The sequence below is a fragment of the Thermococcus peptonophilus genome (genome assembly GCF_001592435.1).
Classification (GTDB): Archaea; Methanobacteriota_B; Thermococci; order Thermococcales; family Thermococcaceae; genus Thermococcus; species Thermococcus peptonophilus.
In genome coordinates this window covers 112,212-224,539 of record NZ_CP014750.1, presented here as the reverse complement: position 1 = coordinate 224,539, position 112,328 = coordinate 112,212, and the positions used below count along the sequence as shown (strand labels likewise).

Below are 112,328 nucleotides of genomic sequence, written 5' to 3'. Positions count from 1 at the left end.
GGTTACCTCTATGAGCGGGAGGAAGGTGTACTCCCTTCCCTTCCAGTTTATCTTAGCGACAGTCCTTAGGTTAGTTATGCCGACTCTCCGGAGCGGCTCTCTGATTTCGGGAACTTCTTCCTGTGTCTCGACGAACATTCTCTCACCCGACGGGAGTTGGTCAGCAGGTTTTTAAACCTCTCCCGAAGAGCAGAGGCCGAGGATGAACGACCTCAGGTTTTCAGCGGTGTCCTCGTCGATGACCACCGAGTTCTTCCTCAGCAGAATTTCGTCCCCTATCATTGAAAGCTCATACCCGAAGACCCCAACTCTAGTTCCGTCGAAGAACTCGAAAGTATCCTCTGGGCGTGCGCTGAAGAGGTTTGGAATCCAGTGGTTGTAGATACCTTCAAGCCTCGGGTATATGAGAAGAACGGGAACCTCCCTGGTCCCCCAGTACTCGCTGACCAGTCGGGAGTACGTGTAGGCCTGATAAAGCTCGTCGCTCTTCCTCACGAGTTTTCTATGGGCCCTGTTCTCTCCTCTGTGGTACACGTAGAGGTTCCTGTACTTCACTTCAACGACGCAGGTTCCCTCATTGGTGCTCACGACTATATCTGGGAGCGGGTTGCCCATCATGAAGAGCGCCCCAAACCTGGCCTCGATTTCGCCAGCGTTTTTTATGACGTGGGGCAGCTGAACCTGGAATCTCACCTCAGCCTCATTGCCGAGAACGGTCTTCAGCGTTCTGTAAACGAGCGTCTCAAAAAGCTCGTCCATCCTAATGAATACCCCCGGGAGAAACCTCCTCGAACCTCCGGTTGTCAGCCCAAAGTACATCACCCTTGCCAGCCTGAAGACAGTTCTGAACCTCTCGTTCAGGTGGTTGAAGGACACTTTTTCAAAGTCCCCGGCTTTGGGGTCGTCAACATCCTTAAAGAGGTCGAGGAGAATTCCACCAACTTTCCTTGTCTCGCTGAGGCGGGCGGACTTCACGGCGACTTCAAGGGCCCCCTTTAGAATTCTGTTTAGGGGGTTGTCCCCAAGAAGAAGGGAGTACCTTATCGGCAGATCTGCCTTCCAGGGTGGTCGTCGGGCGAGTTCGTTTACTAGAATCTTGCCCCGAATCGTCTGGGAGCTCTCTTCGAGATCCCCGTATTCGTAGTAAAGCCCCCGGGACAGTGCTCGAGATAACATAAGGACGTAGAGGTACCTGAAAATTTCGTCCAGTGCCTTCTGTCTGCCGTATTCAGATACTATTTCCCTTATCTCGCTAGGTTCGAGACCCATTTGGTAGTACATGTTGAAGAGCTGAAGAAAGAAGAGTAGGGAGCGGCCGTCTTCTCGGTCGTACCTGAAGGGTTTTGGGAGTACCTGCACGAGCACAACCTCATCACCGCTGAAGTAGTAAGCGAACCCAACGCTTCCGTGGGTCTTTAGGTGGTACTCGTCCCTCCTCGGGTCATAGGTGACGGTAAAGACAGGGCTGTCGCCGCCGTAAAGGGCGTTCACCGCTTCTGTAAACCTCATAATCTCCCGCTCAGTCGCTTGAAGCCCTAGGCTCTTCAACTCGGAAAGAGGCCTGTTCTCGAACTCGTAGAGGGTCACGACCCTAAAGTCCCTCATTTCTCGGTCACCAGCTTGCGCAGGGCTTCAATGAACTCGTCGTCGTCCATCTCGATTATTCTGCCCTTCTCATCTATGAACCCGAATCCTGGCAGGGAACGCCGTATCGTTTCCCAGTTTCCGTAGAAGTACTCCTGGAGCAGTGGGAGTATCTTGTAGTAGAAGACGTCCTTTAGGGCCTTTGCCCTCTCCTCCGGCTTCGCCTTTATGACCTCTCTGAAGTAGCCGTGACCTATCGTGTAGTCTTTCCCGCGCTCCTCTTCGATTACCCTGTTTAGAGTTGAGAGGAGGTGCTGGAGGTTTACACCGCCGACTTCGATATCACCGAGCTCCTCTGGGCGGGGCAGTATTTCAAGGAACGCAAAGCGCCTCCTGAGGGCCATGTCTAGGAAGGCAATGCTCCTGTCAGTTGAGTTCATAGTCCCGATTATGTAGAGGTTGGGCGGCAGTGCGAACGGCTCCCTTGAATATGGGAGGGTTATCCTGGTCTCGTACTCCGCCCCAAGCCTTTTATCTGGATCAATGAGGGTTATGACTTCTCCAAGGATCCGTGAGATGTTTCCCCTGTTTATCTCGTCTATGATGAGGTAGAACTTCCCACGCGATTTAAAGGTCCCGTTCCCAGTTTGGAGGTAGTTAAGGACGACCTCTTTTTTCTTCTCGTAGTCAGTTTCTCCGGAATTGGGATGGAGGCCGTGGAAAATCGCCTCAACTGCAAGCCTCTTCAGTACTCCATCTTCAACGACGTAGATGAGCTTGTCGTCCTTTTCGACAGGTCTGAAGCCCTCAACGAAGTCTTCATAACTGTATGACTGATGGAAAGTGACGACCTCAACCCTATCGGCACCCTTTGAGAGGTCTAGGGCTAGTTTTGTCTTTCCGGTTCCAGGCGGGCCATAAAGGATGATCCCTCCAAACCTTTTGAGCACTTCTTCGAGCTGGGTGTACTGATCGTAGGTAACCTCCTCTTCCCCCTGGATGGTCTCCGTGGACACGTAAGAGTATAGATAGTTCGAATCCGGGCGGACGTAGTAGTAGAATCTGCCACTGGCGCTTATCTTTCCCGAAGACTTCCCTAAGACCAGGATATTGCCATTTCTTGAAATCCCAGAGAACTTCGGATCGACGGCTTCCGGATTGTACCTACCGAAGACCGTTCTGTCCTCAATGTCTTCCAGCTTGAGGGAGCTCTTCCCGAGGAGGTCTTCATAGGTGACGAAGCCCCCATAAAGATAGCCCCTGAACTGGCCTATAAGCAGGAAGAGGCCCTTTTCGGTAAACTTCGTGAACACTAGCTCGCCTGGAAGGGGGATTATCCTTGCTTTCTTTGGGGTGAGGATGTATAGCTCTTTTCCAAGCTTTGTTCCGAGAACTGCAATTGGCTCGTTGTCCCTCAGTATGATGTCCCCTATCGCTCCCTTTGTTGGAGGAGCAGGGGAATGGGCTGAAATTGTCTCCACACCATCCCAGAACTCGAGCGGGGAGTAGTACGGGTGGGGCGGGTAGTTTATCCTCCCTACCCTAAGCACGGGGTTCCTCTTCCCGGGCTCTTTGAACGTGTGAAGAATGTAGACCTCGTCTTCAGTATCGTAAATTGCATGGAAGAAAGCATAGCCTCCTTGAAGGCGGGGTATGAAAACAGTCTCAATATCCCCGGGAGCGTTGAAGTCCAGTCTCATGTCGCCAAAAATAACGACCCTTTCCATGTTGGTCAGGCTCACGTAGATGGGTAGTCTTGAGAAAGTTACCCTTAGGGCGTTTTCTTTTGGGTTTTCATCCTGAAACGGATAGAGTGTTATTTCCCCTGTCCCACACTTCATGAACACTGCCACGTTTTCAACGCCCGGAAAAATTACAACGTCCTCCTGGCAGGGAATTCCAACCCCGCTTTTCCACCCAGGAAGTGGACTTCCCTTCGCGTCAAAGAGGTGGAGAAACCGGGAGTCGTAGTCGTCCCTTATCAGTACCGATAAATATTCCCCGTTTTCCGAAATTTTCATATCTTCGATAACGTAATCGACGTTGCTTCCCTCGTATTCCTCCCTGAGACTTTCAGCTATTTTTTCAAGCGCGTTTTCGGAAATTTCAAATCTGCCCACAGGAAACCACCGGAGTAATATGAGGCAACTCCTATATAATCATAACTGCACCAGGTAGTATGAAAACTCACTCTCCGCGAAAAGATGTGTGGGAAGAAGCGTATAAATTTGCCAAATAGTAAGCGGTTCTGAGCGGTATTCCGAGTTTTCTGCTGATCTCTTTCATGGGCACGCCCTTCCGGGCCATTTCGACGACCTGTTTTACCGTCTTCTCATCGTACTTCTTTGGCCTGCCCCTTGGGTAGCTTTCGGGTAAAAGCTCCACTCCAAGCTGGTTCAGGGCAATGATGACTTTTTGGGACACCTTCGGGTAAAGGCTTGGCGGGCATGTGATCTTCCTGACGTTCGGCGAGCGCTCTAGGATTTTGACGATTACCTCCTTTGTCGGCCTTAGGTTCACATAAACCTCGCTCACATCCTCGTTCAGGGCCTCGTCCAGCTTCCTGATGAGTTCAGAGTACGTCTTCGCCTTTACCCTAACCTTCATCCAATCACCCCTGGAGCAGGGCGAGGAACTGCTTTGCCTTGTCGCTCTTCGGCATGAATTTGTCAAACTTCTTCGTCTCCTCCTTGGTGAACAGGACGTTTGCAAGGCCGGATATCACGAACTTCTTCATAGCCCCGGTAAGCTCGTCCTCCGGAATCCCCAGTATCTCCGCGACCTTCTTCTCGTCATAGTGGCTTATGCCGTAGAGCAGGACACCTCCAAGGAGGAAGTTCGGGACACCGCTGAGGTCCTTCTTCCTCCCAACGAGCTGTTCCTCCATCTCGCACTTTCTTATGACGTAGAGGCTTCCCTGACCCGTTTTGAAGTTTGGATCCCACCTGAAAGGCAGGTCGAGGATTGAGTAGTGGCAGTCGAGGCAGCTCTTTATCCCCGGGAAAACCCCAAGGGTTTCCCTGTCTGCTGGCGACGTGAGGAAGTAGTAGCGGAATATGTCGAGTCCCAGCAGTTCAGCACCTTTTTCGGGATTAAATGAGGCGTAGGCCAAAGCTAAGTTGTCCACCGTGTAGTGGTTGTTTATGAGCACTCCTCTCGTCTTGACGAGGCTGAGAACCCTCCAGCGGAAGCGCCTCCCGAACTGCTTTCTCAGCTCGGCCTCAATGTCTGCATCGGCGGGAAGGCTGACGTGGGCCTTCTTAAGGCGGTTGTTCTCAAAGTACTCCACCTCAAGCCTTATGCTCCTGGTTTTAACCATTCCTTGCTCTCTCAGCCTGCTCTTTATTTCCTTGAATGCATCCCTAACGGAGAGGCTCTCCCTTGCGAGGAGTTTAAGGACGTCTCCGGAGTACGCTAGATACGGCAGTATCTCCACTCTTCCGATGCTGTAGGGTTTTCTGATGGCCTTTACTTTTTCGTCCTTTATCTCTGTCGCCTTTATCTCACCGCTTCCCCTCTTGAAGGTGTAGTTGGCGTCGAGAATAGCTAACGCGATTTTGTGGGCCGTTATCGCCGAGCGGAGCCTCTCAAGGGCGAGAGTCCTGTAGTGCCTTTTTCTGTAGAGCCACTGGAGGTGAGGGTCGCGGTTTTTTCTGTCTCCGACTGGGATTGAAGGGCCGCCTTCACCCACCCTGCGCTCAAGCTCCTCCTCAAGCTCCTCAAGGAGGGAAAGGTTGCGGTTCAGAGTGCGGGCTAACCTGACGGGATCGAATTCCTGGAAGAGCTCGCCCAGGTCTATCCCGATATCGTCCAGTATCTTGTTGACCTGGGCTACGAGTTCTTCCGTCGTCGTCATGGCAGGAGATCACCGTTGTTTATCTTTTCTGGCAGGTACTCCTTCGCGACGAACTCGAGGGACTTGTTCGCCAGAGCCTGCTGTTCAATCCTGACTCCCCACTTGAGGGCGAGCTTCAGCTGCCGTTGCCACTCCTTGTTCTGGAACCACGGGTATTCCATCTCCTCAAGTATTCTCTTGTAGTCTCCCGTTGGGCCGCCCTTCTTGTTCGGCGGGATGCCCTTGAGCTTCTCGGTGACGTTCTCGAGGCCGTACTTCTTGATGTCGTCCATCGTCATACCCACGAACTTCGATTCAGGCGTTGCCAGCTTGTCACTGAGGTAGGCGAGGTTTATCGAGCCCTGCTTTATGGTAGAGTAGATGTACCAACCGTAGGGGTCGCCATCGGTGAAGACGATGATAGGTAACCCTTCCTCGTAGTGGAGCCTGTGGATAAGCCTCCTAACGCCGCGAGAGGCCTGACCCTGGGTGGCTATGATGAGGGCGTTTTCCTTCTTTGGGAACTTTTCTTCAATGAGACGGTCGGCCATAGCGGCGGTCTCGACGACAAGGGCATAATCAACGTTGATTTCCGGGAACTGGATGTGTTCCACCGTTCCGGGGACAGCCCAGCCGCCGCTTCCAAGCTTGCTCGCGTTGAACTCGTCCTCACCATCGCGGATGACGATGTCGCCGTAGATGTAACCGCGCCTATCAGCGGTGATGTGCATCTCCTCCCTCAAAACGCCGAACATCCTCTCAAGGTCCTCAATGATTGGGTCGCTCTCGCGCTGATCCTCAAACGTGTTCTCCCTTGTTCCTGGAATGGTGTGCTTGTTGGCGTAGTAGGCTTCACGAAGGCTCGCGTGCTTGCCCTCGCTTACGAGTCTCTTCACATAGGCCATTATGAGGAGTGTCTGCATGAACTTCCTTGTATGGGCCACGTTGAGGAAGTAGCGCCTTGAGAGCTTGTCACCCATTCTGATGAGCCTCGATTTCTCATCGAAGTAGACGTTGCTCAGCCCGCGCATCGGGATGTCGAAGTGCGGGTTTTTGCCGGCCTTGATGTCCTCAAGGATTTTCCTCGCGTGCTCGTCGAGCATCTTCAAGACTCTCTTTGGATCGTAGGAAAACTTTTCCTTGGGTCTTTCCCTGTGGATTTTGCGCTTAGGCATACTCGGCCACCTCCTCGGCTGCTACCTCTTCAACCTCTGGACTTGCAAACCTGCTCTCTATAAACCTGATGAAGTACTCCTTAATCTTCTCCTCGGGTTCTCCGGTTAGTACGCTTAAGGCCTTCGCTATCTCGGGGACGTACTTCTCGAAGGTCTTCTTCCTCTTGACCTGCGCAAGCCTCCTGTGCTTGCCGCTCAGGTAAGTCTGAAGCCTCCTTGCGGCGTCCATTATGGCCAAACGTATCTCGTTGTAAATCTCGTCAACGCTCGCTATGCTCTGTTTTCCGGTTCCTGTATAGGGGACGTGGACTGAAACGACGTTTATCATAAGGACGAGCGGGGCCCTGTCGAGGTCGTCTATTTTATAGCGCTTCCAGTCTATGGAGCGGGCCGCTTGAGTTGTCACACACGAACCAGCGTCGAAGAGGAGCGGCACCCTGTTGGCGTAGCGGTAGAGGTCGAAGCCAGCAGGAATCTCACCGCCGTAGGCTATTCCAACTTCGACCTGGAAGGGAATACCGCCGGAATAGACCTTGGGCGGTCTCGTAACGGCGGTAACGAACTCCGGCTTGAGGATTCCTCCAAGGCCCTTCTCGATGTTCTCCTCGCCGATGGGCCTCAGACCGTGGGTCGGCGGGGCGAGGAACTTCATGTACTTGAAGGCCTCGACTATCTCTTCAGCTTCGTGCCAGGTGAGCTTCTCGGGGGGTTTCTCCATTATCTTCGCTACCTGCTTGACGACCTTCGTGTAGCCCCTGAAGGCCCTGAGGACGGCTTTAACGTGCCCCTCCATGAGCTTCTGGTAGTACTGCTCCTGGAGCTTCTTGTCCTGCACGGTCTTTATCAGCCTGAGGGCGGCTATGTATTCCACAAGCTCGTCTACCTTCTTGTCACTTATCCTCGAAAACTCGCCGATAAGGAACCTCCTGACGGTGTTTCTCCTCGTCTTCTTGGCTAATCTGTAAACGTCATCGGTGAGAACTCCCTTGGGATGAGGCTTCATCTCGACAGGAGGTTCAGGAACTTCATCGCTCGACCTCGGGAAGACTATGAGCTTTCCGTCGGGCTCGATAAGCTCGATGTGAGCGTGAGGATTGGCTATAGCTGTGAGCTTGAGGTACCAGAAGACACCCTGCTTGGAGCGCATGTACTTGACGTTCTTAACCTCAAGCTCTATCCTCGTCCCACGCCAGCCCTTCGGGTTCGGGTGCTTCTCCTTCTTGACGATTTTACCCTCGTTCTTGTCAACGTCTATTTTAACCCATGCCTCAATTATCTCGTCGTCTCCGGTTGAGGTTATTACGCGCGTAGCCTTTCCGCTCGTTATCTGGGCGAACATGACGGCGCCGCTTATACCGATACCCTGCTGACCGCGGCTCTGTATGTTCCTGTGGGCCTTCGTTCCGGCGAGCATCTTCCCGAAGACGTGGGTGATGTACTTCTCTGGTATTCCCGGCCCGTTGTCTTCAACTACAACCTTGTAGTGCTCGTTTCCAAGCTCCTCAATCTCTACCCTGACGTAGGGTGGGATTCCAGCCTCTTCACAGGCGTCGAGGGAGTTGGTTACTGCCTCGTGGACTAAAGTTGTCAGCGAGCGGACCTTGCCCGTGTAGCCGAGCATTGCCGCGTTCCGCCTGAAGAACTCGCTGACGCTCTGAATCTTAAACTCCTTGAATAGCTGGTTAGCCTCGGCCATAATCACTCCTCCTCTTCCCCAGATTCATCAAGGTCTTCGGGCAGTTTGCCCTCGAGGGCCTCGTAGTAGGTTGTGGCCTCAAGCTCGAGGTCTTTCTTCCTCCGCTCAAGGTAGCGGTAAACAACCCCGTGCGGGGAACCCCTAGCGAGCTTTTCAACAGCGGTCTTAGCCACTTCAACCTGTATGGGGTTCCCGATTATCGCGACGGTCTTTCCGTAGACGCTTATGTCGGCACCGCTCATCTCCTCGATGATTTCCCTCGTCCTTCCCTTTCTTCCGATGATCCTGCCCCTAACCCTCGGCAGGGCGTTCTTCTCGTTGCCGACAACGATGTCGGTGAGGTTCACCACCTCAAGGGTCTCCCCCTCGTTGAAGAGCCTGAAAGCCCTCTCGGGAGAGAAGCCCCTTCCGATTGCCATGACCACGTCCCTGGCCTTCCACACTGCCAGCGGGTCTTCGGTTTCTTCCGTCGCTGTTATGAAGACTTCACCGGTCTCGCTGTCCACTTCTATCTTTGTCTTGGTTCTTCTCTCAATCTCCTTCTTCGTCTGTCCCTTCTTTCCGATGAGTACCGCTATCCTCTCCTTCGGGATTTTAACGAACTCCTCCTGCTCACCAAGAGCGGTGAAAGTGATCTCTTCCCCATCCTCTTCTCTCCCAAACCTGCCGTCTTTATCAACGCGCTCGTACTTCTTAAGGAGCCTCTCAAACTCGTCCATAATCTCACCTCTCAACAAGCTCGCGGAACTTCTCCTCTGGATTTTCAACATCAACCCCCTTCTTCCTGAAGTAGTTAGTGATGTTGTTTATGTCCCTCCTCAGGAGTTCAAGGCTCATTCTGTTCCTCTTCACGGTGGCCTGCGACCAGTCTATCACCACCGGTCCATCGTGGAGGAGTATGTTGTACTCGCTCAGGTCGCCGTGAACCATGTCGCCGCGCTTCCACAGGCGCTCTATAACGCCCATCGTGAAGTCGTAAAGCTCCTCAAAGTCCTCTCTATTTAACTCCTTCTCCATGTCCTTGAGCCGGGGGGCGGGCAGTTCATCGCCGACGAACTCCATGACGAGGACGTTGTTTCTAAAGATCACGGGCTCTGGAACCCTGACCGCATATTTTATCGCCCTCTGGAGGTTCTTGAACTCCCTCCTAGTCCACACGAAGACGAGCTTCCTCATGTCCTTCGGAAGGTAGCCGATCCTTGGATCGGCCGCCAGGTACTCCCATATCCGCCTGAACTCTGTGGTGTAAGTCCTGTATATCTTGACCGCTATCTTCTCCCCCTCGCTGTCAATTCCCGCGAAGACGTTGGCCTCTTTTCCGGTGCTGATGACCCCGTAGAGAGTCTCTATCTTCCCTCTCCTGTGAAGGTAGGCAAGCGTTTCCTTCGTCGTCTTATCAAAGACCTCGTTGGCTATCTTGTAGAGCTCGCTGTCCTTTTCCCGCCTCTCCCTGAGGCCGAGCATCTCCTCGATTTCCCTGTCGAGGAAGTCTTCCCTCATTGTCCATCCCTGCTAATCGGTGAAAAGCGGCTCAGAAGAGGAGCTCGCCGCCGCTGAGGAAGTCCTGGGTTATCTTGCCCTTCCTCAGGAGCCAGTCCACCTGGGTTCTCGTGTAGCGGTAGACGATGTCCCCACGCTCGTCGGTCTGGACGGGCCAGGGCTGGACGATGACAACATCGCCAACGCGCATCCACATCCTCCTCTTGAGCTTACCTGGGATTCTGCATCTCCTTACCTTGCCGTCCTCACAGCGGACGTCCATCCACCCGGCTCCGAGGGCCTGCTCAATAACTCCGAAGAGCTGCCCCTTACTCCTGTCAGGGAGAGGAACGCGAATTACCTCATCACCTTCAACATGCCTGTCGTTCTTCTTTTTACCTGCCATGAGCATCACCTCCAGTGAGTCGTGGTGAGGGCTTATAAGCTTAGCCCTGCAAAAATTCTCCAAAGCCCATAATGACAGAGGTTTAAAAAATTTTTGCAAAAAGAGATTCACAATTCTGTCCACTTAGTACACATCAAAGTTTAAAAGAGAGCTGAATATTGTGAGTACGGGAGGAAAAATGAAAGCGGTTGAAGCCGGGAATCTAACGATCTTATACAGCGGACGTCCCGCCTTGAGCGATGTAACGTTCACTCTGGAGGAAGGAAAAACACTGCTCCTCCTTGGGCCAAACGGGGCCGGGAAAACTACTCTTCTAAAGACCATAGCGTGCTTTCACAGAGAGTACACTGGGGAGCTCCGGGTGTTCGAAAAGCCCCCATGCAAGGCGAGGGATCTGATAGGCTACGTCCCCCAGAGCCAGAGCTTGAACGAGAGAGTGCCTCTAACGGCCCTCGAGGTCGTTGCCATGGGCGGCGTTTACGGAAGGGGCTTCGTCCACTTCAAGATTCCGGGGGAGGTAGTAGAGAAAGCCGAAAAAGTTCTGGAGTTCGTCGGCCTCGGCGGAATCGAAGACAGGCTCTTCCGCGAGCTTTCTGGTGGTCAAAAGCAGAGAGTTCTCCTCGCGAGGGCACTCATGAGCGATCCAAAGCTTCTCCTCCTCGATGAGCCGCTTTCAGCCCTTGATCCCAGTGCCAGAGCTGAAGTTGCCAACGTCCTCAGCAAGATAAAGCGTGAGAGAGGAGTAACGATGATAATTACGACCCACGACATCAACCCTCTCTTGGAGATAGGGGACCTCGTGATGCTCATAAACAAGAGGCTGATAGCCTTTGGTAGGCCCGAAGAAGTACTAACTGATGAAGTTATAAAGTCAGTCTACGGCCCGATGGCAAAGGTGATCCCGATTGGAGGAAAGGTCTACTGTATAACCGGAGACTTCCATGTCCACGTGGGTGGTGAGCGGATATGATCCCAGAGTTTCTCATCAGGGCTCTCCTCGCGAGCATAATGGTCAGCGTCCTCCTCGGACTTCTAAGCCCGATAATCAACACGAAGGGTCTTGCATTCCTGACCCACGCCCTCTTTCACGCCCTTCTCTTCGGTGCAGTCCTGGGAATGATACTGGCCCTTCTCCTCAACAACTACGGCCTCGTCATTCTCACGGCCTTAGTAGTGACAACGCTCCTAGTCATCCTCATAGCCCAGCTGGAGAAGATAGGATTCACCTCCGACTCCGCTGTTGGTATAGTTTCCAGCTTTGTCGCTGGGCTCACTGTCCTTGGCTTCGGCGTCCTCTACAAGGTCATGGCTACGAGACCCTACTTCCCGCTGACACAAAGCATAGTCTCATATCTAACCGGCGATATATTCCTCGTCACCCTCGACGACCTGACAATCCTTATCGTTGGAGGGGCCATCGTATTCTTCGTCCTGCTGCTCCTCTACCGCGACTTTCTGTACATCAGCTTTGACATGGAGGGAGTTGAGAGCTACGGGGGCAACGCAAGGGCATATCTCACGATCCTCTACGTTCTCGTTGGTGTAATCGGTGCTCTTATAGTCCAGACGGTTGGTCTGATAACGCTCCAGGTAGTTGCGATCCTTCCCGGTGCGATAGCGCTGATGATAAGCTCTGACCTCAGGAACGTTCTTGGCATAAGTCTTCTCTTAACCTTAACAGTCCAGCTTACGTCAGTGGTTCTTGCTTACTTCACTGCCATACCACCAAGCGGTATAGCCACGATAATGCTGGGCATAGTCTATGGCGCACTCTTGTTTAGGAGGTGAACCGATGAAGTTAGCGGGCATTGACGAGGCGGGAAGAGGGCCAGTTATAGGGCCGATGGTGATAGCGGCGGTCGTGATAGACGAGAAGAACCTTCCAAAGCTCGAAGAGCTGAATGTTAGAGACTCGAAAAAGCTGACCCCGAAGAGAAGGGAAAGGCTGTTTAATGACATAATTGAGGTTTTAGATGATTATGCAATTCTGGAATTGTCCCCCGATGTCATTGGTTCCAGGGAGGGCACGCTCAACGAGTTCGAGGTTGAGAACTTCGCGAAAGCTCTGAACTCGCTCAAGATCAAGCCCGATGTTGTCTATGCGGACGCGGCTGACGTTGACGAGGAACGCTTTGCGAGAGAGCTTGGGGAGAGGCTAACCTTTAAGGCCGAAGTTGTCGCGAAGCACAAGGCCGACGACATCTTTCCCGTCGTCTCAGCTGCTTCAATCCTCGCAAAGGTTACGAGGGACAGAGCGATTGAAAAACTAAAGGAAGAGTATGGAGAGATAGGCTCCGGTTATCCAAGCGACCCAAGAACAAGGGCTTTTCTTGAGAACTATTATCGGGAGCACGGCGAGTTTCCGCCGATAGTAAGGAAGGGCTGGAAGACCCTGAAAAAGATAGTGGAAAAAGTTGAGGGCGAGAAAAAAGCCGAAGAAAAGCAGGCTACTCTTGACCGCTATCTTCGGAAGGCTTGAACTTTTTCCATATAAAACTGGCAACTACAAGGAGTTTTGCCCTGTAAAAGTTCAGGGACTCCCTGAAAGCATCCCACCTTATCAGCTCGTTCAGGAAGACTCCCATGGAGACCGCCGCGGGCGGAACGAGTACCGTTGCATAGAAGCTGAGCTGGGTTCTTCCTCCAAGATAGTAGTGAATGGCAAAGAACCCAACCATACTCCAGAAGATAAAGAACGGCCCGCTCACATCAGGTTTTCTCTTATAGAGCCAGGGAAGGGCCAGTATCATGACGACCATTCCCATCAGAAGTACTGGGTCAGTTGACACGAAGACGTTGGGGTTAAAGTGGAAGGGGAAGGGGCGGTAGTTTATAAACCATCCCCAGAAGGGACAGGCGTAGGGGTGTCCTCCCTTGTAGCTGAGGTGCCATCTAAAGCTTCCAAGAAATTCGTTGAGCCAGGATTTAAAGCCGAGGACTTTAATGGCGGGCAGTTCGGGTATTAAAAACGCAATCCCTGGGATTATGACCACTTTCGAAAAGAACCTGATAAAAGAATTCTCGCTCTTAAGTGACTTCCACAGGAGTATAGGCCACCCAAAGGCACCACTGAGCTTCGTTGCTCCTGCGAGACCAAGAGACACCGCCGAGAGTACTCTCCTTTCATAAACTACCGCGAGGACGAACAGTGAAACAAAAAATGCCACGTGTATGTCAAGCATGGCCGTTATGGCAGTTGCCTGTAGCGTTGGATCGAGGGCGACGAAGAGGAGTGTTATAAGGGACGCCAGATAGCTTCTGCTTATCCGATACGTGGCGAGAACAGCCATTAACTCAATGAGAGCGAACTCTATTATTCCCGGAATTCTCCAGGCGATTGGCCTGTCTCCAAGCAGGAGCATGGAGAGCATTATCAAGTCTTTGCCTAGGAAGGGATGCTCCGTGTTGAGGTAGTTCTGTATGTTGTCGGCATCAGGATACCGGAAACCGGGGATTACATCATAGCTTCCTGCGGGCAGACTTGATTTTAGCTTCTTGAGAAAATCTTCGTAGTTTTCAACCGGTATCTCGTAGTATACTCCAGGAAACTCCCTGTATTCAAGCCGGTATCTGGCATCGTTAATGGCCGCAATCCAATCCGTCATGCCTAGGTTTTTTATCTCAGCACTCTTGTTCGCAAAGATTACGTTGACTCCGTAAGTTCCGTTGTGGAGGTAGTAAACATCAACGCCGAGCCTGTGGAGGAGGTTTCTGCTGGCAGGGACGTACCAGACCTCGTCTCCGATGTAATCGTTCAGGTCTGGGCGTGATGCAAAGCTGTACGAATGCCAGATTGTTCCGATCATTGTAAGAACAACAACTGCAATGAAAAGAAACCTGGCTACTCTCTCTTTCTCCATCTCAACCCCCAATGGTCATTGCAGGCAACGTTTTTAAGCCTCTCCCCGAACCTTGCAACATGCTTGAGGGAATCACCGAAGAGAAAATCAGAGAAGCGGAAGAACTTATACGAAAAGGTTACGGCGAAAAAAGGCTCCAAGCCAGGCTTGGAAAGGGCTGGAAGCTGATAACGGAGATAGCCAGGGCCAGGATAAGGGCAAGGGACAAGTTCTCAAGGAGCGATCTCTGGATGGACATGGAAGGGCTCCGCTACGCCACTCACGAGATCGTCGCTAAATACCGTGCCGAGAGGCTGAGGGAGTTCGGTGTGGAGAGCATCGTCGATGTTTCCTGCGGTATCGGCATACAGCTCATCTTCTACGCTATGAAAGTTAAGAAGGCCTATGGAATAGATATCGACCCAATGAAGATAGAATTCGCCAGAAGGAATGCCGAGAAGTACGGTGTCTCGAACATTGAGTTTATAAACGCCGATTCTCTCCTCCCAGAGACCGTTGAGAGAGTGAACGCGGATGTTGTGTTCTCCGATCCTGCGAGACCTCCTGAGGCCCCCGAGAGAAACCTTGAGGGACTTCTCCCAAGTCCTCTAAAGGTCTACGAGGCCTACAAAAAAAAGGCCCGGGCATTCATCTTCGACCTTCCGCCGCAGATGAAGCGGGAAAAAGTCCCGTGGAAAGGCGAGTTTGAGTACATAGACCTCTTTGGGGCACTGAACAGGCTGACGTTTTACACGGAACCACTCGCAAAGGCCGAGAGGAGCGCTGTTATCCTGCCAGCTGGAGTGAGGCTTGAAAGCGACCCCTCCCTCGAGAACATTGTTGAGTGGGCCGAGGGGCCGGACGATTATCTATACGAGATACCCCAGAGCGTTGACTACGCCGACCTGATAAACGAGCTCTTCCACAGGCTTCCGGTCGAAGCTAGAATGCTGCTCAGGGAGAAGAGGAGAGTTCTAGCTACCGGCGACGAGCCCGTAACAAGCCCCTACCTCAAGAGGGCGTACAGCGTCGTAGAGGTTCTCCCATTTCATCCAGTCAGGATAAACGACTTCCTCAGAAAGGAAGGCTTTGGAAGGGCAACGCTGAGGATAAGTGTCCCAGAGAGCGAGTACTGGAGGATCAGGAGGAAAATCGAGGAGAACCTCAAGGGCGAGAGGAGGGCCTTCGTCTTCAAAGTTGGGGAAAAAGCGGTAATAGCGGAAGAGCTATAACTCCTCGATTTTCGCGTTCCTTATCTTCTTTGCCCCTATCCTGAGGTCTCTGAAGTAGTTTATGTGCTCCTCAGGTAGGAAGGAGTCGAGGCTAGTTGGCCTAAGTCGCTTTTTTCTCCGGAGAGGGGTCTCTTTGGGACGCGTCTTTGGGGTTGCATCGCCGATGAACTCATCGAGCTTTCTGTCCATAGGCATCCTGTAATGAATTGACTTTGGGTATAAAGGCTTTTTCCAGAAAGCTTTTAACTCTCTCCGCTTATCAGCGGGAGAAGTAAAGGTGGTAGCCATGTGCGGCATCATTGGTTACATCGGTGACAGAAAAGCCTGTGATGTTATCGTGAAGGGCCTTAAGAGGCTGGAATATAGGGGTTACGATTCAGCCGGAGTCGTGACGGGAAACGGTGAAACTCTCGACGTTAGAAAAGGGGCTGGGAGGATAGACGAACTCACTGAGAAGCTCGGCTTTCTTGAGATGGAGGGCAACAGAGGTATCGGCCACACCCGGTGGGCCACTCATGGTGTCCCGAACGACATCAATGCCCACCCCCAGAAGGACTGCACCGGAAGGATAGTTCTCGTTCACAACGGCATAATTGAAAACTTCGCGGAGCTGAAGGAGGAGCTCCTCAAAAAGGGGCACGTCTTCAGGAGCGATACCGATACCGAAGTCATAGCTCATCTTATTGAAGAGGAACTGAAGGGCTCTGAGGATTTTGAAGAGGCCCTCCGGAAGGCCCTGAATAAGCTTAGGGGTTCTTTTGCCCTTGCCATAGTTTATGCGGATGAACCAGATAAGCTTTACGTCGTCAGGAATGAGAGCCCGCTCGTTCTAGGGGTCGGAGACGGCGAGATGTTCGCGGCGAGCGACGTTCCGGCTTTTCTCGAGTACACAAACAAGGCAGTCTTCCTAGACGACGGGGAGTATGCAATCTTGACCAAGAACTCTTACGTCGTCAAGAGGATCGACACGGGAGAAGTTGTTGAGAAACCCGTCCATGAAATAAGCTGGACACTGGAGATGGCCGAAAAAGCCGGCTATCCTCACTTCATGCTGAAGGAAATATACGAGCAGCCAAGGGCCCTTAAAGACGCCATTCACGGCAACAGAGAGATTATCAAGGGCGTCGCTGAGGAGATAGCAAATTATGACAGAATTATCTTCGTGGCTATGGGCACGTCCTATCATGCGGCACTCGTTGGGAAGTACCTCTTCCAGAGGCTCGCCAAGAAAGTTCCGATCGTTGAAGAGGCGAGCGAGTTCAGGTATGAATTTGAGGACTTGATAGACGATAAGACCCTCGTCATAGCGATAACCCAGAGCGGTGAGACAGCGGATACCCTCGCGGCAATGAAGCTGGCAAAGAGGAAGGGAGCGAAGGTGCTTGGAATAGTCAACGTTGTGGGCAGTATGGCAACGAGGATAGCCGATTTAACTCTCTACACGCACGCCGGGCCGGAAATCGGGGTCGCCGCTACAAAAACATATACAACCCAGCTCACAGTCCTTACAATGCTCGCAATAGAGCTTGCGAAGGTTCTCGGCACTGCGAGCGAAGACTACCTTAAGAAGCTCGAGAATGAGCTCATGAAAGTCCCGGAACTTGTAGAACTAGCTCTAAAACACGACAACGCTATCAGGGAGCTTGCCGATGTACTCAAGGACAAGCGGGACTTCTTCTACATTGGCAGGGGCATAAGCGTTCCAACGGCCCTTGAAGGTGCGCTCAAGCTTAAGGAGATAAGCTACATCCACGCCGAGGGGCTGAGCGCGGGCGAGCTGAAGCACGGCCCGCTTGCACTGCTTGAAGACGGTGTCCCTGTGGTTGCAATAAACCCGAGCGGAAAGGTCTTCGACAAAATGGTGAGCAACATCGAGGAGGCAAAGGCTAGGGGGGCTATGATAATTTCCCTTTCCGATAGGGAAGAACTCAGCAGGGTCTCGGACGTTCTGATAAAGATGCCTAGGGTTGATGAGCTGCTGAGTCCAATCGTGTATGTTGTTCCGCTCCAGCTCCTCGCTTATCACCTGGCCGTTTTGAGGGGCAACGACCCTGACAAGCCGAGAAATCTTGCCAAATCGGTTACTGTGGAGTGAGGTGATCCCTATGAAGACTGAAGCCAAAGAAAAATTGAAAAAGTCGAAACCCGGGGAGGGACGGGCCTTCCCTAAGGTCTACTTTTATTTTAGGGAGTACGGGCTGGCTCTCCTTGTCTTGCTACTGGCATACGTTGGATATAAAATTAGGGCAGTGACTTCCAGTTTCAAGCTGTTCCTCGATCCCGATACGTTCTATCACTTTGAAATGTATAAGCTGGCGATTCAGGACTGGATTCCCAAGTATTTTGCCTACGCAGAGCCTCCGATGGGTATAAAACCCGGGGGATATCTCGGCCTCTACACGGTTCAGGCAGTGTTCTACAAGGTGGCCCATGCTCTGTTCGGCATGAACGAGTTTGGGGCTTTCAAGGTCTGGCCGCCCTTCGTAGGGGCGATGACAGTTATAGCGGTCTACCTTGTCGTCAGAAAGCTCCACTCGGACTGGGCCGGTTTCTGGGGAGCGGCCCTAATGACGGGCTTCTGGGGAGCTATCACAAAGACTTATTCTGGCAACAACCGTGGAGAGGGACCTTTCGTGATGTTTTTCCTGTTTGCAATCTACTTCCTGCTCCTCTATCTCGATGAAGAGCACTGGAACTGGAAGAAAGTCCTTGGGCTGGTCTTTTTCATCACCCTCAGTCCGCTGTACATGGGGGTTTGGGCGGGGAGCTCGCTCGGCATCATGATTCTGCTCGCAACTGGCGTGATAGTGCCGGTAATATTCTTCACGATAGGAGACACCAGCAATCTCAAGCGCTTTGTCGTTGAGTACTACCCTACCTTTGGACTCTCCCTTGTGACCGGAATCCTGCTTGCTCGGAGCGGCTTCGTTGGCATTAGGAACTTCCTTGTGTTCTCCTTTGAGGTCCTCATAGCAAGCACGGTGCTCGTCCTGATAATGCTGTACGGCGAAAGATTCCTGAACTTCTCAGACTGGATACACAGACTTGGAACGGTGATCGCCATTGGAATCGCAGGCTTCCTGGCCTTCTATGCGTACTTTGGAAAGGCCCTCTTCAACTTCCTTAGAGCGGCCACCCAGTCAACGCCTCTCTACCAGACCGTCGCCGAGCTTCAGACTCCCAGCTGGAGGGAGGTCATCGCAACGTTCAGCCTCAAACCCAAGGGTTCAAATGGCGACAGCATCATATTCATACTCTCCATTATAGGCCTAGCCATCCTCGGATGGAAGTTCTATCTGGAGGTAAAAGAGAAGCGCTACGAGACCTACAAGCACTTCATACCCCTGTTCCACTATCTCGGGACTATATACCTTTTTAAGCAGGCAGTTCGCTTCTCTTTCCAGGCATCCGTGGCGGCAATAATTCTGGCCGCCATAGCAATGGGTGAGGCCTTCCTGTACGTTGAGAGGATGAAGGATACGGTTACTGTAAAGGCACTCTACACCGCGTTCCTCATACTGATGCTAGTTCCAATGCCATACGTAGCTGCCATCTATTCCTACAACAACCAGAAGAGCATGATGAATTCCTACAAAACCATAAACCCCAAAATGCCGGGTAGCGTTCCAGAGGCCTGGACCGACGCCCTTATGTGGCTTAAAAACAACAGCGACCCCTACGCAACCCTTCTAAGCTGGTGGGACTACGGCTATTGGGAAGAGTCCAGCCTTCTAAGCCACCGCAGGGCAGTGAGCGATGGTGGCCACGGCTACGACAGGAGGTACATCATAGCCAAGTTCTTCTCCCACAGCGGAAACGCCGGGGAGGTTGACCTGGAAGCGTGGGGAGATGACTACGTTATAACCTTCCTTGATCCGTTTGACCAGCAGAGCGACTTTGGCAAGTTCAACGCCATAGCCTACCTAGGCGGTGCAATAGCTTACGGGGAGAGGTATCCGATGTTCAGCTACGTTTCTTACAACGACATTGTAACTACTAACGAGACCATAGCAGTTAAAGTTGGCAACGGGTACGTAGTGCCCGAGATTGTGGTAGATTTAATCAGAGGACAGGTCTTCAAAAACAAAGGACAAACTTATCCGTTTGTTCTCTACATTTATCCCTACAGGACTTCCAACAACCAACTCTACCCCATTGGAATCATTGCCTATGAAAAGATCGCCTTCAGCAACTACCTCCAGCTGGGCCTTGGAATCCCAATTTCACTGGCAGGAAACGACACAGCAAAGCTCTTTGCAAACTTCAAGCTCGAATACACCGGTTACAACGGCTACGTGAAGAGACAGGGCGTTTATGACCCAAGCGTTAGGGTCTATAAGTTCACACCCTTCGCAATATACCGCATTGAGGCCATGGAGAACGGAACATGGACTAAGGTCTATGACTCGATTAACGGCGGTGGACTGGAGGTTAAGAGCGGCAACACTACTCTACCACTAACGGGCGAGCAGAAGCTTAAGCTCTACATTTCGGCGTTTGGAAGAGATGTAAAGAACGGAACGCTGATATTTGAGGCCTACAACGGCACGAAGCTGGTTGACAGACAGGTTCTTGTTGAGGGCCTCAACATAGACCATCTCAACGAAACCCCCGTTGAAGTCACAGTGAATATCCCACAGGCAGACAAGTACCGCTTCGTCCTGCTCCAGGAGGGTCCTGTTGGGGTTACAAACGGTCCAGTGTACGTTAATGGGAAGATTGCCAACCCGAGCATGCCCTTAAAGCCTGGTGAAAGCGGCAAAATTGAGCTTACAGAAGCGTTTGAGAAGGGGTACACGAACGTCAAGTTCACCCTCAGGGGTGTAGTCTATTACTACGTGACACCAAACGGCAACGACATATACAAGCCAGAGTTCTACCTTGAACCGCACATGGACATAATTGGATATATTCCAGTTGCAGAACTGGACAAAGTTCAGAGAGGAGACAACGTAATCAGCGGCCAGGCTAGCGTCCCGAAGGACTTCTTCGATTCATACGTTCAGAAGCTGAAGAAGGAGTACGGAAACAAGGTCGTAATCGTCAGCAAGCGCCTTGAGCCGATCTTCCTGGCCCAGAAGGAGTACATGCTGTGGGAAGGTCATTAAAGATTCTCCAATATTTATCCCTCTTATTTTGTTATATTTTATAATCTTCACAAATTCTACCTGGATTCTACACAATACGAACAGGAAACTTTAAATTCTGAACAATATATACTAACACCGGGCGATGGAGTTGGCAAAGGTTATACCCAATAAATACCACCCCCTGATGCAGGGGCTCTTCATATCCAGAATGTCCGACGCCCTAGACTCCCTGGGGATGAGGTTAGAAGACGTTCTGATTCATGTTAATCCTACTGGAAAAGACATATTCCTCAGATTCCATCTTAAGGTCGTTCAGACGAGCCTTACCGGCTCTATTGACGTTGAATCGACAGTTAAGGGGCTCATTGAAAAGCTCACCATGGAAGCCAACGAATCCATTGGGAGGGTGTATGGGGTAACCTTCCTCATCGACGGGATTGATGTTGAACAGGATCTTCCAAGAAAATACGGAATTCCCCGGGACAAATCCAAACTGGTGCTCAACGTCCCACCTGACCTGGAAGAGTCGGTTAGGCGGATTGGAAAGGGGCTAATCATATCCCTAAGAGATTGGGGGATACCGGTTGTCTCACTGGCTCTGAACGTTGACACCACAACTCCTAACCGTATCGGTCTGGTGGTAAAGCTGGAGAAACCCCTTGACAAAGCGGAAAAGGAGTCACTAGTTAAGGCCCTTAGAGAAAAACTTTCAGGATATGTTAAACTCTTGATAAAGAAACCCATGGAGATATCTGTTAGGGTTCTTGACCCAAGTGATAAGGTGGTTGCAAAGGTAATGAAAAAAGCCAAGCTTGCAGAGAAAGAGGTAGAGGCTATCATCGGAAACGAAGACGTCAGAGCCATAATGAAGGCCCTTGGAAAGCTCTGAGCCGCTACTCATGCTCCTTTCGCTTCTCCTCGCGTGAGTGGATGTAGTCCAGCAGGGGCTGTATCCGCTTCCACACCTCACTTATCGGACCATCACCGTCGACCCGTACATATATCCCCTTGGCCCGGTAGAACTTAATTATTGGCTCCATGTTCTTTGAGTATATCCTGTACCTCTTTCTAACGACGTCTTCCCTGTCGTCAGCTCTCTGGACGAGTTTAGAGCCGCAGACATCGCATACCCCCGGCACTTTGGGTGGGTTGTACTTTACATGATAGACTGCTCCGCAGTTGGGGCATATCCTCCTTCCGGAAATCCTCTCAACGCTCGTGTCCTCGTCTATGAAGATTTCAAGGGCTAAGTCAAGCTTAATGCCATGGTCAAAGAGGTAGTTCTCAAGGGCGATCACCTGCTCGGGCGTCCTTGGGTAACCGTCGAGTATGAAATTTTCTCTCTGACGGCGGAGCTTTGAAATTATCAGGGTATTGACGATAGTATCTGGAATGAGGTCTCCCCTGCTGAGATAGGCTTCCATCTCCCTGCCGAGGGAGGACTTTCTTTCGATTTCTTTCCTGATGATGTCCCCTGAAGAAATGTAGACGAGGCCGTACTTCTCCACTATCCTCCTTGAGTGTGTGCTCTTCCCACTTCCCGGGGGGCCAAACATAAGTATGTTCACGGATGACCACCAATAAATATTTATGTACTCAAATTGAATAAACTTTTGGTGGTGTGCGTGAAGCTGAGCACCGGGTATGTCCGCGCCAGTGGTTACGCTCATAAAGTCAGGAGGGTGCTCTTTGCCCTCGTCAAAGGGAAAGTCAATCCCAAAGAAGTTGTAAGGGCTGCTGGCGAGCTAAACGCGAGGATATTTGAGGAGTTTCAGAAGCTCGGTGTTGAAAAAGACGACGTTGTAAGGATAAGCGTTGAGTTCTCGATCCAGGATGGTTCAATAGTATGGGACTACAACACCATCTCTATCGAGGTTTATAAGAAGAGTGAAGAGGAAAGGCTGGCCAAGGCTATGGAGGAAGTCGAAGAAAGGGAACGTGAGCTTGACCAGAAGATACGGGAGGTCGAGGAGCTTGCACTCAACCTCAAAAAAGTAGCCGATGAGCTTGTGGAGAAGATAGAGGAGCTAAAGCAGGAGCACACATCCCTCAAGCTGAAGGCTGAGATGGAGGAGGCATGAACTTTTTCTAAAGGATTTAATGTCTTTTTGAAGTGAAATAAAAAGATCAATAAGTCGCTGGGACTATGAAATCCACTGGACGAGCTTCCTGACGGCTTCCCTAATCTTTTCCTCATCCTCCGATGATGGATACCCTCTGCTCTCGACCGTTGCAACGTGATCGAACTTGCTTCTGGTTATCATGGTCTCAATCTTTCTCCCGGCCACGCCGCCCCATCCGAAGGCTCCAACGATGAGAACCGGCTTCTCGTAGTTGGCCTTGTCAACGATCTCGTAGAGGGTGTAGCGTATCCTCGGGTGTATCTCTGCCTCGTACGTTGATGCGCCGATTATCAGGGCTTCAGCGCTTGGAACTTCGCCAAGTATGTCGCTGACCGCTGGAGCCTCCTTGTCGGTGAAGCGGTAAACGACCGGCTTCTTTCCGAGCTTCTTAAGTTCATCCAGAACTATCTCTATCCTCTTCTCGACGAAGCCGTACATCGAGTCATATATGACCAGAACCTTGTCCTTCTCTGGAACTCCTGCTCCAACCTGCTCATAGAACTCGAATATCCTCTTCGGATTCTTGCACCAGGCTAGGCCATGTCCTGGGAGTATCATCTTTGCTTCCTCGACGATTCCAAGCTCTTTGAGCTTCTTGATGTTCTGGACTATGTACTTGTGGTAGTGTCCTATGACCGTAACTATGTACTTGGCCACGTACGGGAGGTACTTCTTTACGACTTCCTCATTGCTGTCGTCGATGGCCTCTGGAATTGAGTAGCCACCGCCGGCATCGCAGGAGAATATAAGCCTGTCCTCAACGACGTAGGTTATCATGGTGTCCGGCCAGTGAAGCCACGGAACCGCTATGAAGCGGAAGGTCTTTCCGCCGATCTTCATCTCCTCGCCGTCCTTGACGACCTTGAAGTTCTCAACGACCCTGTCTCCATAGAAACCCTGGAGGAGGTTCTTCGCGAACTGGGTTCCGATTACCTGTGCTTTGTAGCCGTTTTCTTCGAGAATCCTCGGCAAAGCCCCGCTGTGGTCAGGCTCAGTGTGGTGGACTATTATGTGGGTAATCTCCTTCGGATCAACGAGCTTCTCTAGTGCGTCCATGAAAAGGTCCGTATACTCCTTCTTTGTTGTGTCAAAGAGGACAACTGCACCGTCGAGCTTCATCAGGTAGGCGTTGTAAGTTATCCCCTCCGGAATTTCCCAAGTGGCCTCAAAGTACCTTATCTGATCATCGTCAACCCTGATGATGTACAACTCCAGGTCAGTGCAGAGCTTCTCAACTCGAACTTTGGGCATTTTTCATCACCTCAGAATAGGTTCAAAAACCGAAATATAAAAGGTTTTTCATCCTTCCGTTCTAAACTTCGTGCTTTCTCTCCTGGTGTCTTGTCGCGTAGTCCTGTTACCTTCATTCGTTCCCCAAAAGCCCTCAATTTTTTGACACCGAATAACAACAAACGTTAAAAATTTCCTTACTCAAAAAGTGTGGGTGAAATTATGAGAAAATTTGTGTCGGTAGTTCTCATGCTACTTCTTTTAACTGTTGTCGGAGGTTGCATCTGAACTGGTTCGACCAGGTCGAATGGCGACAATAGAACAACATCAATTTCGTCGAGTGTCCCCACACCATCTCCGATCCAAAACACAAGCAGTTCTTCAGTCCTTACTCACTCAAATTTCACCAACATCGCTGACCTCCACAACACAACCACTGCTTCACTCAAGCTTGCAGAGGGAGTTTACGTTGAGATTGACCCCCGTATTGAGCTCGTTGAGACAATTTACCGTCGGGCCGAGTCTGATTGGTACAAGCGCAATGTTGATCCCGGCTTAATTGGAATAACGAGCTTTAACTGCCCCTACTTGGGCGAGGTAGACGCTTATTTTGACCCCTACAAGAACTTAACTGCCGTTAAAATGGTAGGTGAGATGATCCATGAACAGGGTTTGGCCTACGACGCTATCCCGGAGTTTGCACTTCATCTGAGTCCAAGGAACTTCTCCAAGGCTATGAACTGGAGCGATATGATAGTATACAGGCCGTATCTCAACGCCTCAAAACTTGATGAGTTCGCCTCAGCGGTGGCGGAGTTTGCCAACAAAACGGACTTTTGGAGGTTTTACAACGAGCACAGAGGGTTCTATGAAAATACGCTCAAGAGCTTCGCGAGGGAGCACGGGGACGTAGTAAACCTGACCCGCATGGAAGAGGAGTTCTTTGGGGAAAACGCTTCCGCCTGGTTTATAGACCTCCAGCTCGTTTTTGCCAGAGATGACTTCGCCTACTACTTCGATAATGAGAGTGGAAAGTACGTCTACGGCATCCTTGGGGTTACCAGCGTTTACAACAGGACGCCCCATTACAACGTGGAAGCTTCTGACTTTTTGGCCCACGAGTTCGCCCACAGCTTCGTTAACCCTGCTGTTGACAGCATTACGACCTCTTTAAGCCCTACGAGGCTCTCTACGCTCCTGTTTCGTCGAAACTCGGGATTATGGCCTACAAGAACTCCAAGGTCATGCTCTACGAGACGTTCGTTAGGGCGTTCGTGGTGCACTACCTCAACGTAACGGAGGGGCCAAAGGCGGCAATGAGGGAGCTCCGCATTGAAAACGTGACATTCTACTTCATCGGGGATGTCTACAACGCATACGTGAACGACTACATGAAGCACAGAGATAAATACAAGACCTTCGACGACTTCATGCCCGAGCTGGCCAAGGTTATCGAGAAGGTTTATGAAAGAACTGAAGGCGGAAAGAAGATCAGCGATTCCTAACGTTTCTTTCACTTTTTATCTCTTTCTGCCGCTTCAAAGACCTCTTCCAGATCCGGAAGCTCGCTTATCGGATAGACCTTGAAGAAAACCACCTTTCCTTCCTCGTCGACCAGCACGTTCGCCCTCTCAGAGAAGCCCCCGTCTTCCCTGAAGAGATCATAGAGCTTTGCAACCTCACCGTGCGGCCAGAAGTCACTTAAGATCCTCAGCTTCTTAAGCCCCATGTGCTCGGCCCATGCCTTCTTTGTGGGAACCGAGTCAACGCTTATTCCCACCGGGACGACGTTCAGCTTCTCAAAGCGCTCGTAGTTCTCATCCAGAGCCTTCATCTGCTTCTCACAGACGGAAGTCCACGCAAGCGGGTGGAAGGAAAGGAGGACTTTCTTACCCCTGAAGTCGCTGAGCTTAAACTCCTCACCGTTCTGGTCTTTAAGGGCGAAATCTGGTGCCTTTTCACCAACTTTCATACGATCACACTCCAAATCAGTTTTTTCAACATGTGGAAACAAAAGCAAAAAGAAAACCTCTCACGTCTTCATAGCTTCTTCTCCTCGAAGAACTTCTTGACGAGGCCGAGCTTCGGTTCGCGCTTCCAGAGCGGCGTTTTGTCCTTCCTGTAGGCAGGAACCATTTCCTCGAAGGTGGGCTTCTCGTGGATGTAGAATATTCCAAGCGGGAGCGGGTCGCTCTCCAAGGCCCTCTTGAAAGCTGCTTCCCTGTCATAGGGGTCGTGGTCATCCATCCAGTAGGTGTGCTCCCTGTACCAGGCGTAGGTGTTCACCTTGTTGAAGCTCACACAGGGATGGAGGATGTCAACTATTGCCAGGCCTTTATGCTGGATGGCCTTCTTGATGATCTCAACGCTCTCCTTGAAATAACCCATGAAAGTCCTCGCAACGAAGGAAGCGTCTAGCGCAATTCCGAGGGCGACCGGGTTAAAGGGCTCTTCAAAAACTCCCCATGGCTGGGTGGGGGTCTTCATGCCCTTCATGGTCGTTGGAGAGGCCTGTCCCTTTGTAAGGCCATAAACCTGGTTGTCGTGGATGAGAACCGTTATGTCCGGGTTCCTCCTTATGGCGTGGAGCAGGTGGTTTCCGCCCTCGGCGTACATGTCGCCGTCTCCACCTTCCGCTATAACCGTAAGCTCAGGGTTTGAGGCCTTGACTCCGGTTGCTATAGGGATTGCCCTTCCGTGGAGCGTGTGATAGCCATTGGCGTTGATGTAGTGTGGCATCTTGGCGGCCTGGCCGATACCACTGATGATTGCCACTTGATTAGGCTTCAGTCCGAGTTCGGCTAAAGCGGTGATAAGGATGTTCCTTATGCCGAAGTTTCCACACCCGGGACACCAGGCTATGTCCTGGCTTCCGGGCCTTTTAGGCTCGAAGAGCTCCCTACCAGTGGGAAGCTGGACGTTCATTCTATCACCTCCTTGAGGCCCTCGAGGACCTCTTCAACCGAGAACGGTCTCCCGTCGTACTTCAGAATCCTGTGGTGCACCTCAACGCCGAACTCCTTCTTGAGGAGCTCTGCGAACTGGCCGGTGATGTTGTTCTCGACGTCGATGAGAACCTTACCCTCGAAGAACTCTCTTACCTTAGGGTTGAGCGGATAGACCCAACTGAAGTGGAGCAGAGCAACATCCTCTCTTCCGAGCTTCTCAAGGGCCTCTTCAACCACGTGAAGCGTCGAACCCCAGGCTATAACGAGGTATTTTGCGTTCTCTCTGCCTATCAGCTTCGGCAGGGGGGCGTTTTTCTTTATGGTCTCAAGTTTTCTGACTGCCCTCTTCTCCTGCATCTTCACCGTCAGTTCAGCGTCCTCGGTTATGTCGCCCCACTCATCGTGTTCGTTTCCGTTGGCTATCACCACGTCCTCGCCGTAGCCGGCAACCGCCCTAGGCGAGATCCCATCCTCGGTAAGTTCATACCTCCGATAGCCGGGCTTCGCCTCCACTATGTGGCGCTCGAACTTGACCTTCTCCACATCGGGAGCCGGAAGGTTGTAGTAGGTATCAACGAAGTACTGGTCGGTGAGGATTATCACTGGAACCTGATATTTGTCGGCTAAGTTGAAGGCCTCGGCAGTCAGGTAGAACGCCTCCTCAAGGCTTCCCGGTGCTAGGATTATCCTCGGGAAGTCTCCGTGGCCGGAGTAGAGGACAAGGTTCAAATCGCCCTGCATCGTCCTCGTTGGCAGACCTGTGGCCGGCCCTGGCCTCTGGGCAAGGTGGACTACCACTGGGTTCTCAGCCATCCCCGCTAAGCTTATAGCCTCACTCATCAGTGCAAAGCCGCCACCGGAGGTGCTAACCATAGCCCTCGCTCCAGCGTACCACGCTCCGATGGCCATGTTTATGGCCGAAATCTCGTCCTCGACCTGCTCGACAACTATTTCAAACTCCTCCGCGTGCTGTGCCGCGAAGGTCGAAACCCCTGTTGACGGGCTCATCGGATAGAAGCTCAGGAAGTTCATGCCTCCGGCGAAGGCCCCTATTCCGACGGCTTCTGTTCCGGTCAGGAGAACCTCTTCCTTAACCCTCTCGTCCCTCTCCACTTCAACTTTTATAGTCCCATCCTCGCAGAGCTTTACTCCCAGCTCGTAGCCCTTCTTAGCGGCTTCTATGTTCTTCTTTACGACGTTCTCGCCCTTGCTTCCAAAGCGCTTCTTTAAGTACTCTTCCACCGCCTTAAAGTCGCCGTGGAAGAGGCCGACTATTAGTCCAGCTGCCGTCGTGTTTAGATAGAGCTGGCTTCCCACCTCCATTGCCATCTTCGTAAGTGGGACCTCAACAAGGTTGACATTTCCTAGAAATTCTTCCTCGATGTTTTCCTTTTCTCCAAGGACAACGGTGTTCTCGCCGAGCCTATCTTTGACCCAGCTTAGAACGCCCTGCTTGAAAGGTACGAGGATGTCTATCCTCTTTACAAAGGCCCTAACACGTTTTGAAGAAACGCGTATCTCCGTGGTATTTATTCCTCCCCTAATTCGGGACATGTATTCCTTGTTTGCATAGACGTGGTAGCCGGACTTCTTAAGTGCATGGGTGAGTATCTCCTCCACCGTCTGAATGCCCTGTCCAGCTGCTCCGCCTAAAACAATGGAGACATCCCCCTTAAACTTGGTCATGCTTTCTCACCACCGGGACGGCCCTGGGAGTACCTTTTAATGGGGATCCTTTGCCGAGCATCAGACCAAAACGAAAAACGGAAAGAACACGCCTTAGAGCACTTATGTTCATTTTTAACCACCAACAGGTAATAGTACGCAAAGCTATATAAAGATTTCCGGCCCAATCCCGTTGGGGATGTGAATTGGAGAGTATCAAAAATCAAGCCGGTGCCGCAGTTTTTGCCGGTGGCTGCTTCTGGTGCATGGAGGAAGCATTTGAGAGGCTTCCCGGAGTGATTGAGGCCATCTCTGGCTACACCGGCGGCTGGGTGGGGAGTCCCACCTATGAACTGGTCTCCACTGGGAATACCGGTCACAGGGAAGCGGTTAAGGTAATCTACAATCCATCGAAAATTTCCTACGAGCGCCTTCTCGAGGTCTTCTGGAAGAACATAGACCCCACGGATCCGGGCGGCCAGTTCGCTGACAGGGGCGACCAGTACAGAACTGCGATATTCTACCTCAACGAGGACCAGAAAAAGTTAGCTGAGGAATCGAGGAAAAGATTAGAGTTCTCCGGGATATTCGACGAGCCGATAGCTACCGAGATTCTTCCAGCGAAGGAGTTTTATCCGGCTGAAGACTACCACCAGGGCTACTATTTCCGCTTTGAGACGAACTACAAACACTACAAGCTCTACTCTGGAAGGCTGGGCTTTATAAAGTCGGTGTGTGATGAAAACCGGCACTTCAGGCTCTTCCCTGAGAGGGAGCGCTACTGGCTCGGCTATGTTAAGCCCAGCGATGCGGAGCTTAAAAGCCTGTTAACTCCCCTCCAGTGTAGGGTTACACAGCTCGGCGATACGGAGGGGTCTTTCCACAACGAGTACTGGGACAACCAGGACGAGGGGATATACGTTGATGTAATCTCAGGCGAGCCCCTCTTCAGCTCCCCTCGACAAGTACGACTCCGGAACCGGATGGCCGAGCTTTACAAAGCCCCCGGAGGAGTGGGCCGTCGTTGAGGCTGATGAGTGCGAGGGATTCCTCTGCGGGCGGGAAGTAAGGAGCCGCTTTGCATGTTCACACCTTGGTCATGTCTTCGACGAGCCCACACCAACAGGAAAGCGCTACTGCATAAACTCCGCGGCACTCCGCTTTATTCTGAGGGATGAGCTTAGAAGGTACGGTTACATCGCCTACGAGGTGATTTTTAGGTAGTCACCCGAGAAGTTGGTGAAGGCCTATGGGGGCGGTAATAAGAGCGGGAGACCAGGAGTTTCCGATCAGGAGGGATTCCTGGTACTTAGTCGTCTATTTTAACGAAAGCCTCCAGTATCTCTCTATTCCATCTTCCAGCGAGAAAGACCTTGAAAGGCTCGCTCTCTGAAAAGATGGAGGAGTTCTACACAAGGCTCGGCTTCCTGGAAGACCTGGAAGAAGTAATGGACATGAGGAGAGCCGCAAGGGAATTCCTTGAAAAGCTGAAAAATCGGGAATGAACTAATCTCTGCTCCTTAAGGCTCCTGTCCTGAATCACTCAGCCGGGGCGTAGTAGCACCTCTTCGGCGAGACTATCTTCCCTTCCTTCTTGAGCTTCTTTATCGCCTTGTCAACTTCCTTCTTATCAAGGCCAGCTAACTCGGCTATTTCAGCAGACTTGAGCGGCCTACTTGCCTCCTTGAGGACCTTGAACACGAGCTCGACACTCATCTTCTTCACCTCCTAGGTTCGCATTTTGAAATTTTGAGGTTCGAACTTATAAGTTTAACGTCCGAAAGCGTTAATAAGGGCGGTGTTCAACATAGTATGGTGATTCTGTATGGAAGTTACCGAGAAGGAAATCTTTGAGATTGCCATGAACTCCGAGATCAGAGCCAAGGAGGCCTATGAAAAGCTCGCTTCTATGACGAAGAGTGACATCATAAAGGATGAGCTTCTCTTCCCGCCAAAGAGGAGGACAAGCACAGGGAGATAATAGAGAAGATGGCCGAGCGCTTCGCTTCTGAATCCGGCGAGCCGAAGAAGATAGAGATAGAGGTCATGGGAGAGTTCAAGGTCATAGCCGAAAAGATGGCCGAGGCCATCAAGAAGCCAGATATAAACCTCGACGAGATATATGAGATAGCGATGGAGGCTGAACTGGTAAGCGAGAAGCTCTACAAGGAGCTCGCCAAGTACGCGAGCAACGAAAAGACTAAGCTCCTCCTTGAGATGCTCGCCGACATGGAGAGGAATCACTACAACATACTAAGGAAGCAGTACGACTACATAATGCGCTATCCGGATATCTACAAGGAGGAGCTCTACGACCAGCTTACGAAGGACATAAACTTCAACTTCTGAGGCCTTTTGCCCCTTCTATTCTCTTTCAACCCCTGTTGTATCTCGCAAAGAAGCCGTAGAATATCAGCGTTGCCACTACATATAGCGTAGCGGTTGTGTAGAAGGGGTAACTGAGCGAGATCGAGAATAGTATGCCCCCTATATAGTTTCCGATGCCTCTCATGAAGGTGGAGAAAGCCCTCCTTATCCCGGCGGCTGTGGCTTTCTCTTCCGTCGTGAAGAAGCCCATCATGAAGGAGTCGTTTATCGGCCAGACGATGTTCATGAGGATTGAGCGGACAATGTAGAGGAACGCCGCCAGAAGAAAGACGTCAATTAGAGGAAAAGTGGCGAAGAGCAGGGCTGCAACGAGCTGGAAGGACGTTATGACGTTCACGGGCCCTATTTTTTCCACCAGCTTTGGAAGGCCGAAGGAGCCGAGGCCCATGACAAGCTGCTGGAAGAAGAAGACGCCGCTTATGGCTGCCAAAGTCTGGCCAAAGCGGATGTTGAAGTAGAGGCTCATATAGGGGATTGTTATTCCCGCACCGAGTCCGATGAGGGCGCTTGGGAGGGAGAACTTCAGTATCTTGATCACCAGCTCCCTGTTCCAGTTTATCCTCGGGTTCTTCACGGGGACGTCCTGAATAACGAGTAGTGCCGGAATTACCAGGGCAAACTGGAGGAGCGCGAGTGAGATGACCAGGCGGTAGGCTATCTCCGGCGTAAGTCCAAAGGTATCTGTTAGAAAGTCCGGGGCAAAGCCCGCCGTAAGGACTCCGAGGGCGTTGAATATCGTCCCGAGGCCGAAGCTGATCGAGAAGGCGTGGTGTCTGAGTTTCTCCCCAACTTCCTCGCTTAGGAGTGCGGAGAAGTTGGGCTGTCTGATACCCATATTGGCTCCAACGAGAAAGAACCCAATGAGAAGGACGTATTTGTTGAACGCCAGAACCTGGAAAAGCCTCCCCATGAGACCGAGGACTGCACCCAAAAGAAGGGTCTTCCTATAGCCGAGCCTGATGGAGATCTGGCCGGCTATAAGGAAGAACATCCCTCCGGTGAAAGTCTGAACGGAGAAGAAGAGCCCCATGGAGTCCATGCCGTAGCCGAGGGCGCGGAGGTAGAACGGCATTATGAATATCGAGAACTGGAGAAAGAGCTGGCCGGCTGCGTTGGCAACGATGAGTACCTTTGCGTCCCTTCCGTAACCGCTGAGCATAGTTGAAGTTCCGATTGGTGCGTTTATAAGGATATCGAAACGGTTCTCCCTGGTTTAAACTTATGCCTTGGTCATTGGAAGACGTGGGAAGAGAAGCCCCGAACCTTTAGGCTTTGTAAAGCTCTTCTTTCAGCTCTTTTTCTATGGAAAACGCCCTTTTAATGTCTCCAATAACCACTGCCCCAACAAGCTTCCCATCCTGGAAGAATGCCTTAGTGTGCCCATCGATCCACTCACCATCTCCCCTCGTCTTTCCAATGATGGCTATCGGCAGATCTCCGAACTTGAAGATTGATGAGCGGAGTTCGAAGGGATAGCGGTCCTCTTTTCCCCGAAGGATGTTTGCGAGAACCCTCGCGTGACCGGTAGCCCCCTTTGCCGTGCCGCAGATGATCCCGCTGTATTCTGCGCAGTCTCCGATGGCGTAGACATCCTTAGCGGATGTCCTGAAGTGGTCGTCTATCAGAATTCCCCTCCCGGTCTGTATGCCGCTCCTCCTCGCTATCTCAACGTTTGGGACTATCCCAATGGCGCAGATTTTTACTTTCCCCTCTATGTACCCCTTGCTCGTTTGAATGCCGTTTTCATCTGCCTTCAGGAGTTCCGCGTCAAGGTGAAACTCAACACCTGCTTCTCCCAGCCTTTCCCTTATTAGTCCGCTGAGCTCTTCGTCGAGGCCGAGAAAAGTGTCCCGTCTGTGGATTAGCTTGACGCCGTAACCGGCCTTTGCGAGGTTTCCGGCCAGTTCGAGACCAATAAATCCCCCTCCCACTATTAGGGCCTCTCCGTGCTCCTCAAGCAGGGCCTTTATCCTGTCTGCATCCTCAATGCTCCGGAGCGTGAGGAGGTGTTCCTTCCCCTCAACGGTAGGCTCTCTCGCTCTCGCCCCAGTGGCTATAACCAGGATATCGTACGGGTATTCTCCTTTATCCGTGATGAGAACTTTCCTCGCCCTGTCTATCAGCTTTGCCTCCTCGCCAAGCCTCAGTCCTATTCCCTTTCCCTCGTACCAGTCGATGGGGTAAGGGAAGAGCTTTTCCCTCTCTATCAGGCCAGCGATATAGTGACTCAGCATGGGCTTCGAGTAGAAGGGGACTTCTTCCCTCTCAATGATAAGCACTTCGTGCTCTCCGGACAGTTCTTTGGCAAGCTCAACCCCTCCTGGGCCGTTCCCGATGATAACGACTCTCATAACTTTCACCGGTGGGGTTTCTCGTGATAGTATTTAAGGGGTTTGAAAACCGGAAGTTTGAAACTAAAGAAAAAGCTGAAGCTAGGTTAGAATTCTCCCCGCATTGGGCGGTTCAGGCTAACGTGAAAGGTAAGCCCTAACCCTACTCTCGAACTCCGCGAAGTTCGGAACTCCGATGAACTCCACCCTGTTGTTAATGAGGATCGTGGGAGTGCCCATAATGTTGTGCTCCATGGCCTTTCTCTGTCCCTCGGGAGTTGCGACGCTCACTTCCTTCGCGACGACGCCTTCGTATCTTCTCTCCAACTCTTTAGCCATCTGGAGGGCGATCGGGCAGTACGGACAGGTGGGAGCCGTTATGACCTCGATGATTACCTTCGGCCCCTTCGGTTTGGCCTCTATCATGCCGGCCCTCTTCATGAGCTCGAGCATCTTCTTTCTCCTGATCATCTCCAGCTCGTCCACCCTCTCACCCCCGAAGAAGTTTGTGGGAGAAATTTAAAAACGAATCTATGAAAGTGCTTTCAGGTTCATAAAAACGGAATATTCTGAAAGGATAGCGGCTTCGTAGTTATCTAGACCTTCCCGAGCACCTCAACGCGATCTTCGCGAGTTTTCCATGGATGTAGTACTTGTCGGACTCTTCTCGCACTATAATTTCCACGAGTTCCTTCAGCTTTCCATCAGCTCTTGAAATTTCCCACCTCTATATCCGGTGATGGTTTCCAGTTCGTTTGAAGTGCCAAAACTGCCGAGCTGGACTATGTGCAGAAGCTCCTCTATCTGGGTCTGGATTAGTTCTCTCTCCCTCAGAATCTCCACCTGCTTTCTGCGGGGGAGGACAGTTGTATCTTACAGCAGCTTTAAGGGTGCTGGTTCCATGACACATTTCATGACTGATAGCATATTTGGGGTTTTCTTCAAAGCCTTTCCGCTTTTGTCATGACATAAGTCATTGACTCCTTTTAGGTTAAGAAACCGCAAGACTTTTATGAAGAAGAGTTCAATAATAATCCGAAATATGACATATGTCATAAAAAGGGAGGTTGATGGACATGGCTATACGCGTTCCTGAAGCAGTTGGTATGCTCTGCAACCAGTGCTCGATGAGCCTGGCTGGAGGGTGCACAATCAGGGGAGTCTGCGGAAAGGACCCCGACCTCAACTCACTGCAGGAGGCCCTTCTCTACGGGATCAAGGGAACATCGGCTTACTACTATCATGCTCTTGAAGTCGGCTACGACGATCCAAGAATCGGCCACTTCTTGGCCGAGGCTCTCTATTCAACGCTCACCAACGTCAACTTCGACAAGAACCGCTTCCTCCAGCTCATCCTCGAGAACGGAAGGGTTCACCTGGAGGCCATGAAGCTCCTTGACAGGGCCTACGTTGAGACCTTCGGAAGGCCCGAACCGGTCAAGGTTCCAACTGGAACGGCCGAGGGACACGGCATACTCGTCACCGGTCACAGCTACAAAGCACTATATGAACTTCTCAGACAGATAGAGGAGAGGGGCCTTGAGGACGAGATAAAGGTTTATACCCACGCTGAGATGTTCCCCGCTCATGCCTATCCTGAGCTCAAAAAGTTCAAGGCCCTCTACGGCAACTGGGGGGGGTCTTGGCTCTATCAAAAGAAGGAGTTCGCGGAGTTCCCCGGGGTTATAGTGGGCACCAGCAACTGTGTTCAGCAGCCGACAAAGGCCTATCAGGACAGAATCTTCACCACAGGGATAGCGGGCCTTGAGGGAGTGCCGCACATAGAGGACTACGACTTCGAGCCCGTGATAGAGAGAGCTCTCGAAACTCCGCGGATGGAACATATTGAGGGAGGAAAGCTCCTCACCGGCTTCCACCACACGAACGTTCTGGCTATGAAAGACAAGCTGATAGAACTCATCAACGAGGGCAAGATAAGGCACATCTTCGTCGTCGGCGGCTGTGACACACCGCACAAGGGCATGAGCTACTACGAGAGGCTCACAGAACTGATTCCGAAGGACGCCCTCATACTCTCCGCCGCCTGCGGCAAGTTCCGCTACAACGCGAGGGACTACGGCACAATAGAGGGAATCCCGCGCTTCCTCGACTTCGGCCAGTGCAACAACGTCTACTCCATAATCGAGATAGCCATGGCCCTCGCCAGCGAGCTGGGAACGGACGTCAACTCCCTGCCGGTCAGTATCGTCCTGAGCTGGATGGAGCAGAAGGCCGTGGCGATACTCTACTCGCTCCTCTACCTCGGCATAAAGGGCATCTACATCGGACCAAAACCGCCGGAGTTCCTCACACCTAACGTCTTCGATGCCCTAAGGAGACAGTTCGACCTGAGGCTCATAGGCGATCCTGAGAAGGACCTTAGGGACATGCTCAACAAAGGGGTAAGGGTTGAGGAGAGCGCTCCACTTGCGGAAGAGTTGGAGTGACTTTTCTCTCCTCTTTTTGCCATTCATTCTCTTGAAAGCCTCAAAGGGGCGTTAGTTTTCCAAGCGTTCTGTTTATAGGTCTGTATCTCTCGGATCTTTGAAAGCCGAATTCAAGGCAAAGAACTACTAGCGTTTGGCAGTTGGTCTGAAGATGAAGTCAAAAGGGAACATGGTGCTTACTGTAGTTCATGTACTGCTGATGGTCTCTGACGGATCTGTAATGAAGGGGACACCTTCTTACTGGGCGCAAACTTGGAGAACGTGGTGGAGTATTAAAGAAAGGCCGGAAAGCTCAAAAACTTCCGCTTCCAAGGCCGCAGATCCTTGCGAACGGACAGATGGAGCAGTCCTCGGTGTATGGCTCCAGAGGTGGCTCACCTTTGACGGCCTTCGTTATTTCTTTTGCCTTCTCCATGTTCTCCCCATCTCCCTCAAGGACGAGAGTCACGCTACCCTCGGCCCCTCCGGCGCCTCCAGCGGCTATTGGTATTGCTTCCACGCCTGCCAGTATTTTGTACGCCTCCACCTCCGTAACCGGGTGCGCATGGGGTATGGGCACGAGGGCAGCGTAGAGTCCGGTTCCCCAGTCGAAGGAATAAATCCCCGTCAGCTTCGCGCTCTCCTCGACGGGCGTCGGCACGAACTTCTCAAGGCTTATGGGCGTTATCGTGAGGACTCCCTTGGTTATTGTCCAGCCGAAAGTCTTTCCTATAGTCCCTCCATCGGGAGCTGCCGCAAAGACTGCCACGTTCCAGTTTATATCTATGGCGTTGCCGCCTTTGATGAAAACGTCCTCTGGCCCCATTTCCTTTAGGGCCTCAAGCGGTTCCCCTTCGAAGGGCTTTCCCTTGTAGAGAACGAGGTGCTTCGGCCAGGTCGCCTTCGGAGTAACGCACGTCCTCCCCTTGCTTATAGTTCCCACCGTCCACTTTTCCTTCTCGATCTTCTCGCCGAGAAGCTCCTCCGCTATGTAGGCTGCAGTCGTTCCGGTCGCTATGTAAACGAAGCCGTTCTTGAGGGCTTTCTGAACCTCATCCATCGCGACAACGGCTTTGGCTATCAAACGTTTGCTCTCTGAAGGCCTCAAAGTCACGAGAGCCCTCTGCATGAGAATCACCCCATTAAAATTTGCGTCTCAACCTTATTAAAATTGTGGGAAAGGTAGGAAAGAAACAAACGGGCTCAAAGCGATTCAATAGCGGCTTTAACATCCTCAAGCGGTTCTTTGATAACCTCAACTATGTCGTCGGCAGTGTTTATGGCGACGTAAGTTTCTCCGCCCTTCTCGTAGATGAGCACCGGACAGGGGGCAAAGGAACCGATTTCGTACTCGACCTTGGTCATTTCGTAGAACTTCTTCGGGTTGCAGACGTAGAGAATCCTGTAGGGCTCCATCTCAACGCCGAGCTTCGCCTTAACCACATCGCTCGGCGTGAACTCGAGCACCACCTTGTAGCCCTTCTCCTCAAGCCTTGCCTTAAACTTCTCCTCGGCTTCCTTCAGGGACATTCCAACCTTTCTCCTGTACCTGAACATTTCACCACCCCCTTAAAGTTTTGAGAGCGATTCGAAGAGCGCACTCCACAGCTTCAGCGGCGTAACTTCGGTCAGCATCAAAACTCCGAGGGCTATGAGGGCAACTCCGAGGGCTATTTCCCACTTTGCCCTCTTTGAAGCCCCCAGTGAAAGCCGGTTTGAGAGGAACTTCCTGTTGACCCACTCGGCGAGGTCTTTCGAGGATGTGAGAAGATAAACCGTGAGCCCCATCCCGAGGCCGTAAGTGCCCATGACCACGACTCCGCTTAGGGTGTCTCCACTCAGGGCCGCCGTGAGAACTGCGAAGCCCACGTAGGGCGCTATACACCCTAACCAAGTTGCCCCAAGGGCAGAGCCGAGGGCGAAGTCATAGGCGAGGCCGCTATTCTTGGACACCCTGTCCGATGGGGAGAAGCTTAGAACCCTCTCCATCCTTGTCCTCACCCTGTCACTAACGAAGCTGAGGCCGACGACTATGAAGCCCGCCCCGCCGATGAGGTAGAGGGCCCCCTGTATCCCGGAGGCGTACTCCCCAAGGCTCCCCACGAGGGCACCGAGGAGTGCAAACGAGACCACCATCCCCGCAACTATGGCCTCAACACTTCTCCTAGCAAAGGTGAGCGAGAGCGTGCCCACTATTATGGGCAGGACGCAGGGGGAGAACACGCTCACGATTCCCGCGGAGAATATCGGGAGAAGAACGGCAAGGCTTAGGTTTGTGTTGGGGGCTCCCTTCGAGGCTCCCTTTTCTGCCGTCTCGCTTTGAGCACCATTGGCTCCGGTGGTGTTTTGGAGCTCGTCTCCTACAGCAGTTTTTACGAAGAATTCAAGGCCATTAGGATTCAGCGCCCCAACGGCCACTCCCTTAAGAACCTTCGTCCCGTTAACGACCTTGAATATCACCATCGTCGGTGTTCCAGGTACTCCAACGCTGATTTCCTCGCCAGGCTTCTTGGGCGTGTAGTAGCCGGAGTTGTCCGGCTGGAGCACGAGAACCTTGTCATAAACCCGATAGCGGAGCGTCGTTATCTCTCTCCCTCTGTAAACGTCAACGGCGACCAAATTAAGTCCTTTGAGGGCTTTCTTGGCCTTTTCCGTTGGGAAAACGCTATCCTTCATGTATTGGCAGGCGGGACAGCTCTCAGAGTGGTAGAAGATGAAGAAGTACTCTCCCTCGTGAGCGGATATCAGGGAGTTGAGCTCTTCCTTGCTCGAAACGTCGTGGAACTTTAGTCCTCCGTAGGAGACCTCACCGGCCACCACGAAGCCCGTGAAGAGCAGGGACATTATGAATACTGGGAGCGCCCTCCGCACTTTATCCACCTAAACTGCCTCTCCAATGCCGTTAAAAAGACTTTTCTTGAAGCGTTTTTCATCAAAAGGTCATCGGAACGTAGCCCTTCTCCAGGTGCTCCGCTATGATTTTTCCGACGTACTCCGTCCTGACGTATCTCTGCAGGGAGACCTCAAACCCCTCAAACTCCGCGATCCTCTTGCAGGCTATCGGGAGTTTTCCAAGCTCTCTCAGCTTCTCAATCCATGGAAGGAATCGCTCGTCTCCATTGGCTATCGCCCTCTCTATAGGGCCGAAGAGGATAACCTCAACGTCCTCGACCCAGCCGTGCTTGATAGCATTGGCCGCCCACATGAAGCCCGGTAAAGCACTCTCGTCGTCGCTTGAGATTATCACCAAAGCCTTCACCATTTTCACCCCTCCAGAGCCTTCACGAACTCCTCAAAGTTCCCGACGGATATCTCCTTTTCCCCTGCTATGACGTTTATGTTGCCACAGGCGTACTTCGCGCAGAGCCCTATGCATTCTTCAACGCTAACACTGTAACCTTTCTCTTCGAGGAGCTTCATAACCTCGTCGAGCCTCTCCCCGGCGCAGAACTTACAAACCTTAGCTTCCATTACTCTCACCGATCTGTGCTTAATAAAGCAGGCTTATGGCCCTTATCCTTTCCAAAATGGAAAATTCCTCTGAAAAGGATTAACATTTATGGCACACATGGGTGCACCACGTGAGCCCCCATGACTGCATCAGCCTGGGCCCGGTAGGAAGCTCCCCTAAAGAAACCCTTGTCAGAAATGGCTTAAAAGTGTTGAAGAGATTGGGCTCCTGATGGCTACTTAAACCTCTTCCCAAATTCGTTGTGGCTCACCTTCTCCCACTCAAAGACTTCATCGCCGTGGGGCGGCTTGTTCTCTGCTGGATAGCCTATCCCAACGATGCACAGCACGCGGTAGTTTTTTGGAATTCCTAGAAGCCCCCTCACGTATTCTTCTGCTGTTTTAGTCTCATTGTGCATCCTGTTCCTTATCTGCACCCAGAATGAAGCTAGACCCAGGTCAAACGCCGCCAGCTGAATGTGCTCCGCCGCTATGCTAGCATCTTCAACCCAGACGTCACTCCTGCTCTCGTCGGCGGCAACGACTATTGCCAGCGGCGCCGTTTTGAGACCCGATGCTCCCAGTTTGGCCCTTGAAAGGGCCTCAAGCTTTTCCCTGTCGTCCACGACTATGAAGTGCCAGGGCCTCCTGTTGTAGGAGCTGGGCAAGAGGAAAGCCGCTTCCAGGAGCTTTTCTATAAGCTCTCTCGGTACAGGTTTATCCCGAAAGCGCCTTATGCTCCTCCTCTTCCTCAAGACTTCAAAGAACTCCATGTTCCACCACCGGTGGAAGTTCTTGGGGGAGTTTAATACCCTTCCGCCTCTTCCCAGAACTGTCCAGAACCTTTGGTTTTCAAAAGCCTTTTTTGAGCCCCTGCAGAAAGTCCCGATGGTGAGAACATGCAGGTGAAGATGGACTTTTCGAGGCACTTCCCTATTATTGGAATCGAGGGACAGAGGAAGCTTGGAGAGAGCACCGTCGCCGTTGTGGGAGCCGGCGCGCTGGGAAGCTGGGAGGCCTACTTCCTCCACAAGCTCGGAGTGGGGAAAATTATCGTCATCGACAGGGACTTTGTGGACGAGAGCGACATTCCAAGGACGATCTACACGAAAGGGGACGTTGGAAAGCCCAAGGTCGAAGCGCTGAAGGAGAGGTTCGGTGTAAAGGGCTATTTTGAAGACCTCAACCCCGGGACTGTTAACCTGCTCGACGGGGCAGACCTGATACTCGACGGAACCGACAACATCTACACCAGACAGGTGATAAACGACTACGCCGTCAAGAACAACAAACCCTGGGTTTACGTGGGGGTACTGGCCACCTACGGCAACGTCATGCCAATAGTTCCCGGAAAGACGGCCTGCTTCCGCTGTCTCATGCCAAAGCTACCCGAGAGCCCGATGCCGACCTGTGCAGTGGCCGGAATAATGAGCTATGTCCCACCTCTGGCCGCTTCATTAGCGGTGAGCCTCGCGGCCAGGATGCTCCTCGGTGAGGAAGTTAGGAGCGAGCTCATATTCTTCGACACCAAGCCCCTCGACTTCGAGAAGGTTGAGGTGCCGAGGAGGGAGGACTGTCCGGCATGCTCCCTCAGGAAGTTCGAGTTTTTAGAAAAGCGGATCAAGATAGAGCGCCTGTGCGACGGCTCCATACAGGTGACGCCGCCGGTGAGGATGAACATAGACTTTGATCATCTTGAAGAAAGGCTGAAGAAGCTCGGCATCGAGCCGCTGAAGACGAGCCAGTTCATCCAGTTCGAGGACGACTACCTTGAGATACTCATCTTCCAGGGTGGTAGGATGGTGATAAGGGGCGTTGAAGACGAGAACGAGGCCAAGAACGTGTTCGCCCGCTACCTGGGTGGTTGACGTGATAATCGTGAGGTACGGCGAGATTGCACTTAAAGGCGGGAAGAGACGGGAGTTTGAGAGAAAGCTCCGCAACAACATACTGGCTACCCTAAAGAGGAAAGGAATTGAGGGGAAGGCGAGAATTGTGAGGGGCAGGATACTCGTTGATGCACCCGATGAGGCGGCGGAGATAATCGCCAAAGTCCCCGGGGTAGTGTCGGTCTCTCCAGCGAGGGTCATGGAGTACAGGGAGGTTCCGGCTTACCTGGGGGAGGCCCTCAAAGGCTTAAACCCGAAGAGCTTCAAAGTGGAAACGCGGAGGCTCGACAAGACCTTTCTGAAGACCTCGATGGAGGTAAACCGCGAGATAGGGGCCTTCATCGTCGAGAACTTCGGGTGGAAGGTCGATCTTGAGAACCCTGAGCTTACGGTGGGCATCGAAATAATCTCGGGCAAGACCTACGTCTTCTTTGAGAAGATGCCCGGAGTTGGCGGCCTGCCCGTTGGGACGCAGGGAAAGGTTGTGGTGCTCCTGAGCGGCGGCATAGATTCCCCGGTGGCCGCTTTCCTCATGCTCAAGCGGGGGGCGGAGATAACGGCCCTCCACTTCGACCAGGGGACCAACGCGAGGAGCGTAGTTGAGAAGGTCGTCGACATACTGGAGGACTACTCACCCGAGCCAATAGAGCTCATCGTGGAGAACCACTTTGAAGTCCTCAAACCCTACGTCTCCGCGCTGGCAAAGGCGAAACTCCGCGAGTGGACGTGCGTTGTCTGCAAGGTGGCAATGCTAAGGCGTGCTGCGGAGATAGCGAGGGAGAAGGGCGCCCTGGGCATAGTCACCGGAGATAGCCTCGGCCAGGTTGCCTCTCAAACCCTTGCCAACCTCTACTTTGAGACCATGAGCGTGAACTTTCCAGTCCACAGACCGCTCCTCGGGATGGACAAGGAGGAGATAGTCGCGATAGCCAGGAGGATCGGAACGTACCAAGCTTTCCTCGAGTATCCCTACTGTGACTGTCCCTTCAGGCCTGAGAGGGTCGTGGCAGGGGGCAAACTCAAGGAGTTCCAGCGCGTTCTGGCGGCACTTGAAGAGGCAGGGTTGAGAGGGTGAGCTTTCGTTTCCGGATATTACTCAAATCTGTGAAGAAAGGTTTTAAAAGTGTGCTCTTCTACCCAAAACCGTGTAGGTAAAAAGAGGTGATGCTCATGCTTAAGGTGGAAAATCTCCACGTCAATGTGTCCGATAGGGAGATTCTGAGGGGTGTAGATCTTGCCATCAACGATGGGGAACTTCACGTTGTCATGGGTCCAAATGGCTCTGGAAAATCAACACTTGCCCTCACCATAGCGGGCCATCCAAGGTACACTGTCACTGAGGGCAGGATATTCTTTGATGGGGAGGACATAACAGAGGCAAAGCCCGAAGAAAGGGTCAGGAAGGGCATCTTCCTCAGCTTTCAGCACCCTGTCGAGGTCGAGGGGGTTAAAGTCATCAACTTCCTTCAAAGGGTACTGAAAAACCTCCGGGGCATAGACGAGATCGAGGCCTACGACATGATATTTAAGGCCGTCGAAGAACTTGGCTTTGACAGCTCAATCCTATCTAGGGAACTTAACGTCGGCTTCTCCGGCGGTGAGAGGAAGAAGCTTGAAATGCTCCAGGCGTACCTCGTGAAGCCCAGGCTCCTCATTCTGGATGAGCCGGACAGCGGCGTTGACGTCGACTCTCTTAAGGTGATAGCGGGAGTTATAGCGAGGCTCCATAGCGAGGGCACGGGAATACTCCTAATCACGCACTACGGCAGGATTTTAGAGTACCTCAATCCCCAGAGGGTCCATGTCCTCAAGGAAGGCAGGCTCGTTGCTTCCGGCGGAATGGAGCTGGTCCGACTCATAGAAGAGAAGGGCTTCGCGGCGGTGGGTGAGAATGGCGCAGCAGTCAAGGCTTGAGGAGATACTCAAGGCGGGCTCCCTTGAGGAAATTCTGGGAACGGCGGTGCCGTACCCGAAGGAAATCGAGCTGCGCGGTGAGATTACGGAGGATGCCATCAGGGAGATTTCGAGGATAAAGAACGAACCCGAGTGGATGCTCAGGCACAGGCTCAAGGCGCTCGAGCTCTTCAAGAAGCTCCCGATGCCGAAGTGGGTTGTTGGAATAGACGAGCTCGACATCGAGAGCTTCTCCCTCTACTCCAAGCCAGAGATGGGCAGCGAGATTAAGGACTGGGATGACCTGCCAGAGAACATAAGGAGAACCTTTGAGAGACTCAACATCCCGGAGATAGAGAAGAGGTTCCTCTCGGGCCTTACGGCCGTCTTTGACAGCGAGAGCGTATATTCCCAGCTCAAAGAGGAGTTCAAGAAGAAGGGTATCATAATGCTCCCCATGGAGGAGGCCGTCCAGAAGTACCCTGATCTCGTCAAGAGGTACTTCGGGAAAGTCTTTCCTCCGGGCGAGCACAAGTTTTCAGCCCTGCACCATGCCCTCTGGAGCGGCGGAGCGTTCGTCTACATCCCGAAGGGGGTGAGGGTCCCCTTCCCGATAGAGGCATTCTTCGTCATCGGCTCGGCCCTTGAGGGCCAGTTCGAGCACACCCTGCTCATAGCGGACGAAGGCAGCTACGTCCACTTCATCGAGGGCTGTTCGGCACCGATGTACAAGGGCTTCTCCTTCCACGACGGCATGGTAGAGATTTACGCCCACAAGAACGCCACCGTCAAGTTCACCACCATACAGAACTGGAGCAGGAACGTCATCAACTTCAACAACAAGCGCGCCATCATAGAGGAGAACGCCTACGTTGAATGGATAGAGGGCAGCATCGGGAGCCACATAACCTACACCTACCCGTCAAGCGTCCTGAAGGGGGAGGGAGCAAGAACGGCGCAGTACGTTGTCTCTCTCAGCAACGGGCCATACCTCAAGGACACCGGTGCCAAAACCTGGCATTTAGCTCCAAACACCAGCTCGAAGATAGTCTCGAAGAGCATAAGCGCCAACGGGGGAACCAACATCTACCGCGGCCTCGTTAGGATAATGAAGGGGGCCAAAAACTCCACCGCAACGGTCTCCTGTGACTCGCTCATACTCGACGAGAAGAGTAAGGCCTACACCTATCCGCACAACCAGAACGACGAACCGACAGCGAGCATAATCCACGAGGCAACCACGGGAAAGCTGAGCGAGGACAAACTGTTTTACATGAACTCCCGCGGTATAAGCGAGGAAGAGGCCAAGAGCCTCATCGTTCTGGGCTTCATCAGTGAAGTTCTTGAGGGCTTGCCTTTCGAGTACGTGGAGGTGCTCAAGAAGGTCATAGAGCTTGAGTTCAGCGAGGTAGGGGGTGTTGGATGATGGCTGCCGAACTTCCAAGAATAACCAGAGAGGCCCTTGAAAGGCTCACCTACCAGAAGTACGGCGACAGCCCGACGATAAGGAGTTACACGAAGTGGAAGCTCTTCGAGGAGAACTCCCCCTTAAAGCTCCCGACGGAAGCTAAAGCGGGCGAGGTCCCGGTTAAAGGACACGTTACGTTTTCGGGAAGCGAGGCGAGCTTTGACCTGCCCAATGGAGTCGAGCTCACAGAGGGGACACTTGGACTGTCGCAGCCCGAGGAGTCGAGGATTCTGGGCTTCCACTTCTACGCCCTCAAAAAGGCATACAGGCTCAGGATTAGGGGAGACCTCACGGAGCCGCTCGTGATAGTCTCTCACCTTTCAGAGAAGGCCTTCGTAAGCCACCACCTCAGCATTGAGGTTGAGAACGCCAAAATGCCGATAATCATCTACGACATGGCCGAGGATGGAGCTAAATCCTTCGTGGTGGAGATGATAGCCAAGAACGCCGAGATAGAGTTGCTCACGATCGGAAAGCACAAATCACTCTCCCACTACCTCCTGAGGGCCAGCCTCACGGGGAAGAGCAGGGTTAGGGCCTTCAGCGCGGTTCACGGAGGCAGGATGAGCCACCACCGCGAGGATTACTCCCTCGAAGGGAAGGAAAGCGAGCTCCTACTTAGGGGGATACCCCTAGCTATAGGCTCGGCCGTTGACTACCTAACGAACGTGCTCCAGTACGGTGAAGAAAGCAAGAGCGAGACAAGGGTTCACGGCTTCTCCTACAAAAACGGCTGGACAGTCCACAGAGGAACTGCAAAGGTCTTCGAGCGGGCTAAGGGCTCTTCGAGCGTCGTGGTCTCCGAGGTGACCATAATGGACGAGGGCTCCCTCGGCGTAAGCGTGCCGATGCTTGAAGTCGATACGGGGGAGATAGAGAACGCCGCCCACTCGTCCTCCGTCAGACAGTTCGACGAGGATGCTCTCTTCTACCTCCGCGCCCGCGGACTTGGCAGGGAAGAGGCCATGAGTCTCTTCGTGCACGGCATTGGTGAAGCCTTAAGTGAACACCTCGAAAGGCTCAGGAGCAAAGCAAGAAGTGCCACAGCGGAGCTCGTCGAGGAGCTGCTGTGAATTTTTCTTTTTCGTTTTTGCCTTTTGCTTTGGGGTTTGGAGTATCAGTCTGTACAGACTAGAATTAAGTCACGATTCTGTGCCACGAGTTCATGATTACTCCCGAAAATTTTATAACTATGACTCGAGTATACTCGAGTGGGTGAAAAGAATGGCCGAAGCACCAGCCCTTGAGAAAATAAAAAAGTTGGGTCAAGTTCTTACTCCTGTTGAGATCGCTGAATTCCTTGTTAATTGGGCAATAAAGAGCCCCAACGATACAGTACTCGAACCCAGCTGTGGTGATGGTGTTTTTTTAAGGGCGGCAATCAGACGGTTGATGGAACTTGGGGCTTCCCCAGAATCAATATCTAAACAGGTTTATGGCGTAGAAATAGATTCTGAAATGCTTGAAAAGACTAAAAAATTTCTTTTGGCTGAGTTTTCTTTTGTACCCACTCTAATAAACGCCGATTTTTTTGATCTGGAACCTCCAAGAGGTCAGCAGACCTTGAGTAACTTGCTTAAGGCCCAAAGAATTCCAAAAGTAGATGTGGTCGTTGGAAATCCTCCGTACATTAGATATCAATCTTTTTCAGGGCAAATCAGAGAGAAGGCTCTCAGTACAGCCCTCGAAGAGGGTGTTAAGCTTCCTGAACTAACGGCCTCGTGGGTTCCATTCGTAATCCATGCAGAGAAGTTTCTTAAAAAAGATGGCCGTCTCGCGATGGTACTTCCTTCGAAACTTCTCCACGTTGGATACGCAAAACCATTTAGAAAATGGCTTTTGAAGAAGTTTTCCAACATCACAATAATATCTTTTGAGAGGAGGGTGTTTTCAGGCATTCTCGAAGATACAGTTTTGCTCTTAGCCAGTAAATCCGGGCCTTATGGGGTTCGATTTGTGGAAGTTGCTGATGAAAAGGGGCTCTCTGGGTTGAAGTTGGAGTCTCCGAATTTCCTGCTACTCCCAAATCCCGATGAAAAATGGACAAAATATATGCTCCCGCAAAGTCTGGCGGATTCCCTAGCAAAAGTTCTTAACAAAGTTAGAGAGAAAACTATTCCTCTCGGAGAGGTGGGAATGGTAACAATCGGAGTTGTGACTGGAAGCAACGAGTTCTTTACCCTAACAGAGGAAGAGGTAAATTTGTGGGGAATTGAGAAAGAATACCTAATACCCTTAATCTCTAGGGCGGAACAAATATCGGGGATTGAAGTCACGACCTCCGACTGGGAGCTTATCAAAAAGCTCGGCCAGAAGTGCTATCTTCTATATGTTACAAAGCCGTGGGATGAATTGGGGACTGGAGTGAGAGAATACCTTACCAAAAAAGGGGAGAAACTTAACGTTAGATCCCGCTATAAAGTGAGGATAAGGAAAACATGGTACGCCGTGCCTGGAGTTAGGTTCCCAGATCTTTTTATGAGCTATATGTCCCATGAAGTTCCCAAAATTGCTTCCAACGAGATTATAGTAAATGACCAGAAAGCTACGAGCACAAACACAATTCATCAGATATTCCTCAAAAGAAAACTTGAACCGAAGTTACTCTCTACTCTGTTTTACAACTCTCTAACATTGCTCTCCGCCGAGCTTGTGGGGAGATTTTACGGGGGAGGTGTTCTAAAGATCGAGCCAAAAGAGGCTGAGAAAATCCTAATTCCAACGCCTGAAGAACCGAAGGAAATTCTTAATATATCTTCGAAAGTTGACCGGCTGCTAAGGGCTAAAAGAACCATTGACGCCGTTGCTATTGTCAATGAAGTCGTACTTGAAGGGGAACTTGGATTGAAGCAGAGGGATGTTGAGGTTATTGAGGAGGCTTGGAAGTATCTCCAGGAAAGAAGGATAAAAAAGAGCCTTGGCTAGTCCAAATGCTTATCCAGGAACTTTATGAGATCATTCACTGCGTCGTCTATTGAAATCTTTTCCCTTTTGATTCTCTCAGTTTCAACGGGGACATATCTGCTATTCTCCTCCCGGAACATGAAAAGACCTACCGCATTGTTGTATTTTAAGAGATTCCTGAATTTTTCGAGGAGGAGATCGGGATTATCAAAGTCTACTCTCCTTCCTGTTCTACTATCAAGACGCCCCGAGGCAAGCCTCGATGCCCAGAATGAATAAAAACCCGGAATGGAATCATGAATCCACTGTATCCACCAACTGTTGTTGGAAACTTCAGAAATGGTATTTTCAGAGTTCACAGCACGTATTATGGCCTCTTCGGGAGTGTAGCGAAGTTTTAAATCCACTGCGGTGAACTTGACTTCTTTTAATCTTTTATCCAAATCGCTCTGCGTCTTTCTCTCCTTTTGAATCCCTGTTCCCCTTTTATGCCTTGGGCTGCCTGTCATCTTGACCTCTCCGGCCACCAAAACGGTATTATCTCTCACATAAGCGAGATCAACGTCGTGGGTTCTCTCAGAATAACCGGGAACCCTCCTATCCGTTAGACGGTAGGTTCCTTCGGATCTTACGTAGATCAATTCGCTGATAAAATCCCTAAATGCATTGCCTTTCTGCCGATACTCCCCCTCTGGAAGCCTGCCCTCAATACGGGCCTTTTCAACGATTTGGTAATATGCTTCAAGAAAGTCGTTCTGGATTGGCTCAAAGTATCCTCCTGATGATCTGGCCAATTCAGTTATAGACTCACAGAACTTCTTAATAACAGGGCTCTTCAAAGTATGACAAACACTAGTTTCCATGCTTTTCACCCCGTAGGAAACTAAAACGTGGACAAATTAAAACTGTTTTGCAGAGCTTTGCTTCTGCTGTACAGAGTCGTAAGCACTTCCACTTTCAATCTCATAGATGTTTAACACTGCCTTTTTCTGTCCAGAAAAGGGATATATAGGTTCGCTTCCTAAACCCTATGGTGTTTTCATGTCTCTAAAGGAAGTTCTGAAAGAGGAGCCCCACGTGGGCTATATGCTGACAAACGAGGCCATAGTCAGGGCCGCCCTGGAGGCGGACGTGAAGGTTGCGGCCTTCTACCCCGGCTCACCGCAGACGGAAATCTTGGATACCTTCGACAGGGTTTCTCATTATCGCGACGACCTCGTTGTTGAGATAGCCGCCAATGAAAAGGTTGCCCTTGAGACGGTTGCTGGAGCCGCTTTCGTCGGCCTCAGGGGATTCACGTCGATGAAGAGCGTGGGAGGAAATGTCGCCTCAGACACCCTCTACTCGCTCGCTTATACTGGCGTCAAGGGTGGGCTGGTAGTTGTAATAGCCGACGACCCATATGCCCACTCCTCCCAGTCGGAGCAGGACGGCAGGTGGTTCGGCTACACCGCTTACCTCCCGATGCTCGAACCCTCCAACCCACAGGAAGCCTACGAGATGGTAAAGAAGGCATTCGGGCTGAGCGAGAAGTACGGCAGCGTCGTTTTGGTGAGGACGACCACGAGGGTGAACCACCAGAGCGGCCTTGTGAAGGTCGGAAAGCTCAAGAGGACGCCCTTCGATAAGCTCTCGTGGAGAGAAAACAGGAGGAGCTACGCGACCGTGGGTTCGCTCGCGAGGAAGTTCAAGGCCGAGCTTCTGGAAAAGGTAGCGAAGATGAAGGAAGATCCAGAGTTCTTGGCCCTAAACCGCGTTGAGTACTTCGACGGCAAGGAAGTGAAGGTGGCAAAGCCTGAAGAGGCAAAGGGAATCGGCATCATAACATCAGGCGTCGCCTACTCCTACGTCCTTGAGAGCCTTCAGAAGCTCGGGAGAGAGGCCTACGTCCTCAAGCTCGGCGTCCTCAATCCAATCCCCGAGAAGCTCATCGGGGACTTCATTGAAGGCCTTGAGAGGGTCGTGGTTGTTGAGGAGCTCTTCCCTTACATAGAGGGCTTCGTGAGGCAAATAGCGAAGGAGAAAAACCCAGACCTCGAGATGATCGGCAAGAAGAGCGGTCACTTCCTTGAGATGCTCGAGTACAACGTCCCGATAGTCATTAAGGTTCTCGCCGAGGTTCTCGGAAGGGAGCTTCCCTTCGACTACGAGGGGCACTTCAAGAGGATGTGGGAGCTTGCAAAGCTCGCCCCGCCGAGGATGCCCACCTTCTGCGCCGGCTGTCCTCACAGAGCTACTTTCTGGGCCCTGAGGAGGGCGATGGGCAGGCCGGAGAACTACTACTTGGCCAACGACATCGGCTGCTACTCGATGCTGGCTTTGGAGCACATCGGTTGGACGGATTCCCTCCTAGCGATGGGCGCTTCCCTTGGAATAGCTCACGGTGTCCAACATTCCGCCCAGGAGAGGGTAGTTACCGTTGTAGGCGACTCAACGTTCTTCCACGCCGCTCTGCCCGGAATAGTCAACGCCATCCACAACAACGCGAAAATGACCCTCATAATCCTCGACAACGCGGTCACGGCCATGACAGGCCAGCAGGCCCACCCCGGCAGTCCAAAGAAGGTGAACCCCTACGAGAAGCGCATAGACATAGAGAGCGTTTTGAGGGGCCTCGGCGTGGAAAAGATAGTGGTCATAGACTCATTCCAGGCAAGGAAGAACATAGGCAAGCTCAGAGAGGCTTTGAAGTACGACGGCCTCTCCGTGGTCATATCGAGGGGAGAGTGCGCCCTCTACCACTTCCGCGAATACAGACGCGCTGGAGGAAAGATAGTCCCCTACTTCGTTGACAAGGAGGCCTGTGAGAGGGCCTACAACTGCATAAGGGACTTCGGCTGTCCTGCGATAGTGGTAGATGAGACCGACCTGAAGGCGAAGATTCTTCCGGAGGTCTGCGTTGGCTGCGGCGTCTGCGCCCAGCTGTGTCCCCACAATGCAATCCACTCGACGGCGGTTCTCTACGGCGGCGAGGACAAACCCCACGTGACGATAGAGGACTACCGCGAACTGGAGCAGATAATGCTCAGGAGGGGAGGGCAATGAACGTTATCTACTGCGGCGTCGGCGGCCAGGGCATAGTGCTCATGTCCAACATAGTCGGCGAGGCCTGCGCGAGGAAGGGAATCCACGTGGTCAGCGGGGAGCTTCACGGCCTCTCCCAGAGGAGCGGTTCGGTCATAGTGCACCAGCGCATAGGAGATGGTCTCTCACCCCTCATTCCCTACGGTGGGGCGGACGTGATTTTAGCGCTCGAGCCAATGGAGGCTCTTCGCTACGTCTACTTCCTCAAGCCCGGAGGGACAGTCATAACCAACACGCGCCTCATTCACCACCCATACGAGACGGAGAACTTCGTGAAGGGCAAAATAGAGAAGTACGTGACCTACGAGGAGATAGTTGAGAACATCAAGAAGGCCGGGGCGAAGCTCTACGAAATAGATGCCATCAAGCTGGCCGAAGAAGCGGGGACGGCCCTCGCCCAGAACGTCGTCCTCGTTGGTGCCCTAACGGCCCTCCCGGACTTTCCGATAGACAAGGAGACGATGCTTGAGGCCGTGAAGGCCAGCGTGCCGGAGAAGGCGGTGGAGGCCAACGTGAGGGCCTTCGAACTCGGCTACAAGGCAATGAAGGAGCTCCTTTGATTTTTCCTTTTGATTCCCATTTTTTGAACAGATGCCAGATGTTGGTTTGGCTTCCTTGAGTTTCCAAACACAAAACATATACACCCTTTTCCCAAACACAATCCGGTGAACTAATATGTCTCTCCCACACCTCCACGGCCAACCGTGCGGTAGGGTTGTTGAGGTTGAGAACGCAGAGAGGGCAGTTGAATTGGTTAGGGAAGTTCTCCCCTTCTTCAGGGTGGGAAAGCCTCTCATGAAGCCCGGCGGGATTGACGTTCCAGTTCTCTACCTGAATTTTGCCGTTGACAGACTCCACTACGACCCGGAAAGGAAAATACCGCTTCCCAAGGGCTGTCCGGGGAGTTCAAGACCGGTGAGGGTTGAGGGAATCAAAGAGGAAGTAGAGAGAATCCTGAAGGAAGTCCAGGTCCTTCCGGCGGCCGAGTTCAGAGAGCCAGAAAATTGCTGGGTTGTTCCGGTGGCGTGGAGAAGCTTTGTAGTCCTTCACGTCCGCGTCTCAGCGGATGGAAAAGAAATCGCACCCGACTACGGACTCACGGAGGAGATAAGGCGTCATGGCATGTGAAGGGGTCAGGGACTTCCTAAAGAGGGAGTGGTTCCTCTCCGCTCTCGTGGTCCTCTACTTAGCCCTCCTTCTTCGGGACAGCTCCCTTCTATGGGGAACGCCCGGTTTGGTGGACTGGGGGAGCCTCTCCCTGATAGGGTCGCTCATACTCGTCTCAAGGGGGCTTGAACTGTCGGGAATTTTCACGCGCCTCTCGTGCAGGCTGATCTCTCTATCTGGCGGCTCCGAGAGAAAGCTGGCCTTCATCCTCCTTCCAACGGTGGCGCTCTCTTCGGCAGTCATAATGAACGACACCGCCATGCTGATTTTCATCCCTTTGGTGATTACTCTGTCCCAAATCTCGGGGAAGGACTTGAGAAGCCTCATCGTTCTCTCTGCTATAGCTGCAAACGTCGGCTCGGCTTTAACCCCTATCGGAAACCCGCAGAACGTCATAATCTGGAGTTACTACGGGATCTCCTTCCACTCCTTCGTCCTGCGTATGTTCCCATTTGTCTTTCTCTGGCTTCTGCTCCTGTTGTTCTTTGCTTACTTCATCTTCAAAGACGAGATTGAACAAAGAGAGCTTCCTCCGGTAAGCGTTCGCAAATCTCTCCTCTGGGCCGCCATACTCCTTCTCGCGGCAGACATGACCATTGCCCAGGAGGGGAAGGCGCCCTGGACTTTCCCAATAACCCTTGGAGCGCTGTTATTGATTGGAAGGGAAGTCCTCCTCGGCTTTGACTGGGCGCTTTTCCTGACCTTTGCCTTCATCTTTGCAGATTTTGGGGAGATTGCGCGAGTTCTTTCTTCCGCGAGGATTTCTTTTCCCGACTCCGGTCTTGGTCTCTTCATTACATCCGCTCTCCTGAGTCAGATAGTCAGCAACGTGCCGGCGACGGTTCTCCTCCTCGGTGGGAGGGACTGGATATCCCTTGCAGTCGGGGTCAACATCGGGGGAACGGGCCTGATAATCGGCTCGCTGGCAAACCTCATAGCCGTTAGAATAGGGGACGTGGGGATAAGGGAGTTCCACCGCTATTCTCTGCCTTTTCTCATGATAACTGCCGCTCTCTCTGCTCTGATCCTGGCCCTCTAAACGGATGGGGCAAAGGTTTAATTGGGTAAACCGTTGAAGTTTGCCCAAATAGAACTTACTTGGTGGGCAGGATGAAAGTGGCAGTTGTTACCGGTGCCTCGAAGGGAATAGGCAGGGCAATAGCGGAGATGCTGGCTGATGAAGGTTATTCTCTTGCCCTTGGAGCAAGGAGCATCGAGGATCTGAAGAAACTTGCTGAGGGGCTGGAAACAGAGGTCTTCTACCACTACCTCGACGTCTCAAGGCCGGAGAGTGTTGATGATTTTGCCGAAAGGGCCCTTAAGCACTTCGGAGGAGTTGACCTGCTTGTTGCGAACGCTGGCGTTGGCTACTTCGGCAGACTTGAGGAGATTAGGGGCGAGGACTTTGAGAAGATGCTCCAGGTAAACACACTCGGTCTCTGGAGAACTGTGAAGGCCTTTCTCCCGAGTCTGAAGAAAAGAAAGGGAACTGTTGTGGCAGTAACTTCCGATGTTTCCGCCAGGGTTTTTCCTAGGGGAGGGGCCTACGTAGCTACGAAGTGGGCGGCGAGGGCACTGGTTAGGACCTTCCAGCTGGAGAATCCGGAGGTTCGCTTTCTGGAGCTCAGGCCTGGGGCGGTGGATACCCACTTCGCGGGGAGCAGGCCAGGGAAACCTAAGGAGCACGGCTTTCTCAAGCCCGAAGAGGTTGCCGAGGCCCTACGCTGTCTGCTAAAGCTCCCATCTGACGTCAGAGTCGAGGAGCTCATGCTCCGCTCCGTCTATCAAAAACCGGAATATTAGGTGGAACGAATGTGGAGAGAGGGCCTGAGATGGTCTGGAATCGTCAGCGGCATCGTCTACTGGCTCTTCGTTGCGTGGAGCATAAGCAGGAACCGGTGGTTTTCATTCTTCCACAACGCCCTCAGCGACCTTGGAGACCCGTCGAAAGCAACCGCACCCTGGATCTACAACTATGGGCTTATAGTAACGTCCCTTTTCGTTCTCGCCTTTGCCATCTACCTAATCCTGGCCTCTGAGAACAGGCTCCAGACGGTTGGAGGGGCTTACATCAGTATTTCAGCCATATTTCTGGCTCTCATAGGGATCTTCCACGGTGGAACGAGGCCCCACGTCTTTGTTTCAACGTACTTCTTCGTCCAGTTCTTCCTAGGGGCGTTGATTTATGGTGTGGGGAGTGAGAAGAGGGAAATCCGCTACGGTTCCGTTTTGATATTCCTGCTCGCCCTATTTGGGACTTTTCTGGAGTGGTCATCCGTGGCGCTGATAGAGACCTACGAGATAGCGCTAGTAATGACGTTCACACTCCTCGTGGCTCTGAGAGGTGGAGGCAAAAACGCTTAATTCTTTCCAATATGCAACCGATAGTGTTAATAACCCCCCTCGACTAACTATCCCTATAGGTCACTTGATGTTTTCTTCTCGATTTTTTGCCGCTTCGTGACTCAATGAAGGTTTGAAAAATGAAAACGAAAAAACTTGCAGGTTTTGCCCTGCTTTTAAGCGTCGTAATGCTCGGCGCGTTCATTTCAGGGTGCATTGACCAGGGAAACATAACCGGGACAAGCACAACTCCAAGAAAAACGACAAGCCCGACGACCCCAACACCGAAGGAAACCACCACGAGCACCCCAACGGAGACGAATCCCCAGCCCAACTGGGAGGCCGACGAGGAGAAGCTCAAAGGGTTAATCGAGCTCTACGACAGGGAAATAACCGGCGCGAAGGAAAAGCTCGAAAAGCTCGGCCTTGAGCTTAAAAGCCCCGAAATCCGGAACTGGGAGAAGTCTGCCCAGGTTCTCTCAGAGATGGCCGCTAACGAGAGCGACGTTGAGAAGAGGGTTTACATCCTTCAGAACTTAGCGGAGTTAAAGTACTACGAGGCCCTGAACCTGCGGTCGCTCGTGGGAGTTGGTGCCGTCGAGACCGCCTACTGGGAGAACGCCAGCAACGGAGAGCCAATAACGGACTTCTACAGCATGCGTGGCGAGTTCCTCTACATTTCAAACGGCGAGATATCAAAGCTGAGCCGCGAGGCGATGGTCGAGAAGATGATGGCGGTTAGGGGCTACCGAATGGAGAGCCTCGAGATATACCACATCGGAACCGGAAGCACATTGAGGGCGATCCGCGAGGGTGGAAGAATCATTGGAGCTGATCAAGTCTATCCTTCAATAAAGCTCTACGCCAAGAGCGGTATGAAGATAAAGGTCCCAACTGAGGGTTTTGGAGTTTTAAAGATGGTGGATCCCAACACGGGCGAGACGGTTATGCAGATAGCTCCAGATGAAAGCGGGGTTTATACTGTCCCGCCGATAAACAGCACCCTCCTTGGAATAGCCGACGACGGCTTTTGTTACAGACTCTTACCCCCAGACAACCACTACCTTGAGCTCCTGGACGTCCAGGACGAACCCCTTGACATAGACCAAGCGATATGCAATTTGAACGCCCAGATAGCACCTTTCGTCTTCGAACCCACAGACAGCGACACCGGGCCCTATGATCCCACTCCAATGGAAGACCTCTACCTAATGCCCGGCCAGTACACAATAACGGTGGTCTCGATGAAGGCCGACCTCAAACAGCTGGCGGAGCAGCTCGTCAACCTTAACATGGCAATAGGGAGCACTCACTTTGAGACCAGGGACGCAAAGAGAGCACTCGATGCATTCCAGAGCGCTATAACTGGTCCTTCTTTGAAGGCCTCGATGCAGACATCGAGTGAGCTGTGCTCATGCACCATAAGCCCCCTCCTCGACGGGATATTCATGGACAAGTTCGGCGAGAAGCCCTTCGACGAGCTTCCGGACACGAGGGTCGTCAACATCACCTTTGGAAACGGGCCGTTCATCCCGATCCAGGTGGAGAGTGCCAAAAACGTTAGCACCGAGATCATGATTTACGCCATAACCGACGCCAAGGGCAGAACAACAGTAATAATCGGCGATCCTGGACTCAACAATGCAGAGCTCGGAGAGGTCGAGCCGAGGTTTGCATCCATAGCCCCAAGCATGACAAGACTCGCACCGGACTATCTCGACAGGGTATTCCTCGAAGTCTACACAGGCAGGGACCCTCAGACAGGCAAGGAACTTAAGGTAATCGCCTTCAAGGTTCTAAACACTGACGGGACCATTGGAATTAGGACGACAGCGTTTATCGAAGACGGCCAGGTTGATGTAGTCTCGCTTCCCCTAAGCGGAACCCAAGAAGGGAAGCTCTCAAACGCGGAGCAGACGGGCGAACGCTGAAAAAGTAAAGAGGATTAGTCGTCCTCTCTTTCTCCCTTTTCTCTGTCTCCTTTAGCTCCTGTCCCAAACGAGCCCCGCGGCGAGTTTCCAATGCTTCCAATGTAGTAGCTCTGCAGAACCTCGTAGGCGCCCTGGCTGTGCTTGGAGAAGAATACATCAGTGGCGTTGGTTCCACAGTACTGGATTATCGCCTCCTTGCCGCCGCTGTGGGTGTCTATGAGCGAAGTAACGTTGTAGACGTCGTTTCCTATAACGACCCAGCAGTCGTTCTCCGTGCTGTGCTTCGCAACTTCCTCGAGGGTTAGCCCCACGGAGGTGCTGTTGGATGCTGAAACCGGGCTTGAAAGTGACGAAGAGCCCCCCGGAACGAGCGCGAGGAGGAGTAACACTGCAACGAGGGCCGTCCACACCCCGAGGACTACCCTTTGGGCCCTCTCGCTCTTCAATGCTCTGACCCTTTTGAGTGCAGTAGCTAACCCGGCCGTTGCGTGGACGTAGATGAGGGGTATGAAGAGGTACGCCGTCAGAGTGTGAACTCTCCTTGCCGTGGAGTAGTCCAAAAAGCTTCCCAGGCTAGACGATGGGCTGTTCATTGCTAACCCAGTCGCCATCATGACGAGGCTGACCAGTATGAGCAGCTCCCCCGAGATTACAAGCATCTTGGAAGTTCCCTTCACCATCTCACCTCAGCACTCCTTGCACGTGTTTATTCCGAGGAGCTTGTAGATGGCGCAGAACCCCGTGAGGCCCGTTATGAGTGCTATAAGGCCGACTATAAGTGCCACGGTTTTATAGGGTATCTTGTTCGCTGCCCAGAGGCCGAGCAGTATGAGACCCAGCAGAACCCTTACTGCCCTATCCACAGTTCCCTCGTTCCTCTCCATGGACATCACCTCAATTTTTCCATGGATTCAAAAGACTTATATTCATTTCCCAGGAAAATTTAGGACAGAGCCTTCAAAATGAAGGTGATCCTATGGACGAGCGCGACCTAAAGATATACCGTATCCTCAGGGAGGACGGCAGGACGAAGGTCTCCGCTATAGCGAGGGAGCTCGGGATAAGCCACCCCTCCGCCAGGGAGAGGCTTGAGCGGCTTGAGGGAAAGGGGGAGATAAAGGTTCAGGCCCTCCTCAACATAAGGAAGAGGGGCTTCGTCTCCGCTGTGGTGAACCTCCGCGTGAGGAGCATGGACGAGGCGGAGAAGCTCGCCGATGTCTTCGCGAGGTGCCCCAGAACGGTCTTTGTGGCAACGACGACCGGAAAGTACAACCTCAACCTGGCCCTTGTTGCCGAGAACTACTCCGCCCTTGAGGCCACCATAGAGAACACAATACGCCCGCTGGAAGAGGTCAGGGAAATGGACGTCTCCCTCGGCTCCTCTCCGGCCTATCCTGAGTTCGTGGACTTCAAGCTCGACCCCGTTAGGGAGGTAGCTCCATGCGGAAAGGTCTGTAAGGGCTGCTACCTCTACGGCAAGAAGTGCCACGGTTGCCCCGCGACGGTTTACTTTAAGGGTTTTGGGGGTGAGTGACTGCACTACCTCCACGACGAGTTTAGGAAGAAAACCCAGCCGGTTGAAGCTCTGATGAGGTTATACGGGAGAGGATTCCCCAAAGGGCACCCTCTCATGATTCTGTACCCATAGTAGCCAACCTCTCTGTAGTACTGCATTACTTTGACCTTTATTCCACTCCTGACCGGTGTCCTCTCCTATATCGGATCGCCGAGAGGGGGCTCGCAGAACTCGGCAGTTGCTCTTGCCCTCAAGAGTCCCGCGGACATTGAATTTATTGGAGAAGCATTTTAACACCAAGTCGGTATCCTATGGACTTCTAAATAGACTACTGCGAAAAGGCATTTAAAAGGCCGTTCTGACCCTCCCTAGGGTGAAGAAATGGACGAGAAGCTCATCCTCTTCGTCTGCGTGAAGAACTCTGCAAGGAGCCAGATGGCGGAGGCTTTCTTCAACCACTTCAACGACGACCTGAGGTTCAAGGCCATGAGCGCCGGGACTGAGCCTGCTGAGGAAATAGACCCGCTCGCGAGGAAGGTCATGGAGGAAATTGGCATCTCCCTTGAGGGCCAGTACCCCAAGCTCTACACCGAGGAGATGGCCGATAAAGCCTACATCGTCATCACGATGGGCTGTCTCGACAAGTGCCCCTACGCCCCGCCCGAAAAGACCTGGGACTGGGGGCTGGATGACCCCTACGGCCAGCCGATAGAGAAGTACCGTGAAGTGAGGGACGAGATAAAGCGCCGTGTTTTGAAGCTTATCAAGGATCTGAAGGCTGGAAAGAGCAGGGAAGAGATAATCGGGAAGAAATCAGCGTTTTCACTTTCCATTGGTGCTAAATAAGGATATCGTTTAGGTTCTGTTGTTTCTTTCCGAATATTTTGCCGCTCGTTCTTTCTTTTTCAAAAGACGAAGGAGAAAATAAGCACCTCGTGACAATGAAGAAAAGAGAAAATCAGAGGACGAATTATCTCACTGCCCGCTAAACATCATTCTCTTTCTAACTGTCTCAAGAGCCCTCTCGGCATCCTCCTTGAATTCCGGAAGGCCGAGCTTCTCCATCGTCTCCGGCAGTGGGACGCCGAGCTCCTCGTGCCAGCCCCTCAGCCTGTAGAACTCCCTTCTCGCTTCGAGGAAGTCGTTGTAGTCTATGAACGCCGCGTTTCCTTTCGCCGGTCCGTCCGGCTCCGGCTCCCACCAGCGCGGCGGAATGGTGTCGTCTATTGGGGGAGTCACCCAGTCGAGCGCGTCGTGTATCCTCGCTATGCTTTCGACACCCCCTGCCCTCTTCCGGAGTTCCTCGACTGTCCATTCCTCACCGGTAGCTACGGAGTAGAGCTTAGCCAGGTCTTCCATCTTGTAGGGTACAAACTTGCATGTTCCGAGCATGTCTGTGATGTAGCTCTCGTCTCTCCCCTCAATAAGGGACGGCACGAGCTCCTTCGCCGGCCCCTGGTTCGGGAGCTGGTGCGGCCTCGGCCAGCCCCTGAGGTGAGAGGCACCGACGTCGGCGGTGGCGTAGCTCAGAGCGTACGTCCTCCTGCCACGAGGATCCCAGGCGGGGCTCTCCATCCCCTTGACGTGGACGGCGAACTCGCAACCCCTGCCGAGCCTCTCGCAGGCTCTCTTGACTCCATCGGCAAGAATTGCCCCTATGCCCTTTCTCTCCGCCATCAGCTTTATGAGCCTCTCCTCGGCCTCGGCGTCGCCAAACCCCTTCACAGGGAAGCCAATCTCATCCTCACCGATTAATCCCCTCTCCACCATCTCAAAGAGCCAGCCGATGGTTGCTCCGGTCGCTATGCTGTCCATTCCATAGTCGTTGACGAGGTGGATGAAGTATGCCACGGCAGGAAAGTCAAAGACACCAGTGGCTGCTCCAAGCATGGCTATGCTCTCATACTCGGGCTTGACACGGAATTTCCTGCCCTTATACTCGACCTCAACGTAGCGGGCGCACTTTATCGGGCAGCTCTTCCCGTGGACGAACCACTCCGGCTCGACCTCGTACTTCTTCACCTCATCGCCGCCGAGCTTGCTCGCCAGCTCGTCCGGGATGTAGGGCCTTGAGAAATTGTAGGCCGGGCTCATTCCTATCGATGCGGCGCTTCTCAGGGCATCCGTCGTTCCGTAGGTTCTCGTGTGCTCGTACTTTGGATTCGTGGCGAACTCGTTGTAGTACTCCTGCCAGAGCCTCTGGAACCCCTCTGGATTCGCCACCTTCGGCCTCTCGCCGGGCTCAACTACCACCGCTTTGACCTTCTTGCTTCCCAAAACAGCTCCCAGGCCACCCCTTCCGCTGGCCCTCTCGGTGTCGTAGATTACATCTGCTATCCTGCTGAGCCTCTCTCCAGCGGGGCCGACCATCGCCATGCTCGCCGTCGGATACTCCTTCCAGAGCTCCTTAGCTACCTCGTAGTTGCCCCTGCCCCAGAGATGACCCGCGTCCTTAATCTCGACCTTTCCGTCGTGGATGTGGAGGTAAACGGGCTTTTCGCTCTTTCCTTCGATTATTAGCGCATCAAAATGTCCCCTGAGCTTTGGACCAAAGGCATCACCACCGCTTGAGTCGCTGATGAGCCTCGTTTCAGGGCTCTTGCTGACGGCAATTACCTTGCTCGAACCCGGAACGAGGCCCGTCAATCCACCAGCCGCGAACACGAACTTGTTGGCCGGGCTGAGAGGGTCGGTCCCTGGAGGGACCTCTTTGTAAATGATGTAGTAGCCGAGTCCCTTTCCGCCGATGAACTTCCTTATAACTTCATCAGGAAGCTCCTCGTAGGTAACTTTACCTGTAGTCAGGTTAACACGCGCTATCCTATTCTTGTATCCATACATCAGACGCACCTCCTTGCGTTCTCTCTATCTTCCTTTGAGAGTCTCCAACCCATGGCACCGAAGTTCTCCTCGAGGTGAACCTTGTTTCCAGCCTTCGGGATGGCTATGACATTCTCCTCCCAGATGAGATAGTTAAGAGCAACCTGGGCGGCGGTTTTTCCGTACTTCTTCCCGATCTCGGCCAGGCATTCGTTTCTCGCGAGGGTTCCCTTTTCAAGCGGGGTGTAAGCTATCAGTGCAATTCCTTCGCGCTTCATGTAGTCGAGCAGGCCAGTTGTCTCAGGCCAGCGGTCTTTGAGAGAGTACTTGACCTCGTTGGCGACTATCTCGTACTTCCTCATCGCCTCCTGGCTCCTCTTGAGAAGTTCAAGGTCGAAGTTGCTAACGCCGATGTAGCGGATTAACCCTTCATCAACGAGATCCTCAAGGGCGTGGAGCGTCTCTTTGATTTTTTCCCAGCTGTCTCCGGGCCAGTGGAGGAGGTATAGATCTATGTGAGTTCCCAGCCTCTTTGCGCTCGCCCTCGCGGCCCTCTTTGCTTCCTCGTAGCCGAAGTGTGTTGGCCACACTTTGCTGATGATGAAAATATCATCGCGTTCAAATTCCCTTATGGCCTCTCCCACAAGCTCCTCGGAGTGCCCGGCCCCGTAGAACTCAGCGGTGTCTATGAGATTTATCCCAAGCTCAAGCCCATACCTTAGAACCTCAACGCTCTCCCTGTCCTTTGAATAATCTGGACTCTCGTAGCCACCTATTCCCCACGTGCCCATACCGATAGAGGTGACTTTGTCGTTGCCTATCCTCTTAAGGTCATTAAAAACCCTAACTCTCTTCATCTTTCACACCAAAACGATTTGGAACTCGACCTTAATTAAGGTTTCTCTCTGAACGATAAAACCGGGAAAGAAATGAAGGCTGTTGGCCGTTTTATCCAATAACTTTTTAAGCTCCTGCCCAATTCAGAGTCGGACAAATAATCCAGGTGGTACAAAATGAGGAAAGCTAAACTCCTGGGAGCACTTCTTTTAGTTGCTATTGTTTTTGTTAGTGGGTGTATAGGAAGCTCGGGAAGTTCAACGACCCAGAGTAAAGCACAAAGCACATCCTCACCAAGCACAACTTTAAGCCAGACCCAGACGCAGACCGAAACGGCAAACTCCTGCGAGTGCCCGACGGCCAAGCCTTACTACCCGATAACTATCACAGACTTCGCGGGCAGAAATGTCACCATCGAGAAGGAGCCGAAAAAGATTGTTTCCCTCGCCCCAAGCATCACCGAGACCCTCTACTTCCTCGGCGCCCTTAACAGGGTTGTCGGCGTCACCAAGTTCGACGACTATCCTCCGGGAGTTCAGAAAGGAAGGACAATAATAGGCGGTTTCAGCGACCCGAACATCGAGGTAATAGCATCACTCGAACCGGACCTGATAATAGGCACTTCGATGCACCTCAAGTACCTCGACCAGCTTGAGAAGATAGCGCCGGTCATAATAATCGATCCAAAGAACATGGACGAGGTCTATAAGGCCGTAGAGCTCCTTGGAAAGGTTCTCAACATGAGCGGGGAAGCTGAGGGAGTTGTCCAGTTCATGAAAGCCGAAGTTGCTGACGTCCAGTTCCGCGTAGCCAACAGGACAAAACCCAGGGTTCTCTTTATAACCTGGTGGAACCCGCTCTACGTCCCAGGCAACGGCACTTTCCAGGACTCACTCATAGGGCTCGCCGGCGGTGAGAACGTCTTCCACGACGCTACAGGATGGGCCCAGGTCAGCCTTGAGGAAGCCGTCGCCAGAAACCCGGAGATAATAATCCTCTCAGCCCATGCAGGGGCCACCATTGACGACATCTGCAACAGCCCGCTAGCGGATACCGATGCAGTGAAGAACGGCAGGATATACTTCGTCAGCGACGACAACGCCATATCACGGCCGGGGCCGAGGCTCGTCGAGGCCCTTGAGGAGCTCTCCTACTTCATACACCCGGAGGCCTACGGCTACAACTTCCAGCCAGTTAGCTGCCCCGTTGAGGGCTGAGCTCTTTTCTTCCTACTTTTGTTTTGATAAGAAGCATCTTCCAGAAGGAGTTTTAAGAACAGAAAAAAAGGAAATCACGCACCGAACTTCTCGCTCCTGTTCATGAGGTCCATCATGATGGGCACTATGTCGTGGCCCTTAATCCTGCCGATTCCGCCGCGCATGCACTCCCTCTCGCCAAAGCTCTCAGTGTAGTCTGGCCTGACCCCGCCACCAGCGACGAGGAGCGGAACCGGGTCGCCGCTGTGGTTCATGACCTCGCATGGTGTTGAGTGGTCGCCGGTTATCGCTATGACAACGTCTTCAAGGTCGATGTGCTCGAGGATGTAGCCTATCATCCTGTCTGCCTTCTCTATCATCTCCGCTTTGAGCTTCGGGTTGTTGTCGTGGCCAGCAGCGTCGGTCGGTTTGAAGTGCAGGAACACGAAGTCATAATCCTTAAGGAGCTCGACGACCTTCTTGGCCTTGGCCATCTCGTCGGTGTTGTATTCGCCGGTTGCTCCCTCTGGAGTGTAGACGTCGAAGCCTATCGCCCTCGCGACGCCTTTGACAAGCGAGACCGCTACAACGGCCGCGGCCTTGACCTTCCACTGCTCGGTGAACTTCATCGGTATGTCCGGATAAGTTCCAGCACCGCGGATGAGGAGGTAGTTTGCCGGTGGCTTGCCCTCCTTTCTGCGCTTCTCGTTGATCGGGTGCTTTTCTAGGACTTCGTGGGCCTGTCTGACGAACTCCTCAAGGATTTCCGCTACCTTCTTGCTCTCCTCGTCCTCCCAGGTGAACTCGTGCGGGGGCTTTCCGGCCTCGTGTGGGTCGTTCTCGCCGACACGGTAGCCCTTGGCCATGCCCTTGAGAACCAGAACGGCCCTGTGGCCGGTTGCACCGACAAATATGAAGTCAACCGGGAGCTTGACATTCTCTTGAATGGCTTTGGCCAGCTCGTGGGCTTCCTCGGTGCTTATTCTCCCGGCCCTTCTATCGGTGATTATTCCGTTCTCAATCGTGGCGAAGTTCACGCGGAAGGCCAGATCATCCTCGTTAAGGTTGAGTCCAACTCCTAAAGCCTCTAAGAAACCCCTTCCGCGGTAGACATTGTATGGGTCGTAGCCAAATATTGAGAGGTGAGCGGTGTCGCTTCCAGCCGGCTGGCCGGGTTTTATCGGGTCCTGCTGGCCGAGTATTCCCATTCTGGCGAGCCTGTCCATGTTGGGGGTGTTAGCGTACTCAAGCGGCGTCTTTCCGCCGAACTCTTTAATCGGCCTGTCTCCGAGACCGTCCAGGATTATGAGAAGTCCCTTCCTCTGCTTCATGTCTATCACCTGTGGTGATTAAGACATGGGGTTTAAAGGTTTGTTGGATAAAACTTTATGAACACTCTTTCAAATCTCCCGCCGGTGAGAGAACGTGGAGATGCTGGCGTGGGCAAGTTCAATAGTCGTCGGAATAATACTCCTCGTTGTCTTTGGAGACAAGCTCTCGGATAAAATCGTCGAGGTCGCCGAGAAGGCCGGCGTTTCTCCCCTAGTGATAAGCCTCGTGGTGATAAGCCTCGCAACGACGCTACCAGAGATAACAACCAGTGCGATGGCAAGCATCACGGGTTCTGAAGGCATAGCCCTTGGAAATGCCCTCGGGAGCATCTTTGCCAACATAGCACTCATTCTTGGACTTGCTTCAGTTATACGGCCACTGGAGGCTGGAAGCGGCGCGTATGAGAATTCCCTTGTCATGCTGGCGTCCCTTGGATTCCTTATGTTGCTCTCCGTTGATGGCACTCTGTCGAGACTCGACGGTGCTCTCCTTCTCGGAGCTTATGCCCTATATCTGCGGTGGCTTTACAGGAAGCACTTCAGAAAGGGACGCGAAAGTGGAGCTGAACGCCACACCAAGGCAACGGTCCTTGACTACGTCCTGCTCCTAATATACGGTGGTCTGATGGTTATTGGGGCGAGGCTTGTCGTTTACGGCGGCAGAAACATCGCCGAGGCCCTTGGGGTAGCGGAGTACGTCATAGGTGCCACCATTGTTGCCATTGGCACTTCCCTGCCCGAGATGACGAACGCCCTCTATGGGGCAGTAAGGGAGCGCGGAAGCATAAGCGTTGGCAACATAATTGGAGCTAACATAATGAACGCCCTCGTAGTTCTTGGACTGGCCTCACTGATAAGACCAATTCCCACAGGCGCCTCAACCCTAACCATCGTGCTCGTTCTCATGACCATGCTCCCAATGATAGCTGAACTGAAGCGCTCTGGCGGCCTCGACAGGAGGATAGGAGTTTACTTCCTGATCCTCTATGCGGTGTATTTGGTTTTGCTTTTTTCGGGGGCAAAGCTCTAGTTAAGCTTTTAAGTCCCCCCTCTTTCTCCCGCTGGGGGTGAGAAAATGAAAGTCCTGTGGGCACCTTGGAGAATCGAGTACATACGCTCACCCAAATATGATGGCTGTATATTTTGCGACTTCCCGAAAGAGAACCGGGATAGAGAGAGGCTCATCCTCTACCGCGGAAAGCATGCTTTCGTGATAATGAACAACTATCCCTACAACCCCGGCCACGTCATGGTGGCTCCATACAGGCACGTCGGGAGATGGGAGGACCTGACCGATGAGGAGCTTTTGGAAATAATGAAGCTCTCTCAGCTCATGATAAAGGCGATAAAGAAGGCCATGAACCCGGACGGCTTCAACCTCGGAGTGAACCTCGGGAGAGTGGCCGGAGCGGGAATAGACGACCACGTCCACCTTCACATCGTCCCGCGCTGGAACGGGGACACCAACTTCATGCCGGTCATAGCGGACACGAAGGTCATTCCCGAGTCCCTGCAGGAAGCCTACGACGAGCTGAAAAAAGCGATAGACGAAGTTCTCAAGGAGTGAGCCTTCTCACTTTTATTTTGAAGTTTCTGTCCAAGGGAAGGTCTTCAAACAGACCCTCGTCCAGTTCAACCACGCTGACATCAGTGCTTATCACGGATTCCCTTGTTCCCTGTTTTAGACGAAGTTCAACCAGCTTTCCGTTAACTACCTTTGCCGCCAAGTAAGTTCCGTCATCCGCAGTCCCCTCTACTATGAAGCTGGTACCGAACTCAAGTGAAAGCCTCTTCAAGAGGGCAGGCGCGCTCTCGGCATTTATCTTTATGACCTCTCCCTCTTCAGAGGATACCTTAACTACAGGGCACAGGGAGGATAAACAAAACTCCTTCACTGCTTCTGCTATCCCCTTTGCAAATATCTCGAGGGGCTTACCCATCAGGGCCTCTCCAAAACCTGCCCAGTTTGCGGTTACTTTAAGACGACCGTTCTGGACTTTAAAGGTTACTGTGAGTATTCCCCGCTCTCCTCTGAAGGTATATATCGCCTCGCTGTTCCCAAACCCAACGTCTAACTCAAACTCATAACCAAAATTAAATATGAACCTGGGCACTTCAAACCTGACTTTTTGATCGTCGAATTCCTTAAAGTACGGGAAGAACGGCAGTGTCTTTTTCGGCTCGCTCAAGATAGTTTTAAGGACGTCCCAATCAACGTTAACTTCCACTTCCCAGCTCCGTGATTTCAACGACTATCACCAAAATTGGGTGAGAGAAGGGAAATAAAACCGTTTCTAAAACCAAAGGTTTCTAACCCTCAAAAAGCGTTTTCCACTTTTCCCTTGTCCTCTTCCAGCATCCCGGAGGCATCAGTTCTCCCTCAGGGCAGTAGCCGAGCTGAACACACCTTGGCCCGAGCTTCGCCCACTTTATTACCGGTTTTAGCTCGTCGTTCTTTGCAATCTCCTCGAGCATCTTCCAAGCAACTTCCCTTATCTCCCACTGCGCCCTCTCGCAGGCCCTGAGTCCCAGAAAGTGCTTCAGCTCCCGGAGGTTCATCGTGACGACTATCTTCGTCCTGACAGCCTGGGGGAGGATAAAACGTGCGTCTTCCTGATGCTGACCGCGCTCAACGCTCTTTTTGTATAGCTCGATCGACTTTTTCATGAGTTCCTTCCACTCAGCAAGAAGCTCCGGGTCTTCCTTTATCCCATTGGGAATAACGAAGGTCTCCTCAACGTCTTCAGGGTTTAATACAATATAACGCTGGCTCTGCTGAGTGTAAGAGGCGAGCCTGTGCCTGACGAGCTGGTGGGAACAAACGCGGGAACATCCCTCAATGGCGAAAGTCAGCGTCGCGTGCTCGAGGATACTCTCGTGTCCATAGCCGAGAACCCTTGGAAGATGCATTTCGACGTCTTTGCCGCTCATCCTCTCAAAAGCTTCGGTTTCCCACCCTTCCCAGTAGCTTATGAGGGCCGCCCATGTGACAGTTTCAAGAGGTTTTTTTGTATAATTGACAAGAGTCACCTTGATTCCATCGCTCATAATGACCCCCCGGGCAAAAAAGATGTTTGGTTTATTAGGTTTTGGGAACAAGATAGATCAAAAGCCCGTAAAAAGTAAAACAAAAAAGGGTTCATTACATGGCTCCCATGCTGTACTTCATAAGCTTGTTGACGAGCTTTCTCCCCTCCCTAGTTAAGTCAACGACCTTCCTTATCATGACCAGCTTGAGAAGCCCCTTGTCAATTAGTCTGTCATAGATTTCTTCGAGCTCCTTCTCACTTATCCCGAACATCTCGTGGAGGGTTAATGGGTCCATGCCAGAGTAAAGTGCCATGAGAACCTGCTGCTCCATCTCATCGAGCCCACCGAGTTCCTTGAGCTCCCTCTCAAGCTCTTCTTGGAACTCCGCCTTGATCGTTGGGAACTCTTCAGAGGCTTTTATTAGAAGCTCAACGTAGTCCTTCCGGTATGTGAGGAGGTACCTCAGGATGTAAAGACGAACCTTTTTGTCCTCAACAAAGAGGTACGAAACGACGCTCTCGTTCTCATAGAAGTGCTTTATTTTCCACGCCTCAACTTTTTTGTTTCCCATCTCTATCTCTTCTATGTCTAGGTCTTCCATATCAGAGAAGAGGGGGATTGGTTTACCTTCAGAAGTCAGGACTATGATGTTCCTCTCGCGTCTGTTCTTCCTTACCGATCTCACAGTCACGATACGGAGCGTCCCATCCTCCCACTTGGCATCCATGTTGAGCGCGCCGCCGCGCATCCTCGCGAGGAGGAGCTTAACTTTAACCCCATTAATCAGAACCTCGAACACCCTGTGAATGAAAGTCTTAAAGGCCTTCTCGTCATAAATCAGAAGGTTGCTCCCAATGGTTAGAACGAGAGTCTTCTCTCCGGAGCCGGGAACGTAGAACTTCATGCCAAAATGCGGAAGTTGGGGATCGAGCTTAAGCTCATCTGGAATTTTAATTCCAATATCAATTAATGAGGAGAACGGAAACACGTCCTCACCAACTACCTGGCCCATTCTAAGGTATTTCAGGGTAATCCTGTCGTTTTCCAAGTAGGCCATCGCATCCCTCCACTTTATTGAGGTTGATCCCTTCCAAGTTGACTGTATGGTAGCCTTGACCCTAGCTTGGGCAATTGCCATAGCTCTCATCCTCTTTCAGTTTCATATCGTGCTCAACTCCTCAAGACGGGCCTCAAGTTTTTTAACTTTCTCCCTGAGTTTCCTTACCTCGTTGCTCAGCTTTATCTCCAGCGGGGTAACCGCCGGGTCTCCGCCACGCTTTTCAATCAGGTCGTCGAGTATGCTGACGGCGCTGTTTATGTACTCAGTCATCTTTATCAACGCTTCCTCATGCTTCAGAACAATTGGCCCCTTATCCTTGGTCTTTATAGTCAGTGGAAGCTTTGTCTTTGAGACGTAAGTTATCATAAGCTCAAGCTGCTCCTTGTCCTTTTTGGTCGGGAACTTCATGAGCCAGAGCCTCTTGAACTCTTCAAGCTCGTTGAGCACTTTGACGAGGAAGGCGTTGTAGTCGTCCTCCGTGACGTATCCCAGGGCATAACCCCTAGCAAAGTCCAGCAGTGTGAGTATACGCTTCTTCTTTTCCCTCGCCTCGTCGAGTATCTTCCCCATCCTCTCGTTTATGATGTTTCTAAGCTGCTCGAGCAACTCCTCCTCGTTCTTAGTAACCCCTGTCTTCTGAGGTGTTTTGAGCTTAAGTTCTCTCTCACTTGCGCCTTCCACCACAGCGGGAGCCGTTTGAGCCGGTGCTGCCCCTCTGGACTCCACAATAGTGCTTTCAAGAACCTGATAGATCTCCCTCGTGTACGACTGCATCATCCTGCTGACTAGGAATGCTGAAATCCCAACGGCAACAACGATACCCACGAGGAGCACCACCAGTGTTACCACGTCCAAATTATCACCCCCTAAAACACAGCTTCGATAACTTTACCGTTTGAGACCTTTCTCATGCGGACTTTACCCGTGCTGACATCTAGATATATAGTTCTCCCACCCTTTCCACCTGTGTCTTCGGCGACCAGCCTTATGCCTCGTTTCTTCAGCTCCCTCTTGGCCACTTCTACGTTCTTTTGCCCTATCTGGAGGTTCTCGTTGCTGACGTTGGTAAACATGTGTGCCCCCCCGAAGAGCTTTGCCTCAAGTCTCTTCGGTGATGCACCCAGCTTCATCATGTCCTTTATCAGGAGCTCCAGTCCCGTGTCCACGTACTTTGCAGGGTTTCCCCTTCCCCCGTAGCGTGCGCTCTCCGGGAGGAGCGCGTGGAGCAATCCCCCAACTTTGGTCAGACGGTCGTATAGCGTGATACCTACGCAGGACCCTAGCCCATATGTGCTTATTATCCCCGTCTTCTTTGCCACTGCGTAGTCACCGATGCCGACCTTGATCTCCACAGCCTTCACCACCGTCCAAACAATGAAAGGGTAAAGGAAAGGCCTCAGAGCCTGAAGGTGCTCGTCTGTTTGCGGAGCTCCTCGACTATGTTCTTCAGCTCGTCGGCTGCTCTCTTGAGTTCTTCTATTGCGGCTGTTTGCTCCTCAACGGCTGAACTGACTTCTTCAGCCGAGGCAGTCGTCTCCTCCGCCGAAGCAGCCAAATTCTCCAAGGCTTTCAGAGCCTTATCAACCTCCTCCTGCGTCCTAATAATCTGCTCCTTCACGTGCCCAAGGCGTGAACCAGTCTCACTAATCAGCTCGGCAATATTAGTGAGATACTCAGTCGTCTCCCTGAGAGTCTCTGAAGATTCACTGACAACACTCACACCCCTCTGGGTAGCGTTCACAGCACCCCTAATCTCCTCAGTCATCCTGCCAATAATCTCCTTAATGTTGTCAGCAGCCTTCTTGCTCTCCTCAGCCAGATTTCTAATCTCCTGGGCAACCACAGCAAACCCCCTACCAGCCTCACCAGCCCTAGCCGCTTCAATAGCCGCATTCAAGGCCAAGAGATTAGTCTGCTCCGCAATCCCAGTAATCACATTCGTAATCTCCTCAATACTCCTACTCATCTCATTAACCCTGTTAACAGCCTGCTCAATCTCACCCATCATCTCCTGAATACTCTGAATCTGCTGGGCTGAAACCTCACCCTTCTGCCTGCCTTCCTCAGCAATGTTCACAACCTCGTTCACTGCCCCTTCAAACTCCTCCATAGCCCTAACGCTCTCCTCACTCATGTCAGCAACCAACCTCATGCCCTCAGTAATCTCATTAATATTCTCCTGCTGACGCTGCGCTTCAACACTAACCTGCTGCACAGCCTCATTCACCTGATTAATCGCCTCAGTAACATCACTAGCTATCTGAGCCAGGACGTTTGCGTGCTTCTCAAGCTTCTCGGTGAGGCCAACGATGTTGCCGAGGAGCTCCCTCATCTTTGTGCTCATGTCCTTGACATCCTCTATAATCTCCCTCAGTTCTCCCTTCGCCTCAACGCTTAGACCGTTGCTGAGATCGCCCTCAGCAAGGCGCTCAAGCTTCTCCGCTATTCCCTGCAGTGTTCCAACAACGTCCTTTCCCACTGCTTCAAATGCTTTGATGAGTACCCCAATTTCGTCATCCTCCAGGTACTGTATCTGTTTGAGCTTCTCCCTAACCTCACTCAACCTACCTTCGGCCAAAGCCTGGGCAGCAACACTAAGCGCAACAAGCGGCTTGAGGGAGGAATCAATTAGTTTGTATGCAACTCCAATCATCGCAACTGACAGTGCCAGTATCAAAATGGCCGTCATTAGGGCGCTCTTCTTTGTGGCCTGTCTAGTGTCTTCTATCACGTTTAAGGTTGGTGCGCTTATCTCACTTACGGGGACCTTAGCGAAGACATACCAGCCCGTGTTCGGGATTTTGACACCTGCGGCAACTGCTGTCACCCCATTGAAAGTGTATATGGCGACATCTTTGTCTTTGCCGCTCCGTATAATGTCAGCAACGGATTTCAAGCTGGGTTCCTTGAAAACGTTGAGCTTCATTATGTAGTCGTGATTTGGATGCATGTAAATCGTTCCGTCCTGACCAACAACGTATGCATAGCCAGTCTGACCGATCTTCACGGTGTCTATGGTTTTTGTAAGCTCATCTATGAAGACATCAAGACCTATAACACCGACGAGTTTCCCGTTGTAATAAACTGGGATCGCGTAGGTGATAACCCACTTGCCTGAAGAAGCGTCCTCGTAGGGTTCACTCCATGTTGGTCCATTGACCTGAACTGCCTTCTGGTACCAGGGCCTGACGCGTGGATCGTAGTCAGGCGGGAGCTCCTGCTCCGGATAGATGAACATATTGCCGTTCACGTCCCCAAAGTAGACGGCGCTGAGTTTAGGTTCGGCTTTGGTTATGACCTCAAAGTGCTCCAGGAGTATCGGTCTCAGCTTTTCTGCATAACCCGGGTCTCCAAAGCTGACGCCTTCGCTCTGGAGATCGTTAAGCGAGATGATCGTCAGCTCCTTTGTTGCCCTTCCTAGGGCCTCAACTGAATCAAAGAACCCCGAGAACTGCTCAGCTAAAGACTCCGCTTTAGCCATGACGGCCTCTCTAGCCTGATCTTCCACAACCGGTTGCATTTTGTCTTTGATAACCGCAGACGTATGACTGCCAGTGTAGAAGATCATGGCACTGGCTAGCACAGTCACTAGCAATAGGGCAACTACCACGATGCCAACAATCTTCTTCTTGAACTCCATATCACTCATCCCCCTCTTCCTTCACCTGGGCTTCTAACCTCTTCACGAGCTTTTCAAAGGATGTCTCGTCAGGTACCAGATAGAAAAAGCTCTCAAACCCGATGTTCTCCTCATAGAAGCGCGTCTTGAAGAGCATAATCTTGTCAACATTCCTCAGATCCGGCCTGTTCAGTTCCTTTTCGATGTCGTAGAGGGAGCTTATCGGCTTTGGGGGGCTCAGGGAGACCGGCTCCCCAAGGAGCTTTGCAAGTATGTCAGTGTAAACCGATATAAGGATGTTGCCTACCTCGGTTATGGCTGACTTGCCCATTTCGTCCAGCTCTTCCATTCCAGATGGATCCATTCCCATCAGGGCCGCTGACAGGTTTATTGCACTCCTCGTCGGGAACTGGAGAACAGTGATGCCGTTTAGGCCCTCGGTTATGTCGAACGCCACCACAAAGCTCTTTGAGATGCCGTTCTGGGCAAGTGTCTTCAGGAACTCCACCCTGGAGAGCACTTCAACGTCGGGCGGCTCCATCTCTATTGGCCCGCCCACCATCTCTGAGAGTGAGGTTAAGGCATGAGACATCGCTATGTTGGAGGCCTCTCGGAATATGTCCTTGTACCATTCGTTCAGCTTCATAGCATCCCCCCCGTGAGCTTTTCGAGGACTTTAACCATATCTTCGGGTTTTGGGAGAATGAAGAAGTGCTCATCAAACTCAACGCCCTCTACTTTTATCACAGTTCCAAGGAGCATCGTGTAGTCGCAGTACTGGCCGATATCGGCTAAAGCGAAGTCGAGTACCGCCGGGAGGAAGTCAATGGCGATCTCTGGGGGTGTTTGCTCTATCGTGAGGCCAAGGAACTCGCTGAGTGCATTTGCATAGGCGGAGATAAGTATGTTGCCCATCTCCATTATCGCTGACTTAACAATCTCGTCTATCTCCGTGGTTGTCCCCGGCTCCTGCATTATCATTAGGTCGAAGAGCCTTGTGGCGTCGTCGAAGTCCATTATGAAGAACGCATGCCCACTGAACTCCTTTCCAAGGCCAACGTAAACGGCAACCTTGACGTCCTCTCCAACCTTTTCTGGAAGGGTCTTCAGCGATATTATCTCCAGATGGGGCACCTCAATTGTGACGGGGTGCCCAAGCATCTCGCTCAGGGCATCAGCCGCCCTAGATGCCCCTATGTTGAACGTCTCAAGAAGCGCGCTCTTGGTGAAGTCATTCATATTCTTTATGTACTCTTCATAGTCCACCGCCGATACCTCCAAGCAGGCTATTTATGTCAATAATCAGAATCACGCTACCATCACCGAGTATTGTGGCCCCAGCAAATCCTCTAACACTGGATAGCGCCTTTCCAAGGGACTTGATGACTATGTCCTTCTTGTGCAGCAGTTCGTCCACTTTTATGGCAAGCTTCTGGGCCCCGAGATCAACGATAATGGCTGGGAACTCCTCCGACTCTGAATCCGGAAGGCCGAAGAGCTCGTGTAGCGAGACTATCGGGATTATCTCTCCCCTCAGGACTATGACCTCCCTGCCGCCTATGGACTTTAAGTCGCTTCTCTTCACCTCTATCGTCTCAAGGATGTTGTTTATTGGCACGGCGTAGATCTCGTCCCTAACCTTGATGAGGAGAGCCTGTATGATTGCCATGCTTATCGGGAGCTTGAGTATGAAGGTCGTTCCCTTGCCAACTTCGGTCTTGACACTTATACTACCGTTGAGGGCCTTTATGACGTCCTGAACTACGTCCATGCCAACGCCCCTTCCAGAAACGTCCGTGACTTTCTCTGCCGTGCTGAATCCGGGCAGGAAAATCAGGTTTATCGCCTCTTCGTCGCTGAGCTCCGCCGCCTGCTCTGGGGATATCAATCCTTTCTCGATGGCCTTTCTCTTTACTTTCTCTGGGTCAATGCCCCTGCCGTCATCCCTCACGATAATAACCACGTGGCTCCTCTCACGCTTTGCTATCAACTCAACCCTTCCTTTACGCGGCTTTCCGAGCTTTTCTCTCTCTTCAGGCGGTTCTATTCCATGATCTATGGCGTTTCTGAGAAGGTGCACAAGAACGTCGCCGAGCTTGTCCAGGATCGTCCTGTCAACCTCTATCTCGGTGCCCTCCATGATGAACTCGACTTCCTTGCCCTCCTTTCTGGCCAGACTCCTGACCATGCGCGGGAACTTGTTGAAGACCTCCGCAACCGGAGTTAGGCGCATCTGCATTATCTCATCCTGGAGCTCCGCCATTAGCCTAGAGGTAGTTGAGAGAGTCTCAATGAGTTCCCTGTCACCCAGGCGCTCGGCTATCTGCTCAAGCCTTCCTTTGTTGATGACCAGCTCACCGACGAGGTTCATGAGCTTGTCGAGGTGAGAAACGTCAACTTTGATCAGCTTCGACATCTTTATCTTTTCCCTGGGAGTGGGGGCCTGTTTTTTAACTTCTGGTTTCGGCTCCGCTTCTGGCTTTTTGGCTTCTGCCGGCGTTTTCTGCGTTTCGACAAGTTTCTCATGGGGTCTCGTACCTGGCTCGACAACCTCGACATCCGCCACGTCAGGATGCTTTAGAACAGCCTCTTTTATTTCCTCTATGTCTGCACCGGGAGCTATGGTTACTTCGAAGTAATGACCATCTATAATGTCCCCATTCTGGATGTCCGACCTTGCTGGGTTGGTTGAGAGAACTTTGGTTCTCTTCTCTATCTCTTGAAGGACCAAAAAGCTCCTGATGCCTTTCAAGGGAGCGTCCTTCTCTAAAAATATCCTCAAAGTTATTCCTTCATTCTCAGAAGGCTGCCCTTCGACTGTTTCAGTCTCTTCTTCAGTTTTGGCAGGCTCTGGTGCTCCCTCAGCTAGGAGCGTCACTATAACGTCCTTTATCTCAGGATGCCTGCTGACTAATTTCTTTATCTCCTCTGGAGAAGCTTTTGTAACAACCTTGAACTCCAGTTCATCAACGTCGGCGGAGCCGTCTTCTATAATTGATCTCTCGGGCTTTGTCTCGAGGACGTCCCCTATCTCCTCAAGATCGCGGAGGATCAGAAAAGCCCTGACACCCCTCAGCTGTGCGTCTGGGTAGAAGATAGCTTTTACGTGGTAAACATTCCCAGAAACCCCCACGGGAATGGCTTCCTGGGTCTCGGGGGGAACTTCTTCAGTAGAAGGCTTCGAAGGCTCCTTTGGTTTTTCTTTTCCTGCCTCTCTGGTTCCCTTTCCCCCGGTGTACCCTTTCAGCATGGCGTTGGCCTTTTCAAAGAGCTCATCCACGTCAACGTCTCCCTCTTTTCCGGTTTCCTCTATGTTGTCGAGCATTTCCTCTATTGCCTCGATGAACTCGAGTACCAGATCAACGACGTCCGGCGTCGCCTCAACAACACCGTTCCTTATGGCGTCGAAGAGGTTCTCCATTTTGTGGGCGGCCTCGCTGAGCTTCATGAATCCCATCGTAGCAGCGGTTCCCTTGAGGGTGTGGGCATCTCTGAATATCTGGTCTATGCTGGCTCTTTTCGCCCCCTCATCTCCGTTTTTTACAGCCTCTTCAAGCCGTAGAACTGCATTGCTGATGCTATCAATCCTATCACGGGCATCTGACAGGAATTCCTCAAGATATTGGGACATGTCTTCCATAACCCTCACCTCGGTATCTTCCTGAGGGCCATCACTATGGTGTCGGCGATTTTATCAAGCGGCACAATGTAGTCCACCATGCCAGTCTCAGCCGCAGCTTTGGGCATTCCATAGATTATCGACGTCTCTTTGTCCTGGGCTATCGTTATGCCGCCTTTCTTTTTAATAGCAACTATCCCCTCTGCACCGTCCCTCCCCATTCCCGTCATCACGACGCCGACAGTTCTTCTGCCGAAAACCTCTGCAACGCTCTTCATCATCGGATCAGCGGCAGGTCTTACCCCGTGAATTTTCGGACCCTTGTAGAGCTTTATCGTCGGCTTTCCGTTCCTCAGGGTTACCTCCATGTGATAATCGCCAGGAGCAACGTAGGCCCAGTCCTTGTTTACGACCTCCCCGTCCTCAGCCTCCTTAACGTTTATCTTTGAAATTCTGTCAAGTCTCGCGGCAAAGGACTTGGTAAAACCGGGCGGCATATGCTGAACCAGCAGTATGGCAGCATCGAGCTCACCGGGAAGCTTTTCAAACACTTTGAGAAGAGACTGGGGGCCACCTGTTGAGGCAGCTATTGCAACGGCCCTTCTGGCAGGCTCCGCCGCCTTCCTTGCCTTTTTCATCTGTTCCGATAAGACCCTCCTACGTCTGAGCTGGAGGAACCTTCTGGGAACTTTTGCAGCTTCTTTCACTTTGGCGATTATCTCGTCCTTAAGTTCGCGCATGTTTATCGAGATAGACGAAGAGGGCTTGGGAATGAAATCAATGGCCCCATATTCAAGCGCCTTTATCGTTGCATCGGCACCCTCCTGAGTGAGGGCGCTCACCATGATTACCGGAGTCGGATACTTGCTCATAATAAACTTGAGGGCATCAAGCCCGTTCATCCTGGGCATTTCAATATCGAGAGTTATCACGTCGGGTCGCTCGGTTTTGACTTTTTCAATGGCCTCGATTCCATCCCGAGCCTCACAGCAGACCTCAATCTCAGGATCCGATTCTAAGATATCCCTGAGTATCCGTCTCATGAACGCTGAGTCATCAACCACCATCACTCTGATCTTTTTGCCGAAAGGCATGTTACCACCCTAAGTGAAAGTTAAGAGGAGAGAACCCTATTCACCTCCTCTATAACCTTCGGAGCCTGGAAAGGTTTAACGATGTAGCCCTTAGCCCCGCTCTTGAGGGCCTCCATGACCTTTGCCTCCTGACCGACGGCGGTGATCATGATTATCTTGGCGTTGGGATCTATCTTCATGATTTCCTTGACCGCGGTTATTCCGTCCATTTCGGGCATAACTATGTCCATGGTCACCAGATCCGGCTTCAACTGTTTGTATTTCTCAATCGCTTCCTTTCCATTGCTTGCTTCCCCAACGACCTGATGGCCTGCCTGCGTCAGTATCTTCTTAACCAGCATCCTCATAAAGGCGGCATCATCAACAACGAGCACGCGTGCCATTCACTTCACCTCCACGTTCTTCCTTTTCACGTAGATACGGGCGACTAGGTCGTAGAGTTTAAACAGCCGGGCAGCACTGCCCAGAATCGTCTCGGTTTTACCGAGAACGAGATAACCGTGATCCTCGAGTGAATCGTACAGCTTTCTAAAGACGCTCTCCTGGGCTTCCTTGGTCATATATATAAGAACGTTTCTGATAAATATCATGTCAAACCCCCTTGGGTATCTATCCGAGAGAAGGTTGAACCGCCTGAACTCAACGTATCTTCGTATCTGAGGCGAGATGCGGTAGTGGTCCCCCATGGGAAGGAAGTACTTCTGTATCAGCGACTTCGGAACACTCTTTTCAACGATCTCCTTAGGATAAACCCCCCTAATGGCGGTGTTCAATGCCTCCCTGTCAATGTCAGTGGCGAGTATTTTGAGCCGGTATCTTTTGAGATCATCTCCCAAAAATTCACTGAAGAGCATGGCTATCGAGTATGGCTCCTGGCCAGTGGAACATGCTGCACTCCAGATTCTTATCGTGGTATCGTAATGTTTGCGTTTGTATTCTATCAATTCGGGGAGGACTTTTCTCTCTATGGTCTTCCAGACTATTGGATCCCTGAAAAACTCGGTGACGTTTATTGCAACGGTTAATAGTAGATCGTCAAGCTCCTGCTTGTTCTTTTTTATGATCCTGTAGTACTCCATGAAATCGTTTATGCCCAGTTTCCTCATTCTGGCTCGTATTCTCCTGAGTAAGTATGAGTCCTTGTAGGCGTTGCTGTCCGCGTTGAGATACTTGAACAGCTCCTGTTTGATGAGCTGATATCCCCTGTCATTGACTTCGTTCACGCCTACCACCGCTCTTGTTTTTCTGATCTGGTCTCCGAGTCTCGATTTGAGGGGGAGTAAATTCAAAGTTGAATTCTATTCATAGTTTAAGGGTTTTCTATTAAAAAATTATTATGTGTATGTGTTTGTGTAGGTGCATATGCAGGCCCTTACCAAGATGGTATTGGGCAAAATTTCAAACAATTAGTACGAAATAAAGGTCGAAAACCTTTTATATTGGGAAGTTGAACAACATCCTAGCGCTTCAGACTAATAATGGCGTCAAAACATATGCTGATAATGTTACCTAGGGATCAGGATTGCTGGATAATATCCAAAAAGTGGTGATGGGAATGAAAGCCAGTACCTTGGGGCTTGTCATAATCCCGCCAATAGTAACAGGGACACTCGCATATTCTGGTCAGGCCACGATGGGGCTCATTGGTGGGATTGGGGTAGGAGCTTTAGTGGCATGGTACGTTGATTCAAGATCCAGAGCATCTGACAGGTACACAAGGCTCAGGGAGATCCTTCGGAAGATGAGCAGGGGGGAGGATGTTTATATACCCCCCGAGCTGGCCGACGTTAAAGAGTATCTCCTCAAACTTAAACCCGACTCTGGAAGCGATACACACGTCCTAATACAGGACTTGAATAGGGTCCTTCAGGGAGACTTAAGCGCCCCAGTTCCAGTTACCTCGGGGCTTTTGAAGGTATACTCTGACGTCAAGACAAGATGGAGGGAAATGTTGCAGGAGATTCAGGAAACTCTTCAAGAGATTCAAGATGCAATGAAGGACATTAAAGAAGGTTCCACTTCAATTGACGAGCTGGAAAACGTCTATGAGAGCCTAACCGACCTCATGAACCGCCTTGAGGATCAAGGAGTTAAAATAGCCGAGCTCAACGATCACATACAGGCCCTTTCCGCGGCTATAGAAGAGATAAGCACGCAGAGCCAGCAGGTTGCTGAGTTCACCTTTGAGTCCGCCAGTGCAGCAGAGAAGGGCAAGGAGATATCCGATGAAGCAGCGCTCAAAGTTGAGAAGATAAACAACGTCAGCAAGGAAATGGAGAAAGCTGTCGCTATACTATCAGACTACTCCGAAAAGATCGGTCAGATAGTCGATGTTATAACGGACATAGCCGAGCAAACAAACTTACTGGCCCTCAACGCAGCGATTGAGGCGGCTAGAGCCGGTGAGCAGGGAAGAGGATTTGCGGTTGTTGCGGACAGCGTCCGTGAGCTTGCGGAACAATCAAGAAGCTCCGCCAAGCAAATTGGTGACCTCATAAAAGAGATGCAGGAGAGCGTTAGTGAAGTCGTGAGCTCAATCCACGAGAATACTTCGGCAACGCAGGAAGTTGCGGAGTCCATACAAGAGCTGATAGCGGCCTTCGACGACATAGCAAGGAGGGCAAACGAGATAGCATCTATGATGAACGAGATCTCCAAGGGAATAGACCAGCAGGCAAACTCAATACAGAGCCTCGTCACCACTATTGACTACATATCTGCCCAAAACTCAGAGGTTGTAGAACAGTCCCAGAGGGCCATGGAAGCGTTGAGCACTGTTATGGATAGGATTAGATCCCTAAAGAGTGGTCTCGGAAACCTCATTTCAAAAATGGGTAACCTTATAGGTATGCTGTCTAATATTAAGGTGCAAAGGTGATCGAAATGGCCGAGATTCAAGTCGTTGCCTTCAGGGTTGGGAACGAGGAGTTCTGCCTTGAGATATCTAAGGTCCGGGAAATAAAAGAAATGATGCCTATAACCAGAGTCCCCAATGCACCGGACTACGTCGAGGGCGTTATCAACCTCCGCGGTCAGATAACCACTGTCGTGAACCTTAAGAAGAAGCTCGGATACTACGACGACGAAGACATAAGCAACAAGAAAATCATTATAGCAGAAGTCAAGGGCGAGATCGTCGGCATAATCGTGGATGCAGTCTCCGATGTCGTCACTCTCACAGAAGATCAGATCGAGCCGACGCCAAAGACCCTCGCGTCGAGAATGGACACCAGGTTCATAAAGGGCATAGCGAAGATAAACAACGGTGAAAGGCTGCTCATAATGGTTGATTTGGACAAGCTCCTCGGAGAGGAATGGTGATCACACACCCAAGTCTCTCAGGAGATCCTCTATTTCCCTTTTCTCGTCTTTTTCTGTTGATGCCTCGGGAAGGTTCTCCCCCAGTCTCGCCATGAGCATTTCGACCTGCTTTTCGAGCTTTCTCAATTCTTCGAACTGATAGCGAAGCTTCTCGTAGAACTCCTTCTCAACAGGGGTAACCGGAACGGGCTCGTTTATCATGCTGGCTATCTCATCAATATCCCCGGCCAGCTTATAAATAAGCTTGTGAATCTCTATGAAACTCCTCTCAGGATTCAGCTCTTTACCGCTTTTCTCGTCCTTCATGGGAAGGTCTAGGCGCTTTACTTCAATTATAACGTCCCTGAACTTTGAGTAAATATCCTCATCAGGAACCGAAACTATAACCAGCTTGCGCAGGTTTTTGAGAAGGCCCAGCAGGTTCTCCTTTAGGGCCAGAAACTCGTCCCTGCCCTTCCCGGTCAGGACGTAGACTTTAGCGATGTCTCTGAGGGACAGGAGAGCCCTCTTCGCTTCCAAAAGGCCGGAGCTTATCTTTTCCGGATCCATTGTAATCGCTGTTTTAAGTATGTCCAGAAACTCCTCAACTTCCTCCTCCTTTCTTCTCTCTATCAGTTCCTCCAGCCTCTCAATCTCCTCTTCGACTTCGCTTAAGAGTTCTTCCTTGAGCTGGGCTTTGAGGTTCTCCCTATCCTCAAGAACAGCCCTGTTAAGCTCAATGAGATCATCTCTCAGCCCTTGTACCTCTTTCTTGAGAGTTTCGAGTTCGTGCTCAATCTTGACGTTTTTGTTCTCAAGGTTCTTCAGGTGCTCTTTGACGAGGTTATCAAGCTTTGCAACCTTTTCGGAGAGGGACTTTATTCTCCACTCCTCGGCCGACCCACTTTCGGTTTTCCTTATTCCCTCAAGTTCGGCCCTCAGTTCATCGATTCTCTCCTGGATTTCCTTCTTGAGATTCTGAAGCTCGTTGAGAGATTCCTCCGTTTCGTCTTTGAGCTCAAAAAAGCGCCCTTTAACTTTCTCAGCTATATCCCTTGCGTAATATATTGCGAAAGCTGATAAACCGATTGCTATGATTGATAAGTACTCTATCATGGTTTGACCACCGGGGCCGGCTTACATCTTCAGATTACAAACTTATCATATTTAAGGCTTAAGGCCTGTTGCCAATATATCTCATAATCGGCTCATGTTTCATAACCATTACATTCAGAAACTGTTTTTATGCCTATATCCAAAAGGTTTCATTGGAGAGTGTTTTTATTCGACGAAAGGGTTATTAAACTCGCTCCGCAGTTCTATACGGTGATGCACATGGTGGTTAGTTTAGCTGGAAGGGACGTTCTCTGCCTCCAAGACTTTACAAGGGAAGAGATCGAGACGATTCTCAAGACGGCCGAGATGATGAAGATATGGAACAAGATTGGAAAGCCGCACCGCGTTCTCGAGGGCAAGACCCTGGCAATGATATTCCAGAAGCCCTCTACGAGGACTAGAATTTCCTTCGAGGTCGGCATCTACCAGCTCGGCGGCTATGGACTCTACCTCAACGCACAGGATCTGCAGCTCCGCAGAGGTGAAACCATAGCCGATACGGCAAGGGTTCTCAGCAGGTACGTTGACGGAATTATGGCGAGGGTTTACGCCCACAAGGACGTTGAGGATCTCGCCAAGTACGCGAGCGTCCCGGTCATAAACGGCCTCTCCGACTTCTCACACCCGTGCCAGGCCCTCGCTGACTACCAGACTATCCTCGAGAAGAAGGGCAGGATTCAGGGTCTTAAGATAGTCTATGTCGGTGATGGAAATAACGTTGCCCACTCCCTCATGATAGCCGGAACCAAGCTCGGCGCTAACGTCGTTGTTGCTACCCCCGAAGGATACGAGCCAGACCCGAAGGTGGTCAAGTGGGCCGAGCAGAACGCGGCCGAGAGCGGCGGAAGCTTTGAGCTCCTCCACGACCCAGTTCAGGCGGTTAAAGACGCCGACGTCATCTACACCGACGTCTGGGCTAGCATGGGACAGGAGGCCGAGGCCGAGGAGAGGAGGAAGATATTCAAGCCCTTCCAGGTCAACAAAGACCTCGTCAAGCACGCCAAGCCGGACTACATCTTCATGCACTGCCTCCCGGCCCACAGGGGAGAGGAAGTTACGGACGACGTCATCGACAGCCCGAACAGCGTCGTCTTCGACGAGGCCGAGAACAGGCTCCACGCCCAGAAGGCAGTCATGGCCCTCGTCATGGGCGGGATTAAGGTCTGATTAAGTTTTGCCTTCTGCCACTTTTTTCCTCTCAATTGTCCTTCCAGAGTTTGCCATTAGGGGGAGTAGCGTTCATTCATCAATGATCGAAACGAGGTTATATATAATGATGATTAGATTATGATGGAGTTCATCGACCGCGAGAGGGAGTGGGGTAAACAGACTCTCCTCGAAGTTCTCTCCGTCCTCCAGGCCATCGAGTTCGCCGACTACTCCGAGAAGACCAGGGAGAAAGCCCTTCAAAAGCTCTCCTCCGCCGTTAAAGAGCTCTCGAGGAAAGACCCCACGCTGGAGAACCTTCTTAGACTCGGCCTCTACACCTACGCGGTCGAGCTGGTGAGGGAGGGAAGGTGGGAGGAGCTAGGCAAGCTCCGGAGGGTCTGAACGCCGGAGCGGCTTCCTCCTTTTGCCCGTTTTATGAAAGTTGACTTTCATAGAAGGCGTGATCTGTGAAAGTGCATTTTCACAAATAGGCCGATTTATGAAAGTGGGACTTTCACAAACGGCGAACCTTTTAAACCCCCTCCCCAACTCCCAACATGCTCGAAAAGTTGTTTTCCCTCGGCTACTCAAAGACCTTCGCGGAGCGCTATTATCAGCTCTGGGGCGAGAGGGCCTTAGCGATAGCTGAGGCCATGGAAAGACCTCTGCCGAGGTGCTTCCGCGTTAACACTCTTAGGATAGAAGTTCCAAAGCTCACGAAGCTCCTCAACAAGAAGGGCTTCCAGTTCAGACGCGTCCTCTGGGCGAGGGAGGGCTTCTGCCTCACGAGGGAGCCGTTCTCGATAACCTCGACCCCTGAATATCTAAGCGGCCTTCTCTACATCCAGGAAGCGAGCTCCATGTATCCCCCCGTTGCCCTTGACCCAAAGCCCGGTGAAGTCGTCGCCGATATGGCCGCCGCCCCCGGCGGGAAGACTTCCTACATGGCCCAGCTGATGGAGAACGAAGGGATAATCTACGCCTTCGATGTTGGCGAGGACAGGCTGAAGGAGACAAGGCTCAACCTTTCAAGGCTGGGCGTTACCAATACAATCCTCTTCCACAGCTCTTCTCTCCACATAGATGAACTAGGCATTGAGTTCGACAAAATCCTCCTCGATGCACCCTGCACAGGCTCTGGAACTATCCACAAGAACCCTGAGAGAAAAGCCAACAGGACAATGGAAGACGTGAGGTTCTGCCAGGGCCTCCAGATGAAGCTCCTTGAGAAGGGCCTGAGTGTCCTCAAAAAAGGCGGCGTCCTGGTTTACTCCACATGCTCCCTTGAGCCCGAGGAGAACGAGCTAGTTATCCAGTGGGTTCTGGACAACTTTGATGTTGAACTTCTCCCCCTTCGGTACGGCGAGCCGGCCCTGACAAAGCCCTTCGGCATTGAGCTGAGCGAGGAGATAAAGAAGGCAAGGCGCTTCTATCCCGACAGGCACGGGACGAGCGGCTTCTTCGTTGCGAAGATTAAGAAGCTCTAGCTCTTTTCCTCCTTGGTTTCCTTCAAAAGCTCCTCTTCAATCTCGTGCAGCCTTTTCTTTACGTCCTCGCTCAGGTGTTTTTCCAGCTCTTCCCTCGCGGCTTTTGCCAGCTCAAACTTAGAGTCGAACTTCCCGAGCTTTATCCAGTCTATCTTCTTCCCTCCCACGAAGACGTCTATATCGCAGAACCTGTTGTAGCCCCTGTATTCGAGACCCTTCAGGAAGAACTTCACCTTTACCGGGTCTTCCCACGTCAGGAGCTTGAGCTTGTAAACGGGAACGCGCATGAACGGCCTAGGATGATCCCAGTCCCAGCCTTCGCCAACAACGAAACCGAGGTCGAGGTCTTCGAGAACCATCATGAGCCTTGAGATGTTCTCTTCGTACCTCTTCGCTGTGTCATAAATCTTTATTGTGACCTCATTCCACTCCGACATCAGCTTGAGGAGGAGCATTGGCGCCTCTATGCTCAAGCGGCGGTATACCTTCAGGAAGTGCTCCCTGACGAGGACTGCACCCTCGACTTCCTCTGGTCCGATAGGACAGGAGAGTCTCTTTCTTGTCACCGCTATAACAGTGTCTCGGGCTTCGCCTTCATCAAGAGCATCCCTAAGCGACATTACTTCGCCGTTGAGCTCCTCAGACAGGAACTTCAGGGCTTCTTCGACTTTTTCAGGAACTCTAAGGAATATTATCGTACTCTCCACGTGGACTTTCTCTATCGGGAGGTCGTTGTTTATGATGGCTGCCAGAACAGAGCGGGCAGAGTCCCTTATTAAAAACCCCACCTCGGGAGGTATCGTCTCCTTCTGCCATTCGGCGGTGACAAAGAGAAGGGTCTCAAACTCACTGCTATCCTTGATTGCCTGATCCGTTGGAATTGGCTCAACTCCGAATATCTTCGTGATGCCTTCGCTGACCGCCTCAGGGTGGGGGGTCCGTAAAAACAGGATTGAAGGGCCGAACCGCATAAACCTCATCACAATCCCCTCCAGAGCTTGTAACCCCTGTGAGTGTCGGTGCCGGGGGGATAACTTATCTTTACAACCCGCTTTGAGGGAAGAAATACGATGTTGATACTTCTGAGGCCGTTTAACCCTCTGGGCATAACTTTGAAGTTGTGGCCGTAGAGCTTGAAATCTGCATTCAATCTTGCAACTTCCTCAGGCTTGTGTCCAAGTGCAAATTTTACTCCCCCTATCTCGACGACGGTGCCGGGTTCTACCACTGAATCCTCGAAATACTCTTTCAGGATCTCCGGATCGTCCTCGTTGCCCGGAACAACGTAAAGCTCCGCCCCTGAGCCTTTCAAAATCCTCGCGAGCTTTCTAACTCCCCCAGCGTAGAGAGGTTTCAGGTCGGGCCTTCTCTCAAGCTTTATGTTGTCAACGAGGTCTCCAGTGTGGACTATGTACTCCGGATGAAGCTCATCTATAAGCTGCGCTATCCTGGGGTAAGCCCTCTCGGGTGTGTCGCTTATGTGGAGCAGGGCCTTTTCATCTTCGTTCTCTCTTCGAAGGCGCTTTCTCCGAAGGAACTCAAGCATAGCGGGCACGGCACCTTTTACTTCTTCGCCTTAATTTACGTCGGGAGACCTTATAAGGCCATGCTTCCATAAGTCAGGATGGTGATATGATGAAGGTTCTGGTTCTAGGTGCGGGCAACGTTGGAAGGGCCGTTGCCTGGGATTTGAAGGATGAGTTTGACGTTTACGTCGGGGACATAGACGACGAGAAGCTGAAGGCAGTTGGGGAGTTCGCCACTCCCCTGAAGGTTAACGCGGTCAACTTCGAAGGACTCGTCGAGGCGATGAAGGGTTTTGACCTCGTTGTCGGGGCCCTGCCTGGAAGGTTTGGCTACAGGTCAATCAAAGCGGCCATCAAGGCGGGCGTCGATATGGTTGACGTTTCTTTCATGCCTGAAAACCCGCTTGAGCTGAGAGAGGAAGCCGAAAAGGCGAATGTGACTGTTATCTTTGACGCTGGCTTTGCACCGGGGCTGAGCCACATCCTAATGGGTAGAATCTGGAATCAGCTTGATACTCTTGAGGAAGGAAGGATATGGGTGGGAGGACTGCCCAAGGATCCAAAGCCCCCACTTTATTACAGAATTACATGGTCACCTAAAGACTTGATTGAAGAATACACTAGGCCGGCGAGGGTAATCAGGGACGGTGCCGTTACTACCGTGGATCCACTGAGTGAAGTCAGGGGGGTCAACATAAACGACATGGGGTTCGAGGCCTTCCTAAGCGACGGTCTGAGAAGCCTGCTGGAAAGTGTAAGTGCCGAAACCCTTGAGGAGTGGACGCTCCGCTGGCCGGGCCATCTTGAGAAGATGAAAGTTCTCCGCGAGTTGGGATTTTTCAGGGAAGAGAACCTAGACTTCACGCTGAAAGTCATCGCTCCCCTCATGAGCTTTGAAAGCCCGGACTTCTCGATAATGTTGGTTGAGGGAGAAGGCGTTGAAAATGGGGAAAGAAAGAGGATGTCCTACCTCCTCTACGATGAGGAAAAGGATGGTTTCACATCGATGAGCAGGGTCACGGGCTTTACCGCGGCAATAATAGCGAGGATAGTGGTGGAAGGAAGCTGCATTTATGGTGTGATACCACCTGAGATACTGGGAATGAGGATAGACACGTTTTCCAGAATAATTGAAGAAATCCGTGACAGGGGGATAATGTTAACGGAGGTGGAGGGGAATGCTTCACCTGATAATAGCTGAGGCGGAGCTTGAGCTGGTTCCGGAGAGCATTAGGGATCACCCGGCAGTCGTGAACTACGCAAGAAGACGGAAGAAGAAGCCAGAAGAGGTGATACTGGACAGCACTTACCACCACGCGGCACTGAAGAAGCTCCCGGACGGGGACAGGCGCGGAAGGCCCGACATAGTCCACATCTGCCTCCTCAACGCCCTTGAGAGCATAGCGAACAAAGAGGGCCTCCTGAGGGTCTACGTCCACACGAGAAACGACGAGGTGATACACATAAAGCCTGAAACACGGCTTCCCAGAAACTACAACAGATTCCTGGGCCTGATGGAGAGCCTCTTTAAGAAGGGCGCGGTTCCAGAAGAGCTGGAGCTTTTGAGAATGGAAAAGAAACCACTTGAGTCCCTGCTTGAAGGTATAACCCCTGATACGGTCTTCGTAATGCACGAGGAAGGAGAGCTAATAAGGCCCAGGTCGTTCGGAGAAATCTTAGCTTCCCACAAGAACCCGGCTGTTGTAGTTGGGGGTTTTCCGCACGGTGACTTCACAAGGCCCATTGAGGGAAAGAAAGTCAGCCTGTACCGCGAGCCGCTCATGGCGTGGACGGTAGTAAACGAGATCCTTGTAAACTTTGAGGCTGCCCTCGGACTTTGAACACTCTGGATTAATGTAATCATTGGGTTTAAATTTCTTGATTCCTAATCCCAAAAAGCTTTTATCTTTTGATTCAATTGCTACATGTATCATCAAATATACAGCACCATAAGGTGATAAAGATGAGAAAGATCAATGCACTGATGGCGCTGTTGATAACCGGTTACATCATTGGAATAGTGAACTACATTCTCCTGCCCAAATACAGCATAATTTTCGGCCTTAAGGGGATGATGATAGGAACACTAGTCTCCGTCATTGCCCTTATCCTAATTCGCTCGGAAGTCGAGAGCACTAAAAGGACTAGATATCTGCCCTACGAGTTCATGTTCAAGGTCTCGCGTACTCCGGGGTTAATGATAACGTTTGTTTTGTTCCTTGTTTTCGTCGCGGGGATTACCTCGTATCTCTCAGGATGGGCATTGATATTCCTTCTCGGGCAGGACAGCAGCTTTATAGTACTTCTGGCACTCCTGACAATCCTGATAGCGGCGCTGCTCCTGCTCATGGCAAAGGGCAGAACTGTTGAGCTTCTAGCGGCTCTCTCCGTTCTTGTGATAGTTCTCACACTGGTTTCTGTTTTCCAGATACGCAACGAGGCTTCCTCAGTGATAGTCTCAGAGCAGGCAAAGTTGTACATGGATCATGTGTTCTCACAGATGTGGTCCCTTGACTCCCCCCTTGATGTTCAGGGACTGACTGTCTTCCTTTCTGGAATTATACTGGCGTTCGGTTTGGGCGCTGGCGTTTATTACGTGATCGGAAGTTTTTCCCCAGAGGAGCTGAAGATAGGCAGGGTTTTACTTGGGGTCTTTGTCCTTCAAATAATCCTGAGCATTGCAGCTTCCTATGCCGTTGCTTACTCCCTCGGAGCGTCCTTCCAGGCCTTTGAGAACGCGGTTCACAACCCCAACGTGCCTTCAAAGGAGGTCTTTAGATTCTACCAGAAGTTCCAGATGTTGAAGACCTACACGGAGAACCCATCCGTCTCCGTCTACGACTCAATAAAAACTTTTTACCTAATACCGGCGGTTCTCCTTGAGGTTATCCCCAAATCCCGTGTTCTGGTGTATCTTCTGATGGTTTCTCTCTACTTGGCAGGCTTTACAACGGTGATAGTCCTTATAGAGATGGGTGCCCAAATGACAGCCGAAGTTATCCAGACCAGCAGGAGAAGCGCACTGGCGGTAGTTTCGATACTGAGCCTTGCAACGGCTGCAGTTATAGGGAACGAAACGCTTTTCAAGATCCTTGGTTTTCTCCCCTTCAGCATAATCGGACTTCTGGCGGCCCTTGAAGCCTATCCGGCCCTCAAGGTGCTCCAATCCAACGAGAGGCTCTTAACTGCTCTCGGGGCCGCAGTAATGCTTGTGATAGGACTTGTCTCCCTTTACTATTCATTTACTGGTCCCCTGACAATGAAACTCGCAGCCATTATCGGCCTAATACTATTAGTGCCCGTAGCATTTAACGGCATACTTCTCGGAGGAGGGAGACAGAGGTAGTCCCCCTTTTCAAAAATTTTTTAAATACACTCTCCTATGGAAGCCAGAACGTTTGTGGGAGGTATGTGAGATGGGAGACAAGACTAAGGTTCAGGTCAGCAAGCTCAAGCCGGGCAGGTACATAATTATAGACGGCGAGCCGTGCAGGATCGTCAACGTTACGGTCTCTTCACCCGGAAAGCACGGTTCTGCCAAGGCCAGAATTGAGGCCGTCGGCATCTTCGACGGTAAGGTCAGGAGCATCGTCAAGCCAACCAGCGCTGAAGTTGACGTCCCGATCATCGACAAGCGCGTCGGCCAGATTATCGCCATAACCCCCGACACCGTCCAGCTCATGGATATGGAAACCTACGAGACCTTCGACGTCCCAATAGAGGGCGGCGTTGACGACGAGGTCAAGGATCAGCTCACCGAGGGAATAACCGTCGAGTACTGGGAAACCCTCGGCAGGATACAGATAAAGAAGATCAGGGGCGAGTGATCCTTTCTGTTTTTCTTTCACACCCTTTGGGTTTTAACTTGAAACGAAACTCATTTAAAAGGGCTTTTTCTCCCCGAGCTGGGGGTATTTATGGGCTGGCTTCACGATATCATACTTAGAAAGTTTAACAACATCGCTGGAACCCGTTACGAGGAAATACTCAAGGCCTACGAGAACTTCTTTTTAACCGAGGAGGAGCTAGTGATTCCAGAAATAAACTCTGTTCTCCTGGCCTTTGACAGGTTTTCCTGCAAGGTTTCCGAGGAGGTCTATGAGACAATTTCAGCATTCAACGAAGCAACCGTGCAGGTGGTTTACGTAATCGACGAGGGTGTTCTCAAAATGATACAGGAAACGCTCGGAGAAGAAGCAGCAGAGGAATTTAGGGAAAAAGAGATAGCTTTCGCAGAGACTTTCCTGAGAGACGTTGAGAAGAAGCTGGATGAGCTGAACTTCAAGTTCAACAGAAAAATTGCGTTCGGTGACAAAGCTGAATATGTCAAAGACCTATCCAAGGAGTATGATCTGCTCGTAATTTCCCGTCGGTACGGCTCGGAGGCGACAAAAACACACCGTGTAAGCCCCGTTGTCTTCAGAATAGTCCAGCATGTGGAAAAACCCGTAGTCCTCTACTGAGGTGGTAAAAATGGAGCCAATGGAACTGATAGCGCTGGCAATATTCATAGGCGTTTATGGTGTCATAATGAGCGAAAGGATACACCGTACAGTAGCGGCAATGGTCGGGGCTTCCCTGGTGCTCCTGATCAAGATAGTTCCGTGGGAAAAGGTGCCAGAGTATCTTGACCTCGACACAATACTCCTCCTCGCGGGAATGATGGTTGTTGTGAACGTGGCCAGGGAGAGCGGACTGTTTGAGTACATAGCCATAAAGACTGCCAAACTCTCAAAGGGAAGCCCGATGAAAGTCCTCCTTCTGTTCTCGGTGGTAACGGCCGTCGTCAGCGCGTTCCTCGACAACGTCACAACGGTCCTTCTCCTGACGCCAATGCTCCTGTACATAACAAAGAAAATGGACGTGAACCCAATACCGTTTCTGCTCTCGGAGGTGTTTGCTTCGAATATCGGTGGAACAGCGACGCTCATTGGTGACCCGCCCAACATTATGATAGGCTCCGCAGCTAACCTCAGCTTCAACGAATTCATCCTCAACATGGGGCCCATAGCGTTCATTGACCTCTTTGCAACTGTTGGCATAATTTATCTCGCTTATCGCGCTGAGATGAACTCTCACAAGGAGAACGAAGAAGGCATCAGGATGACGATAATGTCGCTGGACGAAAACGATGCCATCAGAGACCCAGTGCTCTTTAGGAAGTCAATAGTAGTACTCATAGGGGTAATCATAGGCTTCTTCTTCCACGACAAACTTGGCGTTGAACCAGCGGTTATAGCCCTCACCGGAGCCTCAATACTGCTCCTCTGGAGCAGAGCGTCACCCGAACACGCACTTGAGAAAGTCGAATGGGCGACACTATTCTTCTTTGGCGGCCTCTTTATAATAGTCGGCTCCCTCGTAGAGACCGGAGCGATTGCCCAGGTCGCCAACTGGATGGTTAGCCACATTCACAGCGAAGGCGAAGCAGTGCTAGCCATTTCATGGTTCTCAGCGTTCTCAAGCGCCGTAGTTGACAACATACCATTCACAGCGACTATGATACCTCTGATAAAGGCAATGGGCAACCACTTGAATACGTACCCGCTCTGGTGGGCGCTCTCACTGGGAGCGTGCCTCGGAGGGAATGGTACTGCCATAGGTGCCAGTGCAAACGTTGTCGTCATAGGTATAGCCCACCGTGAGGGTATAAGGATAACGTTCAACGACTTCCTGAAGGTTGGCATGACGATTATGATAACGACTGTGGCCATAGGGACGGCTATAATCTGGTTGAGGTACGTTGGTCTGTGAGGTGGTGGATATGAGGATACTCGTGCTTGTGGACGGCTCGAAGTGGAGCCAGAAGGCAGCTCTTCATGCGTTTTCGGTGGCGAAGAAAAAAGGAGCTAAGGTTATACTGTTCTCGGCCCTCGACAGAAGGGAAGCTCAAGCCATAGCTGTAAGCCTTGCCATGAGGAGCGGCGACGTTGAAAAACTCAAGAGATTTGAGGAGACCGCATGGAAGGAGATGAAGAAGAGCATTCACGACGTTATCTCCGCTCTCTTGGAGCTTGGACAGAGGGAAGGAATCAACTGCTCCTTCAGGATTGTCGAGGGGAGCGCCCGTGAGAAAGTCCTTGAGGAAGCGAACAGCGGGAAGTACTCCCTCGTAGTGATGGGTGCGTACGGAAAAAGCGGTAAGACCAGGATAGGTTCATTGCTTGAGGACATTGTAGGAGAGATAAAGCCCCCCGTGATGATAGTCAGGTGAAGGCTTTTAAGCCCCCTTCTATTTTTGCTTCCAGGTGAGAGAATGGAGTTCCTTTACACTTACGAGACACTCAAGCTGGAGTTCCCGCTTGTGGAGCCGGAGAATGCTGGGTTTGTCCTGCTGGGGGTTCCCTTCGACGGGACTACGAGCTACAAAGCTGGGGCACGCTTCGGGCCGACACTGATAAGGCAGGCAACCCTGAACCTTGAGAGCTACATCCTCGACTACGACATTGACATAGCGGAGCTTCCGATAGCCGACATTGGAGACGTGGCAGTCGTAGCTGGGGACCCGAGGAGAACAGCCGACAGGGTTAGGGAGACCATTGAAGAGCTTAAGAAGGTAAACCCAAAGGCCGTTCCAATACTCCTCGGCGGGGAACATTCCCAGACGCTTGGAGCGGTTGAAGCACTGAAGCCAGCAAGCTACATCGTCTTCGATGCCCACCTCGACCTGAGAGACTCATATGAAGACAACCCATACAACCACGCCTGCGTCGCGAGAAGGATAATCGAGCTCGGAATAAGGGAGGCGATGTTCGGGATAAGGAGCGGGACGAAGGAGGAAGTGGAATACGCTGAAGAGAGTGAAATAAGATGGGTGCACGCGAGGGATTACAGCTTTGACGCCTTCGTTGACCTCGTAGAGGCCCTTCCCGAGCCGGTGTACCTTTCAATAGACATCGACGTCTTTGACATCTCGATGGTGCCCTCTACTGGAACTCCTGAGGCTGGAGGACTGGGGTTCTGGGACGTAGTTAAGGCCATAGAGTGGCTGGCCGAGAAGAAGGAGATAGCGGGCTTTGACATAATGGAGGTTGCAGGTGAAAAGCTCGGTGATCCGACGGCGTTGACAGCCGCTAAGCTTCTCTTTTACTTCATAGGTGCTATGGCAAAATTCGGCCGTTAAACCTTCTGCGTTCTTTTTTCAGTATCCATCACCGTGAAAAAATGCATTTTTCTGTGCTCCCGTGTTGTTCACAATTCAGAAACCCTTAAGAGGACTTTTTCAAAATTTTCCCTCCGGTGAGGCTTATGGATGTTGAAGCGGCCCTTGAAAAGTTCCACTCACTCAAAGTCTCTGAGATAATGCCAAAGATTGACACCATACCCATCGTGACCGCAGATTCTGACCTCCTCAACGTCCTCAAGCTCCTCAGGACGAGGCACCACGTCTGGGTCGTGAAGGACAGGGATAGCATGGAGCTGGTTGGAGTTATACGCTATATGGACGTCATTGACATCCTCCTTCCGCCAGAATCCCACAGGTTCAAGCTCGGAATGACGAGCAGGAGCATGAGGTCTCTTCTCGGTGGTGCGACCAAGGCTGAGGACGTCGCAGACAGGCACCCTCTAACGATTGAGGAAGAGGCGACGGTTCTCGATGCACTAACCAAGATGAGGCGCTACAAGGTCCAGGTTCTGGCTGTGGTCGAAGGGGAGAGGCTGGTCGGCGAAATAAGCCTGAGGATTCTGATAGACGAGCTCCTCAGACTGCTGAGGGTGGGTGGTGCCCAATGGAAGGAGTAACCTGGCTTCTGGCAACGATAGGAATCGCCCTCATCCTGGCCAAAATCGGCGACAGCATAATAGAGCGCTTTGAGCTCCCCGGAGTCCTGGGCGAGCTTATAATGGGTATGATCCTCGGTAACCTCGTTTACTTCGGTATTATTGCTCCTGATTATCTGCCCATTGTCAGCGGGATAGGCTATGAGTCTGCCTTAAGTCAAATCGCTGAGTTTCTGGCGAAGCTTGGTATAATCTTCCTGCTCTTTCTGGGTGCTCTTGACACCGACATAGAACAGCTCAAGAAGACTGGCCTCACGGCGACGGTTTCTACTGTTCTCGGAGTCTTCGTTCCGCTCGTTCTCGGCTGGTGGGCGCTCATGGCCATGGGCTACCCGAGCAGGGAGGCATTTGCAGGCGGTGTTCTCCTGACGGCGACCAGCATAGGACTGACAGTGAGAGTCATGATGGATCTCGGCGTTTTGAGGAGCGAGGTTGGAGCTGCCTCCCTGAGCGCGAGCGTCATGGACGACTTCCTCGGCATAGCCCTTGTCATATTTGCCGTCGGAACGGGGAGCCTCTTCGAACTGAGCATCAAGATAGTGGTCTTCTTCATCATAACGGGTGTTCTTGGGTGGTACTTCATCGACTACTACATCAGGTTCGCCGAGAGGCTCCACGTGGAGAAGGGCATCCTAGGAATGGCAGTAGGTCTGATGTTCCTCTTCGCGGCTTTAGCCGAAGGGTGGTTTGCAGCGGCAATTGAAGGCGCCTTCATGATGGGCCTTATACTCTCAAAGCTCCCAGAAGGTAAGCGCATAATGGAAGACGTTAGAGCGATAGGCTACGGCCTCCTCATTCCATTCTTCTTCATCCACACTGGAGCCATGCTCAACCTCAAGGTTTTCGAGCACGGCGATGCAATCACCCTCGCGGCAGTTCTATCAGTCATAGCCATAGTCGGAAAGATCGTTGGCAGGGGCTTTGGAGCGTGGATAACGGCATGGGGCAGGGGCAGGGACTTCCTCTTCACGCGGGAGAACTTCTGGATGTCGCTCCAGATGGGCATAGGGTCTATTCCAAGGACTGAAGTGGCGCTCGTTGACCTCATGGTAGCAATCCACGGCGGGGCAATACCATCAAGCGACGCTCCCAAGTTCATAGCGGCCACGCTGATATTCATTACAGTGTCAGTGCTGATAACACCGCCGCTCCTCAAGTGGGCATTCAAGGCCGAGATAGAGAAGGCAAAGGCAGAGAAAGCCGCTCAGAAGGTCGGGAGGATACAGGAGACAAAGGAGAAGATAAAGGAGCTGAAAGGCTCCGGATGAGCCTTTCCCTTTTTCATCCAAAAAACGCACCCATCATGTCCATCTGCTCTTCGCTCATTCCCTTTATCTTGAACTCAGGCATCTCTGGAAGGAGCTTCTCGTACTCTTCCTTTGTTATCTCCTTTGCCTCACCGTTCTCGACGAGGTAGAAGATGCCGTAGTCGGGGTCGCGGTAGGCAACCAGGAACTTCTCGACCTCTATGTCCTCGAAGTTCACGAATATGACGTTTCCACCCGTGTAGGGCTTCTTGCACTTGAAGGGGAAGCTCGACGAGTTGAGCATTGCATCACCGAGCGCCTGGTTGGCCTTCTCACCGTTTATCTCAGTCCAGAAGGGTCTGCCCTCGAAGTCGCCCTCAACAACTATGAGGAACTTCTGGCCGTCCAGTTCGAGAACGGGGGCGCCTTTCTCCCGGAGTATCTTAAAGAGCTCACCTATCGTCTCGGCTTCTCTGAGTGCAGCTACAAATCCTTCAACTTTCACAGTCTTCACCAAAACCAGTTGGGGCGGTGGGTATAAAAGCTTAAGCCCCCAAGATGTGTAAGGATAGATGCTATGGGCACATCAAACGGCCACTACGTAAGGAAGTGGGTTGCAGTCCTCGGATTTTCTCTCCTTGCGGGATTAGTTGGGGGATTAGGTGCAGTTATCTTCAGGGTTTTAATAGCATGGACTCGCGAGTTCTTCTTTGGCCGGCTCCTGCCCCTAGTCTCGTATGAAGTTGATGGTGTGAACCCGGGTTATATCCTCTTACCTACCATAGGTGCCCTTCTAGTTACAGTCCTTGTTGTGAAATTCCCTGACATAAGGGGAAACGGCATACCTGAGGTCATTGAGGCAGTTATCTTCAGAGGGGGCAACATTCCCGGCCGTTTCGCTGTAGCAAAAATAGTGGCAACCGCGGTAACCATCGGTTCTGGAGGGAGCGTGGGCAGGGAAGGACCGATAGGCTTCATAGGTGCCGCCCTAACTTCAATCCTCACTAGATGGTTCAATCTCTCAAAGGAAATGAAGAAGCTCCTTGTTACCTGTGGGTTGGCGGCTGGAATAGCAGGGACTTTCAATACCCCAATGGCTGGTGCAATGTTCGCCCTTGAGGTTGTCTATATGGGTGCCTTCTCGGTTAACCTTGTGCCTATATTCATCTCTGCCGTCACCGGAAACGCCGTTACTCTGGCAATCCTCAAACGGGCCTTTGAGGTCGAAATCCCCGGGAACCTTGGGCATACACTCTTCGAGCTTCCTTTCTTTTTCATCCTCGGTCTGCTCCTTGGAATCCTTGCGGCTTTTTATGCAAAGTTTATCTACCGGGTTTTTGACGTCTTTGAGAACCTGAAGGTCAACCCGCTTTTAAAGCCGGTAATCGGTGGCCTCGGAGTTGGTTTTCTCGGAATGCTATTTCCCAATTACGGCATCTTTGGCATAGGATACAACGGCATGACGCTGGCCTTCTATGGAAAGCTCACCTTGGGCCTTCTAATTGCACTTGGAATAGTGAAGATGCTGGCCACGGCGCTGACAGTGGGTTCAGGTAACAGTGGTGGTGTCTTTGCCCCTAGTCTTTATATAGGAACGATGTTTGGAGCTGCTTTTGGCATTCTTGTTAAACATCTGTTTCCTGCCCTCGCCCCAAACCTAACGGTTTATGCCCTCGCCGGAATGGCGGCCTTCTTCAGCGGCATGACACAGGCACCGATAACACAGATCCTCATGGTGACCGAACTTACGAGGAGCTATGCTGTTCTGCCGGCAGTCATGACATCAGCCACGATGGGCTTTCTGACGGCGAGGTTCTTCCTGAGAGGGGAGTCCATCTACACCCTCAAGCTCCTGAGGAAGGGCTACCGCGTTAGGACGGGAAGGCCAGTGGTTCTTGAGACGATCTCAGTTGGCGAGATAATGAGCAAAAACCCAGTTTACGTAACAAAGGACATGACCTTATTCGACGTTGAGCATCTAATTGGAGAGACAGGCCATGACTGCTTCCCTGTTGTTGATGAAAACCTCAACGTTGTAGGCATAATAGGCATCAAGGACATCCTGAAGAGACCCTCATCTGTGAAAAGGTTGAAAGTAGAGAGGTTTTTGAACAGAATCTACACCGTCACTTACCCGACTGAAACGGCCGAGGACGCCTTTGAAAAGATAATGGCCTATGACCAGAACCTCCTCCCAGTAGTGGAAAGCCCAACCAACAGGAAGCTTGTTGGTGTGGTAACCAAAAGGGACATATACCGTGCCTACTACCGCGGCCTTGAGGGAATGTACATAGACTGAGGTGATCCTATGATAATCGATGCCGACCTTCACATACACTCACACTACTCGAAGGCTGTCTCAAAAGCAATGACTATTCCCAACTTAGCCGAAAACGCCCGCTTTAAGGGGCTTGAAATTGTGGGCACTGGAGACATCCTCAACCCTCACTGGGAAAAAGAACTCCTCAAATACGTTAAAAAAGTTGATGAGGGAACCTACGAGAGGAACGGCATCAGGTTTCTCCTCACGACAGAGGTTGAAGATAGCCGAAGGGTTCATCACGTTCTTATTTTCCCGAGCATCGAAACCGTCCGCGAGATGAGGGAGAGGCTTAAGTCCTATTCCTCCGACATCGAGAGCGAGGGAAGACCCCATCTCACTCTTTCGGCGGCGGAGATTGCCGATTTAGCCAACGAACTTGATGTTTTGATAGGCCCTGCCCATGCATTCACTCCCTGGACAAGCCTCTACAAGGAGTATGATTCTCTGAAGGAGGCGTACAATGGAGCGAAAATTCACTATCTCGAGCTAGGCCTCTCGGCGGACAGCGAGATGGCAGATATGATAAAGGCCCACCACAAACTTACCTACCTGAGCAACAGCGACGCTCACTCACCGATGCCTCACAGGCTTGGAAGGGAGTTCAACCGCTTTGAGGTCAAGGACGCGACCTTCGAAGAAATTCGGAAGGCAATACTGAAGCGCAGGAGAAAGATCGTCCTCAACGCGGGTCTCGACCCCAGGCTCGGCAAGTACCACCTCACCGCGTGCTCCCGCTGTTACACGAAGTATACCCTGGAAGAAGCAAAGGCTTACCACTGGAAGTGTCCAAAGTGCGGCGGGAGAATAAAGAAGGGTGTGAGGGACAGAATCCTTGAGCTTGCAGACACCACGAAACGGCCAAAAGATAGACCGCCCTACCTGCACCTTGCTCCCCTCGCAGAGATTATTGCGATGGTTCTCGACAAAGGAGTCGAGACCAAGGCCGTTAGGCTCGTCTGGGAGAGGTTTCTGAGAGAGTTTGGGAGTGAGATAAGTGTTCTGGTTGATGCCCCTGTTGAGGAGCTTGCCAAGATCCACGAGGATGTTGCAAAAGCAGTCTGGGCGTACAGGAATAGAAAGCTGGTAGTAATTCCCGGCGGTGGCGGGAAGTACGGTGAAATACTGCTTCCTGAGGAAATCAAGAACGCGAGAATTGAAGACCTAGAAACCATCGAGGTTGAAGTCCCCGATGTTGAAGAAAAGCCCAAACAGAGGAGCATAACTGAGTTCCTGGGGGTGAAACGTTGAGGGAATCAGAAATCATAGCCCTCTTCCTCAAGCACCTTAAAAGGCAGGGTGAGCTTCCCCTTGGAGACGATGCCGGCGCACTAAAAATTGGGGACGGATGGCTCGTTGCCACGAATGACATGCTCGTTAGTAGAACAGATGTTCCAGACATAATGACGCCCGAACAGGCTGGGTTCAAAGCCGTGACCATGAACGTGAGCGACGTTGCAGCTATGGGGGCTGAACCAATCGGTTTTCTATTCTCTCTTGGACTCCCTCGGGGATTAGACGAGGACTACCTTGAAGGAATCGCCAGGGGCATAGGAAAGGCCATCGATTACTATGAAATCCCCGTTCTAAGTGCGGACACCAATGAGGCGGATGACCTGATAATAGACGGTATTGCCCTTGGAAGAACTAAACGACTGTTGACTCGGTCGGGTGCGAAGCCCGGCGATCTTGTGTGTGTTACCGGAGATATCGGGCGGGCGTTCGCCGGCTATCTTGCATGGAAGTACGGCCTCAAAGTGCCTGAGAGCACCAGAAAAGCCCTCTACGAAAAGTTCCTTGAACCCAGGGCACGGGTTGAGGAAGGGATTCTCCTCAGCAAATCTGCGAACTCGGCTATAGACATAAGCGATGGCCTCTCAAAGGAACTTCATTTGATCTCTAAAATGAGTGGGGTTAGGATTGAGATAAGCTCCTGGAAGCTTCCGATACGTGAGGAAGTGTGGGAAGTGGCAGAAGCCATTGGTAAGAGTCCCGTTGAGATAGCCCTCGCAAGCGGGGAGGAATTTGAGCTTCTCTTTACCGTGCCATCGGAGAAGATTTCAGAGCTTGAGGTTGATTTCACTGTTATTGGGCAGGTTAAGGAGGGGAAAGGAGTTTATATAGACGGAGAGCCGCTTTTCCCCCTTGGGTGGGAGCATTTTTCAAATAGGATTAAAATGTTTTAAAAGGTCCGCACTAGATGTTGCAGGTCGGGGTAAAATGGAGACCCTCAAAATAGCACTCGTCAGCGACTGGTACTATCCAAAACTCGGTGGTGTAGCCGTCCATATGCATGATCTTGCCTTGTACCTGCGCGAGAAGGGTCATGAGGTTGATATAATCACGAACGACAGAAAGACTGGAAAGGAGGAGGAGCTAAGGGAACTCGGCATCGGGCTCGTCAAAGTTCCTGGTAAGATTTTTCCTAGTGCAAGCCTAAACATCTCTGCCTTTGCGAAGGGTTACGGCCTGCTCGAGCCGTTAATCCAGGACTACGACGTCGTTCACGGGCATCATGCGTTTACTCCCCTTTCCCTGAAGGCTGCAATGGCAGCAAGAAAACTCGGCAAAGGCAGTGTTGTAACAACACACAGCATAAACTACGAGAACTCCTCCGTTATACGTGCCCTGTCCAAGATGAGCTATCCCTACTACCGCTATCACTTAAAGTGCCCCCACAGGATAATAGCAGTCAGCAAGGCCGCCAGAGAGTTCATAAAGAGGTTCACAAGAGTACCGGTGAGAATAGTTCCCAACGGGGTCAATATCAAAAGATTCGATATTCCAGTGGGCAAGGAGGAGGCCAAGGAGCTTCTAAACCTGAATAGAAAAGTTGTTCTCTACGTCGGGCGTCTTGAACCTAGAAAGGGAGTGGGAACCCTGATATCAGCCATGAAAGAGGTAGATGCGACCCTCTTGGTGGCCGGTTCAGGGAGCATGCTGCCCGTTCTCCGCAACAAGGCAAAGCTCCTTGGGATATCCCACAGGGTAAAGTTCCTCGGCACAGTCAGCTATTCGATACTCCCCCTCTACTACCGCGCGAGCGATGTCTTCGTTCTCCCAAGCCTGAGCGAGGCCTTCGGAATAGTCCTCCTAGAGGCAATGGCAAGCGGGACACCTATAGTAGGGACAAAAGTCGGCGGTATTCCCGAGATTGTGGACGGTTGCGGCATATTAGTCCCTCCAGGAAACGCCAGGGCGCTCAGCAGTGCCATCAACGAAATCTTAAACAATCAGAACCTGGAGAAAAAACTTGGAAAACTCGGAAAGCGCCGGGTGGAACGAGTTTACGACTGGAGAGTCGTCGTGAAGTCCGTTGAGAGGGTTTACCGTGAGGCCATGGAGGAGGCGGAAAAGGATGGTTCGGGTTATCCTCACGTTTGACGTCGAGCAGGACTGTCCACCGTTTGCCTCGTCCACCAGAGGGATGGAGGAAGGCCTGCCGCTGGTCATGGATCTCCTGGAAGACAAAGGGATTAGAGGGACGTTTCTATTTACTGGAAGAATGGCAGAGGAGTTCCCAGAGCTGGCCAAAAGGGCGGTAAAAAACCATGAACTTGGCTGCCATGGTTTTGAGCATGAGAGGTTTGACAGACTCCCCAGAGATGAGGTCAGACGCCGGCTTTCTGAAGCGAGAGAGATTCTCTCCCGGTTTGGGGAAATAGTTTCATTTAGAGCTCCTAACTTTCAGTTTCCAGATGAGTATTATCCAATACTCAAAGAGCTTGGATTTTTGGTCGATTCAACGAAGGCAAAACACAAGGGCTGGAAAGGGGGGGTCTCAGAGATTTCGGGCCTGCTAGAAGTCCCTGCAACTACGACCTCTATAGTCACTCGGCTCCCATGGACACTCCAAAAAACCTTTCACAAACGCTTTGAAGACCCCATCGTTTACATATTCCACCCGTGGGAATTCGTGAGAATGAGCAGGAGGCTTAGGCCGGACTGCTGGGTTGGGACTGGTAAGAACGCCCTCGAGAACCTCCACAGGCTGATAGAGTTCCACCTTTCAAGGGATGCCGAATTCCTTACCCTCGGGGAATTCTACCACGAATACCAAAAGCTTAAACGTGAAGGGGAGCTATGAAAAACTGGGTGAGAACATGCGCGAGGCAATGTGGTGGGAGCCGCTCGAAAACAACCGCGTGAGATGTAAGCTCTGTCCCCTCAACTGCATCATAGACGAAGGTAAGAGGGGCTCCTGTAAAGTTAGGAAGAACATGGGTGGAAAGCTCTACACGCTCAACTATGGAAAGGTCTCCTCGATAGCGACCGACCCCGTTGAGAAGAAGCCGCTTTTTCACTTCTGGCCGGGTTCGTGTGCATTCTCAATAGCCACCGTTGGATGCAACATGCACTGCAAGCACTGCCAGAACTGGGAGATAAGCCAGGCTGACGAAAGTTTCCCATACCTCCACGACATGACACCTGAAATGATCGTTACAATGGCGAAGAAGTACGGCTGTGAGAGCATAGCCTACACTTATAATGAACCTACAATCTGGTACGAATTCGTCCTAGACACGGCAAAGCTGGCCAAAAAGGAAGGTCTCTACAACCTTATGATAACCAACGGCTACATCAACGAAGAACCTTTCAGAGAGCTGGCTCCCTATATAGACGCAATGAACATTGACATCAAGGCTTTCAACGATGAGTTCTACATGAAGATAGCCAGTGTCCCAAGTGGGGAGCCGAGCAGGAAAACGGCTGTGATAGCGAAGAAAGAGTTCGGGATTCACGTCGAGCTAACTTATCTCATAATCCCGACGCTGAACGACAAAGAAGAAGAGATCCGTGCCTTCGCCCGCTGGGTCGTTGATGAGCTCGGCGATGACACTCCAGTTCATTTCTCCCGCTTCTTCCCGCACTACAAGCTCCTCCACCTTCCGCCGACGCCAGTTGAGACCATTGAGACGGCCTACCGCGTTGCCAAGGAAGAAGGTCTGAAGTTCGTTTACGTCGGAAATGTCCCCGGCCACCCGGATGAGCACACGTACTGCCCCAAGTGTGGAAAGCCTTTAATAGTCCGCTATGGGTTTGAGATTGTTGAGTACAATGTGACCGATGATGGAAGGTGCAGGTTCTGCGGGGAACCCATTCCAATCGTTGGTACATACACAAAAAAGAAATATCCGGGCATGTGGTGGTGAAAATGGAACCAATTGAGGTTATTTTTTACATCGAAGGTCTTTCCAATGATAGGAAAGCTTTAGAAAGCGCCATGGGTCAGACCGCTGAATCGCTAAAAGCCGAAAAAGATGTGGAAATCAGGGACATCTACGTTGATGAGATAGTTGAAGACCCTGATAACGACCTCCTGCCGTACTCGGGGATGATAGAAGCCAGAATCCGGGGGCCGTTTGAAGTCCTCGTTGATCTGGCTATCCGCTACGCTCCCGCGGCCGTTGATCTTGTTTCAACAGATAGCATTGAGATTCCAGCGAAGCATCTGACAAAAATCCTTGGGGGAGTATCCTATCTCATGGGGCAGCTAATGGAGAAGTTTGGACCGCTGGCAGCGTATCCAAAACTTGACGAACTGCCAGAGCCACAGGTGGGATATTCCCGAGAGGAGATAGAGTCTCTGATAATCGACGAAAGAATGCTCCTTTACAGATTTGTCGTTGAAGTTTACGGAGAGGACGAGAATAGGGTTGAGGCAGACCTCAAGAAGGCCCTTGTGTACGAGGGATGCAGGATAAACAAATTTGCCATACAGCAGCAGGGCGAGAACGAGGAGACCAACAGAAAACGCTTCCTGGTGGCCGCGGAACTCATTTCAGACGTGGAGACTGCCTTTCAGCTGACTGGAAAGTATGCCCCAGTGGCAATATCTGTTGTAGAGCCAGAAATAGTTGATTTAAACCCATCGGAGATCCAGGGTGTTCTCTCTGATCTGGCGGGCTTCGCTCACGAGCTCGTTACCAGGCCGCTTAAAGCCATGGCCATTGAGAAGGCTAACACCTCATTCAAGCTGATGAGATAATATCGGCAAAAGGCGAATTACGTGTAGGCATTAGGTTAAGCCTCCTTTTCATTTTTACGGCAATCAGCGAGCTTTTTTTGGCCTCTGAAAGGGTCTGAAAGCGAAAAGTATTTAAACCCCAAGTTGCCAGATAGGTATGACAACACTTTAGTAGGGGCTAAAGCCCCAACAACCCAAGGAGGTGTTGTGGAATGAAGGTGAAGAAGATCGCGGCACTCGCAGTCGGTGCCGCAATGGTTGGCGCAACCCTCGGCTTTGCCAGCGCTCAGCCGACAGTCCCGAACATCCCGAAGGACTTCTTTGTTAAGAACGGAGAGCCCAACGTTAAAATCGTTATTGGAAGCCAGGCCGCTGCTCAGGATGTCGCTTCAGCTGCCGACATAGCCGTTGCCCTTGGTACCCTGCTCTACACTGAGGAGGACGTCAAGGTTAAGGACGCCAGCGTTGTTGTTAAGAAGGACGTCGCCTACGACCCGGCTGACATCCCGGTCTTTGACAACACTTACAGGGGAGACTACAGGGTTGGAGAAAACCTTGCCGACTACCCAGGCTGGTGGAACGGAAGCTACGACGCGAACGGCAACCCGATATTCAACGCCAACCTCTCAGCTTCAGCTTGGAATGGCGGTGTTTATGACAGTGGGTACACTGACTACGTCTTTGGCGCTGTAGAGTGGAAGGACGGAAACGGCAACAACTACTGGCAGGACCCGAACGGCAACTGGCACGACGCTACTGACGTCAACATACACTACACCATATCAATCGGCAAGATTGAGCTCAAGGGCTTCAACGACGCTGACTTCACTGACGTAGATGACTTCAGCGACTTCACCGTTATCGTTGACAATGTCGTGGCCAACGTGACCTTCAGCCTGAACGCTTATAAGAGGACTCTCTGGGACCCAGTCCTTGGTGCCGTTGGAACAACTTACACCGTCAGCGACGTTAAGCCGGGCAGCTCTTACAGCCTCTACCAGGCTGATGTCATTAAGGGTGTCGAGAAGGGAGACACAATCACCCTCTTCGGCAAGACCATCAAGGTCCTTGACATCGGCAGTGACTACATCGAGTACGGTAACGACTGGGGAGAGAAGTACATCAACAAGGATGAGACGGCAACCTTTGGCGACTACACCGTCAAGGTTATCGATATTGACGTCAACCAAGTCAAGGCCCTCTTCGAGATCTCCGGCCCGGCTGGAAGCAAGATCATAACCCTCGACACCGACCCAAACACCGACACACCAGATTCAATGACCCTCTTCAATGGAGGCATAAGGATAACCCTCAAGGACACCTTCATTGGTATCGGCGGAACCACCAGTGCCCTTGTCGAAGTCCAGACTGACATCGCCCGCATCTACGACGGCGGCGAGTTCATGCCTGGCTGGATAGCCAAGCTCGGCATAAACAACGGTGAACTCGATTGGTTCGCTCTCCAGAACAAAGAGGCTCTTGAGGGCAAGGAAGTTGACCTCTTCGACACCTACAAGGTTGACTACGTTGCTGACATTATGAAGAAGAAGAACCCGGCCGACGACAAGACCTACGCCGCTATGTCCGCTTGGGTTGTCATTGACCCGCTCAAGCCAGAGTACGCCACCCAGGAGCTCGGTGTCGGCGACGAGCTTGAAGGCTGGACAATCGACGACATAAAGGCCACACCCGACCCGGCCAAGGCCGCAGTCGTCAGCAAGATAACCACCCCGATAACCGTCCTCGACGACGAGATCATGGCCGCTGGCCTCGACAGCGTTGACAGCAACCTCATCCTCGTCGGTGGTCCGGTTGTCAACAAGGTCACCGCTGCCCTTGCCGACAAGCTCGGTGTCCCGACTACCTACGAAGAGTGGGCCGCTAACGAGACCCTCAAGGCCGGTGTCGTCAAGTACATCGACAACTGCCCGACCATCGGCGGCCACGGCGTCGTCCTCGTCGCCGGTGCTGACAGGGACGGCACCAAGGCAGCCGCCGAGGCTCTCATGGAGTACCTCGCTGGCCTTCACTGAAGGCCTCTCTTCTTCTCTTTCCTTTAGTTAGAACTTCTGGGAGGTTGTTGATGTGTCCAGAAGGCTCCTCCTTGCTCTAGTTCTGCTAATTCTGATTGCCGCCCCCCTCGGCTACTTGGGGTATGGGTACTCAAATTATGAGGATTCCATTCATCCTTCTAAGTCTTCACCTGCTAAAACCTACCTGGTTTTCAAACTACCCGATGGACGTTACCTCTCCCTCACACCCAAAGAATACGTTAATCTAACCCTCCAGGGTTTTAAGCTACCCGCGGGTACTGAGGGCTACGCAATAAACATCACGGGCTATGTTACGGGAATTCCTGAAGTGGATATTAATATGACCCTCAGAGCACCCTACGAGAAGTTCACTATCATCATCGGAGACACAAACGTCAAGCTGTGTTCATCGTCTCCTGAAGAATTTGTCGGCAGCTGTGTTGATAGAACCGCTGCAGTCACTGAGATAAGCGCCCTGACTTCAACGCTGTTTAAGAGGTACTACTACTGGAAGGGCCTTCAGGAGGGCATGGACAACGCCAGTGCCAAGGCCTATGCATATGAGGAGACAATGAAAAGGCATGACATTAGGTACCTGACGTTCTTCACAAAATCTCTCATTGGGCTGGGCCGCATTGGAAACAAGAAACACCTAGCAGTTGTGTTGCTGGGGCCCAACGAGGGGGCCACCACAAACAGAATTACAGTGCCGAGAGAAGGCTTGATCGTACTTGAGGGGAAGTCAGACAGCGCTCTCCGTGCTGAGGTGGCACTCATCGAGCACATAATCGGGTTCAAATGGCCAGAGGGCAACCAGACCTCTACAGGGTGATTAAATCTTTCAGCATATCCTTTTTATCCTCTCCAATAACGTCGAAGAATTCTTCAGGGGTCTTAAAGGGTCGCTTTGCCAGTATTTTCACGGCAGTCTTCTTCCCTATGCCCGGTATGTACTCTAAGACCTTTGGACTCTCCCTGTTCACGTTCACAGGGACTGGAATTCCAGTTATACTCCTGAAGCCGTGATCAACAATTAAAACGTCGTAGAATTTGTTGATGGGAACCCGCTTGGGCATCCCGACTATGAGTGGATAACTCCCTATCTGTCTCCCATAAGTTAGGCCGTTATCGAAAACCTCAGCGCGGACGTCTCTTAGAACAGTTCCCCCAGGGACAACACGCTTGAGCATGGGCAGGTCTATCTCGTGCCTTATCTTATAGCGGTAGTGCTGAATAAGTTTCTTGTGCTTCTCGACTTTCACCTTATCCTTCATGTGCCACAGAGGTGTTCCCGGAAAAACTACTACCTGGCGGATGTTTATGCGCCTGACCATCAAGCCATCATCGAGGATCTTTTTTAGGAACTGGAATGTGATTTCATAGCTCTTTTTTGTCTCTCCTGGTAGACCGAAGATTATGTTTATGCCCGGGAGAAGCCATGGCATTCCATTGTATCCTCTTCTTTCCCCAATTTCGTTGAGAAGTTTGACCGCCTCATATGTCTCTTCAGCTGTGGCGTTGAGGTTGTTGAGCTTTGCAACCTTTGGGTCGGCGCTTTCGAGACCAAACGCGACTACATTTCCAGGAGTGCCGTATTTTATCAGGGCCTTCGCTATTCTCCTGCTCTCCTCAGGATAGTTTGCTATGACTGCTGGGTTGGCGTTGTCAACGTGGAGTGTCTTGACCTCGGGAGCGACCGAGCGAATTCCGCGGAAGAGCTTCTCAATTGCCCCGGGATTTGGTATAGGGACCCTGCCATCTGGCTTTGCCATGTAGGAGAATATACAGCTCTGCCTGCCTACCCGGAAGTGTCTGACACCGAGAGCATAGAGGGCTTTAACTTCTTCAACGACATCCTCAATCGGTCTGTCTTCCACTCTGCGATACCTGACAGGCTCGGTACAGAATGAGCATCCGCCAATCCCCATAGCCTTGGGACAACCCCTCTGGGTCTCGATTTCAACTATGACAAAGTCGGGGTAATCAGGGAACTGCTTAACGACCTCCGTCCCAATAATTGCATAATCCCTTAATTCAGTATAAGTTCTAAATCGAAACGGGTCTGCATCCTTTGGGTTAGTTAGGTAGTCAAACAGAAACGCCTCAAGGTCGCCATAGACAACGTGGTCAAAAACTTGGTGAGCAATCTGGAGTTCCCTGCTGGTTATCTTAATGCCTCCCATGGTAGCAGAACCCATGAAAGCAGGCCCGCCGAGGATTTTCTCTCCTTTGAACTGGGTGAGAAACCTTGCTACCTCCTCCACGCTCCCGGGAACTGCAGACAGGTACTTTCCAGGAGTGTGGAGACCACCGATGTAAACTATAAGATCGGCTTTTTCCAGGATTTCTTTAGTTTTAGGAAAGTTCGGCGTCTTGTTCCGGGTCTCTATCCCCCTCTCACCCAGAAACGTGGCACGCAGGTCGTCTATGGTGAGGTAGAAAATCGACGCATCTTTCCTGGCCTTTTTTATAGCGCCGTAGGCGTACCTGGGGTATATACCGAGGTAAGGGGGGACTCCCAAACCCGCTGGTTCGTCGGTGTAGCCGTCTATGATAGCGACTATCATGTACTCGGGTCGGAGAGAGGTTTTAAAAAAGCTTGGGTGTTGTAAAGAGTGTGAGGGGGTATGGGCGAGCGAACTTATGACCACTTGAAGAAAGCAGTTGAAGACCTCCAGAGACTAAGCCCTCAAGAACTTCTGTCGTACTGGATACAGAATGAACTGAAACTGGCGGAGACCTGCAATTCTCTCTCGAACTACGCGAAGGAAGTCAGATGGGGAGATAATGCCTCAAACCTCTGCGAGTGGCTCGCCGAGTTGAGCGTTGAGACGGCCGAGAAGCTGATGGCAGAATACCAGAAACGGTTTGGAACTTCTGAGCTTTCTCCCACCAACGTTGAGTCAATAGAACTCATCTTATCTCTGGAAGACCTGAAGAGAACTCTAAAAATTGGCAGAATTGAGGACATTATAAAAACGCTTCTTGAGACGCAAAGGGTGATGCACGAGATTTATTCATCCCTAGCATTAAAAACTTCCGATGAAAGGCTCTCAGAGCTTTTCAGCGCTCTATCGGAGCTGTCTCGCAGAAGGTATTCAACGCTCAAGAAGATGTTGGAGAGGACTCTATGACCCCTTCTTTCTTCAAAAACTCCTCTATCTCAAGGACGTCTTCGGGGGACAGCTGAAAGACTCTTCTCTCTGAATGAGGAACCCTTGAGAAAACCTGCCTCAGCTCCTTGACTTTATCCTTCGAGAGTCCAAGCATATGGGCTGATTTCTTAAGGGCGGCCGAAACCGTACTCCGCCTGTGCTGGAAGAGGGCCTTCACGAGGTTTTCATTGAGGTCAATCCTCTCCTCTGGTGGCTTTGGTTCGAGAACCACGACAGCGGAATCAACCTTGGGTCTCGGCCAAAAGGCGCCCCTTCCAATACGCTCAACGAGTTCTGCCCTAGCCTTCGCCCTGACCATCAGGGAGAGGCGAGAATAGTTCTTATCTCCGGGCTTGGCAACCATTCTCTCGGCGAACTCGAGCTGGAATATCAAGACCGCACGCTCAAACTCGCGGTTCAGGAGTTTAAACGTCACCGGGGAGGATATCTGGTACGGAAGGTTTGAGACCATCTTGTTGAACTCCGGCCACACGACCTTGAGTGCGTCCCCCCCTATTATCTCAACGTTTGGCCAGTTGTATTCCTTTCTCAATATCTCCACAATCCTGCGGTCTTTTTCAATCGCGTACACTTTCCCTGCCCTTTTGCTAAGCGGGTCTGTGAGAACACCCAGGCCAGGTCCGATTTCCAGAACGATGTCTTTCTCGCTCACTTCTGCCCGTTCGATGTTGCGCTCTACTATGTCGGGAACTATCAGAAAGTTCTGCCCGAGATCTCGGTTTGGGTGGAGGTTGTACTTATAAATAATTGAGAAGAGGCGGTCTCTCATACGCGGAATAGCCTCCTGTGGCCGACAAACAGCTTGTACCTGTCCTTGTCCTGGAGTTCATCAACGATCCTCTTTGCTATCATCTTGACAGGGTCTGGAAGCCCCTTAACTCTCTGCTTCAGATCCTCAAAGCTCTTGAAGGGCTCTCTCTGCCTCTCCTCTATTATCTCCCACATGTGCTTTTTCCCGATTCCGGGCAAGAGTTCAAGGCTATGGAGCCTGTTGGTTATCGGCGGCGCCATGTTGAAGAACTGCACAAAGCGCTCCTCGTTGTTTTTCACGATCTCCTCAACAACGTATGGAAGCTCGGCCTTAGCAGTGTCGGTAAGCTCATCGTAGGAAATCCTCTTGTTTATAAGCAGGATTTTATCCCTGTTCCCCTTCCCTATGAAGACTCTCTCATAGAGCATGAGGTCAGTCTTTGGAGTGACTTCGAGGAGTGTAAAGGCCTTCTCACCAATAACCTGGGCAACGGGCTTTCCGGTTCTCCTCCCGCTGGCAATGTCAATGTACCCGTCCGGAAGGTAGTCTAACACATAGGCATATTCCTCATACTCATTGTGATGCCTTTTCTTCCCTATACTCTCCCGGTAGGAGTGTCTCCGGTACCTATCCATAGTCTCTCCCCCAGAATTTATTCACTCACCGGTTTTTATACTTTCCTCAAGGGAAAAGAAAAGAGGTCAGTCGAGAGGCCGGTATTCATCAATAACCTTAATGATCTCTTTGGCCTCCTCGGGAGTCGGCATGTAGTCCTCTTTCGCGAAGATGACACGGATGTCAAGGTAGTCCTCTGGCAGGATGTCAACGAGCTTTGCAGCTATCCTCTCGTCTATCCAGTCAAAGAGGCCCATAAGCTTCTCCTTGAGCTCCCTCGCCTGCTCGGGCTTCAGCTTTGCGAAGCGCTCGGCATGTTCAAGGCTAACCCTGGCCTCGTAGAACATCGGCTCCTCCGGGTTCTCGGCAAGACCTTCGGCGTGCCTTCTCTCGAGGAGCTCCTTAGCCTCCGCTATGGTAATGTAGTGCTCCTCGAGCTTCTTCCTGCCTATCATAGTCATCCCTTCTGGGGCCTGAGGTGGACGGGGTGTATGAAGAATGTCTTAACCTTGCCGCCGTCGGTTATCTGGACGATGTAAGCGTCTCCGCGCTTGCCGACGACGGTTCCCGTCCTTCCATGGAACCTCGGGTCGGGCATGCCCTTGTGGTAGCTCGGTTCGATAACGATGTGAACCTTCTGCCCGACCTCAAACTCCTGAAGGAATCTAGTAAGTGGGGGAAGGCCCCTTCTCCTCGGGTGCTTACTGAGCTTACCCCTCGTCTTCCTCCTGAAGCTGTGCGCCTTCTTAACCATTCCAATCACCTCACGGGTGTCTTTAATCACTCAATCCAGCAACTCCCACAGGGAGAGTCCAGTCTTTTCACGAGTTTCCCGGGATCGCTCTTTTCGCACCAGTTTACCAACTAACCCTGCCCGGGAATCAGTATTGGCTCTGGCGGAGCGTTTATAAATTTTTCACCTGGTTTCAGAAGAACCCTCTGGACGTTCATCATCGAGAACATTCAGAACGTCGAGCCGCTCACACCACGCCGGCTTGCCGAGAAGGTCGCTGACGCTCGGCTTCGTCCTTCCTTTGTCCCCAGAGATGAGCTCTTTGATGTAGAGGCCGCCATCGGTAACGAGCCTCAGCTCAAAGTGCTTTTCATCTCTCCACTTTGCCTCAGCGTGGTGGACTCTCCTCACCCTTACCTTGTCGGTCCTCGCCTTCCTGACTCTCCAGGGTGTCCTCTGGTAAATCTCAAGTCCGGTGAGCTTTTTAGCAACTTCCTCCGCTTCTTTAGGAGTAACACCATCCTCCACAAGCACAAGGGCAAGGTATTCCTTTCGGTGCGGCGTCGAGAGAACTCTCTCAGCTTCGTCTGGGGTGGTGAACCTCAGGTTAAGCACCTCAACCTTCCCGCTCGCGTTGATTTCCCTCGCTATCTCCTCAAGGTTGATCTTCCTCCTCTTCGGGCGCTTTATCTCCAGGATGAACGGCCTCCCGTTGCCGAGGGTTCTAACGTCAACGTCTTCCCTTCCAGCTCCTTTAAAGACGCACTTCCCGCCGGTTGCCCTGGAAAAGGGGCGGCAGATTATCGAGGCGACGCTCTCCTCGAAGTCCGGGTGGGGTGTCTGAGGTATCCCCCGGACGAGCTTCCTATACCGACCGTAGATGTAGATGGGGTTTATCTGGAGTTCGATTTTGCCGGAGTAAGGCTCGACTATGAAAACAACGTCGGGGTTCTTCGATGTTTCCTTCCCGGTTGCCCTGCCAAAGGCCTTCCCCAGCTCGCGGTTGAACTCGCGGTTTATTGGCTCGGCGGTCTCTATGCCAAACTCCTCCCAGATTTTCTTCTCTTTCTCCCGGATCTCATCCGGAAACCTAGAACCCACGAGGAAAGTGTCAAACTCTACCTCCCCCGCTGCTTCTTTTATTTTCTCGATTAGGCCGGGAATCCAGTCAAAAACGTTATGGCAAAGCTCGCATTCCGCTGGCTTTTCAAAGGAAGGAAGGCCTTCTTTGGAGCGCTCCATATTCAGAACGAACCTTATTGCCCTCCCCCTCTTCTCGTTAGTACCCTTTCCGAGCTTCGCAAAGAGCCTGCCGAGGCAGTGGTCGCAGAGCTGGTATTTCTCAAGCACTTCGCTGGCCTTCTCGATTATCATACTCCCACACCCTAAAGCTTTTTATCTCCAGCTCCAAACTACCCCCATGCCGACTCGAAGGGAGAGGATAATAAGCCTTTTGGAGGAGCGGGACTACTCCCCCAGCGAGCTAGCCAGGGCGCTTGATCTCAGGGGCAAGGGGTCAATTAAGGTAATCCTCGAGGACTTGAGGGCGATCCAGAAGATAGTGAAGAGGGAGGGGAAAGTCCTCCTGATAAAGCCCGCCGAGTGCAGGAACTGCGGCTTTGTGTTCAAGTCAGAGATAAAAGTTCCCTCCAGGTGTCCCCGGTGTAAATCGGAATGGATAGAAGAGCCGAGGTTTAAGATTGAACGTAAGTAGTGGGATGGCCTTTTGAGAGCCTGTCGGCTATTGTGATCGGTTTTGGATAGCCGCCCGCATTGAGCTTTCTAACAATCTCAACGGCGGATGTTAGGTCAATCAGATGCCCGACGCTCACGTATGCCTTCCCAACCCTAGCCCACGAGCCTTCTGGACTGTCCCTCAACAGTCTCTTGGCAATTCCGATCGTCGGGATTCCGAGAACAAGGCCGATGTGTGAGGCCAGTCCGTACCCCCTCGGATGCGTCTTCCCATGTCCCTCAACGAGAAGGACATCGGGCCTTTCTTTCCCGATGGCTACGAGGACCGGCCGGGTCTCCCTGAGGAAGAAGAAAGTCGGCACGTAGGGAAAGCTCACCTCAACCTCAACGAGGCGGTGTTTTAACAGCTTACAGTCCGGAAAAGAACAGAGGACGAAGGCGGCCCTTGCGGATTCCCCGCGATAGGAGACATCAACCGCGCCGACTGTTTTAACCGCCGAGAGATCCAACGGCCTCTCAACTACCCTTTTAGCTAGCTTTCTCTGCACTTCGGCCAGCTTCTCAAAAAGCTTCTCACTCATCACCGACCGCCGCTTTCAGCTTTTCCTCAAGTTTTTTGTTCAACTTGGCCCTCGTTAAGTCTTCAAGGGTTCTCTCAAGTATGTGCCTGGCCTGATCCTGCTTCGTCCTGATGTTCACGAGGCCCTTTGGATACTCGAGGGTCATCAGGGCGTTGTACACGTTCTCCATTTCACGGTATGCTCTCTCAGCAGCCTCTATGTCCCCCTCCAGCAGTCTGAGAAGAAAATACCTCCTGAGTTCACCTATGAAGTCCCCCAGCCCAAGGGCGTAGTCTGCTTTGGGGACGTCCAGCTCCCAGGGTGTTGGATACGGTTTGCCCATCACGTAACTGAGCAGAAGAGCCGCTTCAACGAACTCCTGATGAGCCGTTTGAACATACCCGGTATAGTATAGATCGGGATGATCCTTAAGCTTCTCCTTCAGCTCTTCAACCTTCTTTTCAACTTCCTCAAAGCGGGCTCTGGCTGTGGGGATATCCCCCCGATGGATCGCCTTAACGGTATCCCCACTCAGGCGCACTATCTCCCTGGTTATTCTAAGTGCCTCCTCCCGCAGGAGATCCTTTTCATCGAGTTCCTCCCTTATAGTTTCTACGATCTCCTCTATGCTCATGCAACATCACCGATTGATATAGTACGAAACATCTTAAAAGCCCATTCACAAGCGTTTTATAGTCTTCGATAGACTTTGGACGGGGATGGAGATGAGGAGAAAAGTTGACGAGTTCATGGAGAAGCACGGCCTCGGTGTTGGAGATCTCGTCAGAGTCGTCAAGAGGGAAGGCGACGAGAGAATAACCTTCGAGGGCCTTGTTATGCCACCCTACGAGCTTTCTCCGGGGGAGACGCTTACGATCAAGCTCGACAACGGCTACAATATTGGCATCCTGATAGACGCGATAGAGGACATCGAGATCCTTGAGAGGGCCAAAGAAGCCCCGAAGATGGAGTTCAAGGAGGTTCTGCCAAGGAAAGAGGGTCTCCCGAGCGTTACCATTCTCGGAACTGGCGGAACGATAGCGAGCAGGATAGACTATAAAACCGGTGCCGTTCATGCCGCCTTTACCGCTGAGGAGCTTGCCAAGGCAGTCCCTGAGATATTCGATATAGCGAACATAACGCCAAAACTTCTCTTCAATATAATGAGTGAGG

Annotated in this window: 114 protein-coding genes and 3 pseudogenes (2 of these 117 cut by a window edge); 59 read left to right on the top strand and 58 right to left on the bottom strand. The window is 51.7% G+C overall.

Annotation, left to right across the window (positions count from 1 at the left end):
- The 10 genes from A0127_RS01125 to eif1A all read right to left on the bottom strand — a co-directional run.
- On the bottom strand, positions 1-138 hold the 5' portion of the coding sequence (locus A0127_RS01125) for a GTP cyclohydrolase IV (RefSeq protein WP_054841029.1). It extends 666 nt beyond the left edge of the window; 138 of the gene's 804 nt are visible here — the first part of the coding sequence; it begins with the start codon at positions 136-138; its stop codon lies off the left edge, out of view.
- Positions 139-171: 33 nt separating this feature from the next.
- A complete protein-coding gene (locus A0127_RS01120; RefSeq protein WP_062386851.1) occupies positions 172-1,605 on the bottom strand; it encodes an McrC family protein in 1,434 nt (477 codons plus the stop codon).
- Positions 1,602-3,704 (bottom strand): McrB family protein, encoded by a 2,103-nt coding sequence (locus A0127_RS01115; protein ID WP_062386848.1) that lies wholly within the window; start codon positions 3,702-3,704, stop codon positions 1,602-1,604. The genes A0127_RS01120 and A0127_RS01115 overlap by 4 nt, the downstream gene beginning before the upstream one ends.
- A 67-nt stretch (positions 3,705-3,771) precedes the next feature.
- Complete coding sequence (locus A0127_RS01110) at positions 3,772-4,191, bottom strand: DUF1699 family protein (RefSeq protein WP_062386845.1); 420 nt, start codon at positions 4,189-4,191, stop codon at positions 3,772-3,774.
- A 4-nt stretch (positions 4,192-4,195) separates the two neighbouring features.
- A complete protein-coding gene (locus A0127_RS01105; RefSeq protein ID WP_062386842.1) occupies positions 4,196-5,440 on the bottom strand; it encodes a DUF530 family protein in 1,245 nt (414 codons plus the stop codon).
- On the bottom strand, positions 5,437-6,594 hold the full coding sequence (locus tag A0127_RS01100) for a DNA topoisomerase IV subunit A (RefSeq protein WP_062386839.1): 1,158 nt from the start codon (positions 6,592-6,594) through the stop codon (positions 5,437-5,439). Before A0127_RS01100 ends, A0127_RS01105 begins: the two co-directional genes overlap by 4 nt.
- Positions 6,587-8,290 (bottom strand): DNA topoisomerase VI subunit B, encoded by a 1,704-nt coding sequence (gene top6B / locus A0127_RS01095; RefSeq protein ID WP_062386836.1) that lies wholly within the window; start codon positions 8,288-8,290, stop codon positions 6,587-6,589. The genes A0127_RS01100 and top6B overlap by 8 nt, the downstream gene beginning before the upstream one ends.
- A gap of 2 nt (positions 8,291-8,292) precedes the next feature.
- The gene (locus A0127_RS01090) at positions 8,293-9,009 is read right to left on the bottom strand and encodes a KH domain-containing protein (RefSeq protein WP_082781368.1); all 717 of its coding nucleotides are present in this window, start codon (positions 9,007-9,009) and stop codon (positions 8,293-8,295) included.
- A 4-nt stretch (positions 9,010-9,013) separates the two neighbouring features.
- Complete coding sequence (locus A0127_RS01085; protein WP_062386832.1) at positions 9,014-9,790, bottom strand: serine protein kinase RIO; 777 nt, start codon at positions 9,788-9,790, stop codon at positions 9,014-9,016.
- A 31-nt stretch (positions 9,791-9,821) separates the two neighbouring features.
- Positions 9,822-10,175, bottom strand: coding sequence for a translation initiation factor eIF-1A (eif1A, locus tag A0127_RS01080; RefSeq protein WP_062386828.1), 354 nt, complete (start codon positions 10,173-10,175; stop codon positions 9,822-9,824).
- Positions 10,176-10,353: 178 nt separating this feature from the next.
- On the opposite strand from eif1A, the gene A0127_RS01075 reads away from it, so the two are divergent.
- From A0127_RS01075 to rnhB, 3 genes are read left to right on the top strand one after another with little or no spacing between them, the layout of a single operon-like run.
- A complete protein-coding gene (locus A0127_RS01075) occupies positions 10,354-11,145 on the top strand; it encodes a metal ABC transporter ATP-binding protein (RefSeq protein WP_062386823.1) in 792 nt (263 codons plus the stop codon).
- Complete coding sequence (locus A0127_RS01070) at positions 11,142-11,963, top strand: metal ABC transporter permease (RefSeq protein WP_062386821.1); 822 nt, start codon at positions 11,142-11,144, stop codon at positions 11,961-11,963. Before A0127_RS01075 ends, A0127_RS01070 begins: the two co-directional genes overlap by 4 nt.
- Positions 11,964-11,967: 4 nt before the next feature.
- Positions 11,968-12,654, top strand: a complete 687-nt coding sequence (rnhB, locus tag A0127_RS01065) for a ribonuclease HII (protein ID WP_062386817.1) — start codon at positions 11,968-11,970, stop codon at positions 12,652-12,654.
- Here rnhB and A0127_RS01060 read toward each other — a convergent pair.
- Positions 12,623-14,035 (bottom strand): hypothetical protein, encoded by a 1,413-nt coding sequence (locus A0127_RS01060; RefSeq protein WP_062386814.1) that lies wholly within the window; start codon positions 14,033-14,035, stop codon positions 12,623-12,625. The two genes, rnhB and A0127_RS01060, sit on opposite strands and share 32 nt — an antisense overlap.
- Positions 14,036-14,094: 59 nt before the next feature.
- On the opposite strand from A0127_RS01060, the gene A0127_RS01055 reads away from it, so the two are divergent.
- Entirely contained in the window at positions 14,095-15,246 is a 1,152-nt protein-coding gene (locus tag A0127_RS01055; RefSeq protein ID WP_062386809.1) for a methyltransferase domain-containing protein, read from the top strand.
- On the opposite strand, the gene A0127_RS01050 is transcribed toward A0127_RS01055, so the two are convergent.
- Positions 15,241-15,435 carry a PCNA-inhibitor gene (locus A0127_RS01050; RefSeq protein ID WP_062386805.1) on the bottom strand — a complete coding sequence of 65 codons (195 nt, stop codon included), beginning with the start codon at positions 15,433-15,435 and terminating at the stop codon, positions 15,241-15,243. The genes A0127_RS01055 and A0127_RS01050 overlap by 6 nt on opposite strands.
- Positions 15,436-15,532: 97 nt before the next feature.
- Here A0127_RS01050 and glmS point away from each other — a divergent pair, with 97 nt between their 5' ends.
- From glmS to A0127_RS01035, 3 genes are all read left to right on the top strand, one after another.
- Positions 15,533-17,341, top strand: coding sequence for a glutamine--fructose-6-phosphate transaminase (isomerizing) (glmS, locus tag A0127_RS01045; protein ID WP_062386801.1), 1,809 nt, complete (start codon positions 15,533-15,535; stop codon positions 17,339-17,341).
- 10 nt (positions 17,342-17,351) lie between these two features.
- Positions 17,352-20,354 (top strand): glycosyltransferase family 39 protein, encoded by a 3,003-nt coding sequence (locus tag A0127_RS01040; protein ID WP_062386798.1) that lies wholly within the window; start codon positions 17,352-17,354, stop codon positions 20,352-20,354.
- Between the two features lie 124 nt (positions 20,355-20,478).
- Positions 20,479-21,225, top strand: coding sequence for a hypothetical protein (locus A0127_RS01035; protein ID WP_156471134.1), 747 nt, complete (start codon positions 20,479-20,481; stop codon positions 21,223-21,225).
- A gap of 4 nt (positions 21,226-21,229) precedes the next feature.
- On the opposite strand, the gene A0127_RS01030 is transcribed toward A0127_RS01035, so the two are convergent.
- The gene (locus A0127_RS01030) at positions 21,230-21,904 is read right to left on the bottom strand and encodes an adenylate kinase (RefSeq protein ID WP_062386790.1); all 675 of its coding nucleotides are present in this window, start codon (positions 21,902-21,904) and stop codon (positions 21,230-21,232) included.
- A 57-nt stretch (positions 21,905-21,961) separates the two neighbouring features.
- Here A0127_RS01030 and A0127_RS01025 point away from each other — a divergent pair, with 57 nt between their 5' ends.
- Positions 21,962-22,417, top strand: coding sequence for a single- stranded DNA-binding family protein (locus tag A0127_RS01025; protein ID WP_054841013.1), 456 nt, complete (start codon positions 21,962-21,964; stop codon positions 22,415-22,417).
- A 63-nt stretch (positions 22,418-22,480) separates the two neighbouring features.
- Here the strand turns inward: A0127_RS01025 and A0127_RS01020 are convergent, their stop codons facing one another.
- On the bottom strand, positions 22,481-23,710 hold the full coding sequence (locus tag A0127_RS01020) for an FprA family A-type flavoprotein (RefSeq protein WP_062386787.1): 1,230 nt from the start codon (positions 23,708-23,710) through the stop codon (positions 22,481-22,483).
- A gap of 309 nt (positions 23,711-24,019) precedes the next feature.
- Between A0127_RS01020 and A0127_RS10575 the strand changes: the two are divergent.
- A pseudogene (locus tag A0127_RS10575) lies at positions 24,020-25,194 on the top strand (DUF4932 domain-containing protein).
- 8 nt (positions 25,195-25,202) lie between these two features.
- On the opposite strand, the gene A0127_RS01005 reads toward A0127_RS10575, so the two are convergent.
- From A0127_RS01005 to A0127_RS00995, 3 genes are all read right to left on the bottom strand, one after another.
- Positions 25,203-25,661: a peroxiredoxin gene (locus A0127_RS01005; protein ID WP_062386775.1), complete on the bottom strand. Its 459-nt coding sequence runs from the start codon at positions 25,659-25,661 to the stop codon at positions 25,203-25,205.
- Between the two features lie 68 nt (positions 25,662-25,729).
- Positions 25,730-26,614 (bottom strand): thiamine pyrophosphate-dependent enzyme, encoded by an 885-nt coding sequence (locus A0127_RS01000; protein WP_062386772.1) that lies wholly within the window; start codon positions 26,612-26,614, stop codon positions 25,730-25,732.
- Entirely contained in the window at positions 26,611-28,323 is a 1,713-nt protein-coding gene (locus A0127_RS00995) for a 2-oxoacid:acceptor oxidoreductase subunit alpha (RefSeq protein ID WP_062386769.1), read from the bottom strand. Before A0127_RS00995 ends, A0127_RS01000 begins: the two co-directional genes overlap by 4 nt.
- A 245-nt stretch (positions 28,324-28,568) precedes the next feature.
- Here A0127_RS00995 and msrA point away from each other — a divergent pair, with 245 nt between their 5' ends.
- The 3 genes and pseudogenes from msrA to A0127_RS10455 all read left to right on the top strand — a co-directional run bounded on the left by msrA (position 28,569) and on the right by A0127_RS10455 (position 29,695).
- Complete coding sequence (gene msrA, locus A0127_RS00990; protein ID WP_231855778.1) at positions 28,569-29,330, top strand: peptide-methionine (S)-S-oxide reductase MsrA; 762 nt, start codon at positions 28,569-28,571, stop codon at positions 29,328-29,330.
- Positions 29,326-29,526, top strand: a pseudogene (locus tag A0127_RS10890) (peptide-methionine (R)-S-oxide reductase); the annotation flags it as partial. The gene msrA and the pseudogene A0127_RS10890, both read left to right, overlap by 5 nt.
- A 25-nt stretch (positions 29,527-29,551) precedes the next feature.
- Positions 29,552-29,695, top strand: a complete 144-nt coding sequence (locus tag A0127_RS10455) for a hypothetical protein (protein ID WP_156471133.1) — start codon at positions 29,552-29,554, stop codon at positions 29,693-29,695.
- A 146-nt stretch (positions 29,696-29,841) separates the two neighbouring features.
- On the opposite strand, the gene A0127_RS00985 is transcribed toward A0127_RS10455, so the two are convergent.
- On the bottom strand, positions 29,842-30,018 hold the full coding sequence (locus A0127_RS00985; RefSeq protein ID WP_062386765.1) for an HTH domain-containing protein: 177 nt from the start codon (positions 30,016-30,018) through the stop codon (positions 29,842-29,844).
- Between the two features lie 109 nt (positions 30,019-30,127).
- Here A0127_RS00985 and A0127_RS00980 point away from each other — a divergent pair.
- Positions 30,128-30,651 (top strand): annotated as a pseudogene (locus tag A0127_RS00980) (ferritin-like domain-containing protein).
- Positions 30,652-30,676: 25 nt separating this feature from the next.
- Here the strand turns inward: A0127_RS00980 and A0127_RS00975 are convergent.
- The 4 genes from A0127_RS00975 to A0127_RS10450 all read right to left on the bottom strand — a co-directional run bounded on the left by A0127_RS00975 (position 30,677) and on the right by A0127_RS10450 (position 33,863).
- Positions 30,677-31,849, bottom strand: a complete 1,173-nt coding sequence (locus tag A0127_RS00975) for an MFS transporter (RefSeq protein WP_062386761.1) — start codon at positions 31,847-31,849, stop codon at positions 30,677-30,679.
- Between the two features lie 106 nt (positions 31,850-31,955).
- Entirely contained in the window at positions 31,956-33,041 is a 1,086-nt protein-coding gene (locus A0127_RS00970) for an NAD(P)/FAD-dependent oxidoreductase (protein ID WP_062386758.1), read from the bottom strand.
- Positions 33,042-33,158: 117 nt separating this feature from the next.
- Entirely contained in the window at positions 33,159-33,506 is a 348-nt protein-coding gene (locus A0127_RS00965; RefSeq protein WP_054841008.1) for a thioredoxin family protein, read from the bottom strand.
- A gap of 207 nt (positions 33,507-33,713) precedes the next feature.
- Positions 33,714-33,863: a hypothetical protein gene (locus A0127_RS10450; protein ID WP_156471132.1), complete on the bottom strand. Its 150-nt coding sequence runs from the start codon at positions 33,861-33,863 to the stop codon at positions 33,714-33,716.
- Between the two features lie 233 nt (positions 33,864-34,096).
- Here A0127_RS10450 and hcp point away from each other — a divergent pair, with 233 nt between their 5' ends.
- A complete protein-coding gene (gene hcp, locus A0127_RS00960; protein ID WP_062390799.1) occupies positions 34,097-35,467 on the top strand; it encodes a hydroxylamine reductase in 1,371 nt (456 codons plus the stop codon).
- Between the two features lie 292 nt (positions 35,468-35,759).
- Here the strand turns inward: hcp and A0127_RS00955 are convergent, their stop codons facing one another.
- From A0127_RS00955 to A0127_RS00930, 6 genes are all read right to left on the bottom strand, one after another.
- Positions 35,760-36,575 carry a sugar phosphate isomerase family gene (locus A0127_RS00955; protein WP_062386753.1) on the bottom strand — a complete coding sequence of 272 codons (816 nt, stop codon included), beginning with the start codon at positions 36,573-36,575 and terminating at the stop codon, positions 35,760-35,762.
- Between the two features lie 74 nt (positions 36,576-36,649).
- Entirely contained in the window at positions 36,650-37,003 is a 354-nt protein-coding gene (locus tag A0127_RS00950) for a DUF302 domain-containing protein (protein ID WP_054841007.1), read from the bottom strand.
- Positions 37,004-37,015: 12 nt separating this feature from the next.
- Entirely contained in the window at positions 37,016-38,317 is a 1,302-nt protein-coding gene (locus tag A0127_RS00945; protein WP_062386748.1) for a cytochrome c biogenesis protein CcdA, read from the bottom strand.
- 61 nt (positions 38,318-38,378) lie between these two features.
- Positions 38,379-38,708: a hypothetical protein gene (locus A0127_RS00940; RefSeq protein WP_054841006.1), complete on the bottom strand. Its 330-nt coding sequence runs from the start codon at positions 38,706-38,708 to the stop codon at positions 38,379-38,381.
- Between the two features lie 2 nt (positions 38,709-38,710).
- Positions 38,711-38,917, bottom strand: coding sequence for a hypothetical protein (locus A0127_RS00935; protein ID WP_062386745.1), 207 nt, complete (start codon positions 38,915-38,917; stop codon positions 38,711-38,713).
- A gap of 215 nt (positions 38,918-39,132) precedes the next feature.
- Positions 39,133-39,669 (bottom strand): nitroreductase family protein, encoded by a 537-nt coding sequence (locus tag A0127_RS00930; protein WP_062386742.1) that lies wholly within the window; start codon positions 39,667-39,669, stop codon positions 39,133-39,135.
- Between the two features lie 126 nt (positions 39,670-39,795).
- Here A0127_RS00930 and A0127_RS00925 point away from each other — a divergent pair, with 126 nt between their 5' ends.
- From A0127_RS00925 to A0127_RS00900, 6 genes are all read left to right on the top strand, one after another.
- Positions 39,796-40,764: a HesA/MoeB/ThiF family protein gene (locus A0127_RS00925; protein WP_197463586.1), complete on the top strand. Its 969-nt coding sequence runs from the start codon at positions 39,796-39,798 to the stop codon at positions 40,762-40,764.
- Position 40,765: 1 nt separating this feature from the next.
- A complete protein-coding gene (thiI, locus tag A0127_RS00920) occupies positions 40,766-41,860 on the top strand; it encodes a tRNA uracil 4-sulfurtransferase ThiI (protein ID WP_062386737.1) in 1,095 nt (364 codons plus the stop codon).
- A 95-nt stretch (positions 41,861-41,955) separates the two neighbouring features.
- A complete protein-coding gene (gene sufC / locus A0127_RS00915) occupies positions 41,956-42,699 on the top strand; it encodes a Fe-S cluster assembly ATPase SufC (protein WP_062386733.1) in 744 nt (247 codons plus the stop codon).
- Complete coding sequence (gene sufB, locus A0127_RS00910; protein WP_062386730.1) at positions 42,677-44,104, top strand: Fe-S cluster assembly protein SufB; 1,428 nt, start codon at positions 42,677-42,679, stop codon at positions 44,102-44,104. The genes sufC and sufB overlap by 23 nt, the downstream gene beginning before the upstream one ends.
- Entirely contained in the window at positions 44,104-45,219 is a 1,116-nt protein-coding gene (locus A0127_RS00905) for a SufD family Fe-S cluster assembly protein (protein WP_062386725.1), read from the top strand. The genes sufB and A0127_RS00905 overlap by 1 nt, the downstream gene beginning before the upstream one ends.
- A 151-nt stretch (positions 45,220-45,370) precedes the next feature.
- The gene (locus A0127_RS00900; protein WP_062386722.1) at positions 45,371-47,071 is read left to right on the top strand and encodes an HsdM family class I SAM-dependent methyltransferase; all 1,701 of its coding nucleotides are present in this window, start codon (positions 45,371-45,373) and stop codon (positions 47,069-47,071) included.
- Here A0127_RS00900 and A0127_RS00895 read toward each other — a convergent pair.
- Positions 47,068-47,913 carry a hypothetical protein gene (locus tag A0127_RS00895; RefSeq protein ID WP_062386718.1) on the bottom strand — a complete coding sequence of 282 codons (846 nt, stop codon included), beginning with the start codon at positions 47,911-47,913 and terminating at the stop codon, positions 47,068-47,070. The two genes, A0127_RS00900 and A0127_RS00895, sit on opposite strands and share 4 nt — an antisense overlap.
- A 178-nt stretch (positions 47,914-48,091) precedes the next feature.
- Here A0127_RS00895 and A0127_RS00890 point away from each other — a divergent pair, with 178 nt between their 5' ends.
- The 7 genes from A0127_RS00890 (at position 48,092) to A0127_RS00860 (ending at position 55,575) form a co-directional block, all read left to right on the top strand.
- Positions 48,092-50,095: a thiamine pyrophosphate-dependent enzyme gene (locus tag A0127_RS00890; protein WP_062386715.1), complete on the top strand. Its 2,004-nt coding sequence runs from the start codon at positions 48,092-48,094 to the stop codon at positions 50,093-50,095.
- Positions 50,092-50,694, top strand: a complete 603-nt coding sequence (gene iorB, locus A0127_RS00885) for an indolepyruvate ferredoxin oxidoreductase subunit beta (protein WP_062386712.1) — start codon at positions 50,092-50,094, stop codon at positions 50,692-50,694. Before A0127_RS00890 ends, iorB begins: the two co-directional genes overlap by 4 nt.
- Positions 50,695-50,809: 115 nt before the next feature.
- Positions 50,810-51,262 (top strand): hypothetical protein, encoded by a 453-nt coding sequence (locus A0127_RS00880; RefSeq protein WP_062386709.1) that lies wholly within the window; start codon positions 50,810-50,812, stop codon positions 51,260-51,262.
- Complete coding sequence (locus tag A0127_RS00875; protein ID WP_062386705.1) at positions 51,252-52,340, top strand: SLC13 family permease; 1,089 nt, start codon at positions 51,252-51,254, stop codon at positions 52,338-52,340. The genes A0127_RS00880 and A0127_RS00875 overlap by 11 nt, the downstream gene beginning before the upstream one ends.
- A gap of 71 nt (positions 52,341-52,411) precedes the next feature.
- Positions 52,412-53,104: an SDR family oxidoreductase gene (locus tag A0127_RS00870; RefSeq protein ID WP_062386702.1), complete on the top strand. Its 693-nt coding sequence runs from the start codon at positions 52,412-52,414 to the stop codon at positions 53,102-53,104.
- Positions 53,105-53,113: 9 nt separating this feature from the next.
- Positions 53,114-53,665, top strand: a complete 552-nt coding sequence (locus tag A0127_RS00865) for a DUF998 domain-containing protein (RefSeq protein WP_062386699.1) — start codon at positions 53,114-53,116, stop codon at positions 53,663-53,665.
- 119 nt (positions 53,666-53,784) lie between these two features.
- Positions 53,785-55,575, top strand: coding sequence for a hypothetical protein (locus tag A0127_RS00860; RefSeq protein WP_062386695.1), 1,791 nt, complete (start codon positions 53,785-53,787; stop codon positions 55,573-55,575).
- A gap of 14 nt (positions 55,576-55,589) precedes the next feature.
- On the opposite strand, the gene A0127_RS00855 is transcribed toward A0127_RS00860, so the two are convergent.
- Both A0127_RS00855 and A0127_RS00850 read right to left on the bottom strand, forming a co-directional pair.
- Positions 55,590-56,252, bottom strand: coding sequence for a cytochrome b5 domain-containing protein (locus A0127_RS00855; protein ID WP_062386691.1), 663 nt, complete (start codon positions 56,250-56,252; stop codon positions 55,590-55,592).
- A gap of 9 nt (positions 56,253-56,261) precedes the next feature.
- On the bottom strand, positions 56,262-56,465 hold the full coding sequence (locus A0127_RS00850) for a YgaP family membrane protein (protein ID WP_231855776.1): 204 nt from the start codon (positions 56,463-56,465) through the stop codon (positions 56,262-56,264).
- Positions 56,466-56,551: 86 nt separating this feature from the next.
- Between A0127_RS00850 and A0127_RS00845 the strand changes: the two genes are divergently transcribed.
- Positions 56,552-57,109, top strand: a complete 558-nt coding sequence (locus A0127_RS00845) for an Lrp/AsnC family transcriptional regulator (RefSeq protein WP_062386684.1) — start codon at positions 56,552-56,554, stop codon at positions 57,107-57,109.
- 363 nt (positions 57,110-57,472) lie between these two features.
- The gene (locus A0127_RS00840) at positions 57,473-57,937 is read left to right on the top strand and encodes an arsenate reductase ArsC (protein WP_062386680.1); all 465 of its coding nucleotides are present in this window, start codon (positions 57,473-57,475) and stop codon (positions 57,935-57,937) included.
- A 129-nt stretch (positions 57,938-58,066) separates the two neighbouring features.
- Here the strand turns inward: A0127_RS00840 and A0127_RS00835 are convergent, their stop codons facing one another.
- Positions 58,067-59,932: an aldehyde ferredoxin oxidoreductase family protein gene (locus A0127_RS00835; protein ID WP_062386675.1), complete on the bottom strand. Its 1,866-nt coding sequence runs from the start codon at positions 59,930-59,932 to the stop codon at positions 58,067-58,069.
- Positions 59,932-60,768, bottom strand: coding sequence for an aldo/keto reductase (locus tag A0127_RS00830; RefSeq protein ID WP_054841135.1), 837 nt, complete (start codon positions 60,766-60,768; stop codon positions 59,932-59,934). The genes A0127_RS00835 and A0127_RS00830 overlap by 1 nt, the downstream gene beginning before the upstream one ends.
- Before the next feature lie 156 nt (positions 60,769-60,924).
- Here A0127_RS00830 and A0127_RS00825 point away from each other — a divergent pair, with 156 nt between their 5' ends.
- Complete coding sequence (locus A0127_RS00825) at positions 60,925-61,965, top strand: ABC transporter substrate-binding protein (RefSeq protein WP_062386672.1); 1,041 nt, start codon at positions 60,925-60,927, stop codon at positions 61,963-61,965.
- A 74-nt stretch (positions 61,966-62,039) separates the two neighbouring features.
- On the opposite strand, the gene A0127_RS00820 is transcribed toward A0127_RS00825, so the two are convergent.
- Positions 62,040-63,275: a 2,3-bisphosphoglycerate-independent phosphoglycerate mutase gene (locus A0127_RS00820; protein WP_062386669.1), complete on the bottom strand. Its 1,236-nt coding sequence runs from the start codon at positions 63,273-63,275 to the stop codon at positions 62,040-62,042.
- Positions 63,276-63,375: 100 nt separating this feature from the next.
- On the opposite strand from A0127_RS00820, the gene A0127_RS00815 reads away from it, so the two are divergent.
- On the top strand, positions 63,376-64,305 hold the full coding sequence (locus A0127_RS00815; RefSeq protein WP_231855809.1) for a calcium/sodium antiporter: 930 nt from the start codon (positions 63,376-63,378) through the stop codon (positions 64,303-64,305).
- Between the two features lie 45 nt (positions 64,306-64,350).
- Positions 64,351-64,842: an HIT family protein gene (locus A0127_RS00810; protein ID WP_062386661.1), complete on the top strand. Its 492-nt coding sequence runs from the start codon at positions 64,351-64,353 to the stop codon at positions 64,840-64,842.
- Here the strand turns inward: A0127_RS00810 and A0127_RS00805 are convergent.
- The 12 genes from A0127_RS00805 to A0127_RS00750 form a co-directional block, all read right to left on the bottom strand.
- The gene (locus A0127_RS00805; protein ID WP_231855775.1) at positions 64,832-65,503 is read right to left on the bottom strand and encodes a DUF3211 domain-containing protein; all 672 of its coding nucleotides are present in this window, start codon (positions 65,501-65,503) and stop codon (positions 64,832-64,834) included. The two genes, A0127_RS00810 and A0127_RS00805, sit on opposite strands and share 11 nt — an antisense overlap.
- A gap of 82 nt (positions 65,504-65,585) precedes the next feature.
- Positions 65,586-66,323: an FAD-dependent thymidylate synthase gene (thyX, locus tag A0127_RS00800; protein ID WP_054841139.1), complete on the bottom strand. Its 738-nt coding sequence runs from the start codon at positions 66,321-66,323 to the stop codon at positions 65,586-65,588.
- Positions 66,324-66,417: 94 nt separating this feature from the next.
- Entirely contained in the window at positions 66,418-67,452 is a 1,035-nt protein-coding gene (locus tag A0127_RS00795; RefSeq protein WP_331710447.1) for a CheF family chemotaxis protein, read from the bottom strand.
- A gap of 12 nt (positions 67,453-67,464) precedes the next feature.
- A complete protein-coding gene (locus A0127_RS00790; protein ID WP_231855808.1) occupies positions 67,465-68,214 on the bottom strand; it encodes a hypothetical protein in 750 nt (249 codons plus the stop codon).
- 17 nt (positions 68,215-68,231) lie between these two features.
- Positions 68,232-68,717 carry a chemotaxis protein CheD gene (locus tag A0127_RS00785; protein ID WP_062386646.1) on the bottom strand — a complete coding sequence of 162 codons (486 nt, stop codon included), beginning with the start codon at positions 68,715-68,717 and terminating at the stop codon, positions 68,232-68,234.
- 44 nt (positions 68,718-68,761) lie between these two features.
- Complete coding sequence (locus A0127_RS00780) at positions 68,762-71,005, bottom strand: methyl-accepting chemotaxis protein (RefSeq protein ID WP_062386643.1); 2,244 nt, start codon at positions 71,003-71,005, stop codon at positions 68,762-68,764.
- A 1-nt stretch (position 71,006) separates the two neighbouring features.
- Positions 71,007-71,630, bottom strand: a complete 624-nt coding sequence (locus A0127_RS00775) for a chemotaxis protein CheC (RefSeq protein WP_062386640.1) — start codon at positions 71,628-71,630, stop codon at positions 71,007-71,009.
- Positions 71,627-72,250, bottom strand: coding sequence for a chemotaxis protein CheC (locus tag A0127_RS00770; RefSeq protein WP_062386637.1), 624 nt, complete (start codon positions 72,248-72,250; stop codon positions 71,627-71,629). The genes A0127_RS00775 and A0127_RS00770 overlap by 4 nt, the downstream gene beginning before the upstream one ends.
- Positions 72,240-74,624, bottom strand: coding sequence for a chemotaxis protein CheW (locus tag A0127_RS00765; protein WP_062386633.1), 2,385 nt, complete (start codon positions 74,622-74,624; stop codon positions 72,240-72,242). Before A0127_RS00765 ends, A0127_RS00770 begins: the two co-directional genes overlap by 11 nt.
- 5 nt (positions 74,625-74,629) lie before the next feature.
- Entirely contained in the window at positions 74,630-75,697 is a 1,068-nt protein-coding gene (locus A0127_RS00760; RefSeq protein WP_062386629.1) for a protein-glutamate methylesterase/protein-glutamine glutaminase, read from the bottom strand.
- A 20-nt stretch (positions 75,698-75,717) separates the two neighbouring features.
- Complete coding sequence (locus tag A0127_RS00755; RefSeq protein WP_054841141.1) at positions 75,718-76,080, bottom strand: response regulator; 363 nt, start codon at positions 76,078-76,080, stop codon at positions 75,718-75,720.
- Positions 76,081-76,920 carry a CheR family methyltransferase gene (locus A0127_RS00750; RefSeq protein WP_062386626.1) on the bottom strand — a complete coding sequence of 280 codons (840 nt, stop codon included), beginning with the start codon at positions 76,918-76,920 and terminating at the stop codon, positions 76,081-76,083.
- A 326-nt stretch (positions 76,921-77,246) separates the two neighbouring features.
- Between A0127_RS00750 and A0127_RS00745 the strand changes: the two genes are divergently transcribed.
- On the top strand, positions 77,247-78,575 hold the full coding sequence (locus tag A0127_RS00745) for a methyl-accepting chemotaxis protein (RefSeq protein WP_231855774.1): 1,329 nt from the start codon (positions 77,247-77,249) through the stop codon (positions 78,573-78,575).
- Positions 78,576-78,580: 5 nt separating this feature from the next.
- Entirely contained in the window at positions 78,581-79,018 is a 438-nt protein-coding gene (locus A0127_RS00740) for a chemotaxis protein CheW (protein ID WP_062386618.1), read from the top strand.
- Here the strand turns inward: A0127_RS00740 and A0127_RS00735 are convergent, their stop codons facing one another.
- A complete protein-coding gene (locus A0127_RS00735; protein WP_062386615.1) occupies positions 79,019-80,113 on the bottom strand; it encodes a coiled-coil domain-containing protein in 1,095 nt (364 codons plus the stop codon).
- Positions 80,114-80,332: 219 nt separating this feature from the next.
- Between A0127_RS00735 and argF the strand changes: the two genes are divergently transcribed.
- The 3 genes from argF to A0127_RS00720 all read left to right on the top strand — a co-directional run bounded on the left by argF (position 80,333) and on the right by A0127_RS00720 (position 82,749).
- Positions 80,333-81,280 carry an ornithine carbamoyltransferase gene (gene argF / locus A0127_RS00730; RefSeq protein ID WP_062386612.1) on the top strand — a complete coding sequence of 316 codons (948 nt, stop codon included), beginning with the start codon at positions 80,333-80,335 and terminating at the stop codon, positions 81,278-81,280.
- Positions 81,281-81,403: 123 nt separating this feature from the next.
- Complete coding sequence (locus tag A0127_RS00725; RefSeq protein ID WP_156471130.1) at positions 81,404-81,664, top strand: hypothetical protein; 261 nt, start codon at positions 81,404-81,406, stop codon at positions 81,662-81,664.
- Positions 81,665-81,819: 155 nt separating this feature from the next.
- The gene (locus tag A0127_RS00720; RefSeq protein ID WP_062386607.1) at positions 81,820-82,749 is read left to right on the top strand and encodes an NOL1/NOP2/sun family putative RNA methylase; all 930 of its coding nucleotides are present in this window, start codon (positions 81,820-81,822) and stop codon (positions 82,747-82,749) included.
- On the opposite strand, the gene A0127_RS00715 is transcribed toward A0127_RS00720, so the two are convergent.
- On the bottom strand, positions 82,746-83,729 hold the full coding sequence (locus tag A0127_RS00715) for a hypothetical protein (protein WP_062386605.1): 984 nt from the start codon (positions 83,727-83,729) through the stop codon (positions 82,746-82,748). The genes A0127_RS00720 and A0127_RS00715 overlap by 4 nt on opposite strands.
- Complete coding sequence (locus tag A0127_RS00710; protein WP_394347088.1) at positions 83,729-84,304, bottom strand: metallophosphoesterase family protein; 576 nt, start codon at positions 84,302-84,304, stop codon at positions 83,729-83,731. The genes A0127_RS00715 and A0127_RS00710 overlap by 1 nt, the downstream gene beginning before the upstream one ends.
- A gap of 80 nt (positions 84,305-84,384) precedes the next feature.
- Here A0127_RS00710 and A0127_RS00705 point away from each other — a divergent pair, with 80 nt between their 5' ends.
- The 10 genes from A0127_RS00705 to A0127_RS00660 all read left to right on the top strand — a co-directional run bounded on the left by A0127_RS00705 (position 84,385) and on the right by A0127_RS00660 (position 93,325).
- Positions 84,385-85,476 (top strand): saccharopine dehydrogenase family protein, encoded by a 1,092-nt coding sequence (locus A0127_RS00705; protein WP_062386597.1) that lies wholly within the window; start codon positions 84,385-84,387, stop codon positions 85,474-85,476.
- Positions 85,454-86,116, top strand: a complete 663-nt coding sequence (locus tag A0127_RS00700) for a 16S rRNA methyltransferase (protein ID WP_062386594.1) — start codon at positions 85,454-85,456, stop codon at positions 86,114-86,116. Before A0127_RS00705 ends, A0127_RS00700 begins: the two co-directional genes overlap by 23 nt.
- Before the next feature lie 122 nt (positions 86,117-86,238).
- Positions 86,239-87,621, top strand: coding sequence for a sodium-dependent transporter (locus A0127_RS00695; RefSeq protein ID WP_062386591.1), 1,383 nt, complete (start codon positions 86,239-86,241; stop codon positions 87,619-87,621).
- A gap of 70 nt (positions 87,622-87,691) precedes the next feature.
- Positions 87,692-88,102: a translation initiation factor IF-5A gene (locus A0127_RS00690; RefSeq protein ID WP_062386587.1), complete on the top strand. Its 411-nt coding sequence runs from the start codon at positions 87,692-87,694 to the stop codon at positions 88,100-88,102.
- A 90-nt stretch (positions 88,103-88,192) separates the two neighbouring features.
- Positions 88,193-88,738: a universal stress protein gene (locus A0127_RS00685; RefSeq protein WP_062386584.1), complete on the top strand. Its 546-nt coding sequence runs from the start codon at positions 88,193-88,195 to the stop codon at positions 88,736-88,738.
- A 10-nt stretch (positions 88,739-88,748) separates the two neighbouring features.
- Entirely contained in the window at positions 88,749-90,029 is a 1,281-nt protein-coding gene (locus A0127_RS00680) for an ArsB/NhaD family transporter (RefSeq protein WP_062386580.1), read from the top strand.
- Between the two features lie 10 nt (positions 90,030-90,039).
- Positions 90,040-90,489 carry a universal stress protein gene (locus A0127_RS00675; protein WP_062386577.1) on the top strand — a complete coding sequence of 150 codons (450 nt, stop codon included), beginning with the start codon at positions 90,040-90,042 and terminating at the stop codon, positions 90,487-90,489.
- A gap of 42 nt (positions 90,490-90,531) precedes the next feature.
- Positions 90,532-91,398, top strand: coding sequence for an agmatinase (gene speB / locus A0127_RS00670; protein ID WP_062386574.1), 867 nt, complete (start codon positions 90,532-90,534; stop codon positions 91,396-91,398).
- Positions 91,399-91,523: 125 nt separating this feature from the next.
- Complete coding sequence (locus A0127_RS00665) at positions 91,524-92,018, top strand: CBS domain-containing protein (RefSeq protein WP_062386571.1); 495 nt, start codon at positions 91,524-91,526, stop codon at positions 92,016-92,018.
- Entirely contained in the window at positions 92,006-93,325 is a 1,320-nt protein-coding gene (locus tag A0127_RS00660; protein ID WP_062386555.1) for a cation:proton antiporter, read from the top strand. The genes A0127_RS00665 and A0127_RS00660 overlap by 13 nt, the downstream gene beginning before the upstream one ends.
- A 13-nt stretch (positions 93,326-93,338) precedes the next feature.
- Here the strand turns inward: A0127_RS00660 and A0127_RS00655 are convergent, their stop codons facing one another.
- Positions 93,339-93,809 (bottom strand): hypothetical protein, encoded by a 471-nt coding sequence (locus A0127_RS00655; RefSeq protein ID WP_062386552.1) that lies wholly within the window; start codon positions 93,807-93,809, stop codon positions 93,339-93,341.
- A gap of 72 nt (positions 93,810-93,881) precedes the next feature.
- Here A0127_RS00655 and A0127_RS00650 point away from each other — a divergent pair, with 72 nt between their 5' ends.
- From A0127_RS00650 to A0127_RS00610, 9 genes are all read left to right on the top strand, one after another.
- The gene (locus tag A0127_RS00650; protein ID WP_062386548.1) at positions 93,882-95,603 is read left to right on the top strand and encodes a chloride channel protein; all 1,722 of its coding nucleotides are present in this window, start codon (positions 93,882-93,884) and stop codon (positions 95,601-95,603) included.
- A 9-nt stretch (positions 95,604-95,612) separates the two neighbouring features.
- Complete coding sequence (locus A0127_RS00645; RefSeq protein ID WP_062386546.1) at positions 95,613-96,875, top strand: TIGR00375 family protein; 1,263 nt, start codon at positions 95,613-95,615, stop codon at positions 96,873-96,875.
- A complete protein-coding gene (locus A0127_RS00640; RefSeq protein WP_062386543.1) occupies positions 96,872-97,810 on the top strand; it encodes a thiamine-phosphate kinase in 939 nt (312 codons plus the stop codon). The genes A0127_RS00645 and A0127_RS00640 overlap by 4 nt, the downstream gene beginning before the upstream one ends.
- Positions 97,811-97,844: 34 nt before the next feature.
- Positions 97,845-99,008: a glycosyltransferase family 4 protein gene (locus A0127_RS00635; protein WP_062386540.1), complete on the top strand. Its 1,164-nt coding sequence runs from the start codon at positions 97,845-97,847 to the stop codon at positions 99,006-99,008.
- Entirely contained in the window at positions 98,983-99,711 is a 729-nt protein-coding gene (locus tag A0127_RS00630) for a polysaccharide deacetylase family protein (RefSeq protein ID WP_062386537.1), read from the top strand. The genes A0127_RS00635 and A0127_RS00630 overlap by 26 nt, the downstream gene beginning before the upstream one ends.
- A gap of 16 nt (positions 99,712-99,727) precedes the next feature.
- Positions 99,728-100,777 carry an AmmeMemoRadiSam system radical SAM enzyme gene (gene amrS, locus A0127_RS00625; protein WP_062386533.1) on the top strand — a complete coding sequence of 350 codons (1,050 nt, stop codon included), beginning with the start codon at positions 99,728-99,730 and terminating at the stop codon, positions 100,775-100,777.
- A 2-nt stretch (positions 100,778-100,779) separates the two neighbouring features.
- The gene (locus A0127_RS00620; RefSeq protein WP_062386530.1) at positions 100,780-101,613 is read left to right on the top strand and encodes a hypothetical protein; all 834 of its coding nucleotides are present in this window, start codon (positions 100,780-100,782) and stop codon (positions 101,611-101,613) included.
- 191 nt (positions 101,614-101,804) lie between these two features.
- Positions 101,805-103,625, top strand: coding sequence for an S-layer protein (locus A0127_RS00615; RefSeq protein ID WP_062386526.1), 1,821 nt, complete (start codon positions 101,805-101,807; stop codon positions 103,623-103,625).
- 52 nt (positions 103,626-103,677) lie between these two features.
- Positions 103,678-104,457 (top strand): hypothetical protein, encoded by a 780-nt coding sequence (locus tag A0127_RS00610; RefSeq protein WP_062386521.1) that lies wholly within the window; start codon positions 103,678-103,680, stop codon positions 104,455-104,457.
- Here A0127_RS00610 and A0127_RS00605 read toward each other — a convergent pair.
- On the bottom strand, positions 104,447-106,192 hold the full coding sequence (locus A0127_RS00605; RefSeq protein ID WP_062386519.1) for a radical SAM protein: 1,746 nt from the start codon (positions 106,190-106,192) through the stop codon (positions 104,447-104,449). The genes A0127_RS00610 and A0127_RS00605 overlap by 11 nt on opposite strands.
- Before the next feature lie 60 nt (positions 106,193-106,252).
- Between A0127_RS00605 and A0127_RS00600 the strand changes: the two genes are divergently transcribed.
- A complete protein-coding gene (locus tag A0127_RS00600; protein WP_062386516.1) occupies positions 106,253-106,759 on the top strand; it encodes a ferritin family protein in 507 nt (168 codons plus the stop codon).
- Here the strand turns inward: A0127_RS00600 and rsmA are convergent.
- The 5 genes from rsmA to A0127_RS00575 form a co-directional block, all read right to left on the bottom strand.
- On the bottom strand, positions 106,731-107,570 hold the full coding sequence (rsmA, locus tag A0127_RS00595) for a 16S rRNA (adenine(1518)-N(6)/adenine(1519)-N(6))-dimethyltransferase RsmA (RefSeq protein WP_062386512.1): 840 nt from the start codon (positions 107,568-107,570) through the stop codon (positions 106,731-106,733). The genes A0127_RS00600 and rsmA overlap by 29 nt on opposite strands.
- Positions 107,567-108,187 carry a DUF655 domain-containing protein gene (locus A0127_RS00590; protein ID WP_062386510.1) on the bottom strand — a complete coding sequence of 207 codons (621 nt, stop codon included), beginning with the start codon at positions 108,185-108,187 and terminating at the stop codon, positions 107,567-107,569. Before A0127_RS00590 ends, rsmA begins: the two co-directional genes overlap by 4 nt.
- A 66-nt stretch (positions 108,188-108,253) precedes the next feature.
- Complete coding sequence (locus A0127_RS00585; protein WP_062386507.1) at positions 108,254-108,622, bottom strand: RNA polymerase Rpb4 family protein; 369 nt, start codon at positions 108,620-108,622, stop codon at positions 108,254-108,256.
- Between the two features lie 2 nt (positions 108,623-108,624).
- Positions 108,625-108,921, bottom strand: coding sequence for a 50S ribosomal protein L21e (locus A0127_RS00580; RefSeq protein WP_011249853.1), 297 nt, complete (start codon positions 108,919-108,921; stop codon positions 108,625-108,627).
- Positions 108,922-109,083: 162 nt separating this feature from the next.
- Positions 109,084-110,274: a tRNA pseudouridine(54/55) synthase Pus10 gene (locus tag A0127_RS00575; RefSeq protein WP_062386504.1), complete on the bottom strand. Its 1,191-nt coding sequence runs from the start codon at positions 110,272-110,274 to the stop codon at positions 109,084-109,086.
- Positions 110,275-110,320: 46 nt separating this feature from the next.
- Between A0127_RS00575 and A0127_RS00570 the strand changes: the two genes are divergently transcribed.
- Entirely contained in the window at positions 110,321-110,614 is a 294-nt protein-coding gene (locus tag A0127_RS00570) for a transcriptional regulator (RefSeq protein WP_062386500.1), read from the top strand.
- Here A0127_RS00570 and A0127_RS00565 read toward each other — a convergent pair.
- Both A0127_RS00565 and A0127_RS00560 read right to left on the bottom strand, forming a co-directional pair.
- Complete coding sequence (locus A0127_RS00565) at positions 110,595-111,176, bottom strand: endonuclease V (RefSeq protein ID WP_062386495.1); 582 nt, start codon at positions 111,174-111,176, stop codon at positions 110,595-110,597. The two genes, A0127_RS00570 and A0127_RS00565, sit on opposite strands and share 20 nt — an antisense overlap.
- Positions 111,169-111,789: a translin family protein gene (locus A0127_RS00560; RefSeq protein WP_062386491.1), complete on the bottom strand. Its 621-nt coding sequence runs from the start codon at positions 111,787-111,789 to the stop codon at positions 111,169-111,171. The genes A0127_RS00565 and A0127_RS00560 overlap by 8 nt, the downstream gene beginning before the upstream one ends.
- A gap of 91 nt (positions 111,790-111,880) precedes the next feature.
- Between A0127_RS00560 and gatD the strand changes: the two genes are divergently transcribed.
- Positions 111,881-112,328: the beginning of a Glu-tRNA(Gln) amidotransferase subunit GatD gene (gatD, locus tag A0127_RS00555; protein WP_062386488.1), read on the top strand. 875 nt of this gene lie beyond the right edge of the window; the window shows 448 of its 1,323 coding nt (coding positions 1-448); its start codon is at positions 111,881-111,883; the stop codon falls past the right edge of the window.

What these genes read in the sequence shown, in the direction of transcription:
- A0127_RS01120 (WP_062386851.1), bottom strand. Translation starts at nt 1,605, where the DNA reads ATGAGGGACTTTAGGGTCGTGACCCTCTACGAGTTCGAGAACAGGCCT.
- A0127_RS01110 (WP_062386845.1), bottom strand. Translation starts at nt 4,191, where the DNA reads ATGAAGGTTAGGGTAAAGGCGAAGACGTACTCTGAACTCATCAGGAAG.
- A0127_RS01105 (WP_062386842.1), bottom strand. Translation starts at nt 5,440, where the DNA reads ATGACGACGACGGAAGAACTCGTAGCCCAGGTCAACAAGATACTGGAC.
- A0127_RS01100 (WP_062386839.1), bottom strand. Translation starts at nt 6,594, where the DNA reads ATGCCTAAGCGCAAAATCCACAGGGAAAGACCCAAGGAAAAGTTTTCC.
- top6B (WP_062386836.1), bottom strand. Translation starts at nt 8,290, where the DNA reads ATGGCCGAGGCTAACCAGCTATTCAAGGAGTTTAAGATTCAGAGCGTC.
- A0127_RS01090 (WP_082781368.1), bottom strand. Translation starts at nt 9,009, where the DNA reads ATGGACGAGTTTGAGAGGCTCCTTAAGAAGTACGAGCGCGTTGATAAA.
- A0127_RS01085 (WP_062386832.1), bottom strand. Translation starts at nt 9,790, where the DNA reads ATGAGGGAAGACTTCCTCGACAGGGAAATCGAGGAGATGCTCGGCCTC.
- eif1A (WP_062386828.1), bottom strand. Translation starts at nt 10,175, where the DNA reads ATGGCAGGTAAAAAGAAGAACGACAGGCATGTTGAAGGTGATGAGGTA.
- A0127_RS01075 (WP_062386823.1), top strand. Translation starts at nt 10,354, where the DNA reads ATGAAAGCGGTTGAAGCCGGGAATCTAACGATCTTATACAGCGGACGT.
- A0127_RS01070 (WP_062386821.1), top strand. Translation starts at nt 11,142, where the DNA reads ATGATCCCAGAGTTTCTCATCAGGGCTCTCCTCGCGAGCATAATGGTC.
- rnhB (WP_062386817.1), top strand. Translation starts at nt 11,968, where the DNA reads ATGAAGTTAGCGGGCATTGACGAGGCGGGAAGAGGGCCAGTTATAGGG.
- A0127_RS01060 (WP_062386814.1), bottom strand. Translation starts at nt 14,035, where the DNA reads ATGGAGAAAGAGAGAGTAGCCAGGTTTCTTTTCATTGCAGTTGTTGTT.
- A0127_RS01055 (WP_062386809.1), top strand. Translation starts at nt 14,095, where the DNA reads ATGCTTGAGGGAATCACCGAAGAGAAAATCAGAGAAGCGGAAGAACTT.
- A0127_RS01050 (WP_062386805.1), bottom strand. Translation starts at nt 15,435, where the DNA reads ATGGACAGAAAGCTCGATGAGTTCATCGGCGATGCAACCCCAAAGACG.
- glmS (WP_062386801.1), top strand. Translation starts at nt 15,533, where the DNA reads ATGTGCGGCATCATTGGTTACATCGGTGACAGAAAAGCCTGTGATGTT.
- A0127_RS01040 (WP_062386798.1), top strand. Translation starts at nt 17,352, where the DNA reads ATGAAGACTGAAGCCAAAGAAAAATTGAAAAAGTCGAAACCCGGGGAG.
- A0127_RS01035 (WP_156471134.1), top strand. Translation starts at nt 20,479, where the DNA reads ATGGAGTTGGCAAAGGTTATACCCAATAAATACCACCCCCTGATGCAG.
- A0127_RS01020 (WP_062386787.1), bottom strand. Translation starts at nt 23,710, where the DNA reads ATGCCCAAAGTTCGAGTTGAGAAGCTCTGCACTGACCTGGAGTTGTAC.
- A0127_RS01005 (WP_062386775.1), bottom strand. Translation starts at nt 25,661, where the DNA reads ATGAAAGTTGGTGAAAAGGCACCAGATTTCGCCCTTAAAGACCAGAAC.
- A0127_RS01000 (WP_062386772.1), bottom strand. Translation starts at nt 26,614, where the DNA reads ATGAACGTCCAGCTTCCCACTGGTAGGGAGCTCTTCGAGCCTAAAAGG.
- A0127_RS00995 (WP_062386769.1), bottom strand. Translation starts at nt 28,323, where the DNA reads ATGACCAAGTTTAAGGGGGATGTCTCCATTGTTTTAGGCGGAGCAGCT.
- msrA (WP_231855778.1), top strand. Translation starts at nt 28,569, where the DNA reads ATGGAGGAAGCATTTGAGAGGCTTCCCGGAGTGATTGAGGCCATCTCT.
- A0127_RS10455 (WP_156471133.1), top strand. Translation starts at nt 29,552, where the DNA reads ATGGGGGCGGTAATAAGAGCGGGAGACCAGGAGTTTCCGATCAGGAGG.
- A0127_RS00985 (WP_062386765.1), bottom strand. Translation starts at nt 30,018, where the DNA reads ATGAGTGTCGAGCTCGTGTTCAAGGTCCTCAAGGAGGCAAGTAGGCCG.
- A0127_RS00975 (WP_062386761.1), bottom strand. Translation starts at nt 31,849, where the DNA reads ATGCTCAGCGGTTACGGAAGGGACGCAAAGGTACTCATCGTTGCCAAC.
- A0127_RS00970 (WP_062386758.1), bottom strand. Translation starts at nt 33,041, where the DNA reads ATGAGAGTCGTTATCATCGGGAACGGCCCAGGAGGGGTTGAGCTTGCC.
- hcp (WP_062390799.1), top strand. Translation starts at nt 34,097, where the DNA reads ATGGCTATACGCGTTCCTGAAGCAGTTGGTATGCTCTGCAACCAGTGC.
- A0127_RS00955 (WP_062386753.1), bottom strand. Translation starts at nt 36,575, where the DNA reads ATGCAGAGGGCTCTCGTGACTTTGAGGCCTTCAGAGAGCAAACGTTTG.
- A0127_RS00950 (WP_054841007.1), bottom strand. Translation starts at nt 37,003, where the DNA reads ATGTTCAGGTACAGGAGAAAGGTTGGAATGTCCCTGAAGGAAGCCGAG.
- A0127_RS00940 (WP_054841006.1), bottom strand. Translation starts at nt 38,708, where the DNA reads ATGGTGAAGGCTTTGGTGATAATCTCAAGCGACGACGAGAGTGCTTTA.
- A0127_RS00935 (WP_062386745.1), bottom strand. Translation starts at nt 38,917, where the DNA reads ATGGAAGCTAAGGTTTGTAAGTTCTGCGCCGGGGAGAGGCTCGACGAG.
- A0127_RS00930 (WP_062386742.1), bottom strand. Translation starts at nt 39,669, where the DNA reads ATGGAGTTCTTTGAAGTCTTGAGGAAGAGGAGGAGCATAAGGCGCTTT.
- A0127_RS00925 (WP_197463586.1), top strand. Translation starts at nt 39,796, where the DNA reads ATGCAGGTGAAGATGGACTTTTCGAGGCACTTCCCTATTATTGGAATC.
- sufC (WP_062386733.1), top strand. Translation starts at nt 41,956, where the DNA reads ATGCTTAAGGTGGAAAATCTCCACGTCAATGTGTCCGATAGGGAGATT.
- sufB (WP_062386730.1), top strand. Translation starts at nt 42,677, where the DNA reads ATGGCGCAGCAGTCAAGGCTTGAGGAGATACTCAAGGCGGGCTCCCTT.
- A0127_RS00905 (WP_062386725.1), top strand. Translation starts at nt 44,104, where the DNA reads ATGGCTGCCGAACTTCCAAGAATAACCAGAGAGGCCCTTGAAAGGCTC.
- A0127_RS00900 (WP_062386722.1), top strand. Translation starts at nt 45,371, where the DNA reads ATGGCCGAAGCACCAGCCCTTGAGAAAATAAAAAAGTTGGGTCAAGTT.
- A0127_RS00895 (WP_062386718.1), bottom strand. Translation starts at nt 47,913, where the DNA reads ATGGAAACTAGTGTTTGTCATACTTTGAAGAGCCCTGTTATTAAGAAG.
- A0127_RS00890 (WP_062386715.1), top strand. Translation starts at nt 48,092, where the DNA reads ATGTCTCTAAAGGAAGTTCTGAAAGAGGAGCCCCACGTGGGCTATATG.
- iorB (WP_062386712.1), top strand. Translation starts at nt 50,092, where the DNA reads ATGAACGTTATCTACTGCGGCGTCGGCGGCCAGGGCATAGTGCTCATG.
- A0127_RS00880 (WP_062386709.1), top strand. Translation starts at nt 50,810, where the DNA reads ATGTCTCTCCCACACCTCCACGGCCAACCGTGCGGTAGGGTTGTTGAG.
- A0127_RS00875 (WP_062386705.1), top strand. Translation starts at nt 51,252, where the DNA reads ATGGCATGTGAAGGGGTCAGGGACTTCCTAAAGAGGGAGTGGTTCCTC.
- A0127_RS00870 (WP_062386702.1), top strand. Translation starts at nt 52,412, where the DNA reads ATGAAAGTGGCAGTTGTTACCGGTGCCTCGAAGGGAATAGGCAGGGCA.
- A0127_RS00865 (WP_062386699.1), top strand. Translation starts at nt 53,114, where the DNA reads ATGTGGAGAGAGGGCCTGAGATGGTCTGGAATCGTCAGCGGCATCGTC.
- A0127_RS00860 (WP_062386695.1), top strand. Translation starts at nt 53,785, where the DNA reads ATGAAAACGAAAAAACTTGCAGGTTTTGCCCTGCTTTTAAGCGTCGTA.
- A0127_RS00850 (WP_231855776.1), bottom strand. Translation starts at nt 56,465, where the DNA reads ATGTCCATGGAGAGGAACGAGGGAACTGTGGATAGGGCAGTAAGGGTT.
- A0127_RS00845 (WP_062386684.1), top strand. Translation starts at nt 56,552, where the DNA reads ATGGACGAGCGCGACCTAAAGATATACCGTATCCTCAGGGAGGACGGC.
- A0127_RS00840 (WP_062386680.1), top strand. Translation starts at nt 57,473, where the DNA reads ATGGACGAGAAGCTCATCCTCTTCGTCTGCGTGAAGAACTCTGCAAGG.
- A0127_RS00835 (WP_062386675.1), bottom strand. Translation starts at nt 59,932, where the DNA reads ATGTATGGATACAAGAATAGGATAGCGCGTGTTAACCTGACTACAGGT.
- A0127_RS00830 (WP_054841135.1), bottom strand. Translation starts at nt 60,768, where the DNA reads ATGAAGAGAGTTAGGGTTTTTAATGACCTTAAGAGGATAGGCAACGAC.
- A0127_RS00825 (WP_062386672.1), top strand. Translation starts at nt 60,925, where the DNA reads ATGAGGAAAGCTAAACTCCTGGGAGCACTTCTTTTAGTTGCTATTGTT.
- A0127_RS00820 (WP_062386669.1), bottom strand. Translation starts at nt 63,275, where the DNA reads ATGAAGCAGAGGAAGGGACTTCTCATAATCCTGGACGGTCTCGGAGAC.
- A0127_RS00815 (WP_231855809.1), top strand. Translation starts at nt 63,376, where the DNA reads ATGCTGGCGTGGGCAAGTTCAATAGTCGTCGGAATAATACTCCTCGTT.
- A0127_RS00810 (WP_062386661.1), top strand. Translation starts at nt 64,351, where the DNA reads ATGAAAGTCCTGTGGGCACCTTGGAGAATCGAGTACATACGCTCACCC.
- thyX (WP_054841139.1), bottom strand. Translation starts at nt 66,323, where the DNA reads ATGAGCGATGGAATCAAGGTGACTCTTGTCAATTATACAAAAAAACCT.
- A0127_RS00795 (WP_331710447.1), bottom strand. Translation starts at nt 67,452, where the DNA reads ATGAGAGCTATGGCAATTGCCCAAGCTAGGGTCAAGGCTACCATACAG.
- A0127_RS00780 (WP_062386643.1), bottom strand. Translation starts at nt 71,005, where the DNA reads ATGGAGTTCAAGAAGAAGATTGTTGGCATCGTGGTAGTTGCCCTATTG.
- A0127_RS00775 (WP_062386640.1), bottom strand. Translation starts at nt 71,630, where the DNA reads ATGAAGCTGAACGAATGGTACAAGGACATATTCCGAGAGGCCTCCAAC.
- A0127_RS00765 (WP_062386633.1), bottom strand. Translation starts at nt 74,624, where the DNA reads ATGGAAGACATGTCCCAATATCTTGAGGAATTCCTGTCAGATGCCCGT.
- A0127_RS00760 (WP_062386629.1), bottom strand. Translation starts at nt 75,697, where the DNA reads ATGCCTTTCGGCAAAAAGATCAGAGTGATGGTGGTTGATGACTCAGCG.
- A0127_RS00755 (WP_054841141.1), bottom strand. Translation starts at nt 76,080, where the DNA reads ATGGCACGCGTGCTCGTTGTTGATGATGCCGCCTTTATGAGGATGCTG.
- A0127_RS00745 (WP_231855774.1), top strand. Translation starts at nt 77,247, where the DNA reads ATGGGAATGAAAGCCAGTACCTTGGGGCTTGTCATAATCCCGCCAATA.
- A0127_RS00740 (WP_062386618.1), top strand. Translation starts at nt 78,581, where the DNA reads ATGGCCGAGATTCAAGTCGTTGCCTTCAGGGTTGGGAACGAGGAGTTC.
- A0127_RS00735 (WP_062386615.1), bottom strand. Translation starts at nt 80,113, where the DNA reads ATGATAGAGTACTTATCAATCATAGCAATCGGTTTATCAGCTTTCGCA.
- argF (WP_062386612.1), top strand. Translation starts at nt 80,333, where the DNA reads ATGGTGGTTAGTTTAGCTGGAAGGGACGTTCTCTGCCTCCAAGACTTT.
- A0127_RS00725 (WP_156471130.1), top strand. Translation starts at nt 81,404, where the DNA reads ATGGAGTTCATCGACCGCGAGAGGGAGTGGGGTAAACAGACTCTCCTC.
- A0127_RS00720 (WP_062386607.1), top strand. Translation starts at nt 81,820, where the DNA reads ATGCTCGAAAAGTTGTTTTCCCTCGGCTACTCAAAGACCTTCGCGGAG.
- A0127_RS00715 (WP_062386605.1), bottom strand. Translation starts at nt 83,729, where the DNA reads ATGAGGTTTATGCGGTTCGGCCCTTCAATCCTGTTTTTACGGACCCCC.
- A0127_RS00705 (WP_062386597.1), top strand. Translation starts at nt 84,385, where the DNA reads ATGAAGGTTCTGGTTCTAGGTGCGGGCAACGTTGGAAGGGCCGTTGCC.
- A0127_RS00700 (WP_062386594.1), top strand. Translation starts at nt 85,454, where the DNA reads ATGCTTCACCTGATAATAGCTGAGGCGGAGCTTGAGCTGGTTCCGGAG.
- A0127_RS00695 (WP_062386591.1), top strand. Translation starts at nt 86,239, where the DNA reads ATGAGAAAGATCAATGCACTGATGGCGCTGTTGATAACCGGTTACATC.
- A0127_RS00690 (WP_062386587.1), top strand. Translation starts at nt 87,692, where the DNA reads ATGGGAGACAAGACTAAGGTTCAGGTCAGCAAGCTCAAGCCGGGCAGG.
- A0127_RS00685 (WP_062386584.1), top strand. Translation starts at nt 88,193, where the DNA reads ATGGGCTGGCTTCACGATATCATACTTAGAAAGTTTAACAACATCGCT.
- A0127_RS00680 (WP_062386580.1), top strand. Translation starts at nt 88,749, where the DNA reads ATGGAGCCAATGGAACTGATAGCGCTGGCAATATTCATAGGCGTTTAT.
- A0127_RS00675 (WP_062386577.1), top strand. Translation starts at nt 90,040, where the DNA reads ATGAGGATACTCGTGCTTGTGGACGGCTCGAAGTGGAGCCAGAAGGCA.
- speB (WP_062386574.1), top strand. Translation starts at nt 90,532, where the DNA reads ATGGAGTTCCTTTACACTTACGAGACACTCAAGCTGGAGTTCCCGCTT.
- A0127_RS00665 (WP_062386571.1), top strand. Translation starts at nt 91,524, where the DNA reads ATGGATGTTGAAGCGGCCCTTGAAAAGTTCCACTCACTCAAAGTCTCT.
- A0127_RS00660 (WP_062386555.1), top strand. Translation starts at nt 92,006, where the DNA reads ATGGAAGGAGTAACCTGGCTTCTGGCAACGATAGGAATCGCCCTCATC.
- A0127_RS00650 (WP_062386548.1), top strand. Translation starts at nt 93,882, where the DNA reads ATGGGCACATCAAACGGCCACTACGTAAGGAAGTGGGTTGCAGTCCTC.
- A0127_RS00645 (WP_062386546.1), top strand. Translation starts at nt 95,613, where the DNA reads ATGATAATCGATGCCGACCTTCACATACACTCACACTACTCGAAGGCT.
- A0127_RS00635 (WP_062386540.1), top strand. Translation starts at nt 97,845, where the DNA reads ATGGAGACCCTCAAAATAGCACTCGTCAGCGACTGGTACTATCCAAAA.
- A0127_RS00630 (WP_062386537.1), top strand. Translation starts at nt 98,983, where the DNA reads ATGGTTCGGGTTATCCTCACGTTTGACGTCGAGCAGGACTGTCCACCG.
- amrS (WP_062386533.1), top strand. Translation starts at nt 99,728, where the DNA reads ATGCGCGAGGCAATGTGGTGGGAGCCGCTCGAAAACAACCGCGTGAGA.
- A0127_RS00620 (WP_062386530.1), top strand. Translation starts at nt 100,780, where the DNA reads ATGGAACCAATTGAGGTTATTTTTTACATCGAAGGTCTTTCCAATGAT.
- A0127_RS00615 (WP_062386526.1), top strand. Translation starts at nt 101,805, where the DNA reads ATGAAGGTGAAGAAGATCGCGGCACTCGCAGTCGGTGCCGCAATGGTT.
- A0127_RS00605 (WP_062386519.1), bottom strand. Translation starts at nt 106,192, where the DNA reads ATGATAGTCGCTATCATAGACGGCTACACCGACGAACCAGCGGGTTTG.
- A0127_RS00600 (WP_062386516.1), top strand. Translation starts at nt 106,253, where the DNA reads ATGGGCGAGCGAACTTATGACCACTTGAAGAAAGCAGTTGAAGACCTC.
- rsmA (WP_062386512.1), bottom strand. Translation starts at nt 107,570, where the DNA reads ATGAGAGACCGCCTCTTCTCAATTATTTATAAGTACAACCTCCACCCA.
- A0127_RS00590 (WP_062386510.1), bottom strand. Translation starts at nt 108,187, where the DNA reads ATGGATAGGTACCGGAGACACTCCTACCGGGAGAGTATAGGGAAGAAA.
- A0127_RS00585 (WP_062386507.1), bottom strand. Translation starts at nt 108,622, where the DNA reads ATGATAGGCAGGAAGAAGCTCGAGGAGCACTACATTACCATAGCGGAG.
- A0127_RS00580 (WP_011249853.1), bottom strand. Translation starts at nt 108,921, where the DNA reads ATGGTTAAGAAGGCGCACAGCTTCAGGAGGAAGACGAGGGGTAAGCTC.
- A0127_RS00575 (WP_062386504.1), bottom strand. Translation starts at nt 110,274, where the DNA reads ATGATAATCGAGAAGGCCAGCGAAGTGCTTGAGAAATACCAGCTCTGC.
- A0127_RS00570 (WP_062386500.1), top strand. Translation starts at nt 110,321, where the DNA reads ATGCCGACTCGAAGGGAGAGGATAATAAGCCTTTTGGAGGAGCGGGAC.
- A0127_RS00565 (WP_062386495.1), bottom strand. Translation starts at nt 111,176, where the DNA reads ATGAGTGAGAAGCTTTTTGAGAAGCTGGCCGAAGTGCAGAGAAAGCTA.
- A0127_RS00560 (WP_062386491.1), bottom strand. Translation starts at nt 111,789, where the DNA reads ATGAGCATAGAGGAGATCGTAGAAACTATAAGGGAGGAACTCGATGAA.